Below are 81,657 nucleotides of genomic sequence, written 5' to 3'. Positions count from 1 at the left end.
GAGGTTTAGTGTAAGATTTATTTGATACTTAAAGTTACATTAACCTCTTGGCTTTACTTAATTTAAACATACAGGCTATCAGGTTGTCTGCTTCGCGTTGTCGAGTGACCTAAAGCTCATCCCTTCCTACTGCATCTAAATCATAATCTTTGGTTGTAGTAGTTGTAATTGTTGTAATTGTTGTCTGCTGCGCGTTGTATGGTTGTCAAGTTATAGGGATACCCCGATCTTGGTACTTAGTACATCGTACTTGGTTCTAAAAACGGTCTTTTGGTCCCTAGGCAGGGTCGAAGGGCTCGGTTCCTGAGCATGGTCGAAGGGCTCGCTTCTCCCTTAGACACCTCTTTTCAAATCCTCTAACCTGTTTTTCATACCCTGCCATTCGTCTCTCAACCGGGCAGCTTCCATAAAGTTGAGTTCTTTGGCTGCCTTTTCCATTTGCTTTTGGGTTTGAATGATGAGCTTTTCCAGTTTGTCCTTGCTGAGATATTGAACCAGCGGATCGGCTGCAATCAATGATGGTGAATCGATGGAATCCTCGTACAGTTTGGCGTTTCGCTTGTTGTCCGCAACTGTGGTTTGACCCATGATTTTTTCTTTGGACTTCTTGATAGTCGTTGGGATAATTCCATGCTCTAGGTTATAAGCAATCTGAAGGCTTCTTCTTCTCTTGGTTTCATCGATGGCAAGCTGCATGGAGGCAGTCACCTTGTCCGCATACATGATCACTTTCCCGTTTTCATTCCTTGCCGCCCTTCCGATAGTCTGGACCAAACTCCTTTCATTCCTAAGAAAACCCTCTTTGTCCGCATCCAAAATCGCAACCAAAGACACCTCAGGCAAATCCAATCCTTCTCTCAGGAGATTCACTCCGACCAACACATCAAAAACACCAAGCCGGAGTTCCCTCAATATTTCCACTCGGTCCAAAGGTTTTACTTCAGAGTGGATATAGCGGCTGTTTACACCAGCTCTTTCCAGGAATTTTTGCAGTTCTTCAGCCATTCGTTTGGTCAAAGTCGTCACCAAAACCCGGTCGCCGGCTTTGATCCGTTCATCTATTTCCTCCAACAAATCATCGATCTGATTGGCACTTGGCTTCACTTCAATGATCGGATCCAACAAACCTGTGGGACGGATGATCTGCTCGACCACGATACCTTCTGTTTTGTTCAACTCATAATCCGCCGGAGTGGCACTGACATATATAGCTTGGTTGATGAGGCTTTCAAATTCATCAAAATTCAAAGGCCTGTTGTCCAACGCAGAAGGCAAACGGAAACCATATTCCACGAGATTGACTTTCCTGGAACGGTCTCCGCCCCACATTCCCCTGACCTGAGGCAAAGTGACGTGGCTTTCATCCACTACCAACAAGAAATCATCAGGGAAATAATCAAGGAGGCAAAAGGGCCTTGTCCCCGGTTTTCTCCGGTCAAAGTACCTGGAGTAATTCTCCACTCCTGAGCAATAACCCAATTCACGGATCATTTCCAGATCAAATTCTGTCCTTTCTTTGAGCCTCTTGGCTTCAATAAGCTTCATATCACGCTCAAAAAACGCTACTTGGGCCATCATGTCGTCCTGAATTTCGTGGATGGCAGTGTCGATCACATCTCTTCCTGTGACAAAAAGATTGGCCGGAAATATGGAAATGATTTTTTCATCAGATAATTTCTTTCCGGTGGCGGGATCAATTCTTTGGATGGCTTCGATCTCATCTCCCCAAAAGAAAATCCTGTAAGCAAAATCCGCATAGGCTACAAAAATATCCACTGTGTCACCTTTCACCCTGAAGTTACCATGGCTGAGGTCCTGATTGACTCGGCTGTAAAGGATGTCCACCAATTTGAAGAGCAACTGGTTTCTTGGAATTCGATCGCCTTCCTGAAGTCGGATGACGTTTTTTCCAAATTCTTCCGGGTTTCCGATACCGTAGATACAGGAAACCGACGCCACTACGATGACATCCCTTCTACCGGACAACAATGCCGAGGTAGAACTCAGCCTCAGTTTTTCGATCTCTTCATTGATCGAAAGGTCCTTTTCTATATAAGTTCCGCTTGTAGGGATAAAAGCCTCAGGCTGGTAGTAATCATAGTAGGAAATAAAATATTCTACTGCATTCTCGGGAAAAAACTGCTTGAATTCACCATACAGTTGGGCCGCCAAAGTCTTATTATGGCTCAACACCAAAGTTGGTTTCTGAACATGCTGAATGACATTGGCCACGGTAAAAGTCTTCCCGGAACCGGTCACCCCTAGCAAAACCTGAGATTGTTCACCGGCATTGACGCCTTCGGTCAGCAACTTGATCGCCTGTGGCTGGTCGCCGGTTGGTTTGTACTCCGAAACTAATTTGAATTCCATGTGATCTCAATTGAAAGGGGATAACAAGTTTCAGGTAGCAAATAGTTTTGATTACTGAAATTTTATCCTTTCGGATTCAGCCTGAATTTTTCCAGATTATAATACAAGAAATTGGTCCGGAGAATCAGAACCAAAAGCAAAGGCACAATGCTCGGATGAAATGACTGCCATCCAAAGATCCAAAACACCAACCCGATATTTGCTGAAATCAGTGCAAAAAGCAGGTATTTCTTCACCCATGCCGGAATGGATTTTCTCAAAAGCATGATGGCCAAAATCAAATGTCCCGGAAAAGCCCAAAGGATATTCCAGTTGTATTTGGTCTGGGAATGGAAAGTGAAGAACCAAAGCATGGTAATCAGCAATCCCAATAAACCTAAAACAGTAAAGAAACCAATATCAAATCCGATGAAAAGCCTCTTCTTTTTGAAGCCAAAATAGGTCAAAGCCATCACAAGAATTGCAAAAACCCACCATAGGATATATGGGTTGAACAAGTCCATTTGGGATTGCCTTTCGGGAAACTCTAAGATCACTTTGTTTTCTTTGACCAAAGACCTTGTTGGACCGTCACCGACAATCAAGGCTTTCCCAAAAGCCGCTTCCATATAATCCGGCAGGAACTGTTTTTCCCTTTCAGAAGCATTTACATCGATCACTGACCCCAAGGCCAAGTCAATCCCAAAATCCGCCCAAGGCAAAGGATACACATATTCATCGATCAGGTTTCGGAAGGTTTTGCGTTCGGGGTTTTGTTCCTCATTCCAGTCGAGTTGTTTTCCCAAAACCCTGTCCATTACATCTCTAATCCTCGTGGCACAATTGTCATAGAAAAAATCGTAGCGATAAAACCTGTTTTGCGGCCGATAATTGATCTGGAGAAAATCGACGAGTCTTTCGATCTGTTCGGGGCTGAGGTCCAAAACCTGCTCCCTGACATCTCTTTGGTGGTAATTATATTCTGCAATAAACCGCTCATATGTCGACACGCTCAGCATATAATCCAAAGTCCTTTGGGTGAATTTGACATAAAAATAAGGTGTATTAAAATCAAAAGTCCCATAGTTGAACACCAGATCCTGACCGGTTTGTCTCTCCAAAACCCGGATCGCACTGTGCCCAAAAGCAGAGTAAAGCTGGTCCCCCGGATCACAAGTCAAAAGGCTGATTTGGTAATCCTGTGCCGAGGCAAAAAAAATAGTCGAATAAATAAACGAATAAGTAAGCAAGAATTTTTTCAATTGAGCAGGCATAAAACTAAATTTCATGGATAGGTCAAAACTTTTTCAAATATGGCTTTTTGCAAACGTTTTTCCGTCTTTGCCTTTTTAAATTCTCCACGAATTTATGGGAATAATCTTGTAATCTGTTTTTTCATATTTGTAAATCCTATCCTCGCACAGGGGCAAATCATCCACGAAATCAATGATTACAAAAGTATAGCTTCCGGAAATTACAACAATCCTGCAGTTTGGCAGATTTGGAATGGGGGAACATGGATTTCTTCATCTTCAAAACCCAATCTCAACAACAACATATTCATCGAGCAGGGGCATGAAATCAGGCTGATAGGCAATGAAGAAGCAAAAAACGTTTATCTGTACAGCGCAGCCACGCCTGGTCGAAAACTGAACCTGCAGACTTTTGAATTGCAGGTTTATGGCGCATTGAGGGCGATGGAAAAATCAGGGTCTGATTTTATTTTAAATAATGGGTCAAGTTTATTGACTGATTGGATTTATCCGGAAACAGGCAAAATAGTCTTCAAAGGTACCTCCAGAACAGTTGTGGATCGGGCATCTTGGAGTGCCCAAAATTCAAACAGCAGGTATGTGGTGGTTTTCAATCCAAATCCCGGAGAAACTTTGACTGTGAATTCCGGTTTCAAGGCCAATGCATTTATAGTCCAAAGCGGGACTGTTGTCCAGACAGTCAATACAATGGGTATTCCTGCCTGTTCTACTTTTTCATTTAATAACCAAATTGCATTCAATGGAACGGGGCCTTATGGTGACTTTGTAATAGAACCCGGTGCAACCTTCATTTCCAACTGTTCTGCTCCATTGGATCAAATCATCAGAAGATCTGCATCCATCACTGCGGGCTTGTTTCAGGTAAAACCCGGAGCAAACTTGGTGCTTTTTGGAAACGATCCTACCATGGATGTTGCCGAATTCCGCTTTGAGGGAAATGTGTATTACCGTTCCAATTCAGGAAACCAACTTTTGGTCAGGACTACTTTTGCAACTTCAGGAAATCCCAAAACCTACAACAACATCCTGTTTGAAAATGCCTCCAACAAGCTATTGACTGATTCTCTCTTTTTGAACGGGGACTTTGCAAGGCTTACAGGCGGAAATATAGTAGAAGCACCCACTTTCCTGAGATTTCAAGGAACAGGAATTCAACAAGTCGTCGGTTTTGATTTGGATTTACAGCAATTGGAAATCAATAAACCCTCCGGCAGTCTGCTTTTCTACTCAGATGTTAGAGCCAAAACCAACTTCATCATGAAAAACGGGCAAGTAGATTTCACGGGCTTTGACTTGTACGTGAATACTGTGGGAGGCGGAACTTTGACTTATGAAGGTGGAAAATGGCTAAACCTGAATCAATTATTTTATAACCAAATCCCGGCAACGCTGAACGCAGCCAATGCCACTTTCCCTTTCGAAGACCTGTATCAAGGTGGAATCAGAAAAGTGCAGCTTTTGGGCAATTCTCCGGGTGGAAATATTTCCGTCCGCTTTATAGAAATTCCCGGGAGCAATGATGACCCGATGTATGATGATTTGGATGGAACCCCGATTCTCTATCAACTGAACAGCTATTTTGAATTTTCGGGAATGAGCCCCAGCACAAGTCCTATTGAAATGAGAATTTCGGCTGAAAATCTCGTGGTGGATGATGTGGACGACCTGAGAATCACAGGAAATGGAAACGCATCTAGTGGGAATCATTTGCCCGGATTGGATCCGACATTGCTTTGGGCAAGAAGGGAATTGGATTATGGCCAAATCAACGGAAATCCATTTACTGTCGGTAGTTTTCGGGTACTTTCAGTTTTGCCTGTAACCTGGCTTGAGGTATCGGCAAAATGGAACAGACAAAACATTGACGTTTATTGGACCACCGCCAAGGAGTCAAATAACGAACGGTTTATCGTCCATCGCTCAATGGATGGCATTGACAATTTTGAAATCATAGGAGAGGTTGACTCCAAAGGAGACAGTGATCAAATCCAGGAATACCGGTTTTCATATTTCGAAAAAATGAGCAATGCCCAAACTTACTTTCAAATCGAACAGAGGGATTTTGATGGAAAAAGCTCTTTCAGCAAAGTATTTAGAACCGAAGGGAATCCAGAGAACCATTCCCAAAAGGTAATGGTCTGGCCAAATCCCTATGAATATGGCCAAATCCATTTCAGGTTTCCGGAAGGAACCAACCAAGACGAGGTGCAAATTGGAGTCTCTGATTTAAAAGGCCACTCACTCTATTTTGATAATTTTTCCGAAGCTATGAAGGAAGAATTGCTTGAAAAACTCAGTCCCGGAATGTACCTCATCGAGCTGATGACTAACGATAAGAAATATGTATTGAAGCTCCTGAAGAAATAAATCCTGAATATTTGCCTTCTGTAAAATTATGAAGTCCTTCAAAAGCGCCTATTTCGATTAATTTTTTAACTTGTTGGTCAAACCCAACCGCAACCTATGACCATTTTATTTGTTTTCGTCAGCATCTTGGTTCTGATCCTATTGATCACTTGGCTGAAGCTGAATCCGTTTTTGGCTTTTTTGATTTCTTCTATTCTGGCAGGTTTCTTATTGGGAATTCCACCTGAACAAATCGCAGGATCAATTCAAAAAGGAATTGGCGGATTGCTCGGAGACTTGGTCATCGTCATCGTGATGGGTGCCATGTTGGGCAAATTGGTAGCTGAAAGCGGTGCGGCCCAAAGAATCGCCGATACGCTGATGTCTATCTTTGGGGTAAAAAACGTGACTTGGGCCATGATGGTCACAGGCTTGGTGGTTGGAATTCCTTTATTCTACAATGTCGGTTTTGTTTTGCTCGTTCCTTTGGTCTTTTCAGTTTCCTATAGGTACAAACTCCCCGCGGTCTATGTTGGCATTCCGATGCTGGCAGCGCTTTCAGTTACCCACGGATTTTTGCCTCCTCATCCATCGCCTGCAGCGTTGGTTGCTCAGTTTGGAGCCAATATGGGGCTGACTTTGGCTTATGGGCTGATCGTGGTTATTCCAACGATTATCATCGCCGGCCCTCTCTTCGCTAAGTTTTTGAAGGGTATTGATTCAAAACCTTTACAAACCTTTCAGGCCAAACAAAGAGAAGAAGCGGATTTGCCGGGCACCTTCAACAGTTTCTTTTCAGCGCTTTTCCCTGTTTTCCTATTGGTAGGCACTACGATAGTCAGCCTACAGATGTCACCTGACCACGTCCTATTCCCGTATTTCAAATTTGTAGGCGATCCGGGAATGGTCATGTTACTCTCCTTGTTGATTGCAACATTCACTTTGGGTGTAAAAATGAAATTTAAAATCCCTCAGTTGATGGATATCTATGTGGTGGCAGCCAAGGATGTTGCGATGATTTTGTTGATCATTGCAGGGGCAGGTGCATTGAAGCAGGTATTGATGGACTCTGGGGTCAGTCAGACTATTGCGGATTCACTTCAGGGATGGGATGTCCATCCGCTGATTTTGGCATGGTCGATCACTGCCATCATCCGGGTTTGCGTGGGTTCGGCGACAGTCGCAGGACTGACTACCGCAGGCATCATAGCGCCCATGGTCAGTGGCGGAAATGTAGATCCAAATTTATTGGTATTGGCAATCGGCGCAGGAAGTTTGATGTTCTCTCATTTTAATGATGCAGGATTTTGGCTGTACAAAGAATATTTTAATGTCAGCGTCAAAGACACCATCAAATCCTGGTCACTGATGGAAACAATCGTGGCGGTAGTTGGATTGGGAGGGGTTTTGATCTTAGATATGTTTATTTGATATATGCATTCAAAAATGATATTTATGGATATTGGCTTCGCGATATTTAATTGATATATGCTTCGCGATATATGGTTGATATAAATGGATATAAAATTGATATTCATGGATATTGGCTTCGCGATATTTAACTGATATAAAGTGGAAATATGCTACGCGATATAGGGTTGATAAAAAGTTGATATAGGTCCTGAATCAAATGCTATTTGAAGATTTTGGCTTATAAAAATTTCAGTTCATAAAACTTTAGATTCGAAAAAAAGATTGATCGTAATCAAACGTCAAGGCCCAATCCTATTTCAATTTATTTCTACCTTATTTCAACTTTATTTCTATAGTATTTCCACTTATGATTTCAATAAATGTTGGATTTGGTTCTAGCCTAAAGACTTAACCTATTTCAATTTATTTCTACCTTATTTCTACCTTATTTCTACCTTATTTCAACTTTATTTCAATAATATTTCCACCTTATTTCTATCATACTTCAATCGAATCTCAAATCTCCTGTCTCAAATCTCAAATCTAATTTCATGAAAACTGCTGAAGAAAATTTTGAGGCCCTCGGCCTGACATTGCCTCCCCCACCAAAGCCACTTGGCGTTTATAAACCGTGCTTGATTGATGGAAAATACCTTTATCTCTCCGGACACGGAACAGTCCAAGAAGACGGAACCCTTATCATCGGCCGTGTAGGCAAAGACATGGACATGGATGCGGGGAAATTGGCTGCAAGACAAGTCGGACTTGCCATGTTGGCCACCATCAAAGCCAATATCGGTTCACTCAATAAAGTCAAACGCGTCATCAAAGTATTGGGAATGGTCAACTGTACCCCTGAATTTGAAAGACATCCTTATGTCATCAACGGCTGCAGCGAATTGTTTGCATCTGTGTGGGGAACAGAAAATGGAATCGGAGTAAGAAGTGCAGTAGGATTTGGTTCTTTGCCGGATAATATTCCTGTGGAGATTGAGGCACTTTTTGAATTGGAGTAATTTTAAGGATATAAATTGATATAAAGTTGATATAGGCTTCGCGATATAAGGTTGATATAAATGGATATAGGTCCATATTCAAACGCTATTTGAAGTTTTTGGCTCATTGAAATTCAATACTACTTTAGATTCGAAAAAATGATTTTGTAATAATCAAACCTCAAGACCCAAACCTATTTCAATTTATTTCTATCATATTTCTACTGTATTTCAATAATTTTTCTACCTTATTTCAATAATATTTCCACCTTATTTCCATTGTATTTCAATAATATTTCTACCTTATTTCTACTGTATTTCCATTGTATTTCAATTTAATTAAAAAAAATGTTCACCATAGACGCCCACCTCGATCTGAGTATGAATGCCCTGGAATGGAACAGGGACCTGACAAAATCTTTATCGGAGATCAATTCACGGGAGAAAGGTTTGAAAGATAAACCCGATCGGGGAAACGCAGTGGTTTCACTTCCTGAACTCCGAAAGGGAAATATCGGGTTGGTCGTGGCTACTCAGATTGCAAGGTACGTGGCAAAAGACAATCCTTTGCCGGGTTGGCACTCTCCCGAACAGGCTTGGGCACAGACCCAAGGGCAGTTGGCATGGTACAAAGCCATGGAGGATGCGGGAGAAATGACCCAAATCACAGACCTTGAAAGTCTCGAGAAGCACATGCAGCTATGGCTCCACGAGCTTCCCTGGAGTACCAAACCCATCGGTTACATTCTTTCTTTGGAAGGTGCTGATTCCATCGTAAAAGTCAATTATCTGGAAAAAGCATATGAATCGGGCCTTCGGGCTTTGGGTCCGGCACATTACGGCCCGGGCAGATACGCAAATGGCACGGATGCTAACGGTGGATTAGAAAAAAACGGCAGGGAACTGCTCAAAGAAATGGAGCGGTTGAATATTATTCTCGATGCCACACACCTTTGTGATGACAGTTTTTGGGAGGCATTGGACCATTTCAATGGACACGTTTGGGCAAGTCATAACAATTGCCGCGCATTAGTAAATCATAACAGACAATTTTCCGATGAACAGATCAAGGTCTTGATAGAAAGAGGTGCAGTCATCGGCGGCGCCTTGGATGCCTGGATGATGGTACCAAATTGGGTCAGGGGAAAATCCAATCCAAAAGAAATGGGCTGCAATCTGGAAAAAATGATTGACCACATGGACCACATCTGCCAGCTTGCCGGCAATGCAAATCATATCGGGATAGGATCTGACTTGGATGGGGCATTTGGCAAAGAACAATGTCCCTATGACTTAGAAACTATTGCTGACTTACAAACCTTATTCGGCTTACTCTCAAAAAGAGGATATTCTGCTCAGGACACCGAAAAAGTCATGTCCGGCAATTGGTTGGAATTTTTGAAAAAAGCCTGGGCAAAATAGGATTTGCTTCAAAAACCTTGCCTTGCTCATTTCAGAACATAGGTCGCCAAAACCTTTTGCACATCATAGACATTCACGGATTTGGAAAATTGTTTTTTGATGCTTGGTTCCTGTTCACTGGAAACCCAGATTTTCAACTCCGCATCCAAATCAAATGTACCCGTGGTCTCCACACTGAATCTGGAGATGCTTCTATAAGAAATAGACTTGTATTCTACCTTGCTGCCTGTCACCCCTTGTTTTTCTACCAAGATCAGGCGCTTGTTGGTAAAAATAAAGACATCTCTTATCAGTTTGAAACCCATTTCAATATCCTCGCCGTCGATCATAAGTCTCCCAAAATCTTTGATAAGGTCCTCTTTGTTCGCATGGCCTGCGTTGCCTAAAATGGCTGAAAACAATCCCATAATTTATATTTACCCAATTGAATTTATTCCTTCACAAGAAAAGTAAAATTATTCACTTATTCATTTCAAATTGAAAACTGTGATGAGGTAAAACTGGCAAAGCTAGGAGGAAAATCAACTTGGTTTTTTCACTGTTTTCAGAAAAAAAATCATGGTGAGAAAATAAAATAAAATGTCAATTAGACATTTAAATGATAATTTAATAATATTTTATGTTTAAATTATATTTTTAAAAAATTTATTATATTTTATTAATTTATTGTCCAAAATTATTCATATATTTTTCATTTATTCAACAAAATAAAATTTTGCTTTGCCCTTAGTTAAGAAATGTATGTGGTATTAAATTTGCCATCAGGCAATCTATTATTGCAAATGGTTGTTTTTAATATTTTTTAACATCAAATTAATACTGTTTTGTACCCTGTCCCTATTTATAAAGGAATCACGTGAATAGGTTAGGTTCAAAAAAAGTCAAAATTTCCAATTAAAACCCTTTTAACCCATGAAAAAACAATGGAATTTAAATTTCCTGTTTTTTTGCCTTTTGTGCCTGAGCATACCCAATCTCAGCTTTGCACAGCAGAGCCAAATTACAGGAAAAGTAACAGACGCTGATTCCAAAGAAGGAATCCCGGGAGTCAGTGTTTTGGTGAAGGGCACCACTAGAGGTGCCATTTCAGATTTGGACGGGAATTTTTCGATTGCGGCCTCCGCATCAGAAATCCTTGTCTTCTCATTTATCGGATACGAATCCATAGAGCAGCCAGTCGCTAACAGGTCTGTCATCAATGTGGAAATGGCCGTATCGATACAGGCCCTCAATGAGGTGATCGTCGTAGGCTACGGTACCCAGGAAAGGAAAGAAATAACAAGTGCAGTGACAAGCGTCAAGGCTGAGGATTTCAACCAGGGTACTGTCAATGACCCTCGCCAATTGCTTCAGGGTAAAGTGGCAGGTCTAAACATTGCCAGACCGGGAGGTAACCCTAACGCAGGCTTCAATATGCGTCTGAGAGGTATTTCATCCTTCGGGGAAAATGCCGAACCACTTGTTGTTATTGATGGTGTGATCGGAGGTTCTTTGAGCACAGTGGATCCCAATGATATTGAATCCATGGATGTACTGAAAGACGGATCCGCAGCTGCAATCTATGGTACGAGGGGTTCCGCCGGAGTTATCCTGGTCACCACTAAAACAGGAAAAACCGGTAGAACAGTTGTAGAATTCAACACTAGTGCAGCGGTAGAAAATGTTGCAAGAACTATCAGTGTCATGAATGCTGATGAGTACAGACAGGTTCCCAATTCAAGAGATATTGGAGGAAACACAGACTGGATGGATGAGGTAACAAATACAGGACTGAGCTTTATCAATAACCTTTCACTTGGTGGAGGTAGTGCAAGTACAAACTATAGGATTTCGATCAACTCACGAAATGTAAATGGTGTGGGTATCAATTCAGGTTTTGACCAATTGAATGCCAGGATCAACCTCACCCAAAAAGCCTTAAAAGACAAAGCAATCTTTACTGTAAACCTTTCCAATACATCTATTGATAGACAATTTGGTAACGAAAACTCTTTCAGATATGCGATCATAAGTAACCCAACTGTTCCAGTTCGCGATCCAAATCCACAGAGCCCAAATTTCGGTGGCTATTATGAGAGGGATATATTTGATTGGTTCAACCCAGTATCCATTGCTGAACAAAACATTGCAGACGGTCGCGACAGTAGGCTTCTAGCAAGTATCCATGGAGAATATAATTTCACCAGCAAGTTTAGAGGTGCGGTTTTCTATGCAAGTCAGAGAGAAACTGATTGGAGAGGATCTTACTCACCAAAGACCGCAAAATTTGGTGGAGGATTTGGTAGAAATGGTCTCGCCACCATCGAAAACAGAGAAAGACTTAATGACCTTTTTGAGACTACTTTAAATTATGATGCTACAGCAGGTAGAGTCGGAATGGCTTTCTTGGCAGGTTATTCTTTCCAGGAGTTTTTCAATCAAGGTAACTACACCCAAGCTGGGAATTTCCTGACTGACGCATTTACTTACAATAACATCGGTGCAGCGCTTGACATTGCCAATGGTTTGGCAACAGTTTCAAGTTATGCCAATTCCAACAGGTTGGTGGCGTTCTTTGGACGTGCCAACTTCAATTTTGAAGACACTTACCTTTTGTCAGTTAGTGCACGATATGAGGGTTCATCAAGATTCGGAGAAAACAACAAATGGGGTTTGTTTCCTGCGATCAGTGCAGGTGTAAACATCGCCAACCTGATCGACATGACAGGCGTCAGTGCCATGAAATTCAGAGCAAGTTATGGAAGAACAGGTACACAACCCGGTCAATCCTATCTGTCATTGTTGAGATTTGGTCGTCAGGGCAACTTCTTTTATAACAATCAATTCGTTCCCTCTTATGGACCTGTATCCAATGCGAACCCAGATCTAGCATGGGAAACAAAAGACGAATACAACGTAGGTTTGGATTTTGTAATTCTCAACAACAAATTGGATGGTACAATTGATTTCTACTCAAGGGTTACTACAGGCATGATCTTACCGATCAACGTTCCTGTACCACCAAATCTTTTCTCAACCACCCAATTGAACATTGGAGAATTGCAGAATTCAGGGCTTGAGGTAATGTTAAATTATCGGGCAATCCAAAAATCAAATTTCAGATGGACTACAGGAGTTAATTTCTCTACTTTAAAAACAGATCTTAGGAGCCTGTCTGCCGGAAATCTAAGTTTTGGAGAGGTAAACTACCGATCTAACTTCGGATCTCCCGGTCAAAACCTGACTCAACTGATCCGAATCCAGGAAAATGGACCTCTCGGGCAGATTTGGGGACCAATCCAGCAAGGTGTCAGTGAAACCGGTGCTCCGATAATGCAAGTAATCAATGGTACTGCCAAAGATGCAAACGGAAACCCTGTTTATTGTAACTGTAACGATGACAGAACCCAATTGGGAACAGCCTATCCTACTTTCAATTTTGGTATTAACAATACCTTTAACTACAAAAATTGGGACTTGAATTTCTTCTTCAGAGGATCAATCGGCCATTATTTGATCAACAGCTACAGGGGTTTCTATGAGAACACAGAAAGTACTACTGTTCAAAACTGGAATATAGTCAACACCAAGTATTTCGATCCAAAAATCAGCAAAGCAGAGTATAACAGCACACACGTTGAAAAAGCTGACTTTGTGGTTTTGGATAACGCAACACTTGGTTATAACTTCAATGTGGGGCCTGGCAAAGCAATAGGAAGAATCAGAACTTTCATCTCTATTCAAAATCCTTTCATGTTTACCGGTTACACAGGAGTTGATCCTGAGGTAAGATATGGGGATTCAGAGTCAGGCAATGATCCACTTGCACCGGGTATCGAGCGTAGAGCTACTTATTTCACTACTACGATCACTACCCTTGGCCTTAATTTAAGTTTCTAAGCTAAAACATAAGATATCATGAAAAAATTAATCAATATAAGATACTTCTTGATTGGCCTGGGAATGAGTTATTTCGCTTCATCATGCGTCGACTTAGAAGAAGAGGTTTTCAGTGAAGTTACAGCAGATAACTTCTTCAAAACCGATGAAGAATTTATTTCAGCACTCGGACAAGCATACACTTCCTTAGGGGGATTGGGTAATCACTCCGGTCTTTGGTCCATCAATGAGATCGCTTCTGACGAAATTGTAGTCTCCCATAAAGGTGGTGACTGGTTTGATGGAGGCGTACTATTGCAACTGCATCAGCATGAATTCCAACCTGATAATCCGTTCTTCCAAAACTCATGGAACTTCCTATTCGGAGGGATCAATACCTGCAACAGGTTGATCTTTTCATTTGAAGCATTGGACAACCCTAACTCTCCGGCCTTTATCGCGGAACTAAGGGCATTGAGGGCTTTGTATTACTATTGGGCAATGGATGCATTTGGTAATGTCCCGCTCGTAACAGATTTCACAGACGTAGAGGCACCTGAAACACAATCAAGGAAAGTAGTTTATGATTTCATTTTGAAGGAACTCAATGAAACCATTCCTTTATTGCCGGTGGCAAAAGACGCTACAACCTATGGTAGGATGACCAAATGGAGTGCCTTGATGATCAGAATGAAGCTTTATCTGAATGCAGAAGTGTACACGGGTACTGCACAATGGGCCTTGGCTGCAGCTGATGCTTCTGAAATCATCAATACTGGACCTTACAGCTTGATGCCTTCCTATAGGGATAACTTTGCAATCAACAACAGCCAATCAACTGAAAACATCTTCGTCTATCCATACGACAAGGTATTTGCAAGGGGTTTCAACTGGGTGATGATGACACTTCACATCGTCAGCCAATCTACCTTCAACCTTACCCAACAGCCTTGGAATGGTTATCAGACTGTAGAAGAATTTTATAATTCTTATGTAGATCCTGTCAAAAACCCCGGAGTACAGGGACCTGTATGGACAGGTTTGGCTTTGACACAATCCACCGGGACAAGAGATGGAAGATTGAGCAATTTCTTAGTGGGACCTCAAACCCGCGCAGACGGATCTACTTTGATTGATCCGGGAGTGGAACCTACTGATCCAACAGGAAGAAACGGTGATCCAAATGGCCCGCCACTGACTTTCATGCCTTTCCTCAATGAAATCTCTCCGGGAGGTCTTCGTCAAGCCGGAGCCCGAATCGCGAAATATGAATTTGAAAGAGGTGGCACTGACAACATGAGCAATGACTTTGTGGTATTCAGACTTTCTGATGTGATCCTTTCTTTGGCAGAAGCCAGATACAGATTGGGACAAACTACAGAAGCATTGGCTTTGGTCAATCAGATCCGTGCCAGAGCAGGTAATCTTACTCCTTTTACCACCCTTACCGATGAAAACCTTTTGGCAGAAAGAGGCAGGGAAATGTATGTGGAGATGACCAGAAGACAGGACCTAATCCGATTCAAAAAATATGGAGATGCATGGTGGCCTTTTGCAGGTATGAACAGACCGAAGAGAGTACACACTCCAGGTAGCTTCTTGGAATTGTTCCCTGTTCCTGCTCCTCAGATTCTTGCAAATCCAAGATTAAAACAAAATCCAGGATACAATTAATTAGGGTTTGATACAGATTAAAAAAGCAGGCTGAAGATTTTTCAGCTTGCTTTTTTTTTAATCATTTCTATACCACATTTTATCTAAAAGGATTGAAGTATAAAAACAAATTCCTTTATTTTAAACCCATATTCAATTCAAATTGTATAAAGGATAAAATATTCCTTTACCGCTTACAACCCATTTAACCTATGCGCAGTTCTAAAACCATATTATTTCCATTATTCATTCTTATCTTCATCATTCAGAGTTGTGACTCGTCTATCCTTTCCTCTTCCAAGGATGATTTATCCAAATCAGACAGCTTGTTCCTAGGATTTCATTTGGGCATGGCCCAAAAGGATTTTTTTGATCGTTGCACTGAACTGAACAAACAACAGAAGATTACCCAAGGACCTGGAGGATCGACCAATGTGGAATATAGAATTGTAGATGAGTATGACAGCGAAATCAGCATGCGGTTTTTCCCGACATTCATTGAAGAAAAAATATTCGAGATGCCCGTCACTTATTCTTATATAGCCTGGGCTCCCTGGAACAGACAATATTGGGCAGAAAATCTCCTACCCAAAGTACTGGAAAAATACAAAGAAACTTATGGCGATGATTTTAAATTGATCAACCATCCTACCCAAGGAAAGGTCTACTATAAAATCGATGGCAAAAGAAGGATCAACATATTTATCAAAGACGAACAGCATGTCCAGGCTGTTTTCTCTGATTTAAAAGTAGAAAAGAGACTCAAAGAAGAATTTGAAAAAAGCCAATCCCAAGAGCAAGCACCTACGAACTGAACAGAAAAAGGATTGAATTTGTGAAAAACCCATCAGATGAAATATGCCCATTTGCCGTTTTTGTTTTTTCCGCTGTTCATCCTGATTTCATGTTCCCAAAAAACTGAGGTAAACCCAACAGAACCACTTTTTGAAAGTCTAAGTCCAAAAAAAACAGGGATAGATTTTACAAATACACTGACCGAAAAAGAGGAATTCAATATCATTGAATACCTCTATTTCTATAATGGTGGCGGAGTAGCTGTCGGTGATATCAACAACGATGGGCTGTTGGACATCTATTTTTCATCCAACCAACTTCCAAACAAACTTTTCCTGAACAAAGGAAATATGGCCTTTGAGGATATCACAGAGCAAAGCGGAGTGGGATCGCCCGGTCCGTGGAAGACAGGCATCAGCATGGTAGACATCAATGGTGACGGACTTTTAGATATCTATGTCTGCAGACTTGGAGATTGGAAAGGTATTACCGGCAAAAATGAGCTATATATCAACAATGGCGACTTGACCTTTACCGAAAGTGCCAATCTTTATGGTTTGGATTTTCAGGGATTCAGCACGCACGCCGCATTTTTTGATTATGACAGAGATGGTGACTTGGATATGTACCTCCTCAACCATGCCGTACATACCGAGAATAGCTATGGCAGGGCTTCCCTCCGGTATATGGACAGCGGTCCTGAAGGAGACAGACTTTACAGAAACAATGCCGAAAAGGGCGAAAAGAGTTTTACCCCTGTGACCAACGAAGCCGGAATTTATTCGAGCCAAATTGGATATGGTTTGGGAATAGGAATAGCAGATGTCAACAATGACGGTTGGCCTGACATCTATGTATCCAATGATTTCAATGAAAATGACTACCTCTATATCAACCAAGGAAATGGAACCTTCAAAGAATCAAGCAAAGATGCCCTGACGTATATGAGCAGGTTTTCGATGGGCAACGATTTGGCGGATTTTAACAATGATGGATGGATTGATATTATGAGTCTTGACATGTTGCCGGAGGATGAAATCGTCCAAAAAATGTCAGCCGGTGAAGACAGCTATGAAATATACCAACTTAAACTCAACTTCGGATATGGCAGGCAGACCACTAGAAACAGCCTGCAGCTCAACAATGCCAACGGCACTTTTTCCGAAATTGGCCAACTTGCAGGAGTCAACGCCACGGACTGGAGTTGGTCTCCCTTGTTTGCGGATTTTGATAATGACGGTTGGAAGGATTTGTTTATCTCCAATGGCATTGCACGGCGGCCCAATGACATGGATTATATCAACTTCATCACCAATCCGGAAATAAAAGATGGATTGGTTCAAAGACCGGATATCAGTGATTTGAAAATTTCAGGTCAGATGCCTCCCGGGGAAGTCCCCAATTATTTTTTCAAAAATTCCGGTAATCTCACATTTGAAAATGTAAGTAAGGCTTGGGGAATATCCGAAGCTACGATTTCCAATGGGGCAGTCTATGCTGACTTGGACAATGATGGAGACCTTGATCTGATCGTGAACCATATCAATGAACCCTCTGAAATATTTGAAAACAGGTTATATCAGCTTCCCACCAGTGAAAAACCATCTTTTCTTAAAATCAGGTTCGAGGGGTCAGGAAACAATAAATTTGGAATCGGGGCACGGGTGGAGGCCTACATAAAGGGATCAAAAATCATTCAGGAAAACTTCACCGCTAGAGGTTTTCAATCCTCCGTTGCGCCGGAGATCAATTTGGGATTGGGAAAAGCCACTAGCATCGATTCGCTAAAAGTTATTTGGCCTACGGGAAAAAGAGAAACTTTGCTGAATTTGGAAGTAAACAAACTGATTACTTTAAAAGAGGAAAATGCTTTGCTTGCCCCCATTCCTGATCCAAAACAACCCCTTCCATTACTTCAAAAACTCAGTTCCAAGGAAACGGGCTTAGAGTTTTTGCACATAGAAGATGATTACAATGATTTCAATAAAGAGCCGCTGCTGCCGCACAAACTTTCCCAAGAAGGGCCTGCATTTGCCATCGGCGATTCCAATGGGGATGGATTGGAAGACATTTTTATTGGGGGAGCAAAGGGTCAGGAGTCCCGATTGTTTATCCAAAACAAAAACGGAAAATTCCTCCCATCAGAAAAAGAGATTCTAGAAAAAGACCTGGAATCGGAACATACCTATGCTGCCTTTTTGCAAAGTGAATCAAAGGATAACGCAGATTTACTTCTGCTGAATGGAGGAAATAACCCTTCACCCCCTCATTCAAATAAAATTCTCTTACACCAAAATCAAAGTTCATATTACTCATCCCTTGATCTTCCCATTGATCCGGACAACCAATATTCCGTTGCGCTTCCACATGATCTTGATGGCGACGGTTTGGAGGATTTGTTTGTAGGAGGAAGAAATGTCATTGGGAAATATGGACAGCTTCCTAGAAGTTATATCCTTAAGAACAGCGGAAATGGAACGTATGCAGATATCACTCCCCAAATTGCCCCTGACTTAACCGCTATAGGAATGGTCAAATCAGCCTTGTGGGTAGACTTGGATCGGGATGGAAAAATGGATTTGGTCGTCGTGGGAGAATGGATGCCCATCACCATTTTGATGCACCGTGATGGGAGGTTGATTAATGAAACAGACAAATTTGGGTTAGCCAATACTTCAGGCTGGTGGAATACGGTTGAAATTGGGGATTTGAACGGAGATGGTTTTCCTGATTTGGTGCTTGGAAATCTTGGATTAAACAGCCGGCTAAAAAGCTCCGAAGAAGCTCCCGTCAGGATGTATGTCAAGGATTTTGACGGAAACGGCAGTTTGGAACAAATCCTGACTTACCATAAAGACGGCAAAGAATATACCATCGCCACAAGGGATGAATTGGTGAAGCAGATCCCTGTGCTCAAAAAAGACTTTGTCAGGCATTCAGACTTTGCCGGTAAAACAGTGGCTGAAATTTTCAAGAACTTCAAGTTAGCGGAAGCCAAACTTTTCGAAGCAAAAAAATTCGAATCCGTGATTTTATTCAATAATGGAGGAAAAGGATTCACCATCCAACCCCTGCCCATTGAAGCCCAATTTGCGCCGATACAGGCAATTTTGATGGAAGACCTGGATGGTGATGGGATATTGGATTTGCTGTTGGGGGGAAATATGACAGCCGTTTCTCCCTATTTTGGTGCTTATCAAGGGAGTCATGGATTGGCTTTGAAAGGAAATGGAAATGGTGGTTTTTTCGTAATGGAAAATGGAAAACTTGGAATTAGCGGAGATCTCAAACATATCCGGTCCATTAAAGTCAAAAATGAAACATGGATTCTCTTTGTCAAAAACGATGGAGAATTGGAAGTTTTTAAATTGAAGCAAAACTGATCCAAACAATTCCAATACTTTTCAAGCATCCTGATTTTTTTGTTCCACAACCATTTTTGTAAAACTTTGTAGGCTAAGAGCAAAAAATGATAAAGGCTTCCTGAAAAAGGCAATTATTGGTTCGACAATCGATATAAAAGCCCAATAAAAAGTATGAGCCACAAAGGAACTGCAAAAGGTGAAAAGGAGAGGGCTTTTGCTTTCTTTGTTACTTTGTGGTTAATCGATACTGATTTTCTTCAAGTATTGGAAACAGTGAAATCTACATTAACTGGATATCCTTTAAAAAAGTAAAAATTGATAATTACATTCGTCTTTTGAATCAGGAACTTTACAAATTTTTCTAATTTGTCTCAAATTAATCCTCCCTCAAAATTCAGAAAAGAACCTTTTTTTTATTGTAACAAAAAAAATCAACCCCCAAAAACCACCTTCACTCCGGCAGCGCTTAATTTTTCCACCTTTACATGTTGAGGATCAATTGCAGTATTCCAAAGGTAAAGTGATTTGAGAGAATGGATTTCAGAAAGTGTTTCCAAACCTAATTCGCTGACTTTGGTCCCGTTCAGGTTCAAACTTTCGAGTTTTGAAAGGCCCGTTAAAGCTGAAATTCCGGAATCCGAGATGGGATTATTTTCGATCCGCAGTCTGTGCAAATTAGAGAGCTGAGCTACCTGATTCAGGTCAGAATCCTGAATTCCGGTTCCCGCCAAACTGAGCCAATAAATCTGATCTTTGATAGGTAAAAGCGCTTTCAAAAGTTCTGAGGCTTGACCCTTCTCCGCATCCGATGGTAAGACGACATCCAAAGCTCCGGATTCGTGGGAGAGAACCCTTACCCGAAAACCCATTTTCTCCAAGGTTATTAAATAAGCCGTATCGATGCTCACCGCCATCATTTTCTCTCCTCCAAGAATATTTAGTCTGGGCTTTGCCCATGCGATAATTTCCTCATCTGCATCCATCAAGGATGCTTTGGGATCAGCTTTCCCTTTTGTTATCCACCAAATGAGAACTTGAATTTCCTCCTCCGTCAGGGGCTTTTTCCCTTCGGCAGGCATAAAATCATCATGATCAGAAGGCAGCGTTACCCTTCGGATCAGCTCACTTTTTTCAGCATCAGCCGCAATAAAAACCGGGCCGTTTTCTCCTCCTTGGAGCATTGTCTCATAGGAAGCCAAATTCAATTCACCTTTGGATTTTCCCGATCGGTGACAGCTTTGACACTTACTTCGAAGAATTGGCTGAATCACATCTGTAAAAACCTCCGCGTCCTCCACCTTGGCCAATACCCGACCTTTGGTCTCTTCCAACTTTTCTCCAAAAGGTGCAAAAGCAGTCAGATAATCTTCCCCATGAGTCAGGCTTCCTCCAAAATGTCCGGTGACAGAAAGCGCCAGGATCATAAATCCCAATACAGTATAATTCAGCTTTTTGCTAAATCTGAGTTCGTTTTTATTCACCCACCATGCAATGGCGGAAATAATGACCGTGGTCCATCCTGCCACCAAATGAATATCCAAAAGGTCTCCGTCATAGCCCCCGGATTGCGAAAGCATAAACCCCAACACCGCCGCGACCAAGGCACTGATGGTTCCCAAAAGCAAAGAAAAATTCACAGCTTCCTGCATTGCGGGCTTTTTCCCCAACACCACATAGGCTTTAAAAAAGACCGCAATGATCAAAAAACCGATGGGCAAATGAACCCAAAGTGGATGAAATCGGCCGATGAAAGTAATCAGGTCTTGTACCATATTTTGACCATCCTAGGTTAAAATCCCCTTTACCACATGACCCTCTACATCGGTCAGTCTAAACCTGCGGCCTTGATGCTTGTAGGTGAGTTTTTCGTGATCTATTCCAAAAAGATGTAAAATCGTAGCCTGCAGGTCATGAACCTGAACAGGATCTTTGACCACATTGTATCCAAAATCGTCTGTTTCTCCGTAAGTAAAACCCGGCTTTACTCCTGCCCCACACATCCATTTGGTAAAGCAGCGTGGATGATGGTCTCGGCCATAATTATCCGGTGAAAGCGTCCCTTGACTGTACACCGTCCTGCCAAATTCCCCTCCCCAGACGACAAGCGTATCTTCCAACAAGCCTCTTTGCTTGAGGTCTTTGATCAGTGCAGCCGTAGCCCGGTCTGTTTTTTGACATTGGTTTTTTATCCCTCCGGGCAAATTCCCGTGCTGATCCCATCCCTGATGGTAGAGCTGGACAAATTTGACATCCTTTTCAATGAGCTTTCTCGCCAAAAGGCAATTGGCGGCATAAGTACCGGGATCGCGGCTGTCTTCACCATACATCTCATACACCGAATCAGGCTCCTTGGACATATCCGTAATTTCCGGCACCGAGGTCTGCATCCGGAAGGCCATTTCATATTGGGCGATGCGGGCACTGATTTCAGGATCGCCATAAGTATCCAACTGCACCTCATTCAGTGATTTGAGGTAATCGAGCATTTCGCGCCTGTCCTTTCCGTCGTAATTTTCAGGATTGCCAAGATAAAGTACAGGGTCTTGCCCAGACCGGAATTGGATGCCCTGGTATTGGGAAGGAAGAAATCCATTTCCCCAAAGTCTGGCATAAAGCGGCTGGTCCTGCACGGCATTTTTGGAAACCAAAACGATAAAAGAAGGCAGGTTTTGGTTGTCCGAACCCAATCCATAACTCAACCAAGCGCCAATCGAGGGACGGCCCGGAAGCTGATGACCTGTCTGGAAAAAAGTAATGGCAGGATCATGATTGATCTGTCCAGTCTGCATGCTTTTGATAAAACAAAGTTCGTCCACGATCTCGGCGGTATGGGGCATCAATTCACTGACCCAAGCCCTGCTTTGCCCATATTGGCTGAATTTGAAAGCTGAAGCAGTCATTGGAAACGAACTTTGATCGGCACTCATCCCGGTAAGACGCTGCCCGTCTCTCACCGAATCAGGGAGCTCTTGCCCGTGAAGGTCTATGAGCTTTGGTTTGTAATCATACAATTCCAATTGGGAAGGCCCACCACTTTGAAAAAGGTAAATCACCCGCTTTGCCTTGGGCATAAAATGCGGCAACCCTGCCAATCCGCTGGGTGACTCAGAAAGCAAAGGCGGAGTATGGGGATTTTCTGCAAAAATCTTCTCCATTCCCATAAGTGAGCCCAAGGCCAAGGAACCAAGCCCCAAAGAGGTTTTTGTCAAAAACCTCCTCCTGTCCATATTCTTTTCAATCTCCTGAAGATCCCTGTTGGAAGACCTGAGAGGGGCATCGTGATGGTGACTCATATTATCTTTTGGTTAGAAAAGCATCTGAATTGATAATGGCACTGGCGGTGACGGCATTGGCCGCAAGATGGAAAGGATCTAAGTCCGGGGGAATCTGATATTCCCCTGAAGCCAACCAGCCTTTCGTTTTATTTTGATCCGATTTGAATTTACGGTATTCATTTTCCCGCAATTCTAGAAGAATTTGAAGCTCCTTAGGATTGGGTTTTCTTCCTGTAAGTCTGCGGAATGTATCTTCTATGGACTTGGAGATTTCCGGATGAGCCAACATCTTTTCACCCAAAACCTTGGAAGCCTCCACAAAAGTCGGATCATTCATCAGTACCAAAGCCTGAAGCGGGGTATTGGTCTCCTGCCTTTTGCTTACCGAAAAACTATGATCAGGGGCATCGAATATAGATAATGTCGGATGGTGGACCGAGCGTTTCCAAATGGTGTACATGCTTCTTCGATAGAGATTTTCCCCTTTATCCTGAACATAGTTGGCTCCATTGACTTTCCAGAGACCCTCAGGTTGGTAAGGAAACACACTTTTCCCTCCAATTGTAGAATTCAGCAATCCTGCAGCAAAAAGCGCATTATCCCGGATCAATTCCGCAGGCAGACGAACCGACGGTCCGCGGGCAAGAAGGTAATTGTCAGGATCCTTTTCCATCAGTTCCGGCCTGTTTTTCGAGGCTTGACGGTAAGTGGCAGAGGTGACAATCAGACGCTGCATGGCTTTCACATCCCAACCGGAATTTTGAAATTCCAACGCCAGCCAATCCAGCAATTCCGGATGGGAAGGCATTTGTCCCTGATTTCCAAAATCCTCGGAAGTAGCCACCAACCCGTTTCCAAAGTAATTTTGCCAAAAACGGTTGACCGCCACCCTTGCTGTAAGTGGATTTTCTATATCCGTCAGCCATTGGGCCAGTCCAAGGCGGTTTTTTGGAAGGTCTTCGCGCATAGGCAAGACACTTTCAGGGGTATTGGGAAAAACTTCCTCTCCCCGCGAATTATATTCCCCACGGGTCAAAATGTAGGTGGGCCGCTTATTGGTTTTGTCCTGCATGACCATCATCTCCGGAATCCGCTCCACAGAATCTGCATAGATTTTTCTTTGGGTAACGACTGCTTTGAGCTTTTCTTTATAAGCCAAAGAATGGTTGTTGAGGTAAAGTTTTTTCAGTGCCTGTTTTTCTTGAGCATCGAATTCGTCCCCGGATTGGGCAAGGATTGATTTATATTCTTCTAACCTAGCAATCTGCAATACTTCAAGGGGCGAAAGTTCTTTGTCATACACACTGACTTCATCCACCAAAGCATCTTTGAGTCCCTTGCCTCTCCACACTGCCCCTACCTGCAAACCAGGCTGTCCCCCCTGAAAAAGGATGTCTTTGTACAGGTTGTCATGGGTAGTTTGGGTAGCCATTTCAAGCCCATTTAGGAATACTTTGAGTCCATTCGCTTTGGAAGAACCGTCATAAGTCATGACTAAATTGATCCATTGGTCCCGGGGAATATCCTGTTCGGTGACTTTGGTGATGGCATTGTATGGAGCGGTGTGCGCCATGAGTAATTCCAATCGGTTGTTTTTGAGACTGAGGTGATATCCACGCCAGTTATAAAGCACTGCGCCCGAACCTTTGTGGAAAATCGCTCCGTCAGTCAAAGACTTGGGGACAGAAATCCAAATACTCACAGAAAAAGGTTCGCTGCGTGAAAAAATACCCGAACCGCCCAAATCCAGCCAGGAATCGCCATTGAGTTTGACAGCTTTTCCTCTAAAACCCTCTACATAGGCGGGTTTCTGGTTTTTCACCTCACTGCTTTCCATTGTTCCTTTTTGGGAAGGATTGAGATTGTTTTGTATGGAGTTTTGGTCAAAAGAATAAAACCCGACCCGACTTGCCGGAAAATCCAGTTTGGCAGTATTTTGAAAGGCTTTGGATGTCAGCCAAGCCTGAAATGCCTCTTCTTCCTTCTCAGCCACTTTTTTCAGTTCCTCTTCCTCCCTGTTTTTTTGGGAAAGCAAGTAGGAAAGCATGTTGTCTTTCTCCGTATCGGTCAAAAGCATCGTCGGAACAGGCATGGCATCATCCCAAGAAATCTGACCGGCCTCATCCACCTGATTGAAAAAACTGCTGAGTTCAAAGAAATTCTTTTGGGAAATCGGATCGTATTTATGGTCATGACACCGCGCACAACCCAATGTCAAAGCCATAAAAGCCTGACCCATGGTACTCGTGCGGTCCACCACATATTCCACCCTAAATTCCTCTTCCACAATTCCTCCTTCCATATTTTGGGGATGAATGCGGTTGAATGCCGTCGCTATCAGCTGTTCTTTGGTAGGATTGGGGAGAAGGTCTCCCGCCAACTGATGGGTGATAAACTGGTCATAAGGTAGGTTTTGGTTGAAAGCCCTGATAACCCAATCCCGATAGGGCGATGCATCCCGATATCGGTCCACAGTGTAGCCATGTGTATCGGCAAACCTCGCAATATCCATCCAATGCATGGCCATTTTCTCACCATAAGGCGCAGAATTTAGCAATCTGTCGACCTGCTTTTCATAAGCATTGGCGGAAGGGTCAGCAAGAAATGCATCTATCTCAGCAAGGCTTGGAGGCAAACCTATCAAATCCAGACTCAATCTTCTCAAGAGCGTTTCCTTATCCGCCTCCTGCGATGGTTTGATTCCTTCCTGTTCCAATTTGCTAAGGACAAAGTGGTCAATGGGATTTTTCGTCCATGATTTATCCTTTACCTTCGGAATGTCATGTTTTTGAGGAGGGATAAAAGCCCAATGCTTTTTGTATTCAGCCCCATCTTCTATCCATTTGATCAGGATGGCCTTTTCTTTTGGAGTCAAGGTCAAATTTGATTCTTGGGAAGGCATCCGGTACTCCGGATCTTCTGAAATGATCCGGTGAAAAAGTTCGCTTTTACGGAGGCTTCCAGGGTGGATGGCTACCTTGCCGGGGGAGTCTTTGAGGGAGGCAAAAGCCATTTCGGGATCGTGCAAGCTTAACCCTGCTTTTTGTGCTGCCAGATCAGGCCCATGACAGGCGAAGCATTTATCCGACAAAATCGGCTTGACATGAATATTGAAATCCAATGCTTCGGGCAATTCCTCATAGGCTGCCTGAACATCCTCAGGGAGTTCAGGGCTACAAGAAATTAAAGAGAAAATAAAGCAGAAGAAACCCAGGATTCTTAATACCATCTGAAATCAAATCACCGGATTAAATTAAGGGAATTTCAAATGAAATCCCACCTGCTATATCCTGTATTGTGGGGCAGTGGTACTTTTAAAGAAATGAATTAATGGTTATTGGTTTATTGGCTATTGGAAAATCAAATCCAATTATCAAATGCGGGTTTTCAGTTTAATAGTCGGAATTCCTTTTTTAAAAAATCAAAAGAAACAAAAAGTCCCTCCATTTCTGAAGGGACTTTTCTTGGTAGCCTCGACGGGAATCCCTGCCTTCCGCAGGCAGGGAACCCATATCTATTGTTTAGGAAACAACATATAAATGTCCATGAACTTTAAATAAAAAATCCCTCCATTTCTGAAGGGATTTTTATTGGTAGCCTCGACGGGAATCGAACCCATATCTATTGTTTAGGAAACAACTATTCTATCCATTGAACTACGAGGCCATTTTTTTTACAACGATTTAAGAAATTCTTTTCCTATTCCCGTTTTAAAATACTTTTCTTTTTCCCTTGCCAATTGGCTAGGTCCAACAAATTCCTTAAAAATCAACTTCCAAGGAATAAAACCTTTTGTTGACTTAGTAATTCCGGAATTATGCTCTTTCAACCGCTTTTCTGGATCATTTGACATTCCAACATAAATCCGACCGTCTTTTTCGCTTTTGATCGCATATACCCAAAATGTCGAACCCATATCTATTGTTTAGGAAACAACTATTCTGTCCCTGCCTACCGGCAGGCAGGCATTGAACTACGAGGCCATTTGCACTTGTAAAGATTCTCTCGCCTCTAAATCAGGTCGCAAGTTAAATCAATTCCCTCCATTTCCGCAAATAATATTAGGGTCATTTGTTCATTTCATTTTTAATACGCTATCTTTGCAGTCCAAAATTTAAGATGGACGGGATCCATCAATTCACTAAATATCAAATTAATATGGCAGTAAAAATCAGATTATCGCGTAGAGGCAGAAAAAAAATGGCCATCTATGACGTTGTAGTAGCTGATGCTAGAGCTCCACGTGATGGACGCTTTATCGAAAAAATCGGGACTTATAACCCCAACACTGACCCTGCATCCATCAACATCAACAATGAGCGCGCTCTTAAATGGTTGTTGAACGGTGCGCAGCCGACTGATACAGTAAAGGCTATGCTTTCTTACAGAGGTATATTGTTGCAAAAACACCTTCAAATCGGTGTATTGAAAGGCGCGATCACACAAGATCAGGCAGATGCTAAATTCGAAACCTGGAAATCTTCTAAAGAAACTGCCATAGGTGGTAAAGTGGATAGATTGACCAAAGAAAAAGAAGACGCAAAAACCAAGGCATTTGAAGCTGAAACAGCTAAAAACCAAGCCCGTCTTGACGCCATCAAGAAAAGAGAAGATGACGCTATCGCTGCTGCTACTCCAAAAGTAGAAGAAGCTCCTGCGGCCGAGGTTGAAGCACCTGAAGCAGCTGCTGAAGGCGAAGAAACCCAAGCTTAATACCCCTTTACGCCATGAACAAAGACAATTGTTTCCAATTGGGCTACGTGTCCAAAGTTCATGGGCTTCATGGTGAAGTTACGGTAGTCCTGGATGTAGATTTTCCGGAAGACTACGAAGAACTGAAGCATGTCTTCATCGAGCAAAAAACCAGGTTAGTCCCTTTCTTTATTGAGCATTTTGTCTCCCAACCGAACAACAAGGTGCTTGCAAAATTTGAGGATTTTAACACGGTGGACGATGCAAGCAAACTCGTAGGATCGGCTTTATTCCTTCCGATGAGCGAATTGCCCGAGCTTGGAGAAGACCAATACTATTACCATGAATTGGTAGGATTTGAGGTAATCGATGATTCCCTCGGACTTATCGGAGAGGTTAAAGTCATTTATGACATGGAAACCCAGGATTTATTGGGCGTCGAACATAAAGGAAAAGAGGTCTTGATACCCATTCAAGACCAGATTATCCAGAAAGTCGACAAGGCAGCTAAGAAAGTTTACTGCTCCCTGCCCACAGGATTGATTGACATATATTTGGAAGACTGATGCGCATTGACATCATTTCAGTTGTTCCCGGATTGTTGGAAGGCCCTTTTTCACATTCGATTCTCAAAAGAGCGGAAGAAAAAGGTTTGGCCACGGTGAGGGTCCACAACCTGAGGGATTATGCTGGCGGCAAACAAAAGCAAGTCGACGACTATGCATTTGGAGGCGGTGCCGGGATGGTCATGATGATAGAACCCATCGCAAAGTGCATCGAAGCACTCAAGAGCGAAAGGGAGTATGATGAGGTCATTTACATGACACCTGACGGAAAGAAATTTGACCAGCGAATGGCCAATGAACTTTCTCTCAAGGAAAACTTCATCATCCTGTGTGGACACTATAAAGGTGTCGACGAAAGGGTCAGACTGAAATGGATAACCAAAGAAATCAGCATCGGTGATTATGTCCTCTCCGGAGGCGAATTGGCCGCAGCGGTGGTGACAGATGCCATTATCAGGTTGATTCCGGGAGTTCTCAATGACGAAAGTTCGGCATTGACAGATTCCTTCCAAGATGGGCTTTTGGCCCCACCGGTATATACCAGACCCGCAGACTATGAGGGAATGAAAGTACCGGAAATATTAATGTCAGGACATCAAGCCAAAATAGATATCTGGAGATTTGAAGCATCGGTTCGCCGAACCAAAGAAAGAAGACCGGACCTTCTCGAAGGAAAAGAACTCTGAGGCGATATATGTAAGAAAGTAATATCATTGAGTCTAACAAAAGATTGCGCCGAGGCGCAGTCGCTACAAGCACATAAAATATACAGCTATGAGCGAACTACTTAAAATTGTAGAAGCGGAATACAGCGAGGCGAGAGCCAAATTCCCTTCTTTCAAAGCAGGAGATACCATCAACGTCCACGTGAAAATCACCGAAGGTAACAAAGATCGTATCCAGCAATTCCAAGGCACCGTCATCCAGAGAAAAAATCCAAATACAAACGGAGAAACTTTCACTGTAAGAAAAGTATCAAACGGTGTAGGTGTGGAAAGAATTTTCCCTATCATCTCTCCAGCCATCGACAAAATCGAATTGATGAGAGAGGGTAAAGTGAGGAGAGCTAGATTGTACTACCTAAGAGGTCGTCAAGGAAAGTCTGCCAAAATCAAAGAAAAAATCAGACACAGAAAAGACGCTTAACTGTCTTTTTCTCAAAAAGGGAATCCAAACGGGTTCCCTTTTTTTGTTATTGATTAAGATTTTTCAAAGAAAATCCTTTTCAAGTCCTAATTAATCAATAGTTTTAAACAAGCACTTATCTGAATTGACAATTGTGAAGACCTTATAAAATAAAATTTCATTTAAGCGATCTTATTTCCATTTGGAGAAATAGCTATGAAAAATATTTATGCATTCTATATTTTACTTTTTTTCTTATCCTGTAAATCAGACAAGTCAATGGATGTTTCGGGTATAATTTCCATCCCGGTTGACATTAATCAAAGTGAACCAGCCTTAATGTCCAAACATTTTGAGAGTATTGAATACATTTTACTTGATTATGATGATTCTTTGCCCATTGCGCGACCAACATATATAAAGTTTTTTGAAGAAGACATTTTCGCACAGGATAGAGGTCTTGATAATATCATTCAATTTAACCGTAATGGTGAGGTAAAAAGAATCTTTCAGTCAACAGGAATTGGTGGACCAGGGGAGTTTATGCAGGTAGAAAATTTCCAAGTACGTGAGGACACACTTTTGATTTCAGATGCAAGGCAAAATAAAATACTTGCATTTTCACATGAGGGGGAACATTTATTTACTGAAAAATCTCCTTACAGATTAAGTGATGTATTTTACACCCCAAATTTTCAGTTGTATCATCTTAATAATGCTCCCGAAAGCCAAGATAGGAGTAATTTTATAAGAATTTCCCCAGATACAACAATTGGATGGTATCCCATTCGAACAGGTTATGAAAATTATATGTTTCGAACTATTCATGGATTTTATACAGACCCATTTTCAAGAGATATTCTTTTTAATGTTCCTTTATCATATGATGTTATTCTATTTGATTATAAAGGCCACTTTCGGAAAATCCTTCAATTTGATTTTAAACAAGGTGCAATTTCAGATGACCTTAGGTTAAGGATAAAAGAAATACCGAATAGAAACGAATTCATGAAGGAGCAAAAACTTGTAGAATTTTTGCATTGCTTCTTCCCATTTTCTGATCAATATTTTCTTGGATTTAATAGGCGTGGTGATGGAAACTATTTTATTTTTTTAGATAAGAATTTTAAAATTAAGTCTCAAATAAGTCGATTCGTCAATGATTTAGATGGTATGGAAATCAGGAATATTCCTTGGACATTTACAGAAGATGAAATTGTATATATGATTCCTTCTCTTGATTTTTATGATGATTTTAAAAAAAGTGAAGATAATATCCTTAAGATAGATGCTGAGGCACCTATTTTAGATTTTGTTAAAAGAAACAAATCTAGGTTAGAAGATGACAGGTATGTGTTGGTGGTTCTTAAAGTAAAATGAGTTCTACTTTTATTTCTATTTTCCTAAATTTAAAGTATTTCATTTTATTGCTAATAATAACAATTTCAAGAAATGTAGCCTAGAGAAAACAATCACTATATTCTTTCCTATCATTATTAGTGATTACAAGGTATCCCTATCTTTTCCTATCTTTGCAGCCTCAAAATAGATAACCTTACAACCAATTGTACTATCAAGGGTTGTAAAAAGATAATCCTATACCATGAACAAAGAAGTACGTGTAAGATTTGCACCCTCTCCTACCGGAGCTTTACATATCGGCGGAGTGAGAACCGCTCTATACAATTACCTATACGCTAGAAAAACAGGAGGCAAATTCCTTCTTCGAATTGAGGATACAGACCAAAACAGGTTTGTGCCCGGAGCAGAAGAATATATCAAAGATGCATTGGATTGGCTAGGGATATCACCTGATGAGAGTCCTTGGAATCCGGGTAACAGTTCTCCCTACCGACAGTCCGAGAGGAAACCGATGTACATGCAGTATGCAATTGACCTGATCGAAAAAGGGCATGCATATTATGCATTTGACACTTCTGAGGAATTAGATGCGATGCGGGAAAGGCTGACTGCCGCAAGGGTTGTGTCTCCTCAGTATAATTCTATCACCAGAACCCAAATGAAAAACTCGCTCACTCTTCCTGAAGATGAAGTGAAGGCGAAGTTGGCTTCCGGTGAAGCCTACGTCATCCGTGTGAAAATCCCGAGAAAAGAAGAAGTGAGATTGCATGACCTGATCCGTGGTTGGGTCATGGTACATTCCAGTACTTTGGATGATAAAGTCTTGATGAAATCTGACGGCATGCCCACTTACCATTTGGCCAATATCGTAGATGACCACCTGATGAAAATCACCCATGTCATTCGTGGTGAAGAATGGCTTCCTTCCGCACCATTGCACGTATTGCTATACAAATATTTTGGTTGGGAAGCTACCATGCCGGAATTTGCGCATTTACCGCTTTTGCTAAAGCCTGACGGAAATGGGAAGCTATCCAAAAGAGATGCAGACAAACATGGTTTTCCGGTATTCCCGATGGATTGGAAAGATCCGAATTCAGGTGAAACAGCCATGGGATTCCGCGAAGGGGGTTACCTTCCTGAAGCCATGTTGAACTTCTTGGCTTTCTTGGGATGGAACCCGGGCGACCACAAGGAGATTTTTAGCTTGGAAGAATTGGTAGACGCATTTTCGATTGAAAGAATCGGCAAATCAGGTACAAAATTTGATATCAATAAGGCAAAATGGTTCAATGAACAATACCTCCGAGCCAAGTCAGATGAAGAATTGGCAGCTTATCTTATAGCTGACATCGAAAAAGAAGGGCTTTCTGTAGACAAAGAAAAAGCGGCGAAAATAGCGCAGGTGATGAAAGAAAGAGCAACTTTCCCAGCGGACCTTTGGAAAGAAGGAAAGTTTATGCTGATCGCACCGACTTCATTCGACGATGAGATTGCAGGAAAGAAATGGAATGCCGAAGTCGTCACCGTATTGGCAACTTACATAGAAAAGCTAGCGACCCATACTGGAGACTTCACCCCTGAAATAGCAAAGGCTGTTCTTGAGGAATCCGCAGAAGCCAATGGCATCAAATTGGGTAAAGTCATGCAGGCAGTACGCTTGGCAGTGACCGGAGTGGGTGCAGGGCCGGATCTGATGGCTGTATTTAGCATTATCGGAAAAGAGGAATTGTCCAAGAGGATCAAATTTGCCTTGGACACTTTACAGGTACGCTGATTTATTCAAATAAGAAAAAACTCCCATGGCTAAAAAACCTAAAAAAGAAGAAACCGCAAAAGTCCACAAAGACCTGGAAGGTTTTAAGATGAACATCGATACTTTTGGAGAGATTTCAAGTACTTTCTCCATCGATAAGCTTAATGAATTCCTAAACAAAAATGTCGATGACAAAAAGCTCAAAGACAGGGAAGACATTGAAGAAATCAAGGAAGGTAAAGGGAAAAAGAAAAAATAAATTGTGAGTATCCGCCATGTTGCACATTGGACTTGAGGAGACTTTATCGGGTGCGGATACTCGTCCACAATCGATAGTCCACTGTCCACAAAACCGTTAATCGTTCCTCAACCATTATTTGTTTGGCTACTTGCAATAAAGCGGTTATACATAATACAAATTTCTCTATTTTCTTCCCAACAGAAAATGAAGGCACAAAATCTTTATGGTTTTGTGCTTTTTTTTGATCCAATCTTTTCCGTTGACCGTATTAACCTTTATATTTCGCCTTAAATATTAGTAGAATTCAATATGAAAGACTTCACACTTATTTTTTTTCTGTTTCTGATTCCATTTACAGGATTTGCCCAAACAACAGGTACAATTACAGGAAAAGTCACTGATAGTAAATCTGGTGAAGCCCTTCCTTTTTGTAATGTTTTTATCAATAACACCACTCTTTCGACTGTCACTGACTTGGACGGAAATTTTACCTTGGCCAATGTTCCCGAAGGAGAGATCGAAGTTGCCTTTTCTTTTATCGGATACCAAGCTGTCCAAAAACCAGCTTCTATCAAACCCGGAGGACAATTTATTCTCAATGTCAGCATGGTTTCTTTTGAACAGGAACTCTCAGATGTCGAAATCAAAGCGACAAGAGACAAGGCTTGGGAAAGGGAGTTGAGAAGGTTCAAAAATCTATTTTTGGGAAATGATAACCTTGCTTCACAATGCGAAATCCTCAATCCATGGGTCATTGAATTTTCCGAAGACAATACTACAAACAGCTTCCGGGCCACCGCTATCCAACCCATAGAAATAAAAAATAACGGACTAGGATACAACCTCACGTTTGACCTTAAGGAATTCTATTTTACTCCCCAATACTACATCATCGCCGGTGCGACGAGATTTGTCGAAATGGACACCACGGACCAAAACCTTAAACAATCCTGGCAAAAAAACCGAGAGGAAACTTACAAGAAGTCTCCTGCCAACATGTTCAGGGCAATGATCCAAAACCAGCACAACCAAGAAGGATTCATGCTCTATGCCAACAAGCCCGGAGGCGCTGAAACCTTGAACATGCGCTCGGACATCTTTGCAAATGAACTGGGAAAATCAGTCATTGAATATAAACCGGAAACCCTCGTGACTCCCGGTAAGAGACCTGGGGATTACAGAATTTATCTGAAAGGAAGAATCGAAATTCATTATGAAAAAGGCTATAGCACCGTCAACACCTACAAGGACGCTCCCTATCCCATTTCTTGGATTGAGGTCAATGGCAATTACGTCAATATCAACTCAAACGGTATCGTTCTAAACCAAAAGGATGTGACATTCTCAGGAGATATGGACAAAAGAAAAGTCGCCACGCTCCTTCCCATGGACTATAATCCGCCCTTTTCTTTGGAATCGAATACCCAAATGGCAAAAGATGCGAATGGGCTCCAAGAGAAAGTTTACCTCCACCTAGATAGGCCATTTTACTATCAGGGAGATCAGCTGTTTTTTAAAGCCTACCTCAATTACGCCAACCCAACCCTCAAAAAAGAACTGAGCAAGGTGTTGTATGTAGAACTGATTTCTGAAAACAGGGATATACTTATTCAGAAAAAAATCAAAATCGAAAATGGGCAGGCTATAGGGGATATGTTTTTGCCCGACACACTCAAACAGAAAAAATATTATTTGAGATCCTACACTACTTGGAACAGGAACTATGGCCCTGACACCTACTTTGTCAAAGCTGTGGCAGTCCTAAGTCCTTATGATAGGATAACAGATTCCAAAACAGAAGAAGAACCAATGTCACAGATTGTGGGTACATTCCGGCCTGACAAAAACGAATACGAAACCAGAGAAAAAGTAAGCCTCGAGGTTTTTTTGAAGGATAAAAAGGGGAATCCCATTTCCGCCAATCTCTCTGTTTCGGTGACGGATAATCATTATGTAACTCCAATTACCTTAACTCCTACGATTCTGAATGGATTGACCATCAAAGAAATCCCCAGACATATCACTACGGACAAATTCACCTATCCCATCGAAAAGGACATGAATATCTCCGGGCAATTTCTCAATGACAAAGGCAAACCTGAAGCAATCCCCTTCACGGCCTATTTCAATAATTTTGCGGCGTCGCTTGATCTTCAGTCGGATACCGAAGGTAAATTCAATCTGGAAGAAATGGATTTCTATGGACCTTTAGATTTCACCTTTATGGCCCTGGACAAAAAAGGAAATTCTTTTGGCAAATTCCAGATCACGCCACGTTTGAATCCTCCGTTTTTTGTGCCTGACTATGTCAAAATGCCAAATATAACCACAGTCCAAACCCCCATATTTCCCTTGGTAGAAGAGGTGGATAAAACGATAGAGCTAGATCAGGTCACTGTAGATGAGGAGAAGGGCAATTCAAAAACCATGGCTATCTATGGGCGTGCAGATCATGTAGTTCAGGGAGATATTTTGATGCGGGGAGGAAACTCGACAGACCTCTTACTTAGCCTCAAGCCTTATATTCCGGGCATGGCAGTCAATACTTTTGGGCAGGTGACGTTAAGGGGTGGAGCCACATCAGGGACTAATTCACTCGAACCTATGGTGATGGTGGATGGTGCCATTCTTCCGGGAAACAGTGCCGCTTCCAACATCAATTCCATCAATCCCAATGATGTGGAAAGGATAGAAGTCGTGACAAGAATGGCTTCCATCATGGGTGATATGGGTAGAAACGGGGTGATTGCCATATACCTTAAAAAAGGAACACAGCCATCTCCGATACTGAACACTGCCACGGCAAATATGAACACCATAGTGGTCGAGGGATTTTCTGTCCCAAATAATTTCTATCAGGTAAGCCATGAAAATGCGGACGAATTCCCGATCGGACCAGACCATAGGGCAACTCTTTATTGGAATCCTTACGTCATCACTGACAGTGAAAAGGGTGCTTTCCGGATAGAATTCTTTATGAATGACAACCCTAGTCCTAAATCGGTGATTGTGGAAGGTGTTGCCATCGATGGGACACCGGTGAGAGCAACATTTGTAATTCCGGCAGGAAAATGATTTTGTGCATGATTTGAAAATCAAATGCCTATTTTTGAGCATGGGAAAAGTTATATTCTACATCACTGTATTGTCTCTCTTGGTTTTACCTGTTTTGGTCCAGGGACAGACAAGTTTTGGAATCAGGGGAGGATATTCTGTTTCATCCATGAGCTACCGAACGAGTGCGGGAAGACCTCAGATCAGTACAAGCGGAATCAGTGCGCCTACTTTCGCTTTTGTCATGGAGCACTTTTCAGGCAAGAATGCAGGGATTCAGATTGAGGTGCAGTACCTTACCTTGGGTTTCTCCCAAACAGACACCTTACTCAAAGGAACCAACAGGACTGAGTTGAACTATCTGAAAATGCCGGTGCTGTCCAACTTCTATGTAGGCAAAGGAGGGAGATTTCATATCAAGATCGGACCTCATTTTGGATATTTGTTGAACGCTACCGACGTAAGCAGGGATTTTGAAGGACCATTATTTCTTCCTACCTATGGACAGCCTGGGGACGATCCCCGGAGATTTATGTACGGACTTACCGGTGGTGCAGGGCTTTCTACTTTGTTTGGAAAAAGTACCCTAGAGGGCGATTTGCGGCTTTCCTATGAGTTTGGAAGACCTGAAACCCAAGACAGGATTTTTGATATGACTTCCACCAATATAGAGCTCACAATAACCTATTTATTTCAGGCATTAAAATCTAAATCCCAAAATTGAAAACCAAAGGAACTTATCCTAGGTTTTGGTGGTATGTTAGGTACTTAACTCAAACAGATATGCTGCAAGCGCAAAAAAGACCGGTCCATATTTACATGGAGGCAAATCCAAATCCCAATTCTTTGAAATTTGTAGTCAACTTTATGTTGACAGATGAAGGCGTCAGCTTTGATTTCCCTGACCAATCAAGTACAAGTACCTCTCCTTTGGCAAATGAATTGTTCAATTTTGCCGCTGTGGACAGGGTTTTTATCACATCCAATTTTGTGACTGTCACCAAGAAAGATGAGATTGAATGGGTAGAAATCCAGGACATTGTCCGTGACCATATCAAAAAATATTTGGAAGCAGGAAAATCTGCTCTCGTTATTTCTTCCTTCGAAAAGGACCCACTTTTCAATGAAAATGATTCCGAAACAGTAAAGAAGATCAAAGGAATTTTGGATGAATATATTCGTCCGGCCGTGGAACAGGACGGCGGCGCCATTGTTTTTCACAGTTTCAATGAAGGGATTGTGAAAGTATTGCTTCAGGGAAGTTGCTCCGGATGTCCTTCCAGCACCATCACCCTCAAAGCAGGAATCCAAAATTTATTGACAAGGATGCTTCCCGAGGTCAAAGAAGTTCAGGCAGAAGGGGTTTAAGTATTTCTGATGCTGAGAGGAAATTGGACTTGGACATTGTTAGGCCTGATCAGCTTGGTGATCAGGCACTTTGCTGTAAAATATCCTGAGAAAACCGAAGCCATATATTCCAGGGCTTTTTTCCCTGGGATCAGAAATGTCATTGACCTCTCCCTTTCTTTGCTTCCCTTTGCTACGGTTTATATCTTTTTGGCATCTTTAATCTTTTTCATCGGTTTTTATTTTTATCGCCTGAATCAGACCGCAGGTTGGAAAAAAAAGCTCGGTTATTCTATCCGTTCCTTGTTCAATTATTTGGGTGCCATTGTTTTCTTTTTCCTGATACTTTGGGGTTACAATTACCAAAGGATTCCGATTTTCCAACAAGTTGGTCTCAATCCAATTCCCCTCAGTGAGGAACAGCTTATCAAAGAAACCGAACTGACGAGAAACATCCTCGGTCAGCTTAGATACAATATCGAAGAAGATACCATTGCCATAGAAAAAACCATAGAGTATCCCGACCTGGAAAAATTGGTAAGGGCAAACATGCGTGAGAACCTCTATTTGTTAGGATTGAATTTTACAGGAAATCCAAGGACAAAGCAATTCTATCCTGCAGGATTCATGCGGAAAATGGGGATTTTGGGAATCTATTTCCCTTTTACAGGAGAAAGTTACATCGACCCCACTTTGCACCATCTCGAAAAACCCTTTACCATTGCCCACGAAATGGCACACAGCTATGGCGTGACAGACGAGGGTGAAGCCAATTTTATTGCCTGGGTGATCTGTACCAATTCCGATGATCCATTGTTGCAATATTCTGGGCAGCTGAGGTTATTGAAATACCAGATGAATGACATGTACAGAATGTCAAAGGATCTGTTTAAAGAGTTTTATAAAACCCTTCCCGCCGGCATCAGAAATGATTTGATTTCTATTCAAAAAGAAAATGAAAAAATAAAACCATTGAACTTGGAGATCAGCCGAAAATCCAATGACCTTTTTTTGAAAACCCAAGGGGTGAAAGCCGGTATCAACAGCTACCAACAATTACCCATGTTGGCTTATGCCTGGAGAAACAGTCTGAAGGATGGGTTTTGACCTCAGATCTCCAACTGCCTTCTGTACATCTGAATGGTATTTTCCAATCCATAATACAAAGCATCGCAAATCAGGGCATGCCCAATGGAAACTTCGTCCAAAAAGGGAATGCTTTCTTTCAAAAACCTAAGGTTATGGAGGTCCAAATCATGACCCGCATTCAATCCCAAGCCAAGGTCTTTTGCCAACAAAGCGACTTCTACATAAGGCTTTACTGCAGCATGCCTGTCAGTGGGGAAATACGTCGCATAGGGTTCAGTGTATAATTCGACCCGGTCTGTTCCGGTATTTTTGGCAGGTTCAAAAAATTTTGATTCGGGATTGATAAAAATGGAAACCCTTGCCCCATATTCATGAAGCTCTTCGACTATGTCTCTCAGAAAAAGTCGGTTGGTAATCGTGTCCCAACCGCTATTTGAAGTGATGGCGTGTGGCGGATCCGGAACCAAAGTCGCCTGTGCAGGTTTCACAGACCGGATCAAGTCCATAAACCTTTGGTCTGGATATCCTTCAATGTTGAATTCCGTAGTGACTACCTTGGCAAGGTCAATCACATCTTGGTATCGGATATGTCTTTCGTCCGGTCGTGGATGCACAGTAATACCTTGAGCACCAAACCGCTCTGCGTCCAAAGCCACTTGAACTACATTCGGATTATTACCGCCACGGGCATTCCTGAGGGTGGCGATTTTGTTAATATTTACGCTCAGTTTGGTCATTTTCCTAGATTAAAAGATATTTTTGTGACAAATTTACACCTATAACACAAAGAACAAGACAATGGGTTTAAAGGCAAGTGTAGAAAGTGAAATAAAAAATGCCATGCTCGCAAGAGACAAGGACAGGCTGAGGGCATTGAGAGCAATCAAATCGCTGATTCTCTTGGAAGAAACCAAAGAAGGCGCCGGCGCTGAGCTTTCCAAAGAAGATGAAATGAAGCTTTTGACCAAAGCGGCAAAGCAAAGGAAAGATTCAGCTGACATCTACAAGCAACAAAACAGAGAAGACCTCTATGCGGTGGAAATGGCTGAACTGGAGATTATCGGTGAGTTTTTGCCGAAACAATTGACCGAAGATGAACTCGTTGCAGAATTGAAAGCCATCATTTCTGAATCAGGTGCATCCGGTGCCAAAGACATGGGCAAAGTAATGGGACTCGCGTCAAAAGCCCTTGCAGGAAAGGCAGATGGCAAAGCGATCTCCACGAAAGTTAAAGAACTTCTTTCTTAAACATATCTTATTATGCTTGACCTGATCATAGTGGTGATTTTGGCAATAGGTATATATGAGGGCTTCAAGGAAGGGCTCTTTATCGGTCTTCTTTCTATAGTTGCTTTTGTTTTTGCTTTGATCTTAGCCTTTCATCTGATGAACTGGGGTGCTGAGTTCCTTTCCAAAAGGGTGGATGAGATGACCTTCATGTTACCCTTTGTGGCTTTTATATTGATATTTTTTGGGGTAATTCTGATCATCCGTGGATTGGCTTTTTTGGTAAAACAGTCTCTGGATTTTACCATTCTTGGATCTATGGACAATGTTGCCGGCGGTATCTTGGGTTTTTTCAAAAGTGTGTTTTTACTCAGTCTTTTTATCTGGATTGCAGGTTCTTTTGAATATTCTGTCCCGAAAGACTGGATCAGGGATTCCAAAATATATTCCTACGTAGAACCCATTGCTCCTGTGACGATCGATGCTTTGGACGGATATACACCCATTATCAAAAAGACGGTTATCGCTTTTCAGGAAATAGTGAAAAAAACCGCCGATGATCTTATTGATTGATAATTTTGATTCTTTTTCCCATATCCTAGCAGACTATTTGAGGCAAACAGGCATTGAACTTGAAATTGTCCGAAATGATATTCCTCTCAGCCAAATCACCAATAAAAACTGGGAAGCCTTGATCCTTTCCCCAGGCCCGGAATCTCCGACAAAGGCGGGCAATCTGATGAAAATCCTCGATTGGTATGTAGGGAAACTGCCCATTCTTGGAATTTGCCTCGGACATCAAGCCATAGGCGAATATTTTGGGGGAAAGTTGACGAAAGGCGAAAAACCTGTCCATGGAAAAGTCCATGCCGTATATCAGACCAATGACCACGAAATCCTGATCAGCTTACCAAAAACCTTTTTGGTGACAAGATACCATTCACTCGAAATCAAAAATCCGCCGGATTGCCTTCAGGTCCTTTTGAAAACTGAAAATGGTGAAATCATGGCTATGGCGCATAAAACACTGCCCATTCTCGGGATTCAATACCATCCTGAAGCTTACCTGACTCAATTTGGTAAGGAAATAATCATGAATTGGCTTCGTTTCTCAAAAATCTCCTAAAATATTATTAATACTATATTCGCTAATCTTTGTTCATTCCAAACTTGTCTGATAGAAGCTTCGTTTTATATTCCGAATCCTTTTAATATATTTAGTGCATGCAGGCCTACGAATTTATCAATAACCTTATTCCTCCCTTAAAACTCAATGACAAGGTGGCATTGGCTTTAAACTGGATGGAGGAAATCAGGACTGATATTCTGCCTGTGGTGGATGAAAGCCGATTTATGGGTTTTGTTACCGAGGAGCTGGTTTTTTCGCTCAACGATCCGGAGAATACCTTCGCAAATATTCCCCTGGAAAACATTTCCTGTTTTGTGTACCAGGACAAGCACATCTACGATGTCATCAAAGTAGCCTCCGAATACCATTCAAATATGATCGCTGTGGTCGATAGGGAAAATCATTACTTGGGTGTAGTGACCATGGAAGACGCCATCAGCGCATTTGCAGATTCTCTTTCCATCCAATCCGCCGGGGCAGTATTGGTACTTTCCATGAATATGACCGACTACAGTCTGTCTGAAATTTCCCGGATCATCGAATCAGAAAATACCAAAATTCTGAGCAGCTTTCTATCCTCTGACCCATTGGATGATTCCAAAATCAAATTGACCCTGAAGCTTGACAAAACTGAACTGAGGCATGTCAAAGCCACCATAGAGCGATTTGGCTACAGGATTCTTGACCATTTCCAAGAAGAGGAAGGTGTCAACGGAGAGCAAGAACGAATAGACAACTTATTCAGATTTTTACAGATCTAACCCCTATCCACCCATGAAAATCACTTTACACGGGATAGGTGTACAAAGAGAGTTTTTTCCTCAGATCAGTCTTCTTTTCGACATTTTGAAGAGAAAGAATATTGACATCAACCTCACAGAATCGCTCCTGAAATCCCTCAAAAAAAACGCATTCCCCACAAAAGGATTGAAATCCCTCAATCAAAAAGACACTATCAAAGAATCTGATTTTGTTATTTCTATCGGTGGGGACGGTACATTATTGGATACAGTTTGTCTAGTAGGCAAACTTGAAATTCCGATCCTTGGGGTCAACACCGGCAGATTGGGATTTTTGGCAACGGTGGCAAAAGAAAATATTGAAAGTAGTATTGAAGAGCTAAGTTCAGGTTCTTTCGCCGTAGAATCAAGATCTCTGCTCCAGCTTGAATCTGATGTCCCCCTTTTCAATGGGCTTAACTTTGGATTGAATGAGTTCACGATCCACAAAAGGGACACCTCTTCCATGATCACTGTCCATACCTATATCAATGACCTGTATCTAAACAGCTATTGGGCGGATGGACTGATTATAGCCACACCGACGGGATCGACTGGGTACTCTTTGAGCTGTGGCGGTCCTTTGATTACTCCGGGGGCTAGGAATTTTGTCATCACGCCTGTCAGTCCGCACAACCTGAACGTACGCCCGATAGTAGTATCGGATGACAATGAAATCAGCTTCAAAATAGAAGGACGGAGTGAGAAGTTCCTCATATCGTTGGATTCCAGATCAACGCCTATTGATGCTTCAGTAAAATTGAAAGTGAAAAAGGCTGGATTTTCAGCAAAATTGGTCAAATTCGCATCATACAGTTATTTTGATACACTCCGTCAAAAACTCAATTGGGGCTTTGATATGAGAAATTAAGTAATTAATTACCCTCTTCAATTAAATAACATGCAGGATTACAGGGATTTACACTGATTTTCTTTGGAAAAAGGACTCTTCATCATTAACAAAAATTAACCCCGTAAATACTTATATGGGTTTTTATATCGTTGTCCAGTTCATAAATTGCATCGTCTTGAAAAAGAATAAGTTTTGGATTTTGTCTTTGTCATTTCTTTTGGCTTCTCTGGTTTTGTTAAAACCTGAAAACTCAATCGCACAAAAGTATGATGCAGGCGGAGGATTTGGGGTAGCCACCTATTCGGGTGATATTATCAGACGACTCGATCCAAATCAGATCGGACTTCAGGGGACGTTGTTTGGCAGACGAAATTTTGACAATGTATGGTCACTCCGGGGAGGATTGTCTTTTGCGCGGCTCAATGCTGCAGACAGCATCAATCCCATCGATCCCGTCATGGCATTTAGGAATGCGGGCTTCAATGGTTCTCTTTTCGAGGCTTCGGTGGTCATGGAATATCATTTCCTGGATTTCACTAACAGGTTTGCCGAATACAGGTTTTCCCCATACGGATTCTTGGGATTGGGTTTTGCCGGTTTTGTTGGTAAGGGAAGGAAATTCGAAGAAGATCCTAATCCCACAGGATACAACGTAGGCACCCCTGTGATTCCGTTTGGAATAGGCATCAAATACAAGCTTTCAGAGAAATGGATCTTAGCAGCCGAGTTTGGCGCAAGAGCGACATTTACAGATGCTATAGACAAACTGTATGGAGAAGAGCTTTTTATTCCGCGCTTTCCGGATCCAAATAATCCAAATGCCTTGAAGGGTTATAACTATGGCAATTACAGTGATAAGGACTGGTACTACTTTTTAGGCCTTACCATCAGCTACACTTTCAGCACGGTAAAATGTTATTCTTATTAATTTCTACCAAAAATAGAATATTGAAAAAGAAATAGCATTTTTGTACCTCCAAAAAACGAAGGCTTTTCGTAATCCTACGAAATGAAAGAATCATTGAACAAAGAAAAAATCCCCCAACACATTGCTATTATCATGGATGGGAATGGACGCTGGGCCCAACAAAAAGGGGCCATGAGAGTCTTTGGGCATAAAAACGCCATTACGGCGGTGCGAGAATCCATTGAAGGTGCAGGGGAAGTCGGCGTAAAATACCTGACCTTATATGCTTTTTCCACGGAAAACTGGTCAAGACCTGAAGATGAAGTCACGGCACTCATGGAGCTATTAGTGGATACCATCTCAGGGGAAGTCCCCAACATGATGAAAAACAATATCAGGCTTCTTTCAATCGGGGATATTGAAAGTCTGCCAAGGAAAGCCAAAGAAAAGCTGAATGAAGCCACTGGCCTGACCGCTTCAAATACAGGCCTTACGGTTGTATTGGCGCTGAGCTACAGCGGAAGGTGGGAAATCCAGCATGCTATCAAATCCATTGTCAAAAAAGTAGTAGATAACCAACTTCAGATTGAAGACATTACGCAGGAAGCAATTGCTGCACATTTGAACACCAAAAACATTCCTGATCCGGAACTACTGATCAGGACAAGCGGAGAAATTAGGATCAGTAATTTTCTCCTTTGGCAATTGGCCTATACAGAGCTGTATTTTACAGAGGTGTTGTGGCCGGATTTTAGAAAAGAGCACCTTGTAGAGGCCATTCTCGATTATCAGAAAAGAGAAAGAAGATTTGGCAAAACGGGGGCTCAGATTAAACCTTAATTTTGATGAAAAAGAGTTTTATTATCCTTTGCCTTTTGATGTGGGTTGTCAGCGCCCAGGCCCAAATCCGTTTGGGACAAAGCCGCTACACCCCCGCCAGGCCTGTGGATATTTTAGAATTGAATTATTCCAAACCACAAAAATACAGGATTGCTGAAATCAAAGCCGTCGGGTTGACCACCTTGGATGAGGTGGCCATTGTATCTTTGTCCGGACTAAGGGTAGATGACGTCATTTCAGTACCGGGAGATGCCATTTCCACCGCTCTCAAAAGGATCTGGGGGCAGGGAATTATCGGAGATGTCAAGATTTTAGTCACCAAAATTGAAGGTGATGACATCTATCTTTTGATGGAACTGTCAGAAAGGCCAAGATTCAGCAGAGTTGAATTTACAGGGGTAAATAAAACCCAAGAGAGTGAACTCAAGGAAAAAATCAAAATCAGGGGCCGGGTTGTCAGAGATGATGTTTTGAACACTTCCCAGAGAAATATCCGCCAATATTTTGTAGACAAAGGCTACCTCAATACCGATGTAAAAGTTATTCAGGAAAGAGACACCACCCTCCCCAACAGTGTAAAACTTAGGTTTGAAGTTGATACCAAAACCAAAGTGAAAATCAATGAAGTGAATATCTATGGTGCTGAGGGAATTGAAGAGAAAAAAGTTAAATCCAAATTAAAGAAAACCAAAGAACATCCAAGGATGTACATTGGAAGAGACATTGCTTCAAGGATTTCCAATACTACCCCAAAAAGTGCTGCAGATGCGATTTTCCATATGAGTCCTGTTGAGGACGATAAGGTGAAAGAATACATCAACAAGAATTTTAAACTCAACTTCTTGAATGCTTCCAAATTCGTTTCCAAAGAATTTAGGGAAGACAAAGACAAAGTCATCGCCTATTATAATTCCAAAGGGTATCGGGATGCGGAGATCGTCGTGGATTCCGTGTACAGATTTTCGGATAATACAGTCAATGTTGACATTTCCTTGGAAGAAGGTAAGAAATACTATTACCGCAACATTACCTTCGTGGGAAATTACCTTCATCCCAATGTCGTGCTACAAAACCGCCTTGGAATAGCCAAAGGTGATGTATATGACAAAGAAAAACTGGACAAAAGGCTGAATTATGACCCTCAAAAAGGAGATGATGTCAGTTCATTGTATCAAGATAATGGTTACCTGTTTTTCTCCATCGAACCAGTCGAGGTGAAAATCAAAGAAGATTCCATTGACATTGAAATGAGGATTTTTGAAGGCCCTCAAGTGACGGTTAACTCGGTAAATATCCAAGGCAATGAACGAACCTCAGACCACGTGGTGATGCGGGAAATCAGGATTTTGCCAGGACAAAAATTCAACAGGAGTTTGCTTGTAAGAACTATCAGGGAATTGTCCCAATTGGGATATTTTGACCCGGAGAAAATTGAGCCGGACATGCGTCCAAACTATGAAAACGCAACAGTGGACATTACATTCAAACTCGAAGAAAGGCCAAATGACCAGATTGAATTATCCGGTGGTTGGGGAGGTTTGTTTGGATTCGTAGGTACTGTAGGTCTTGTTTTCAATAACTTCTCCCTAAAAAACATTGGCAACTTTGAAAAATGGAGACCATTACCTGTGGGTGATGGACAGCGGCTTTCGCTCAGGGTACAGGCCAATGGTCGTTCCTTCCAAAATTACAGTGTTTCCCTGACGGAACCTTGGTTTGGAGGCAGAAAGCCAAATGCCTTAAGTTTCAGTATGAACAGGTCAGTTCAAAGACAGATTGATTTTAGAAATCCTGGTGCCCAGGAAATCGGATTCTTCAAAATCACCGGTGTCACCCTTGGCCTATCCAAAAGAGTGACTTGGCCGGATGATTACTTCATGCTGAGTACTGCCCTTTCCTATCAGAACTATGATTTCTTTGAATTTGGAAGGCAATTTGGATTGTCCTTTCCTACCGGTACTTTGAATAGCATCGCCCTTGTCACGACAGTGGCCAGAAATAACATTGACAACCCGATTTATCCAAGAATGGGTACCAATATTTCTTTGGTTACTTCTTTGACACCACCGTACGCATCACTCAATCCCAATATTGACAGGGAATCTCCCGATGAGGAAAAGTTTAAATGGCTCGAATACCACAAATGGATGTTTGATGCTTCCTTTTTCACACCTCTTTTTGGAACCAAAAAATGGGTCATCAGTGCAAGGACCCACATGGGCTTCTTAGGATCTTATGGCGACAGAATCGGCATTATTCCTTTGGAAAGATTCGTTATGGGTGGAGATGGGATGAACATGAACAATTTTGCTTTGGGACAGGAAATCATTGGTCTGAGAGGATATGAAAACCAAGTCATAACCCCGGGAGCATTGACAAGAAATGATCCCAACTCCACAGAAGGGTATGGGGGCATCGTGTACAACAAGCACGTCATGGAACTGAGATTCCTGGTTTCTCCAAACCCCTCTGCTACTATTTTCCTTTTGGGTTTTGCCGAAGCGGGAAACAACTGGGGATCTTATGCTGAATACAATCCATTTAACCTGAAAAAATCTGCGGGGTTTGGTGCAAGGATCTTTATGCCTGCATTTGGATTACTTGGTTTGGATTGGGGATATGGATTTGACCCTGCTCCAGGTACAACCAGGCCTAGCGGGGCACAGTTCCACTTTACCATCGGACAACAATTTAGATAATGGTGAAAAGACCGATTATATTATTAATTTTGTGCACGCTAATTGGACTGACCCTATTTGTCACGTCTGCGGATGCCCAAAAATTCGGATATATCGATTCAGAATATATCCTGAACAAACATCCCGATTACAAACTTGTCCAAGATGAATTAACATCTATTAGCAATCAGTGGAAAAAAGAGGCACAGGATTTGGAACAGGGAATAAAAACCATGTATGCAAACCTCAAAGCGGAAGAAGTTTTACTGACAGAAGAGATGTACCAAGAACGTTTGGAAACGATCAAAGAAAAACAAAAGCAAGCAGTCGACTTCAACAACAGGGTTTTTGGAATCAACGGACAGTATTACCAAAAACAGTCCGAATTGCTACAGCCTCTGCAATCTAAAATCTATGATGCCATAGACAGGGTGTGCAAGAGAAACAGTTTGGTGATTTTGTTTGACAAAGCGGCAGGTCCATTGATGATCTACACAGACCCCAGGCATGATTACTCAGAATTTGTATTGGAAGAATTAGGTATAGAAAACAAATAAATTAACTCAATAACGAAAATGATGAAAATTAAAGTCGTCCTTTCCGCAATAGCACTCTTTTGCGTAGGATTCGTAGCCCAGGCCCAGGAATTAAAGATCGGTTATACCAATGTGGAATTACTGATGGACCTTATGCCGGAGATGGAACAAATAGCTGCTGATGTACAGGATTATCAGGCACAATTGCAGACCAACATCCAGACAAAAGCACAGGATTTTCAGAAAAAAGTGCAGGCTTACCAGCAGGCCGCTCCCACTATGACTGAAGATGCCAGAGGTGCCAAAGAGCAGGAATTGCAAAAATTGCAGCAAGACCTTCAGAAGTATGAGCAAGACGCCCAGGTTTCCTACCAAAACAAACTTCAGGAACTTCTTGCGCCTGTTCAGCAAAAAGTCTTCAATGCGATCAATGCAGTAGCCGCAGAGAACAACTATTCGCACGTATTCTCCGAGTCAGCAGGTCAGTCACCAATCTTGCTTTACACCAGAGACGAAGACAAATTCACCGAATTGGTTTTGGCCAAACTCGGAATTGAATTACCGGCAGCTCCAGCGGGTCCTGCAAAATAATTCAACTCAAATCTTTAAAATAGAGACCTGTTTCGGAAGAGACAGGTCTTTTTGTTTTGCTGCCTCATTGCTAAGCTAGGTGATTTTGGTAACAGAGGATGAGCTACAAATCCCCTTAAATTGCACAAAAAATTATTGGAGAGATGGCAAAAAAGAAGTTTAAAGAAGTGATCCAACAATCGGAAGAAGCCGTTTTAGTGGATTTCTATGCTGATTGGTGTGGACCATGCCAGACCATGAATCCTGTCTTGGAAGAAGTGATCCAAGAACTTGCAGGAAAAATCAAACTGTACAAACTGAATGTGGAAAAAAACCCGCAGGTAAGCTTACAGTTTGGAGTAAGGTCCATCCCCCATTACATCCTTTTCAAACGGGGAAAAATACTTTGGAGAAAAGGTGGAATCATGACCAAACGGGAATTGCTGCAAGCAATGAAGGGGTTTGTTGGGTGATTTGTTTAGACTTTTAACCCATTACCCAAAGTGAAAAAATCGCATTATACTAAATGCAATACCACATCCGAAATTTTAGGATTAATTATTCCTCAGGTTTGACTTATTTTAAATCCAATTCCTTTTTCCTGACTTAAATCAGGAAATATTTGGTTTGAAATTATTTTTCTTCTATTTAGGATCATTTTTTTTGTATTCAAAACAATTTTTTTTACTTTCATAAGCGTAAACAAAAAAGTACAAAACTATCCATTGACCCTACTGAGCGCCTCAACTTAACACCATAGTTTTTTTTAATTTTTTATTTGAATTCTTTAAAAACCAGGCCAAATATGAGTAACATTAGATTCTCCTTATTCAGAATGAAAAGTTTTGTCGCGCTTATCATTTTCATGGCATTGAGCCAAGAAATTTTCAGCCAAACAATAAGTTTTGGATTAGACACCTTGCAATTGAATGGCTTTACACAGCCGGCCAAAGGAACCTCACTGAAATTTGGTCCAGATGGCAAGCTGTATCTCGCCCAACTGAATGGGCAGATAAAGATATACACCATTCAAAAAACCGTTACCAATGGATATAAGGTTACTGCGGCCCAAACCCTACTTGACATCCAAAACATTCCTAACCATGACGACATTGGTACTAGGGCAAAAGATGGCAGAAGTAATCGCCAATCAACAGGAATTACAGTAGTAGGTACCGCTGCCAATCCAATTATTTATATTACTTCAAGCGATCCAAAATGGGGTGGCCCTTCAGGAGATAAGGCCTTAGATACCAATTCCGGAATAATTTCAAAATTGACTTGGACGGGAAGTAGTTGGGAGGTAGTAGATCTTGTCAGAGGATTACCTCGATCAGAGGAAAACCATTCTCCAAATGGTCTTGAGTACACTGTCATTAATGGGAAACCATATCTTTTGGTCACAAGCGGTGGACATACCAATGCCGGATCTCCAAGTCTGAATTTTGCCTACCTGGGAGAATACGCGCTATCCGCAGCGGTATTGAGTATAGACCTTAATGCGATTGAAGCGTTACCTCTCAAAACTGATCCCCTGTCAGGCAGGAAATTTAAATATGATATCCCTACTTTGGATGATCCTTCAAGACCAAATGCCAATGGAATTTATAATCCAAATCAATCAGGGTATAATGGAATTGATGTAGGAGATCCATTTGGGGGAAATGACGGTCTAAATATGGGAATGATCGTAGCGGGAGGTCCGGTACAGATTTTTTCGGGTGGATATCGGAACACCTATGATCTTGTCGTTACGCAAAGCGGAAAAGTATATGTAACGGAAAATGGTCCCAACACCAACTGGGGAGGTTTGCCTGAAAATGAAGGGAATGCTTTAACAGTAACCAACAAATACTTAAGTAATGAACCCGGCAATAATTCCACAAACCCCTCACCAAGTGGCGAGTATGTGTCTAACAGGGACCATTTGATGATGATTACCTCGGATATCAATACTTACACATTTGATTCTTATTATGGAGGTCATCCCAATCCCATACGTGCAAATCCCGGTAACCCCTATCCTCTAGGAGCTTTGTTTCCATTTAATCCCGGTGGGGCTGGGCTTTTTACAAGATCTTTGGGTGATGATGCCAATTGGTCGACCCTAACTCCTCTCTATACTCCAAATCAAGTATTTCGTACTTCGATTCTCGCACCTGTTGCGCCTGGACAAACAGGTTTTGACGCTTATGCTTCTAATTCCCTTCCTGTGAACTGGCCTCCGGTCCCCAAATCAATGGCCAATCCCGATGAAGCTGATTTTCGCTCTCCAAGCGCAATAAATCCAAATGGACCACAAAAACAGCTTATAACTATTTTTCCAATTAATACAAATGGAATAGCGGAATATACAGCTTCCAGTTTTAACGGGGCCCTCAAAGGGTCATTGATAGCCGGAAAAAGTAATGGTACCATACACCTGATCAGCCTTAATGCAGATGGCACTTTAAAGCAATTAGAGGCCAATAAATGGAATCTAAATTCAGGAAATGCTTTGGGTATCACTTCAAATGGAGATACTGAAATTTTCCCCGGCACAATCTGGGTCACCACTTTTGACAATAGGATTCATATTTTAACACCTCTAAATACCACCAACTGCATTCTTCAGACAAATTCTGATTTTGACCCTCTCGGAGATTATGACAATGATGGCTTTACAAATCAGGATGAATTTGACAATGGAACGGATTATTGTTCTGCTGCCTCAAAACCAAATGACTTTGACGGGGATTTTATCTCTGACTTAAATGATTTGGATGATGATGGTGATGGCATACCTGATGCATTGGACCCATTTCAACTGGGAAATCCAACTAACATTCCTATTGATAATGAATTGTTTTCTGATAAAACTGATGAATTAAACCGTCCATTTGGATATTCCGGACTTGGGTTTACAGGTTTTATGAATAATGGTTCCGGCAAACCGAATTGGATGAACTGGATTGATATACCCGGTGGTGGTCCATTACCAAATGACATACTTGGCGGTGCAGCAGGAGCAGTTCAACTCGCAATCACGGGGGGCACTGCAAACGGGACAGCAAATAACCAACATAAAGGCTTTCAGTTCGGTGTAAATGTAGGTAATGAAACCGGTGAATTTTTGATAACCGGAAGGCTCTTAAGCCTAGCGGGTCCTCAATTGTTTTACGATGTAACCCACAACGGGGAAATTGGGATTCAAATGGGTGACGGAACGCAAAGCAACTTTTTTAAACTTGTGTTTACAAAAACTCAGATCGTGGCCGGCTTGGAAATCAATAATGTCCCTGATCCTGCTCCATTGACTTTCGCTATATCTACTGCCAACAGACCAATAGGCTCTGAAAGTATAGATTTCATTCTTAAAGTTAGGCCTGTTCAAGGAACCGTGGAACCAATGGTTAAAATCGGAAACAGGAACATGATCAGTCTTGGCATTAAAAACCTAACGGGTAAAGTCTTGGAATCTGTCCAACAAAGCTCCAAACCGCTAGCTATCGGAATCATCGGCACTTCAGGTGCACAAGGTGTGGAATTTTTAGCCACATACGATTTCTTCAGGGTAGTCGGGGGCCAACCATACATTGTCAAAACATTAAATGATATTACTAAACAAGTCGGATCACAATCCATTCAAATTGATCTTGGAGAATATTTCAATGACAGTGATGGACTGGAAAATCTGCTTTTTACTGTCTCAAGTAATTCAAACTCTGCAGTAGGAGCATCCATAGCAGGGAAAATCCTGACTTTGACTTTTCCTGCACTGCCAAATTCCAGTTTGATTTCAATCAGAGCCACAGATCTGTCTAGCTTATTTATTGAGCAAACTTTTAAGGTGGATGTGGTTGCAGCGCAACAAATTCTTTTCAGAATAAATGCAGGCGGAATTGCAGTAGCGGGTTTGAATGGGGCTCCAAACTGGAAAGGGAATGAAATCAACGGATCGTATACCGGGGATGGTTATACCATTACAAATGGTGCAAATTTTAGTGGAAATTTATTGTTTGCTAATAAACATTCCTCTATCCCTGATTATATCGACAAGACTACATTTGAATCAATATTCAAAAACGAAAGACATAATAATAACTCCTCTGTAATGACCTACTCCATACCGATAGCTAATGGTGATTATCAGGTTAACTTATACATGGGTAATTCCTTCTCCGGAACAAGTACCGTTGAAACAAGGGTGTTTGATGTAAAAGCTGAAGGAACTACTCTTCTTTCAAACGTCGATTTGGTAGCAAAATTTGGACATCAAAAAGGGGGAATGGAAAAATTGATGGTAAAGGTTTCAGATGGAACATTAAACATTGAGTTCATCAAAAAAACACAAAACCCGCTATTAAATGCAATTGAAATCATTGACACCAAGATATCTGCTCCGATCGTAGTCACCAGCACAATTCAAAATCAGTTGGATAAAGTCGGAGATACCCTTGACGGAAACCTATTTTTCACTGCCACAGGTGGCGTTGGACAATTATTCTACAGTGCCATCAACCTTCCTCCGGGAGTAACTATTGAAGATGTAAATGGTAGAATTTATGGAACCATAGAAGCGGGAGCATTGGCCAATAGTCCTTATCTCGTAACCGTGACGGTAAAAGACTCAAATAGTCCCGTACCTAACCAAGAGTCCAGGACATTCTATTGGACAATTTCTGGAAATGTTACGGAAAATGGCTTGGTTGGACATTGGAAAATGAACGAAGGGAGCGGAGCAAAACTGATTGACAGTTCAGGAAATGGGAACAACGCAACAATAATGAATACTAGTTCCGGCGTAGTCTGGGTTCAAGGGAAGGATGGTCTGGCAATTAATTTAAATGGATTTTCCAACAGATTTGCAACTGTTCCAAGTAATTCTAGTCTGAACATGACCAATGCAATTACAATCACTGCATGGATAAGGACCAATGCTTTGGTTAGAAAACAAATCTTATCCAAAGGCGGACCTGATGGGTATGAACTCAGCATTTTTGAAACTGGTAAAATTGAATTTAGAATAAATAGAGAGAGTTCCGGTAGTACATACCGATTATATTCCATTCAAAACTACCCTACCGATGGGACTACGTGGATGCATGTGGCGGCAACATTTAATGGTACAAAATCCCAAATCTTCATCAATGGTGTTCTCGATAATTCCGCAACCTATGCTCCAACAACCATAAAAACTAATACAACAGAACTGCAGATTGGTGCAAGGTCATCTATAAACAGATGGGTAGGAGATTTGGATGAAGTAAAACTCTATAATAGGGTGCTTTCAGATGTAGAGATTAATACTTTGGTGACGGGGGGAGTCCCTATCCCGGCTGCGCCAATACTTACAGCTCCGGCAAACTCAGCGAAGGAAATCAGCATTTCTCCGACTTTAACTTGGGGGATTACACAACATGCCAGTTCCTACAAAATACAATTATCTACGAGCTCTGCATTTTCTTCCTTTGTATCAAATGTATCAGGAATTACTGCAACATCCTTTACTACTCCCAAACTATTGAACAACGTCACTTATTATTGGAGAGTTGCTGCGGTAAACCAAAAAGGAACCTCCAGTTGGTCTCAAGTAAGGTCATTTACGACAAACAGTTTGGTAGCCTATTGGAAAATGGATGAAGGCAGCGGTAGCATACTCATTGATCATTCTGGAAATGGAAATAACGCCAAAAGATCCTCTACCGCAAATTGGACTTGGATTACAGGGAAAATTGACAAGGCCCTCTTGCTTAATAAATCCACTGTCCAATATGGTGGAGTTCCACATAACTCAACCATCAATATTTCAAAGCAAGTTACAATCAGTGCTTGGATTAGGCCGGCAGACAAATTGGGAAGACAGATTATTTCCAAAGGAGGAACTGACGGTTATGAATTGTTGACTCGAGGCTCTGGTAAGGTAGAATTCAGATTTAATCGTGAAAGCAACGGATCAACCTACAGCCTTATCTCCAATAAAAGTTATCCGAGCGATGGCAAAACCTGGCTTCATGTTACTGCAACTTTTGATGGTACAAAATCAACCATGTATTTTAACGGAGTTCAGGATATTTCAAAAACCTATTCCGCTACCACCATCAAAACAAACACCTCAGAGCTACAAATTGGAGCAAGAAAAGGTGCTAATCAATGGAGCGGTGCACTTGATGAAATCCGTTTGTACAACAGGGCTTTGACCGCAACAGAGGTTTCCAAATTACCAAATCAAACCGTTGCCTTCAGGATGATGGACGAAGGAGATGTGTCGCAAGACACTGTCGAAGTAGAAATTTCGGCTATTCTGGACAATGAATTGGAACCAACAATCGACGATCCAATAGGAACCAAGCTTTACCCTAATCCAGTCGACGATGTGATCCATATTGAATTATCGGATTTCAAATATGATTTAATCCAGGTAAATATCTTTGATATGAAGGGTTTGAAGTTATTTGACCAGGAAATTCAAACCAAGGATGGAAAGTTTACAATTGACATCTCCAGGGTTGGACTTAAACAGGCAAGTTATGTTCTCTTTGTTAATTCTGATGGATACCAAAGAATTTTTAAATTCATTAAAAAATAGCTTAAACTGAATTTAGCCCCTTGGATCCGACAAAGAAAAACCAACCATAAAAGGGCATCAAAAGTAATAAAGTCAGAAGGCAAACCTTCTGACTTTATTGTTTCATCCCAATTCAAAGTCGTTTAGCTGGTAAAGATTCGAAGAACTTTTCCAAAGTTCGGATTGGACGTTGTGAGATTTTCTTGGTTTTGTTCCAACTTTAGAAAGGCTTTTCACTACTCAACAGCTTATCTAAATGTCACTGCATCCTAATTGTTAAATCTTTGATTCGATTTTCAAGCATGAAGATGTCCGATTTCATTTTTTTTATCTATAAAGATTATCGGAAGTGATCAATCCAAAATCTTTACTTACAGATCTTTTTCAAGGCTTCTTCAGCCATTTTCAAACCTAAATCATAAGCGGTTTTTAAATCTTTGCAGGCATCTACATCATTTTTCTGTTGGTGATGGGTCAACCCTTTTTGGTAATAGGCCTCTGTGAAATCCGGTCTATGGTGGATGGCAAGAAGGTATGATGCCATTGCCAAATCGTACATTTTTGTCTTATAGTGAATATTCCCTTTTTCGAAGTGGGCACTAGATTCTAGCGGATCGAGGGCGATGACATTTTCATATTCTGCTAAGGATTTATCAACCAAACCCAATTTTTCCAACACGTAGGCTTTATAAAGCATGGTTTCAATGTCATCCTGATCTGTTTCTAAAGCTTTTTCAAAATCCCCCAAAGCTTCCTCCCATTTGGAAGCCTTCAGTCTATGATAACCCCTTTGCTTATAGGAGGAGGCAAATTCTGGTTCTCCGCTGATGGCACTTGAGAAATACAGATCTGCACCTGCGACATCGCCTAAGGCAATGGCAATCTCAGCGAGGTATTGGTTGGTGAGGGGATGATTGGGATTAAGTTTCAGGGCAATTACATAATCAGCTTTTGCTTTTTCCAATTCACCGTTTTTTTGATGAGAACGCCCTCGGTTCAAAAAATAATCCGGATTCCAAGGCCGCAATTCGATCGCTTTATCAAAAAATTCATTTGATTTTTCAAATTCACCCATTCCAGGATAGGCCAAACCAAGGTATTGGTAAATATAATCTTTGGCTACACTCTGTTGGGTCAGGATCCCAGTTATTCCCGATTGGAAAACAGGTTTTTGGTACAAAATCGTAGTCGTTTCCCTTTTGGACAAATGGAGAAGGCTGGTCAAATCCTCCACAGCCAAATCGTATTGTTGGAGTTGGTACCTCAGAATACCCCTTGCAAAAACCCCTTCTGTGTGTAGCGGGTCCAATTCTAGAAGGATGTTATAATCCGTCAAAGCACCTGTTTTGTCCCCTGCCCTGTCTCTGACAATCCCCCTAAAAAAATACGCTTCCGCAAAATAAGTCTTACTTTGGATGATATCAGACAAGATCGCATAAGCTTCGAGATGCTCTCCGGCTTCGGAAAGATTCATCGCTTCCTCCATTTTGATGTCCAAGTCCTCGTATTGGGCCATTGCCTGGAAAGAAAATACCGCAAGCCATAGTAGAAGGATATATCTCATTTTTCTTTTACAGTTTATTCTTTTGGGAAAAAACTGTTCGAATCTAAAAACGAGGAATGGTAAAGGAAAATTCATTTTCTTCCCTTAAAGAAATTTACTTTGACAGAAATTAAAAAAGCCAATATGGCAAACAACAAGGTGAAAAGATCCACGGTTTCAGCTTTGATTTTCAATCCAAAGGACCTTTCCAGAATATATCCGATATAGGAGTTGGGCAGCTGATTTTCCCCCAATTTCCTAAGAACCTCCCAATGCCAATCCGTCAAAGGGCAATAACCCCAACCATACCAAAACCCCAAAATTACCCAAGATGCCAATGTCAAAGTAATTGTTGCAAAATGCCATTTGCGAAGCGGTTTCCAAATCCAAGCAAAAAGGTTGAAGCAAATCAATAAGGTATGGAATACCAAAAAGAAATAATCTGCAAAAACTAGTAAGTTATTGGACATGGATAGAAATATTTTAGGATAGAATTTCTAGTTAAATCAGGATTCGGTTTTTCCTTTCAATCCTGCTATACCTTTGCTAAATAAGGAATATAAACTTCCCAAAGCACCAACAATCCCCGCTACAAATGTCGTAGCTTGATCTAGAAAAGTTTTATCAAAATAACTGATCATGGCAATGGAAATCAGAATAAAACTGACTACTGCTATTTGTATAGAATTTACGTTTCCTCGTTTTTTCTGGTCAGCCTTAAATAATGACTTTTCTTCTTCAGTAATATTTATCAATAAAAATTGTCTGAAATTCCTATCAAATAGTTTTGGCAGTTCATCCTTTTTCCTGGACAAAACACCTTTTTGCAACAGTTCCAGTATTGTTGGTTTATTTGAATAATTGAAAAATCCTTCTTCGCAGTAGTAGTAACATACTTTTTTTTCTTCAAAGCTTAATTCAGACCAGATATTATAGAAATATGCTTTTCTGGATCGGATCAGGATATTTGTCTCCTCCTCTCCAAAACTATCAGCAATAAGATCCGGAGGTATTGTGATGGGTATATACTCAAAATGGAAAGAAGAAAACAGCTCCGAATAATTTATTTGATCGAATCTTTGACTGAAGGAGCGGAAATGTTCTCTCCATGAAATCCCGGAAGTGAGGATCAAGCGCACACCATTGAGATGAGCAAAACTTATCATGTGAGGTAATTTTTCGACCAACAACTTCTGATCCGGCAAACAATGGATGTTTTGAATCAGCCAAATCTTTTTCGCGGTTAGGTCAGGGGTATTTCTTTCTCCCCATAATAAAGTAGGGTTTGAGGCACAATCCGTCATCTCAATAAGCCCGGGATCATCAGTCAAATTTTCTTCGACCCATTTTAAGTTTATGTCAGAATCAATTCCTACTAAAAATAAACTTTGCATAGATTCTTTTAACTTCTGGTCTGCTTTAGGTTTATCGTCTTGAAAATAGCTGAAATCAAGTAAGTATATTTTATAAATTAAAGCCATAACCAGCCAAACCAATCCCGATACAATCACAAAGAAGATTAAAACCACACCAAAGATCTTCCAAGGACTTTTAGGAATTCTTTTACCATAATTTTCAGTAAACTGCGGATCGAGAATATGATTTTTTATTATTGGTTTTATATGGGATCTGTTGGGATAGATAAACGAGGTTACCAAAGGATCGGTCTGACCAGTTATATTCCCAAAGAAATTTCTCCGTATTTCATCATATTCCTGCCAAAACCCATCGGGTTTCGTAAAATCGTTGGGCTTAATATTCCTTTCCCAAAAATTGGATTCGTAACCATGGATTTTTGAATAGATGATGTATCCGGGAATAAATCCGATCATGAATATCCACATTACAAAAAAGTTGGTAAATAGGTAGTGGAAGTCGATTGTAAGCCTTTTATGCTTCAAAGCAATTTCTTTCTGATGCGCCTTATTTTCAATTTCTTCTTTCGACCTGTCTAATTCTGTATTTAATCTTCTATCCGCTTTATGCTGTAATGCCTCCAGCTTTTTTCTTTTTAGAGAAACAAAAACAGTAGATCCGATTACCCAAAACAAAAGAAAATAATAATGCCATGTATTGAGAAAAAAGAAAAGCTTAACAAAAGTCAGGATCAGGATAACTCCCATAAAGAAATAAAACAAAATTATCTGTCTGTTAGCTGAAATAGTCATTTCTAGCCGATAAGAAAAAGTTCTGCGCGCATCTGTAATCTCAACCCAAACAGGGCCAAGTAAAATAAACATGACAATCCTATAATGAAAAGTATTGATTACGAGGATCAAGAACATCCCGAAAAAACTCACCCATGTCAGGTGATAGTAATAAAGGATCACAAAAAGAGAAAATACCGAAAACTTTATCAAAAACTTAAAATTTTCAAGTTTTGATTGTTTTGGGAAAATGTAGTTATAGGCAAAGTTTTCCAGCTGCTGGTTTTCAGTGCTGAATCGGTTTATCTTATTGCTAAAAGAAATAAATGACAGAAACAGAAGATATAGAAGTATAAAGGCAAAAGTTTCGTAAGTGACCAAAGAAGAATAAACGTGTTCCAGATGTTCATCTTTGAGATACAAAAACCACAGCGATTGATCAAACTCAGTTTTAGGTTGTAACTTAGTCAGTGTGCCCAAAAATGCATGTCCATCCAGGTATAAAGGTATTTCCCATTTAAAATTACTTGTATCACCTTTATTTTCGTTAATGATTCCATTTACTTCATTCCACTTAACGGAGGATAACAGCTGAGAAATGCTATCTGCAACGGCTTTGATTCTTTGACTTTTGTATATAATCAGTCCATCATCTTTAAACAAGATAAATTCCCTGGTATCATTATACCCGTGACGGATCTCGGAGCCCTTCAACTCAAATGTGATTGCTCTTACCTCTTTTTGTGAAGGTTGGAGTTCACTGATGACAGATTCCAGCACCGCGCTTTCTATGGAATAGTGAGAGCCTATGTAAAGTTGCTTTGACGGAGAAGCATCGAATAATGTGTCTCTTTTTGAATCATTTTTAAGTTCTCTTTTTGAGTCATTTTTAAAATTGTAATAATACTCTCGATGTCTAAGGGAGGTAATTAATGTTGAAATTGTATCAGGCGTTCCTTTATCAAATATTTTGTCGACACCTCCTTCAGGGTTGATTTTAATCAATTCATTATACTTGTTTTCTTGCCATAAAGTATCCCATTGCTGTAAAATCTTGACCTTGGATTCAACTTTTTGGCTAAGATCATTTTTGATAGAAATTATTGCGTTATCATGGTCCGAATCAGGAATCGGGTGGTGATTTTTAAAAAAAGAAAATCCAAAACCAATCATCACCATTATCCCTATCAATGATAATCCTATAGAAAAAACTCCAAAACGGGTCAATTTATCACCTTCCATAAAACCAAAAAATGAGATTATCGGGGTGGAGAAAAACATCAATCCCAATAAGAAAACCAGGATTGTAAGATTTGTAAAATCCACCTTTCGGCCGATTGATTCAAAATATGAGGTTTTAATAATAGCAGTAAGATAAAAGTCAAGGTTGCCGATCACGACAGGTGTGGAATAAGCCAGATAATCCTCATCATTATATATAATCTGGTCCTTATAAATAGGTACTTCAAAAAAATCACTTTTCTTATTTTTTAAATTCGCAAATGATTTGCCTATTTCATCATAAGGATAAATAACTGATCCTGAGGTATCAGTCAGAAATATAGTTTCATAAAATTTCTGCTTGTTGATTTTACTTAAAAGGTTGTCAAAAGTTATATTTTTTAATTTTCCGTTAATTTCTATCTCTAGAAATGGTTTAGTTTTATCATCTGAATTTAATCTCGAATTGTCAACTTTAACGTTTTTAAAAATTATATCTTGATTAGAATTAGGATCAGGTTTTCTACCATTTTTTTCTATTTCATTCTTAATAATGCTTCGCTTTTCATTCTGTAGACTTTGGCTGATCAAAGATTGGTATCCAACTTCAAAATTTCCTTTTATCAATTCAATATTTCTTATGGCTTGGTCTTGGAGTTCTAACCTGTTCCTTCTAGATTGTTGAAACAGCATGAAAGCAATGACTACAACTGCCACCATAAAAATTCCCCATATCTTGAAGTTCTTGAGCCCCATAAAAATTTTGTTTAAAAAGAAAAAACAATATACAAATACTGTTGAAAATCAAAAAGATATGAACATGTTTTCTTTGAAAAAGAATATAAAAATCCGGAAGCTTAGTCGCCTGTTTTTTTCAATTTTCTTTGGAAATCCAACCCTTTAAAAAAAGGAAGCCTTTACCCACAATTGAAAATAAACCACCTAATTCCCCTGCAATCCGAACCTCAAATGTGGATTTTCTGACCGATTATTAACTGAAAATCGCAAAGTTAATAATCATGCAGTTTCAAAAAATCAATTTCGATTCTCCGTTTTTTGGATTTTTATAAATATACAGGCATATTTATTGCTTATCTTCGTAGCTGGGAAAAGTTAAAAATCGAATAAAGAAAGTTATAACGGCCAATTCAATGAAAAAATACCAACTCTATCTTATCCTCATTATTTTTTTGTCATTTCCTGCATTTGGACAGGAAGCAGATTCTTTGGGATCACTTAACAAAGGTACGATAAGCAGTCAATTTGACTTTCTCATCAAGTCCTCCAATAACTACCAAGACTACAAAGTCATCAAAAAAACGAGCCTTGAGAAATTCAAAGCCAATGTTTTAGATTCTTTGAACCTCTTTAAAAATCAACTTCAAACTGTCAACCAAAGCCTAGCCGAACAGCAATCCAAAATTGCCGGATTTGACAAAGAAATCGCCGACACCAAAGCACTTCTCACCACAGCCGAAGCTGCACGGGACAATTTTGAGTTCTTTGGAATGCCCATCTCCAAGTCTGCCTATAACAACCTTATGTGGACTATTGTAGCTGTATTGGCTGCAGCTTTCCTTTTCTTCTTGTTCAAATACAGCCAAAGCCATAAGCTTATCTCAAAAGCCCAAAAAGATCTTTCTGATACAATTGAGGAATTTGACCAACACCGAAAAAATACCCTTGAGAGGGAACGCAAGCTCAAAAGAGAATTGGTAGACGCCATGAACGGAAAAATCAACTGACATTATTTACCAAAAAAAATCCCGCAGAAATTACTTTCTGCGGGATTTTTTGTTTCAGGAATATTCTAGGTCAATAGAATCAACAATAGGATAATGATGATGATTGCGCCGATAGAAAGGTAGACACCGCCACCCAATTGTCTGGCCTCGGCCTTCATTTCCTTAAGCTCATTTCTCACTTCTTTTCTTTCCTCATTACTCAAATCAGCCAGGTCCATAGACTTGATTTCTGATACCCTTGATTCGATTTCGGCAAGACGAACTTTTTGTTCAGCAGTCAATTCTTCTTTTCCCTCTTTGTTACCTTTGGCGTCTGCAGCCGGCGAAATCGTCAAAAATAAGGCGCAGAAAGAGAGTACATAAATTATTTTTTTCATAGAGATATTAGTTTAAAAGAGATGATTAAATACTAATGAAGATAACCTGTTTTTTCGGTTTTTCAATAACCGAGCCAAAATAACAAATCTCGATTTTTTTGAAAATCAGAAAGGGATTTGTTTTCTGTTCCTGCCGTTTAATTATTATTTGTAATTTAGCCATTCTTTGAAAATCCCACTTTCGGGAGCCAATCTTTCTACCTCAACCCAATTAACTCATGTCCCCAAAAGGAGATAAAAAACTTTTCTTGCTTGATGCCATGGCCTTGATTTACAGAGCCCATTTTGCATTCAGCAAAAATCCCAGAATCAATTCCAAAGGCCTCAATACAGGCATTATGCTTGGCTTTACCAATACCCTTCTTGAAGTTTTGGAAAAGGAAAAACCTACCCATATCGCGGTAGCCTTTGACACCAAAGCCCCCACCTTTAGACATATACAGTTTGAGGCTTACAAAGCCAACCGCTTGGAACAACCTGAAGACATTGAGGTAGGCATTCCATGGGTCAAGAAAATCGTGGAAGGATTCAATATCCCCATTTTGGAAATGGATGGTTTTGAAGCCGACGACATCATCGGCACCATTGCCAAAAAAGCGGAGAGAACAAGTTTTGTCGTTTACATGATGACCCCTGACAAAGATTATGGGCAGATTGTGGAAGATCATATTTTCCTTTACAAACCGGCCTTTATGGGCAACGGTGTCGATATCATGGGGCCAAAGGAAGTCTGTGCCAAATGGGATATCGAGCATGTGGATCAGGTTAGGGATATTTTGGGGCTAATGGGTGATGCCGTAGACAATATCCCGGGAATCCCCGGAATAGGGGAGAAGACTGCGGTAAAATTTTTAAAGGAATTTGGTTCCGTCGAGGGATTGCTTCAGAATACGGACAAACTCAAAGGGAAGCAAAAGGAAAATGTGGAGAACTTTGCCCAACAGGGATTGCTTTCCAAGGAACTTGCCACCATCAAAATCGATGTTCCTGTGGCTTTCGACGAAGTCGCCCTTCGCTACGATGGACCAAATGAAGAGAAGTTAAAAGCCCTCTTCTCTGAACTTGAATTCAGGACATTGACCCAAAGGGTATTTGGGGAAAAGATGAAAAAAGCTCCGGCCAAAGCCAATGAGCAGTTGGGATTATTCGGACCGGTGGATACAGGAAAGACCTTTTCCTCGACGGCCGACGAAGAACTGACTGAGGAAGAAGTTCCGACAGCAGAAGTCCCGCAAGTCTATGACAGTATCCTCACTACGGCAAATGATTACCATAAGGTCGAGGGAGAAACAGCCATCAGGGAATTACTCTCTTATCTGGAGCTTCAGGATGAATTTTGTTTTGACAGTGAGACCACCTCACTCAACCCAAATGAGGCAGAATTGGTTGGGCTTTCCTTTGCCTATGTTCTCGGTGAGGCATTTTACATTCCTTTCCCTTCGGATCAGGAAAAAGCGAGGAAACAACTTGAGCTTTTCAGGGGGATTTTTGAAAATGAAAACATCACCAAAATAGGTCAGAATATCAAATACGACATGCTTGTGTTGAAAAACTACGGCATGGAAGTCAAAGGCAAACTCTACGATACGATGCTTGCCCATTACCTGATCGAACCTGAAGGAAAGCATTCCATGGATTGGCTGGCACAGCAGTACCTGAGCTATAAGCCGGTATCCATCGAATCCCTTATCGGCAAAAAAGGTAAAAACCAGGGGAATATGCGTGATGTGGAAGTGGACGAAGTGGTCGCTTATGCTGCCGAAGATGCTGACATTACGCTAAAACTGAAGCAAAAATTTGACCCTATCATCAAAGAGAACGGCCTTGAAAAGCTGCTCCATGAAGTCGAAAACCCCTTAATTGAAGTTCTGACGGACATGGAATTTGAGGGAGTAAAAATAGATACCGCAAGTTTGGCAGAGCTCTCCATACTCTTGGAAGATGAAAGCAAAGTCATCGAAAAAAGAGTCTATGAATTGGCCGGGGTTCGGTTCAACCTCGCCTCTCCAAAACAGTTGGGGGAGGTGCTTTTTGAAAAACTCAAACTCGATCCCAAAGCCAAGAAAACCAAAACCGGTCAATATGCCACGGGAGAGGAGATTCTGAGCAAGCTTGCCAACGAACATGAAATCGCTGAAGCCATACTTGAGTACCGTCAGATGGTGAAGCTGAAGTCCACCTATGTGGATGCTTTGCCTACTATGATCAATCCAAAAACAGGAAGGGTCCATACGACTTACAACCAGTTTGTGGCCGCCACCGGCAGGCTTTCCTCCATCAATCCCAACCTGCAAAATATCCCTATCCGGACTGCACGGGGCCGGGAAATCAGAAAGGCTTTTGTACCGAGAGATGAAAACCATGTGATCCTTTCCGCCGATTACTCGCAGATCGAACTGCGCATCATGGCGGCTTTTTCACAAGATGCCTCCATGATCGAAGCCTTCAAACAGGGCAGGGATATCCACGCCACGACAGCGGCCAAGATTTTCAAGTTGCCCTTGGAAGAAGTGACTTCAGACATGAGAAGAAAGGCCAAGACGGCCAACTTCGGGATCATTTACGGTATATCGGTGTTTGGATTATCTCAGCGCTTGGCAATCCCAAGGTCAGAAGCCAAGGAAATCATTGATGCTTATTTTGCAGAATTTCCGGCAGTAAAAGAATACATGGATGGTGCCATCGAAAAAGCCAGAAAAAACGAGTATGTGGAAACCATTCTTGGCCGCCGCCGCTACCTCCGTGATATCAATTCACGGAACATGACCATGCGAAGCTTTGCAGAGCGGAATGCAATCAATGCCCCGCTGCAGGGTTCAGCTGCCGACCTGATCAAAGTCGCCATGATCAATGTGTACCGATGGATGAAAAAGGAAAAACTCAAATCCAAGATGATCCTTCAGGTGCATGACGAATTGGTCTTTGACGCACACAAGGACGAGGTGGAATTGCTCCAAAGAGAAATCCCAAAACTGATGTGTAATGCTGTCAAAATCGATGTTCCCCTCGAAGTCGAAACCGGCGTGGGGAAAGATTGGCTGCAGGCACATTAAGGAGACATGAGATGTGAGACATGAGACGTGAGATAGTTTCTACGAAGGATTAGAAGCAATCTTATAAATTAGAAATCCCTAATCTTCACGAAATCCACATAAAACTTCAAACCATATCTTTCTTTATATTCCCAATTTTCAATTCACCAGAAAACTGTCTCTTGTCTCACGTCTCATATCTCATGTCTTAAAAAAAATGGCTAAAACAAAAACCACCTTCTTCTGTCAAAACTGTGGCGCACAAAGCCCCAAATGGATCGGGAAATGTCCCGCTTGTGGGGAATGGAATACCTATGTAGAGGAAGTCATCCAAAAGGAAGAAGCCGGAAAAGGGAATTGGAAAGCTATAGGATCGAGAGAAAAAAGGGCCTCCACCCCCAAGCGCCTGTCTGAAATCAACTTTGAGGAGATGCCGAGGACGGTGACCCATGATGCCGAATTGGACAGGGTCTTGGGCGGAGGAATCGTACCGGGTTCGTTGGTGTTGATCGGGGGTGAACCTGGTATCGGGAAGTCCACGTTGATGTTGCAGATAGCGCTTTCCTTGCCAAAAGTAAAAGTACTTTACGTCTCAGGAGAGGAAAGCGAGGCCCAGATCAAGATGCGTGCAGAGCGGATGGCTTTCAAATCCGACAATTGCTACGTGCTGTCCGAGACGAATACCCAACAGATTTTTCAACAGATAGAAATCCTTCAGCCTGATTTATTGATCATCGATTCAATCCAGACTCTCCATAGCCAATATGTGGAATCCGCAGCCGGATCTGTTTCCCAAGTCCGGGAATGCACCGCTGAGTTGATGAAATTCGCCAAGGAAACCGGAGTTCCTGTTTTCCTGATTGGCCATATCACCAAAGACGGTTCCATCGCCGGACCCAAGGTCCTCGAACATATGGTGGATACAGTTCTCCAATTTGAAGGAGACAGACACCTCTCCTACCGGATCCTCCGGACTTCCAAAAACAGGTTTGGCTCCACCAATGAGCTCGGTATCTATGAAATGCGTGCCGAAGGCTTGCGACAGGTGGCCAATCCCTCAGAGATTTTACTGACGCAAAGGGAGGAGGTCCTCAACGGTGTCGCGATCGGTGCCATGCTCGAAGGGAACCGCCCACTTTTGATAGAAATCCAATCTTTGGTCAGCCCTGCCACCTATGGTACACCACAGCGGAGCAGTACAGGTTTTGATGCAAAGCGATTGAATATGCTTTTGGCAGTCCTGGAAAAAAGAGGGGGAATGCGCTTGGGTCAGCAGGATGTTTTCCTCAATGTTGCCGGCGGGATGCGTGTGGACGACCCGGCATTGGACCTTGCGGTCTGTGCCTCTTTGGTATCTTCTTATGAAGACAGTCCCGTTCCGGAGGACATCTGTTTTGCGGGAGAAGTAGGATTGGGAGGAGAAATCAGGGCGGTAAACAGGATTGAAAACAGGATTGCTGAGGCAGAAAAATTGGGATTCAAAAGGATCATGGTTTCCAAATATGCCATCAAGGGATTGGATGTAGACAAGTACAGGATCCAGGTTATTGCAGTGAGTAAATTGGAGGAGATGTATCAGAGGCTGGTGGGGTAATTTGATTATCCAGGTCCTTTGCGGTAAAAGAAAAAGTTACCTTACGCCGAGCCGCAGAGCAATAAAATGGTGAATTTAGAATTCTGAATGGGAGCTCTGTGCCCGTGACCTCTGTGGTAGAAAAATAGATTTAACCACAGATGAACACGGATTTTCACAGATGGTTAGAGGTAACATTGGACATTTTTTACCGCAATGATCGCAACGGTTTGATAAGAACACAAGGTGGCTTTCTTAAGGCTTTTTCTTTGCGTTTTTGCACCTTCGCGGGACATCTTCTCTTCTTCTTTTTTTGCGTCCCTGCGTCTCCTGCGTGATATATATTGTAATTTTTTCTCCGTGTCCTCCGTGAGCTCCGTGGTAAATTATTCTTACCGATTCTCCCTTTGCAACCCATTGAGATACCTTTGGGTCCTTTGCGGAAAAAGAAAAAATACCTCACGCGGAGCCGCAGAGCAATCAAATGATGAATTTAGAATGCTGAATGGAAGCTGATCTCTGTGCCCGTGACCCCTGTGGTAGAAAAATAGATTTAACCACAGATGAACACAGATTTTCACAGATGGTTAGAGGTACCATTGGACATTTTTTACCGCCATGATCGCAACGCTTTTGCTAAGAACGCAAGGTGGCTTTCTTAAGGCTTTTTCTTTGCGTTTTTGCGCCTTCGCGGGACATCTTCTCTTCTTCTTTTTTTGCGTCCCTGCGTCTCCTGTGTGATATATTATTGTAATTTTTTCTCCGTGCCCACTGTGTCCTCTGAGGTAAATTTTTTTTGCGCCTTTGCGCCTTCGCGGGAAACATTTCTCCGTGCCCTCCATGGGCTCTGTAGTAAATTATTCTTACCGATTCTCCCTTTGCGACTCCTTGCGATAACTTTGGGTCCTTTGCGGTAATATGAAATCGAATACCTTAAACTTCAATTATACCCTTGACAATCAATAATATAATTTTTTTTTGTAAATTAGGTTTGTTTTTAATTCCATTCACTTTTCAATCCCAAAGCCATGTCAGATCAAATAGAAACACTTGAATCAAAACCAGAATTCACCGGCAAACGCCTGGTAATGTTGGATCATAACGCCAAATTTAAACAAATAGAGGGTGAAGCAGGCGAGGCCTCCCTAAGGTTGGCATCCTCTAGTGATTTTAAGTCCCATGAGGAGGACTATGTGAAAGCTTTTGACCAGGCTGACGGCATCGTTTTTGAGAATTTTGGTGTAGCGGTCATCAATGAAAACCACCAAGAGGAAATCAATGTTCTAACGAGTGCCGCTAGGGTCAACAGTTTTCTTTATGATGAACCTGAGCGCTTTGTCTATGCCATTGCAGCAGCCAAATCACAAGCCTCAGGGGGATTTTGGCAATGGCTTTTAGCATTATTGGGAATAGGCAAAAAACCTCCTGTTACACCCTCTCCGGGTAATCCGACACCGAACCCTGCCCTGCCGAATTCCTATTCAGACATAGCAGCGGCCTATTGGGGCGTTCAGGCGGTTCGTGCCCTGACAAGTCCTTATAAAGGCAAAAATATTCCCATTGCGATATTGGATACGGGTTTTTTGCTTGGCCATCCTGATTTTCAGACGAGGGTGATCCAAAGCAAATCCTTTATATCCGGAGAAGATGTCAATGACCTCAACGGACACGGCACGCACTGCACAGGAGTCGCTGCAGGAGGATTGCGGGGTTCCAACCAAAGCAGGTATGGTGTCTCTTTTGACTCAAATATTTTTATTGGCAAAGTACTTTCCAATGCAGGTTCAGGGGCAGACAGCGGTATCATTGCAGGTATGGATTGGGCGATGAGCAATGGCTGCAAGGTTATCTCCATGTCTCTCGGGGCGGCGACAAGGCCCGGACAAAGCCACTCCAGGATTTATGAGGACATTGCCAAACAGGGTTTGCAAAGAGGAACCTTGATCATTGCAGCAGCAGGAAATGAAAGCAATCGGTCATCCAACAGCATCAAGCCTGTCGGTCATCCAGCCAACTGTCCTTCCATCATGGCAGTGGCTGCTGTGGACAGGTTTTTGAAAGTGGCGAATTTTTCCTGCGGTTCCATCAACGGTGATGGTGGTGAGGTAAATATCGCCGGTCCAGGAGTAGCAGTCATGAGCGCATACAAATCTCCCCAAAACTACACTTCCATCAACGGTACAAGCATGGCAACACCTTTTGTGTCCGGGGTGGCGGCGCAATTGTGGGAACAAAATCCAAATGCAACGGCTTCCCAGATTTGGGAAAAGTTGGTCAATACGGCCCGGCCAATCGGCTTGCCGGCAAGTGACGTAGGTGCAGGACTTGTACAGAGTCCACAGTAATTTTAACTAGATACCCTCAAAAAAAATGGCAAAGCATCCCACAAAATTCATTGCCTCCATAGAGGAAAATGAAATCGGTAATATTCAGAATATCGCCGAAGCCCTTGAAGGAAAAGGTTGTAAAATCACCAATATCCTCTCTTTTACCGGGGTAATCTGCGGTGAAACTGACGGAGATGAATCCAGCCTTCAGGAATTGAAAATCAAAGGAATCAAACACATCGAGGAAGATGGTGAAGTAGAGGCTTTTGGGGGATGAGGTTTGAAGGATGAGATTCGAAGGAGGAAGGATGAGGTGGTGAGAGGTAAAAGGTGAAAGGTGGTCGGGAAGTCGGGGGGTCAGGAAGTTGGGAGATTGGGAAGGTCGGGAGGTTTTTTTGAAAACGCTTTGGTAAAAAGTAAGAGGTGAGAGGTTAGAGGTCGGGAAGTAGGGAGGTCGGGGGGTCAGGAAGTTGGGAGGTTGGGATGTTTTTGGGAAAGGATTTGGTAAAAAGTAAGAGGTGAAAGGAGGAAGAGACTTGACCTTGTCATATCGACCAGAGGGAGATATCTTTTTGAAGGATGAGATTCGAAAGAGGAAGGATGAGGTGGGGAGAGGTAAGAGGTGAAAGGTTAGAGGTCGGGAAGTCGGGAGGCTGGGAAGTCGGGGGGTCAGGAAATTGGGAGGTTGGGAAGGTCGGGAGGTTTTTTTGAAAACGCTTTGGTAAAAAGTAAGAGGTGAAAGGTGGAAGAAATGACCGATGACCGATGACGGATGTTTTTTGTTTGAAGTAAACTCTGAACAAACGACCAAGCACCTCAAATTCCCGAAAAGTCATCCATCAAATACCATATCCTAAAACCGACATTTTTTTATAACTTGATTGCCTTCAATAGCCACCTATCTTCTGATGAAAAAACTTATTCTTGCCCTCCTCTTTCTTGGCGCCTTCCAACTCTCGGCACAGGATTTCAAAGAAATCAACAACACCCTCAAATATAGAAACATAGGTCCCTTCCGTGGAGGGAGGTCGGTGACTTCTTCGGGTGTGGTCAACGATCCGCTCACCTACTATATGGGAACTACAGGCGGCGGTGTCTGGAAAACAGAGGATGCAGGACAGCATTGGAATAACATTTCTGATGGATTTTTTACAACCGGTTCGGTCGGTGCGGTATCCGTCTCCGAATCCAACCCCAACATCGTCTATGTCGGCATGGGCGAGCATGCACCCCGTGGGGTGATGACCTCCTATGGCGATGGTGTCTACAAATCGACCGATGCCGGAAAAACATGGAAGAAAATTGGGTTGGAAAAAACCCAACATATCTCCAGAATCGTCATCCATCCTACCAACCCGGACATTGTTTTTGTTGCTGCGCAAGGTGCACTCCATGCACCCAACGAAGACCGGGGCATCTACAAATCTACCAATGGCGGAGAGACTTGGGAGAAAGTGCTTTTTGTTGACAATAAATCGGGTGCCGTGGAACTGTCCATGGACATGAATTATCCCGAAGTTCTTTATGCCGCCATGTGGGAGCATCAGCGACTTCCATGGAAAGTCATCAGCGGTGGACCCGGTAGCGGTCTTTACAAGTCTACCGACTCCGGCAAAACCTGGAAGCCCCTCTCCAACGGACTTCCCAAAGAGAAGGGTAAAATGGCGATTGCTGTTTCCCGTGCCAATTCAGATAAGGTGTATGCCTTGATAGAAAGTGATTCAGACAAAGATCAGGGCGGACTTTTTGTCTCTGAAAACGGAGGCATTGATTGGTCTATGGTCAGCGGCGATAACAGACTGGTTCAAAGAGCCTGGTATTATATAGAAGTTTTTGCTGATCCACAGGATGAGCATACAGTGTATGTGCTCAGTGCCCCGGCCCTCCGCTCCATCGATGGCGGCAAAAGCTGGGAAGTGCTACCCAGTGCCCATGGCGATTACCATGACCTTTGGATCAATCCCAAAAACTCCAAAAACATGGTCATGGCAGACGATGGGGGTGCAGCAATTTCTTTCAACAATGCCAAAACATGGTCCACTCAAGCCAATATGCCGACTGCCCAAATGTATCGGATCAATACCGACAACCAAATCCCCTACCGTATCTATGGCGGACAGCAGGACAATACGTCTTTGGTCATCAACAGCATGGCTTTGGGAAGAGGTGGGATATCTCAGGAACATTGGAATTACTCTGCAGGCGGAGAAAGTGCGTTTTTGGCATTCAATCCTGATGATCCAAGGTACGTTTTGGGAGGCAGCTACCTCGGGACCATCGAAGTTCTCGACCACAAATCCCTGGGAAGCACCAATATCATGATCGCTCCTATCCAATACCTAGGCAGAAATGCCAGCGACATGAAGTACAGGTTCAACTGGAATGCCCCGATCATCTGGTCACAGCATGAACCCGACACCTACTACCATGGATCGCAATATGTCCTGAGGACAAAAGACATGGGCCAAAGTTGGGAAGTAATCTCTCCCGATCTAACCAAAAATGAAAAGGAAAAACAAGGAAAAGGCGGAGGTCCTTACACGAATGAGGCAGTAGGCGCCGAAAATTATGGCACCATCAGCTACATTATGGAATCTCCCCACGAAAAAGGACACATCTGGGTAGGGAGCGACGATGGGCTTGTTCACCTGACCCGTGACAATGGAAAGACATGGACCAATGTGACTCCAAAAGGCTTGACAGAATGTCTCATCAACGCCATCGAAGTTTCCCCTCACGATCCGGCCACAGCCTATATCGCTACCACCCGCTACAAGTTCAATGACTATACTCCTGCAATTTACAAAACCACCGACTACGGAAAAACCTGGACGAGTATCAGTAAGGGAATCCCTTATGGTGCGTTTACCAGAGTAGTGCGTGAAGACAACGTGGTAAAAGGACTGCTCTATGCAGGTACAGAAACCGGCATCTACATTTCCAGAAATGGAGGCACAAGTTGGGGACCTTTTCAGTTGAACATGCCGGTCACGCCGATCACTGACCTGAAAGTAGCCCACAATGACCTGATCGTCGCCACTTCGGGACGCTCTTATTGGATCTTGGACGACCTTAACCTCGTCCGCGGAATCCAACCCTCTGTGGATAAACCCCTCCTCTACCAACCTGACGATGCGATGTTGGGGAATTGGTATTCTCCCTTAAATGGCAACAGCGAAGAGTTCAAGGGAACACATCCTTTTGAGGGAGTCAATCCTGCCAATGGCGTGGTGATTTATTACCATTTGCCGGCATCGGTGAATGACTCGACAACACTGACCTTGGAGATCAGAGACGAAAAAGGGGAATTGGTAAGGACATTTTCAAGCAAAAAAGACCCATCGTTTATCAAATACGATGGCGGCCCTTCAGCAGAACCCACCTTGACTGTCAAAAAAGGAGTGAACCGATTTGTCTGGAACATGCGCTATCCAACAATGCCGGGCGTGCCCTCTGCTTACTTGGAAGCAAGTTTCTCAGGTCATAAGGCCATTCCGGGTAATTACACTTTATTATTAAAATCAACTTTGGGAGAAAGCACCAACACGGCCAAGATTGTTGACAATCCGGATTTTGGACTGAGTGCAGCTGACTATCAGGAATACCACGAATTTATGTCAAAGATGGAAGCCGAGCTTACTTCCATGCATACGATGATCAATGAAGCAATGGCTTACCAACAGCAACTGAAGCCACTTTTGGCCAAAATCAAAAGCGATGCTTCCAAAAAAGAACTGCATGCTTCCGGGACAAACCTGCTGAAGGAAATGCAGGCTTGGGATGAAGACATGCTGCAACGCAAGTCGCAAGCTTATGACGATGTCGAAAACTTCCCCAATAAATTCACTGCCAACTACCTGTACCTGATCAATCAGACTGAAAGCTCGATCCCTCGAGTCACCAAAGGATCCAAAGACCGTCTTGAGGAACTGACCAAAGAATGGGAAGTGCTGAAAGCCAGGGGAGAAAAGCTCTTGAAGACCTCGATACCAGCCTACAACAAATCCTTGCAGGAAGCGGGGGTTGGGGTTTTGTATGGGGGTTGAGAGATTGGAAGATTGAGGGGATTGGAAGATTGGAAAATTGGAAAATTAAAAGGTTGGAAGGTTTTAAAGTTGGAAGGTTGCGAAAGGGTGAGAGGTAAAAAGTGAAAGAGATTTATCCTTGTCATATCGACCAGAGGGAGATATCTTTTGAAGTATAATTAGACTTCTCCTCTGCACTGTGCGTCATCCTGAAGGAGGTACGACTGAAGGATCTCATTTACTTATGGTGAGACCCTTCGCTTTACTCAGGGTGACGACTCCGACAATTACGTCATTGGTAAGAGGTTCCGCCTGTACCGTGTTTTCGGGAAAGATGAAGGATCTCATTAATGAGAGACCCTTCGTTTCACTCAGGGTGACGGCCATTAAACTCCGGGAGAAGTATCTAATTTTAAAACAGCGGTTCTTCATCTACGCACAAAAAAAAATGCCGGATCATGTCCGGCATTTTGATTTAAAAAAGATTTTGGTAAAGAAAGATTATGGTAAAGACGGAGGGAGTCTGTGACTCAATGTCACCAGATTTCCATTTACTAAAAGCACTAACCTTGGGGCAAGAGTACCTCCAAAATGCAGTTTGTCCCAATCTTCTCCCAAAGCACCGAAGTCTCCAACTTCCAGGCCAGGCGCAATATTGTAGTAATTGGTATTGCTCAATACGGTTTTATCCTGCAATACATGCCAAGAGAAGGTTGCGTAAGGATCCTCTGTTGGATTTCCCGCTACAAGCGCGCTTCCATTGAGAGGCTCGTAGGGCCCGAGGAAATCGTCACATGCAAATCCGTACATCCCTTCAGGAGAATCAATCCTATCCATAACCTCAGGAGAGAATTTCTCGATGTGGGTAGAAAAAAACAGGTAGTATTTATTGTCGAGCTTGACAAAATGGGGTCTTTCCAATTCTGAATTGATGTTGGTCACCACCAAAGGAGGAAGAAGCTTCCATTTGCTCATGTCATTGCCAATAGCTTCCGCCAAACCCACTGCACCGTTGTAGGTAGTGATGTCACCGGCTTCTCTGGCTGTGAAGGTCATATAAATCTTGTTGGTCGCAGGGTCTTTGTAGACAAAAGGATCTCTGAATGCAAATACAGTTCCGGTGGCGTCCATGCCGGTGGCAGGTTGGTAAATTGCTCCATCCGCCTGCAATACCACTTTATGTGCGCTAAAGTTTTCAAATACAACAGTCTCCGGCTGATTGGCAACTTGAGCAGTCGCTAAGGCTATTCTTTGTTCGTAGGAAATACCACCATCCCCACCCGGAGCACCACTATTTATCCTTCCAGACTCCAATTCACCTTTAACACCCGTAGCAGTGTAATAGAAATACACGGTTCCTTGATCATAATAAGCTGATCCAGCCCACTGACGGGAACCGATGATTGCTTCTTCTGTGAATACCATTCCGGCATCTTTCCACGTGATACCATCTTTGGAAATGGCATAGCGGTGTCTCACGATATCGTGTCGCTTTCCTGATAGCACTGTATCCGGTGCAGTCAGGACGATCATGACCCGGTGTCCATTGATGTTTGCAATCGATCCATCCATGTTCAGGATAGGCCAATAATCCCACTGATGATAGCCGGGCATGAGATCCACCCCTTCGTCAAAATCCACCCGAGGGATCGTGTTACCAGAATTTCGCGAAATCAGACGGACTTGCGCGGCCGTCCACTCTACAGTTTGCACCGTTGCCGGATCTGTTGGTTCAACAACAGGCGGCTGCTCATCTACATCACAGGAAGCGAGCAAGAAAAGTCCTCCTGCTACCAAAAAAGGGAGTATAAAATTTTTTTTCATCATCATAAAGTTTAAGTTTTAATAAAATAATTGTGTGTATATGCGCGATGGTGCCAGTAAGACCGAATTTCAGAATAGTCCACATCAGTAAACTGATAAGTCCGTTGCATCCCTGCCCCCGGCAGGCGTTGGTCTTTCGACTTCCTCCCGAGCTACCGGAATTCCTCCCCGATTGTAGTAGAAAATGGATCACCGGCAAAAAAGCGTTTATCCACAGACTCTTATATGTCAAACCCTGCGCCACTAAATATCTGTTAGTTCCTGTAAAATGGGTTCTGTTACCCTCTAAAAATGGCGTCAAAAATATTTACTGTAACCATTAAGGTATATTAGAGCACCTCAATAGGGTTTTTTGCAAAGCACAAACGGAAGGCTGATCCAAAGTGGCGAGTTTCTTTCTGGGATATCTATAAGCTTTCCAATGAAATTTGCAATTAATAAGTGGTTCAGCACATTGTTCTGTTCGGGTGCTTCCCGAATTCAAGCAAACATTGCCGGTCTTTGGAAAAAAGAAATGGGGTAAGGCGGTCTCCCCCAAGGATATCTGAGGTTAGAGAAAGCATATCATTCTGCTACCAAGAGGAGTTTTTGCTGTTCCGATAAATTTCATTTGATACCTGTGGCAAGCGTGTACCTTCAGTATCATGCTGCTAACCCATTATCCCGATCATCTTTTCAACCCTCCCACAGAGAATAAACAGCAATTAATTTGAAGAAGGTTATATATTTGGCCAGGACTCAAAGGGTTACACGATTCTTTGCCACCGCCACCCCCAAAAACCATTTACTAATCCAATCAGCGTACCCTACTACATGGAGCAAATAGTATACTTTATCAATGACATCATTTGGAGCAATGCCCTCATCCTTCTTTGTATGGGCGCCGGCATCTACTTTTCCATCCGCACCGGATTTATGCAGGTGCGCTATTTCAAGGAAATGGTCCGACTGCTTTTTGTGGGAAAATCCTCTGACAAGGGCGTCTCTTCCTTTCAGGCTTTTGCGATAGCCATGTCCGGAAGGATCGGAACGGGAAACATCGCCGGTGTAGCCACGGCCATTGCCATGGGCGGCCCGGGTGCCGTTTTTTGGATGTGGGCCATTGCGTTTTTGGGCGCAGCCTCAGCGTATATTGAAGCTACCTTGGGACAGATATTCAAAGAAGTCAAAGACGGGCAGTACCGTGGCGGTCCGGCCTTTTATATAGAAAAAGGTCTCGGGATCAAATGGTATGCCGTCCTTTTTGCCTTTGTGACCATCTTGAGCATGTCTCTGCTGCTTCCCGGCGTACAGAGCAACAGCATTGCGCTGAGCGTCAAAACAGCCTTCTCCATTCCTGTGGAAGTTACAGGAGGTATCATTTGTCTGCTTCTTGCCTTGATCATTTTTGGCGGGGTCAAAAGGATCGGCAAAGTAGCTGAGATCGTCGTCCCCTTTATGGCATTGGGTTATATCCTGATGGCACAGACGATCATCTTCCTCAATTTCTCTGAAATACCCAATGTCGTCCGACTCATCGTCGGCTCGGCATTCAACCTCGAAGCCACTTACTCCGGTGTGTTTGGGATGGCCATCGCCTGGGGAATCAAAAGAGGAATTTATTCCAATGAAGCAGGTCAAGGTACAGCACCGCACGCCGCCGCTGCCGCCGAGGTCGCCCACCCTGCCCAACAAGGCTTGGTGCAGGCATTTTCGGTGTATATCGACACACTTTTTGTCTGTACCGCTACCGCATTTATGATCCTTTTTACGGGTCAGTTTAACGTCATCAATCCCGAGGGAGGCTTTATCGTCGAGAATATCCCCGGCGTATCCATCGGCGCAGAATATACCCAAAACGCCATCAGCCACCATTTTCCTTCCATCGGAGCGGGATTTGTGGCAATTGCCTTGATGTTCTTTGCTTTTACGACCATCATGGCGTATTACTACATTGCGGAGACGAACCTGAGTTACCTTCAAAAAGACGGCAAGCAAAAATGGCCGACTTATGTCCTGAGGATATTGATCCTGGTGGCTACCTTTTACGGTTCTGTCCGCACCGCCGAATTGGCCTGGACTTTTGGTGACATCGGCGTAGGCCTGATGGCTTGGCTCAACGTCATTGCCATCCTGCTGCTCCGCAAACCTGCTTTGGCAGCACTGAAGGATTTCAAAAAACAAAAAGACGCGGGCGTGGATCCTACTTATGATTACGAGGGAGAGAAGAAGAAGTGGAGTAAGTAGGGGAGTACGAAGTATGAAGTACGAAGTATGAGGAGGTAAGAAGTTAAAGGTGAGAGGTGAGAGGTGGGAAGTTAGGAAGTGGGGAAGTTGGGAAGTTAGGAGGGTGAGAGGTGAGAAAAAGTACGAAGTACGAAGTATCCGAGTGGGAGAGAATTACCCGTCATCCTGAGTCCCCAACATTTTTAGAAATTTTCAGTAAATGAAATGACGTTGAGGGTTTTCTAATTTGGCCTCGGCAAGCTCGGCCACCGTGGTTTTTTAGGTTAAGGGGTGGGGAGGAAAAAGCGGCTGTGCCGCTTTTTCCTCCCCACCCTCAAAAACCCAATATTTCGTTCCCCGAGCCTGCCGAGGGGTAATTTAGACTAACGTCATTGGTAAGGAGGTACTGCTTGTCCCGTTTTCATCGGAAACTGAAGGATCTCATTTACTTTAGGTGAGACTCTTCGCTTCACTCAGAGTGACGGCCCCGACAAACATGACCTTTGGACTCGACTTTAAAACCTTTCAACTTTTTAACCTTAAAACCCTTTAATTTACAATCTCTCTTAACCTTACCAGAATTCAGTCTCCTGTCTCACGTCTCATATCTCCAGTCTTTATCATGAAACTACCCAAAGCAATTATTTTTGACATGGATGGGACCTTGGTGGATAACATACCCTATCACCGGGATGCGTGGCTGGAGTTTTTGCAGAAACACGGAATCCATCTCCATGCACATCAATTCCATGCCCAAAACCATGGAAATATCGATGAAATGATGCGGCGGTTTTTTCCCCAAATCAAAGATCCTTACCAGCTTTATGAGCTCGGACAGGAAAAAGAGCGCACCTATCGAGAAATGTACCGCCCCCATATCCGTGAAGTAAATGGCCTCAGCCTTTTTCTCCAACAGATGAAAGCCAAAGGAATCATCGGCCTCTTGGCGACGATGGGTGATCCTCCCAACATTGACTTTACTTTGGATAGCCTCGGAATCCGTTCTTATTTTTCTTTTACCACCGGTGGGCATGAAGTCACCAAGGGCAAACCCGACCCGGAGATTTTCTTGCTGAGTATGCAAAAGGCCGGTTTGAAGGCGGAAGAATGCCTCGTCATCGAAGATTCCCAAGGAGGGATCTTGGCGGCAAAGCGTGCCGGGATACAGGTTGTCGGGATCAGTACTTCAGAAAGCAAGGAAAATTTGGTCTCTTTGGCTTGTGATGGGGTAGTAGCGGATTTTGAGGAGTTGGGGAGGGAGATGTTTCTAAATGATTAATCCTATTTCTTTGGATCTTTAGAATTTTTTACTACATTCATAGTATTCAGAGTAATCTTGATCACCCCTACAAGCACTCTGGGTCAGTTCCACATGGTAGCAAAGGTAAGTCTAGGGTAACCCAGAGGCGGAGTATCGTCTACTCAGACACGGAGTATCGTCTACTCAGACACGGAGTATGGGTAAGGGATCTATAACGGGACTATAGGGGAACTGTAACGGAAAGTATACGGAACTATGGCTAGACAGACAGGAATATTTCGCTTTAAGGGCAAAATGGGCGGCCTCGATTTTTACCAAAGCGAGGGTGTGGATATGGTTCGGACAAAGACAGGTCCGACGACCCAACAATATAAAAACAGTCCTGAATATGAAGGTTCGAGGCAGGCATCCAATGATTTTGGGACGGCGGGTGGCTTGGCGGGGAAACTTAAACATGCAATCATATATATGTATGGTCCGGCTTTGAACCCTCACATCAACTCCAAGTTGACCGGTATTTTTACCTCCGCCTTAGCGAAGGACAAGATCCATCAACGGGGTGAGCGGAAAATCTTTTATGGTGATGTCAGCAAACTTGAAGGAATCAACTTTACTGCCAATACCAATCTGCGTTCTACTTTGGGCAGATTGCCGGTCTTTTCAGAAATAGAGAAAGGCAAATCATTCCACTTCGATTTTGGAGGTATCCTTACTCCCCCATTCACTGAAGCTGCAGGTTCCCGACCGTACCAAGTCATTATCGGCTTGGTGGCTTTGTCAGAAGATTCCGATCCCACTGTCGAGTGGCAGGAAAGCGGGATGTTGGAAGCCGGACAAAAGCTTTCGGATTTAGGCCAAATGGAACTGTCCTTTGAAGGTCACCAAATCCAAAAAGTCATTTTGGGAATAGTAGGTATCAAGTTTTTCGATGTGGTCAATGGCCAAACGTATTCCCTGAAGGAAGGCGGAGCGATTGGGGTGGTGGGGTGTTTTGTGGGAGGGGAATTAGTGTGAACAGTTGTTTTTTTTTAGAAAATAATTTCAGATGCTGGATATAAAATAGATTAGAACCCAAAATGATTTTACCCCAATTTGTGACAAGGTTTTTCATTGTTCTTTTTATATTTAATAGATTGCGGACATTCCATAAATTTTTTAATTTTTGAATAGTCTAAATGAATATTATATGAATTTGAAGGAAAGCGAGCTGATCGAAGAAGTCTTTGGCAAAAAATTTAAATTGAAAATCGTTGAGGATCTGGATTATGAAAGGGCGGCCTTTACTCATTATTTGTATTCACACGATCAACCTGAAGGAGAAATTTTCAAAACCAAAGCAGTTGATTATTTTAAAAAATTAGAAGAAATCAGGCGAAATCAAGAGTTTACTTGGGAAGCAGCCGAAGAAGCAATTCAATATTCATTATTTGATTACAAAACCCAAGTACCTTTCCCAGAACCAGAATTCCCAGCTTTCAAATTTATAGACCTATTTGCAGGAATTGGTGGCTTTAGGTTAGCTTTTCAAAGTTTAGGGGGGAAATGTGTATTTACAAGTGAATGGGATGAACAAGCAAAGAAAACGTACTTTGCAAATTTTGGCGAGGTGCCATTTGGGGATATCACAAAAGAGGAAACCAAAGGTTTTATTCCTAACAACTTTGATATTTTGTGTGCAGGCTTCCCTTGCCAAGCTTTTTCAATTGCCGGTTACCAAAAAGGTTTTGCAGATACTAGGGGTACTTTATTTTTTGATCTTGAGCAGATAATTGAAAAAAAAAGGCCTAAAGCAATTCTTCTTGAAAATGTTAAAAATCTTGCAAGTCATGACAACAAAAGAACTTTAAAAGTTATTCTCGAAGTCTTAGAGGAAAAGCTTGGTTATAGGGTAGTTTATAAAGTATTAAATTCAATGACGCATGCAAATATTCCTCAAAATAGAGAAAGAATATTCATAGTTGCTTTCGATCCTAAACAGGTTAAAAATTACATGGATTTCACTTTTCCTGAACCAATTCCTTTGACTAAGACTATCCATGATATAATTGATGGAAATAAAAAGGATGAGAATTTTTACTATTCAAAGAATCACATGTATTATGACAGACTTAATAAATCAATGACCTCTACCGATACTTTATATCAATGGAGAAGAGTCTATGTCAGAGAAAATAAAAGTAATGTTTGTCCTACATTAACTGCAAATATGGGTGCAGGGGGGCATAATGTTCCTCTTATTCGAGATAAATATGGAATAAGAAAACTTACTCCTCGAGAATGCTTTTCATTTCAAGGATATCCTGTTTCTGAATATGTCTTTCCAAAAATTGCTAATAGCAAGTTATATATGCAGGCAGGAAATTCCGTTACAGTTCCATTAATCAAAAGAATAGGTGAAAATATTCTGGAAGTATTGCTATGATAAATTTCGTTGAACTTGATAAAAAAAATAATGGGAATTATTTGAAACTTCTTGGAGCAGTTTCAAAGTTATCAGGTCTTTTTAGTGAAAGTTCTATTCCATTCATTAACTATAGGGTTGCAGAAAACATCTTTTGTAAGAGTTTTGATGCGATAAATTTATCTCGGTCGGATACATCATTTGACGCAAATTTTCAATCCATAGGAATTGGTCTTAAAACATTTACTTGCCCATCATCCTCTAGTACAGAGAAAATTGCTGAATTTAACTCTTTATCAAAAACGCTAAACATTCTTAAGGGTGAGGATTTGGTAATTCAATTGAGCGAATATAGAAACGATAGGATTGACTTAGGCCTTAGAGTTTATGATATAAATTCATCTCTTTATCATATAGTTGCAAGGAGAAATAAGGAATTGATTTTATTTGAAACTGAATATGAAAAAATAAAAATTGATAAAATATCAAATATAAAACAAACAACAGCGGGGTTATCTTTCGATGATGGTCAAAATTTTTATACTTTTAATTTCTCAAAAAGTACATTATTTAGAAAATTTCAAATTCCTAAAAATGCATTCCATTTTCCTATTGATATAATTGAAGACCCTTACACTATCCTTTTAGAATTATTAGACGGTAAACAACCCAGTTTAGCAACTGATAAATTGGTAAGAGGAGTTAATTATATTGTTTTACCTCTGTATGGGGTCAAAGAAAAGAAAAAATTTGTATTTGAAAAAAGCGGATTAAATCAATGGAATGCTGGTGGAAGAACAAGAGATAGTGGTGAGGTTTATATTCCTATACCCATAGAAATCCACAAGTATTTCCCCAACTTTTTTCCTGAAAGAAATACTTCATTTGATTTAAAAATTCCTACAGGTAATATTTTTAAAGCAAAAGTGTGTCAAGATAATGGTAAAGCCTTAATGACTGATCCCAACAAAGCTTTATCCGACTGGCTGTTAAGAAAGGTGTTAAAACTTAAGGAAGGTGAATTGGCTACAATAGAAAAATTAGACGAACTTGGATTTGATAGTGTAATTATTATTAAGGACGATAAAAACAAATATCGAATTGATATAACGAAAACCGGTGCTTTTGAGAAGTTCTCTAACCTCAATCAATAAATTTTAAAACCTCCTCTAGTTCCTCGAGATTTTCAAATTTTTTCATTTGCTCATAATCTGGCTCAAATTGCACTCCTAAAATTGAGTCATTTGATGACTCATTTATTAGCCTTTTGATATTTTCTTCAAAAATTATTCCCCCAATAAAATAATTTCTATCAGGTTTATGATAGATTAATACATGATGGCATATTTCGCTTTCTTTTAGATTTATTTTCTTTTCTTTTGAAAAAGTGAGTAATCTTATTTTTTTATTAAAAAACTTATATTCTAGTCGATTATAGTTTTTTTGTTTTCTTCTCTCCCAATCAAAATCACCTAAACCAAGGTATTTTTCAAATGCAAATTCAGAAGAAATATCAATTCTAAGTTTATTAAAATATGCTTGGGCATCGTATTTATCTCTTAACTTACCCATATCTTCAAGATCTAGATGGGACAAAGCAACCTCTTGAATTTTAACTTCTACAAATCTAGGCAATTCAATTTTGTGGAAATTTTTCTTTAAATCAATCATTTTATTTTTTCATCAGTTAAACTAAATAAACAAATATTTTATCTTACAGATTATAATTAATCTTTTTGATTTTTATATAAATTTCAATTATGAAAAAAAGAATAGAGGAAATTGAAGGACTCATTGATTCATTTGGCCATATAAAAGTCAATCATCCAAAATATTTTGATAAGTTATTTTCTTATTATGTATATCCGCAATGATACCAGTGGCCAAATAAATATAAAGTGACAGCTAGTGACAATCGTTATTTGTTAAAGAT

General features: G+C 41.8%; 56 protein-coding genes and 1 tRNA gene. 42 read left to right on the top strand and 15 right to left on the bottom strand.

The window, feature by feature from the left end; genetic code table 11:
- Positions 1–333: 333 nt before the first annotated feature.
- On the bottom strand, positions 334–2,370 hold the full coding sequence (uvrB, locus tag MMU05_RS19585) for an excinuclease ABC subunit UvrB (RefSeq protein WP_241143357.1): 2,037 nt from the start codon (positions 2,368–2,370) through the stop codon (positions 334–336).
- 62 nt (positions 2,371–2,432) lie between these two features.
- Positions 2,433–3,623 (bottom strand): Lnb N-terminal periplasmic domain-containing protein, encoded by a 1,191-nt coding sequence (locus MMU05_RS19580; RefSeq protein ID WP_241143358.1) that lies wholly within the window; start codon positions 3,621–3,623, stop codon positions 2,433–2,435.
- Positions 3,624–3,662: 39 nt separating this feature from the next.
- Between MMU05_RS19580 and MMU05_RS19575 the strand changes: the two genes are divergently transcribed.
- From MMU05_RS19575 to MMU05_RS19560, 4 genes are all read left to right on the top strand, one after another.
- Positions 3,663–5,990: a T9SS type A sorting domain-containing protein gene (locus MMU05_RS19575; RefSeq protein ID WP_241143356.1), complete on the top strand. Its 2,328-nt coding sequence runs from the start codon at positions 3,663–3,665 to the stop codon at positions 5,988–5,990.
- A gap of 96 nt (positions 5,991–6,086) precedes the next feature.
- Positions 6,087–7,400 carry a gluconate:H+ symporter gene (locus MMU05_RS19570; protein ID WP_241143355.1) on the top strand — a complete coding sequence of 438 codons (1,314 nt, stop codon included), beginning with the start codon at positions 6,087–6,089 and terminating at the stop codon, positions 7,398–7,400.
- Between the two features lie 533 nt (positions 7,401–7,933).
- Positions 7,934–8,398: a RidA family protein gene (locus MMU05_RS19565; protein ID WP_241143354.1), complete on the top strand. Its 465-nt coding sequence runs from the start codon at positions 7,934–7,936 to the stop codon at positions 8,396–8,398.
- Between the two features lie 327 nt (positions 8,399–8,725).
- A complete protein-coding gene (locus MMU05_RS19560; RefSeq protein ID WP_241143353.1) occupies positions 8,726–9,799 on the top strand; it encodes a dipeptidase in 1,074 nt (357 codons plus the stop codon).
- Positions 9,800–9,825: 26 nt separating this feature from the next.
- Here MMU05_RS19560 and MMU05_RS19555 read toward each other — a convergent pair whose 3' ends face one another.
- Complete coding sequence (locus tag MMU05_RS19555) at positions 9,826–10,206, bottom strand: PH domain-containing protein (protein WP_241143352.1); 381 nt, start codon at positions 10,204–10,206, stop codon at positions 9,826–9,828.
- 505 nt (positions 10,207–10,711) lie between these two features.
- On the opposite strand from MMU05_RS19555, the gene MMU05_RS19550 reads away from it, so the two are divergent.
- From MMU05_RS19550 to MMU05_RS19535, 4 genes are all read left to right on the top strand, one after another.
- Positions 10,712–13,678 (top strand): SusC/RagA family TonB-linked outer membrane protein, encoded by a 2,967-nt coding sequence (locus MMU05_RS19550; RefSeq protein WP_241143351.1) that lies wholly within the window; start codon positions 10,712–10,714, stop codon positions 13,676–13,678.
- An 18-nt stretch (positions 13,679–13,696) separates the two neighbouring features.
- Positions 13,697–15,331 carry a RagB/SusD family nutrient uptake outer membrane protein gene (locus MMU05_RS19545; RefSeq protein WP_241143350.1) on the top strand — a complete coding sequence of 545 codons (1,635 nt, stop codon included), beginning with the start codon at positions 13,697–13,699 and terminating at the stop codon, positions 15,329–15,331.
- A 191-nt stretch (positions 15,332–15,522) separates the two neighbouring features.
- Positions 15,523–16,125 (top strand): hypothetical protein, encoded by a 603-nt coding sequence (locus tag MMU05_RS19540; protein WP_241143349.1) that lies wholly within the window; start codon positions 15,523–15,525, stop codon positions 16,123–16,125.
- A 36-nt stretch (positions 16,126–16,161) separates the two neighbouring features.
- Positions 16,162–19,488 (top strand): VCBS repeat-containing protein, encoded by a 3,327-nt coding sequence (locus tag MMU05_RS19535; protein WP_241143348.1) that lies wholly within the window; start codon positions 16,162–16,164, stop codon positions 19,486–19,488.
- 413 nt (positions 19,489–19,901) lie between these two features.
- Here MMU05_RS19535 and MMU05_RS19530 read toward each other — a convergent pair whose 3' ends face one another.
- From MMU05_RS19530 to MMU05_RS19510, 5 genes are all read right to left on the bottom strand, one after another.
- Complete coding sequence (locus tag MMU05_RS19530) at positions 19,902–21,242, bottom strand: DUF2231 domain-containing protein (RefSeq protein WP_241143347.1); 1,341 nt, start codon at positions 21,240–21,242, stop codon at positions 19,902–19,904.
- Positions 21,243–21,254: 12 nt separating this feature from the next.
- Positions 21,255–22,763 (bottom strand): DUF1501 domain-containing protein, encoded by a 1,509-nt coding sequence (locus MMU05_RS19525; RefSeq protein WP_241143346.1) that lies wholly within the window; start codon positions 22,761–22,763, stop codon positions 21,255–21,257.
- A 1-nt stretch (position 22,764) separates the two neighbouring features.
- Positions 22,765–25,974, bottom strand: coding sequence for a DUF1553 domain-containing protein (locus MMU05_RS19520; RefSeq protein ID WP_241143345.1), 3,210 nt, complete (start codon positions 25,972–25,974; stop codon positions 22,765–22,767).
- 362 nt (positions 25,975–26,336) lie between these two features.
- Positions 26,337–26,411: transfer RNA gene (locus tag MMU05_RS19515), tRNA-Arg, on the bottom strand.
- Between the two features lie 7 nt (positions 26,412–26,418).
- Positions 26,419–26,661: a GIY-YIG nuclease family protein gene (locus tag MMU05_RS19510; RefSeq protein ID WP_241143344.1), complete on the bottom strand. Its 243-nt coding sequence runs from the start codon at positions 26,659–26,661 to the stop codon at positions 26,419–26,421.
- A gap of 242 nt (positions 26,662–26,903) precedes the next feature.
- On the opposite strand from MMU05_RS19510, the gene MMU05_RS19505 reads away from it, so the two are divergent.
- The 11 genes from MMU05_RS19505 to MMU05_RS19455 all read left to right on the top strand — a co-directional run bounded on the left by MMU05_RS19505 (position 26,904) and on the right by MMU05_RS19455 (position 37,995).
- A complete protein-coding gene (locus tag MMU05_RS19505; protein WP_241143343.1) occupies positions 26,904–27,458 on the top strand; it encodes a 30S ribosomal protein S16 in 555 nt (184 codons plus the stop codon).
- A 14-nt stretch (positions 27,459–27,472) separates the two neighbouring features.
- Positions 27,473–28,003 carry a ribosome maturation factor RimM gene (gene rimM / locus MMU05_RS19500; protein WP_241143342.1) on the top strand — a complete coding sequence of 177 codons (531 nt, stop codon included), beginning with the start codon at positions 27,473–27,475 and terminating at the stop codon, positions 28,001–28,003.
- Complete coding sequence (trmD, locus tag MMU05_RS19495; protein ID WP_241143341.1) at positions 28,003–28,689, top strand: tRNA (guanosine(37)-N1)-methyltransferase TrmD; 687 nt, start codon at positions 28,003–28,005, stop codon at positions 28,687–28,689. Before rimM ends, trmD begins: the two co-directional genes overlap by 1 nt.
- An 88-nt stretch (positions 28,690–28,777) precedes the next feature.
- Entirely contained in the window at positions 28,778–29,149 is a 372-nt protein-coding gene (gene rplS / locus MMU05_RS19490) for a 50S ribosomal protein L19 (RefSeq protein ID WP_241143340.1), read from the top strand.
- 195 nt (positions 29,150–29,344) lie between these two features.
- Positions 29,345–30,508 (top strand): 6-bladed beta-propeller, encoded by a 1,164-nt coding sequence (locus MMU05_RS19485; RefSeq protein WP_241143339.1) that lies wholly within the window; start codon positions 29,345–29,347, stop codon positions 30,506–30,508.
- 223 nt (positions 30,509–30,731) lie between these two features.
- Positions 30,732–32,267: a glutamate--tRNA ligase gene (gene gltX / locus MMU05_RS19480; protein ID WP_241143338.1), complete on the top strand. Its 1,536-nt coding sequence runs from the start codon at positions 30,732–30,734 to the stop codon at positions 32,265–32,267.
- Between the two features lie 25 nt (positions 32,268–32,292).
- Positions 32,293–32,505, top strand: coding sequence for a hypothetical protein (locus MMU05_RS19475; protein ID WP_241143337.1), 213 nt, complete (start codon positions 32,293–32,295; stop codon positions 32,503–32,505).
- 291 nt (positions 32,506–32,796) lie between these two features.
- The gene (locus tag MMU05_RS19470; protein WP_241143336.1) at positions 32,797–35,562 is read left to right on the top strand and encodes a carboxypeptidase-like regulatory domain-containing protein; all 2,766 of its coding nucleotides are present in this window, start codon (positions 32,797–32,799) and stop codon (positions 35,560–35,562) included.
- Between the two features lie 40 nt (positions 35,563–35,602).
- Positions 35,603–36,265, top strand: a complete 663-nt coding sequence (locus tag MMU05_RS19465; RefSeq protein WP_241143335.1) for a porin family protein — start codon at positions 35,603–35,605, stop codon at positions 36,263–36,265.
- Between the two features lie 59 nt (positions 36,266–36,324).
- Positions 36,325–36,909: a NifU family protein gene (locus MMU05_RS19460; protein ID WP_241143334.1), complete on the top strand. Its 585-nt coding sequence runs from the start codon at positions 36,325–36,327 to the stop codon at positions 36,907–36,909.
- A 9-nt stretch (positions 36,910–36,918) separates the two neighbouring features.
- Positions 36,919–37,995, top strand: coding sequence for a DUF3810 domain-containing protein (locus tag MMU05_RS19455; protein WP_241143333.1), 1,077 nt, complete (start codon positions 36,919–36,921; stop codon positions 37,993–37,995).
- 2 nt (positions 37,996–37,997) lie between these two features.
- Here MMU05_RS19455 and MMU05_RS19450 read toward each other — a convergent pair whose 3' ends face one another.
- Positions 37,998–38,714 (bottom strand): pyridoxine 5'-phosphate synthase, encoded by a 717-nt coding sequence (locus tag MMU05_RS19450; protein WP_241143332.1) that lies wholly within the window; start codon positions 38,712–38,714, stop codon positions 37,998–38,000.
- Positions 38,715–38,775: 61 nt separating this feature from the next.
- Here MMU05_RS19450 and MMU05_RS19445 point away from each other — a divergent pair, with 61 nt between their 5' ends.
- The 12 genes from MMU05_RS19445 to MMU05_RS19390 all read left to right on the top strand — a co-directional run bounded on the left by MMU05_RS19445 (position 38,776) and on the right by MMU05_RS19390 (position 54,064).
- Positions 38,776–39,225: a GatB/YqeY domain-containing protein gene (locus MMU05_RS19445; RefSeq protein ID WP_241143331.1), complete on the top strand. Its 450-nt coding sequence runs from the start codon at positions 38,776–38,778 to the stop codon at positions 39,223–39,225.
- Between the two features lie 12 nt (positions 39,226–39,237).
- A complete protein-coding gene (locus MMU05_RS19440) occupies positions 39,238–39,777 on the top strand; it encodes a CvpA family protein (RefSeq protein WP_241143330.1) in 540 nt (179 codons plus the stop codon).
- Positions 39,761–40,330, top strand: coding sequence for an anthranilate synthase component II (locus MMU05_RS19435; RefSeq protein ID WP_241143329.1), 570 nt, complete (start codon positions 39,761–39,763; stop codon positions 40,328–40,330). The genes MMU05_RS19440 and MMU05_RS19435 overlap by 17 nt, the downstream gene beginning before the upstream one ends.
- Before the next feature lie 98 nt (positions 40,331–40,428).
- Entirely contained in the window at positions 40,429–41,094 is a 666-nt protein-coding gene (locus MMU05_RS19430; protein ID WP_241143328.1) for a CBS domain-containing protein, read from the top strand.
- A 13-nt stretch (positions 41,095–41,107) separates the two neighbouring features.
- Positions 41,108–41,983: an NAD kinase gene (locus MMU05_RS19425; RefSeq protein ID WP_241143327.1), complete on the top strand. Its 876-nt coding sequence runs from the start codon at positions 41,108–41,110 to the stop codon at positions 41,981–41,983.
- A 157-nt stretch (positions 41,984–42,140) separates the two neighbouring features.
- A complete protein-coding gene (gene porG / locus MMU05_RS19420; protein ID WP_241143326.1) occupies positions 42,141–42,893 on the top strand; it encodes a type IX secretion system protein PorG in 753 nt (250 codons plus the stop codon).
- An 81-nt stretch (positions 42,894–42,974) separates the two neighbouring features.
- Positions 42,975–43,712, top strand: a complete 738-nt coding sequence (locus MMU05_RS19415) for an isoprenyl transferase (protein ID WP_241143325.1) — start codon at positions 42,975–42,977, stop codon at positions 43,710–43,712.
- A gap of 5 nt (positions 43,713–43,717) precedes the next feature.
- A complete protein-coding gene (locus MMU05_RS19410; RefSeq protein ID WP_241143324.1) occupies positions 43,718–46,411 on the top strand; it encodes a BamA/OMP85 family outer membrane protein in 2,694 nt (897 codons plus the stop codon).
- Complete coding sequence (locus tag MMU05_RS19405; RefSeq protein ID WP_241143323.1) at positions 46,411–46,947, top strand: OmpH/Skp family outer membrane protein; 537 nt, start codon at positions 46,411–46,413, stop codon at positions 46,945–46,947. Before MMU05_RS19410 ends, MMU05_RS19405 begins: the two co-directional genes overlap by 1 nt.
- Positions 46,948–46,965: 18 nt before the next feature.
- Positions 46,966–47,517 (top strand): OmpH/Skp family outer membrane protein, encoded by a 552-nt coding sequence (locus MMU05_RS19400; protein WP_241143322.1) that lies wholly within the window; start codon positions 46,966–46,968, stop codon positions 47,515–47,517.
- 143 nt (positions 47,518–47,660) lie between these two features.
- The gene (trxA, locus tag MMU05_RS19395; RefSeq protein ID WP_241143321.1) at positions 47,661–47,969 is read left to right on the top strand and encodes a thioredoxin; all 309 of its coding nucleotides are present in this window, start codon (positions 47,661–47,663) and stop codon (positions 47,967–47,969) included.
- A gap of 332 nt (positions 47,970–48,301) precedes the next feature.
- Positions 48,302–54,064, top strand: a complete 5,763-nt coding sequence (locus MMU05_RS19390; RefSeq protein WP_241143320.1) for a LamG-like jellyroll fold domain-containing protein — start codon at positions 48,302–48,304, stop codon at positions 54,062–54,064.
- A 346-nt stretch (positions 54,065–54,410) separates the two neighbouring features.
- Here the strand turns inward: MMU05_RS19390 and MMU05_RS19385 are convergent, their stop codons facing one another.
- The 3 genes from MMU05_RS19385 to MMU05_RS19375 all read right to left on the bottom strand — a co-directional run bounded on the left by MMU05_RS19385 (position 54,411) and on the right by MMU05_RS19375 (position 59,710).
- A complete protein-coding gene (locus MMU05_RS19385; RefSeq protein ID WP_241143319.1) occupies positions 54,411–55,607 on the bottom strand; it encodes a tetratricopeptide repeat protein in 1,197 nt (398 codons plus the stop codon).
- Between the two features lie 71 nt (positions 55,608–55,678).
- A complete protein-coding gene (locus MMU05_RS19380) occupies positions 55,679–56,056 on the bottom strand; it encodes a DUF2784 domain-containing protein (RefSeq protein WP_241143318.1) in 378 nt (125 codons plus the stop codon).
- 36 nt (positions 56,057–56,092) lie between these two features.
- On the bottom strand, positions 56,093–59,710 hold the full coding sequence (locus MMU05_RS19375; RefSeq protein ID WP_241143317.1) for a hypothetical protein: 3,618 nt from the start codon (positions 59,708–59,710) through the stop codon (positions 56,093–56,095).
- A gap of 395 nt (positions 59,711–60,105) precedes the next feature.
- Here MMU05_RS19375 and MMU05_RS19370 point away from each other — a divergent pair, with 395 nt between their 5' ends.
- Positions 60,106–60,699, top strand: a complete 594-nt coding sequence (locus MMU05_RS19370; protein ID WP_241143316.1) for a hypothetical protein — start codon at positions 60,106–60,108, stop codon at positions 60,697–60,699.
- 65 nt (positions 60,700–60,764) lie between these two features.
- Here the strand turns inward: MMU05_RS19370 and MMU05_RS19365 are convergent, their stop codons facing one another.
- Positions 60,765–61,076 carry a hypothetical protein gene (locus MMU05_RS19365; protein ID WP_241143315.1) on the bottom strand — a complete coding sequence of 104 codons (312 nt, stop codon included), beginning with the start codon at positions 61,074–61,076 and terminating at the stop codon, positions 60,765–60,767.
- Between the two features lie 218 nt (positions 61,077–61,294).
- Here MMU05_RS19365 and polA point away from each other — a divergent pair, with 218 nt between their 5' ends.
- The 5 genes from polA to MMU05_RS19340 all read left to right on the top strand — a co-directional run bounded on the left by polA (position 61,295) and on the right by MMU05_RS19340 (position 72,054).
- A complete protein-coding gene (gene polA / locus MMU05_RS19360) occupies positions 61,295–64,129 on the top strand; it encodes a DNA polymerase I (RefSeq protein WP_241143314.1) in 2,835 nt (944 codons plus the stop codon).
- Between the two features lie 196 nt (positions 64,130–64,325).
- Positions 64,326–65,702, top strand: a complete 1,377-nt coding sequence (gene radA, locus MMU05_RS19355; protein WP_241124424.1) for a DNA repair protein RadA — start codon at positions 64,326–64,328, stop codon at positions 65,700–65,702.
- A gap of 1,007 nt (positions 65,703–66,709) precedes the next feature.
- Entirely contained in the window at positions 66,710–68,026 is a 1,317-nt protein-coding gene (locus MMU05_RS19350) for a S8 family serine peptidase (protein ID WP_241143313.1), read from the top strand.
- Positions 68,027–68,051: 25 nt separating this feature from the next.
- Positions 68,052–68,285 (top strand): hypothetical protein, encoded by a 234-nt coding sequence (locus MMU05_RS19345; protein WP_241143312.1) that lies wholly within the window; start codon positions 68,052–68,054, stop codon positions 68,283–68,285.
- A gap of 631 nt (positions 68,286–68,916) precedes the next feature.
- Positions 68,917–72,054, top strand: a complete 3,138-nt coding sequence (locus tag MMU05_RS19340) for a WD40/YVTN/BNR-like repeat-containing protein (RefSeq protein ID WP_241143311.1) — start codon at positions 68,917–68,919, stop codon at positions 72,052–72,054.
- A gap of 480 nt (positions 72,055–72,534) precedes the next feature.
- On the opposite strand, the gene MMU05_RS19335 is transcribed toward MMU05_RS19340, so the two are convergent.
- Positions 72,535–73,863 carry a glycoside hydrolase family 68 protein gene (locus MMU05_RS19335; RefSeq protein WP_241143310.1) on the bottom strand — a complete coding sequence of 443 codons (1,329 nt, stop codon included), beginning with the start codon at positions 73,861–73,863 and terminating at the stop codon, positions 72,535–72,537.
- 807 nt (positions 73,864–74,670) lie between these two features.
- Here MMU05_RS19335 and MMU05_RS19330 point away from each other — a divergent pair.
- The 5 genes from MMU05_RS19330 to MMU05_RS19310 all read left to right on the top strand — a co-directional run bounded on the left by MMU05_RS19330 (position 74,671) and on the right by MMU05_RS19310 (position 80,878).
- Positions 74,671–76,083, top strand: coding sequence for an alanine/glycine:cation symporter family protein (locus tag MMU05_RS19330; protein WP_241143309.1), 1,413 nt, complete (start codon positions 74,671–74,673; stop codon positions 76,081–76,083).
- Between the two features lie 601 nt (positions 76,084–76,684).
- Positions 76,685–77,341, top strand: a complete 657-nt coding sequence (locus tag MMU05_RS19325) for an HAD family hydrolase (RefSeq protein WP_241143308.1) — start codon at positions 76,685–76,687, stop codon at positions 77,339–77,341.
- A 237-nt stretch (positions 77,342–77,578) separates the two neighbouring features.
- On the top strand, positions 77,579–78,337 hold the full coding sequence (locus MMU05_RS19320) for a hypothetical protein (RefSeq protein ID WP_241143307.1): 759 nt from the start codon (positions 77,579–77,581) through the stop codon (positions 78,335–78,337).
- A 172-nt stretch (positions 78,338–78,509) separates the two neighbouring features.
- Complete coding sequence (gene dcm, locus MMU05_RS19315) at positions 78,510–79,745, top strand: DNA cytosine methyltransferase (RefSeq protein WP_241143306.1); 1,236 nt, start codon at positions 78,510–78,512, stop codon at positions 79,743–79,745.
- On the top strand, positions 79,742–80,878 hold the full coding sequence (locus tag MMU05_RS19310; protein WP_241143305.1) for a phospholipase D-like domain-containing protein: 1,137 nt from the start codon (positions 79,742–79,744) through the stop codon (positions 80,876–80,878). The genes dcm and MMU05_RS19310 overlap by 4 nt, the downstream gene beginning before the upstream one ends.
- Here MMU05_RS19310 and MMU05_RS19305 read toward each other — a convergent pair.
- Positions 80,868–81,395 carry a hypothetical protein gene (locus tag MMU05_RS19305; RefSeq protein WP_241143304.1) on the bottom strand — a complete coding sequence of 176 codons (528 nt, stop codon included), beginning with the start codon at positions 81,393–81,395 and terminating at the stop codon, positions 80,868–80,870. The two genes, MMU05_RS19310 and MMU05_RS19305, sit on opposite strands and share 11 nt — an antisense overlap.
- Positions 81,396–81,657: the final 262 nt, after the last annotated feature.

Origin of the sequence: Cognataquiflexum rubidum (assembly GCF_022538115.1) — a bacterium.
Taxonomy (GTDB): Bacteria; Bacteroidota; Bacteroidia; order Cytophagales; family Cyclobacteriaceae; genus Cognataquiflexum; species Cognataquiflexum rubidum.
The sequence above is the reverse complement of the archived record's forward strand: the minus strand, read 5'-3'. Positions and strand labels throughout refer to the sequence as shown.

Bases quoted from the DNA above. Each gene is read 5' to 3' on its own strand.
- MMU05_RS19365 (WP_241143315.1), bottom strand. From the start codon at position 61,076: ATGAAAAAAATAATTTATGTACTCTCTTTCTGCGCCTTATTTTTGACG.
- MMU05_RS19405 (WP_241143323.1), top strand. From the start codon at position 46,411: ATGGTGAAAAGACCGATTATATTATTAATTTTGTGCACGCTAATTGGA.
- MMU05_RS19445 (WP_241143331.1), top strand. From the start codon at position 38,776: ATGGGTTTAAAGGCAAGTGTAGAAAGTGAAATAAAAAATGCCATGCTC.
- MMU05_RS19375 (WP_241143317.1), bottom strand. From the start codon at position 59,710: ATGGGGCTCAAGAACTTCAAGATATGGGGAATTTTTATGGTGGCAGTT.
- MMU05_RS19330 (WP_241143309.1), top strand. From the start codon at position 74,671: ATGGAGCAAATAGTATACTTTATCAATGACATCATTTGGAGCAATGCC.
- rimM (WP_241143342.1), top strand. From the start codon at position 27,473: ATGAACAAAGACAATTGTTTCCAATTGGGCTACGTGTCCAAAGTTCAT.
- MMU05_RS19520 (WP_241143345.1), bottom strand. From the start codon at position 25,974: ATGGTATTAAGAATCCTGGGTTTCTTCTGCTTTATTTTCTCTTTAATT.
- MMU05_RS19410 (WP_241143324.1), top strand. From the start codon at position 43,718: ATGAAAAAGAGTTTTATTATCCTTTGCCTTTTGATGTGGGTTGTCAGC.
- MMU05_RS19415 (WP_241143325.1), top strand. From the start codon at position 42,975: ATGAAAGAATCATTGAACAAAGAAAAAATCCCCCAACACATTGCTATT.
- MMU05_RS19570 (WP_241143355.1), top strand. From the start codon at position 6,087: ATGACCATTTTATTTGTTTTCGTCAGCATCTTGGTTCTGATCCTATTG.
- MMU05_RS19535 (WP_241143348.1), top strand. From the start codon at position 16,162: ATGAAATATGCCCATTTGCCGTTTTTGTTTTTTCCGCTGTTCATCCTG.
- MMU05_RS19485 (WP_241143339.1), top strand. From the start codon at position 29,345: ATGAAAAATATTTATGCATTCTATATTTTACTTTTTTTCTTATCCTGT.
- MMU05_RS19510 (WP_241143344.1), bottom strand. From the start codon at position 26,661: ATGGGTTCGACATTTTGGGTATATGCGATCAAAAGCGAAAAAGACGGT.
- MMU05_RS19370 (WP_241143316.1), top strand. From the start codon at position 60,106: ATGAAAAAATACCAACTCTATCTTATCCTCATTATTTTTTTGTCATTT.
- MMU05_RS19400 (WP_241143322.1), top strand. From the start codon at position 46,966: ATGATGAAAATTAAAGTCGTCCTTTCCGCAATAGCACTCTTTTGCGTA.
- radA (WP_241124424.1), top strand. From the start codon at position 64,326: ATGGCTAAAACAAAAACCACCTTCTTCTGTCAAAACTGTGGCGCACAA.
- uvrB (WP_241143357.1), bottom strand. From the start codon at position 2,370: ATGGAATTCAAATTAGTTTCGGAGTACAAACCAACCGGCGACCAGCCA.
- MMU05_RS19325 (WP_241143308.1), top strand. From the start codon at position 76,685: ATGAAACTACCCAAAGCAATTATTTTTGACATGGATGGGACCTTGGTG.
- MMU05_RS19440 (WP_241143330.1), top strand. From the start codon at position 39,238: ATGCTTGACCTGATCATAGTGGTGATTTTGGCAATAGGTATATATGAG.
- MMU05_RS19320 (WP_241143307.1), top strand. From the start codon at position 77,579: ATGGCTAGACAGACAGGAATATTTCGCTTTAAGGGCAAAATGGGCGGC.
- polA (WP_241143314.1), top strand. From the start codon at position 61,295: ATGTCCCCAAAAGGAGATAAAAAACTTTTCTTGCTTGATGCCATGGCC.
- MMU05_RS19565 (WP_241143354.1), top strand. From the start codon at position 7,934: ATGAAAACTGCTGAAGAAAATTTTGAGGCCCTCGGCCTGACATTGCCT.
- MMU05_RS19475 (WP_241143337.1), top strand. From the start codon at position 32,293: ATGGCTAAAAAACCTAAAAAAGAAGAAACCGCAAAAGTCCACAAAGAC.
- MMU05_RS19505 (WP_241143343.1), top strand. From the start codon at position 26,904: ATGGCAGTAAAAATCAGATTATCGCGTAGAGGCAGAAAAAAAATGGCC.
- gltX (WP_241143338.1), top strand. From the start codon at position 30,732: ATGAACAAAGAAGTACGTGTAAGATTTGCACCCTCTCCTACCGGAGCT.
- MMU05_RS19335 (WP_241143310.1), bottom strand. From the start codon at position 73,863: ATGATGATGAAAAAAAATTTTATACTCCCTTTTTTGGTAGCAGGAGGA.
- MMU05_RS19575 (WP_241143356.1), top strand. From the start codon at position 3,663: ATGGCTTTTTGCAAACGTTTTTCCGTCTTTGCCTTTTTAAATTCTCCA.
- MMU05_RS19380 (WP_241143318.1), bottom strand. From the start codon at position 56,056: ATGTCCAATAACTTACTAGTTTTTGCAGATTATTTCTTTTTGGTATTC.
- MMU05_RS19555 (WP_241143352.1), bottom strand. From the start codon at position 10,206: ATGGGATTGTTTTCAGCCATTTTAGGCAACGCAGGCCATGCGAACAAA.
- MMU05_RS19345 (WP_241143312.1), top strand. From the start codon at position 68,052: ATGGCAAAGCATCCCACAAAATTCATTGCCTCCATAGAGGAAAATGAA.
- MMU05_RS19525 (WP_241143346.1), bottom strand. From the start codon at position 22,763: ATGAGTCACCATCACGATGCCCCTCTCAGGTCTTCCAACAGGGATCTT.
- MMU05_RS19310 (WP_241143305.1), top strand. From the start codon at position 79,742: ATGATAAATTTCGTTGAACTTGATAAAAAAAATAATGGGAATTATTTG.
- MMU05_RS19450 (WP_241143332.1), bottom strand. From the start codon at position 38,714: ATGACCAAACTGAGCGTAAATATTAACAAAATCGCCACCCTCAGGAAT.
- MMU05_RS19385 (WP_241143319.1), bottom strand. From the start codon at position 55,607: ATGAGATATATCCTTCTACTATGGCTTGCGGTATTTTCTTTCCAGGCA.
- dcm (WP_241143306.1), top strand. From the start codon at position 78,510: ATGAATTTGAAGGAAAGCGAGCTGATCGAAGAAGTCTTTGGCAAAAAA.
- MMU05_RS19425 (WP_241143327.1), top strand. From the start codon at position 41,108: ATGAAAATCACTTTACACGGGATAGGTGTACAAAGAGAGTTTTTTCCT.
- MMU05_RS19430 (WP_241143328.1), top strand. From the start codon at position 40,429: ATGCAGGCCTACGAATTTATCAATAACCTTATTCCTCCCTTAAAACTC.
- MMU05_RS19390 (WP_241143320.1), top strand. From the start codon at position 48,302: ATGAGTAACATTAGATTCTCCTTATTCAGAATGAAAAGTTTTGTCGCG.
- MMU05_RS19455 (WP_241143333.1), top strand. From the start codon at position 36,919: ATGCTGAGAGGAAATTGGACTTGGACATTGTTAGGCCTGATCAGCTTG.
- MMU05_RS19545 (WP_241143350.1), top strand. From the start codon at position 13,697: ATGAAAAAATTAATCAATATAAGATACTTCTTGATTGGCCTGGGAATG.
- MMU05_RS19305 (WP_241143304.1), bottom strand. From the start codon at position 81,395: ATGATTGATTTAAAGAAAAATTTCCACAAAATTGAATTGCCTAGATTT.
- MMU05_RS19540 (WP_241143349.1), top strand. From the start codon at position 15,523: ATGCGCAGTTCTAAAACCATATTATTTCCATTATTCATTCTTATCTTC.
- trmD (WP_241143341.1), top strand. From the start codon at position 28,003: ATGCGCATTGACATCATTTCAGTTGTTCCCGGATTGTTGGAAGGCCCT.
- rplS (WP_241143340.1), top strand. From the start codon at position 28,778: ATGAGCGAACTACTTAAAATTGTAGAAGCGGAATACAGCGAGGCGAGA.
- MMU05_RS19350 (WP_241143313.1), top strand. From the start codon at position 66,710: ATGTCAGATCAAATAGAAACACTTGAATCAAAACCAGAATTCACCGGC.
- MMU05_RS19435 (WP_241143329.1), top strand. From the start codon at position 39,761: ATGATCTTATTGATTGATAATTTTGATTCTTTTTCCCATATCCTAGCA.
- MMU05_RS19560 (WP_241143353.1), top strand. From the start codon at position 8,726: ATGTTCACCATAGACGCCCACCTCGATCTGAGTATGAATGCCCTGGAA.
- MMU05_RS19550 (WP_241143351.1), top strand. From the start codon at position 10,712: ATGAAAAAACAATGGAATTTAAATTTCCTGTTTTTTTGCCTTTTGTGC.
- trxA (WP_241143321.1), top strand. From the start codon at position 47,661: ATGGCAAAAAAGAAGTTTAAAGAAGTGATCCAACAATCGGAAGAAGCC.
- MMU05_RS19465 (WP_241143335.1), top strand. From the start codon at position 35,603: ATGGGAAAAGTTATATTCTACATCACTGTATTGTCTCTCTTGGTTTTA.
- MMU05_RS19470 (WP_241143336.1), top strand. From the start codon at position 32,797: ATGAAAGACTTCACACTTATTTTTTTTCTGTTTCTGATTCCATTTACA.
- MMU05_RS19580 (WP_241143358.1), bottom strand. From the start codon at position 3,623: ATGCCTGCTCAATTGAAAAAATTCTTGCTTACTTATTCGTTTATTTAT.
- MMU05_RS19530 (WP_241143347.1), bottom strand. From the start codon at position 21,242: ATGGTACAAGACCTGATTACTTTCATCGGCCGATTTCATCCACTTTGG.
- MMU05_RS19340 (WP_241143311.1), top strand. From the start codon at position 68,917: ATGAAAAAACTTATTCTTGCCCTCCTCTTTCTTGGCGCCTTCCAACTC.
- MMU05_RS19460 (WP_241143334.1), top strand. From the start codon at position 36,325: ATGCTGCAAGCGCAAAAAAGACCGGTCCATATTTACATGGAGGCAAAT.